The organism is Cryobacterium algoritolerans, assembly GCF_004402785.1.
Classification (GTDB): domain Bacteria; phylum Actinomycetota; class Actinomycetes; order Actinomycetales; family Microbacteriaceae; genus Cryobacterium; species Cryobacterium algoritolerans.
Window position 1 is genome coordinate 1 of the sequence record NZ_SOFP01000079.1, and the last position, 115,343, is coordinate 115,343.

The window sequence follows — 115,343 nt, forward strand, 5'->3', positions numbered from 1 at the left end:
CATGATCCGCGGCAAACCGGAGGTCAAAGCCCCCGCCTGGGCCGGAACCACCACCACCACCTGGCACCCCGGAGCCACCCACCGCGCCCAACAACCCACCCACACCCACACCCACCACGACTCGACAGGCCCGACCACCGCCGGTGCTTGAGCCCGCCGAAACCACGGTCCGCAGGTCCTGTCAGGCTCGACCATTGGGGTGTCTCGACCGCCGCGGGAGCCGACGGACGGGCTAGGCCGTGGTCCGCCGCCCGCCCGGCGTGAACCCCTCGCGACCGAACAGGAAGAGCACGATGTCTTCGGCGGTGCCCTCGAAGGCGAGGCCGCGGCCCACGCGCCAGAGCGCATCCGTTGCGACCAGTGTGCGCCGGCGCAGCACGGCCTTGATCGGGGTGGGAGCGATCAGCGCGCGGCGGAGCGCCACCGCACCCGTCACTGTCGGTGCCACCGCTAGTGTCAGGTCGAGCGCACGGGCGATGTCGAAGCCGTGCACGACGGCCTCGGTCAGCTCGGTGACGCCGTGGTGCCCGTGACCCGCCATCCGGTCGCCGGCGATCCGGCGCAGTGCAGCGACGAGCTCGGCCGGATTTACCTCGGCCGCGGTGCGGCTGACCATGTCGATCCCTCGGTTCGGGTTCAGGAAGCGGCCGTCCAGCATCGCACGGCCGAGGCTGCGTACCAGGTCCATGTTGGTGTGGCCGAGGCGCCAAACCAGATGCCCCGCGACATCCCGCACCCGCCACTCACCGCAGAGGCTCGGAGCGTCCCACTGTTCGGGGCTGAGCCCGGCCAGCAGGTCGGCGATGACCGTCAGGGTCTCCGCGAGAGGTGCGCTCCAGTCGGAACCGGCCGCTGACTCGTCGACGGCTGGGCGTTGGCTGAACGGCAGGTACTTCGCGAATTCCGGCATGGGGTCCAGCCTAGACTTGCCCGGTGATCGACACCCCGAACCGGCACAGGGCCGGGCGCACCCTCGCCCTGGTCGGAATCGTCCTGGTGGCCGCCAACCTCCGCACCGCCGTCGCGGCGCTGTCGCCGATCGTCAGCCAGGTGAACGTTGACATTCCGCTGGGAGCAGTCTTCATCGGTGTGCTCGGCATGCTTCCTCCCGTGTGTTTTGCGGTCTTCGGCATCTTCGCCCCCGTCTTCACCCGGCGCCTCGGTCTCGAACCGGCGTTGATCCTCGCCCTGGCGTCCATGGTTCTCGGGCACCTCGCGAGGGGACTGTCCGGGTCGCTCAGCTGGCTCATCATCGGCAGCGTGATCACCTTCGCCGGAATGGGCGTCGGCAACGTTCTGCTGCCCCCGCTGGTCAAACGTTACTTCCCCGACCGGGTCGGCCTGGTCACCTCGTTCTACGTGACAGTGATGTCGCTCAGCACGCTGCTGCCGCCGCTCGTGGCCGTGCCGGTTGCGGATACCGTCGGCTGGCGCGTCTCCCTCGGCATGTGGATGGTCCCGGCCCTGGTCGCGCTCGTGCCGTGGCTCACCCTGCTAATACGGGAACGGGGCCGCATCCGCTCGGTGGACGCAGCCCTCATCGAGGAGGCCGAGCCTGCGTTGCTCGGCCGGATCTGGCGGTCGTCCATCGCCTGGGCGATCGCCCTTGTCTTCGCCACCTCGTCGCTCAACGCCTATGCGATGTTCGCGTGGCTGCCGCAGTTGCTCATCCAAACCGCCGGGGTGACCCCCGGCCAGGCCGGGACCCTCCTGTCGCTGTACGCGGGGGTTGGGCTGCCCTGCGCCCTGGTCGTTCCGTACCTCACCATCCGAATGAAGAACCCGGGCCTGCTCGTCTACGCCGGCATGGTCGCGTTCGTGGCCGGCGACCTCGGACTTCTCCTCGCCCCGGCGACCCTGACCTTCCTCTGGGTGGGCCTGGCCGGCCTGGGCCCGCTCCTTTTCCCGCTCGCCCTGGTGCTGATCAACCTGCGCACCCGCTCGCACGAGGGAGCCGTTGCGCTGAGCGGCTTCGTTCAGGGAGTCGGCTACACCCTCGGCGCCCTGGGCCCGCTCGGCGTCGGCGTGCTGCACCAACTCACCGGTAGCTGGCAATGGCCGCTTGTGTTCCTGCTCGCGACCGGGCTCGCGGTCGGCCTGGCCGGCGCCGTCATCTCTCGCCCGCACCTGCTCGAGGACGACCTGCAGCCGACGGCCTGACTGGGCATTGCCCGGTTGGCGGGGCCCGGCGACGGTCAGGCGATGAGGGTGGCCCGGTGGATCAGGGCGGCGGCGCCGATCAGCGGGCCGTCCCCGGAAAGACCGGACGGCACCACCCGTACCCGCCTCGCGAACTCGAAGACCGTTCGTTCGTCGACGGCCTCCCGCACGAAGTCGAACAGGTCGGGGGTCACGTGCGAGAAGCCGCCGCCGATGGCGACGACGTCCAGGTCGACCAGGTTCGTGGCCGAGGCGATGGCCTGGCCGATCGCGCGGCCGCAGCGACGCACGGCGGCCACGGCGACGGCGTCGCCGGCGGCGTACGACGCCGAGAGTTCCTCGCCGGTCGAGCCGGCCCAGCCCTGACCGCGGGCCCAGGCCACGGTGCGCGGGCCGGATGCGACGGCCTCCAGGCATCCGATCCCGCCGCAGGCGCACCGGTCGTCGAACCCGCCGACCTCGATGTGGCCGATGTGGCCGGCGTTGCCGCTGGGCCCGGACACCGTGGCGCCGCCCAGGATGAGGCCGCCGCCGACGCCCGTGGACACGACCATGCCCATCAGGCTGTCCGTACCCTGCCCCGCGCCGAGCCAGTGCTCGGCCAGCGTGATGCACAGGCCGTCCAGGCGCACCCGCACCGGGACATCCGGAACCAGTCGTTCGACCAGGTCCCGGAGCGGGTACCCACGCCAGGCGGGGAGATTCAGCGGCGATACGGCCCCGTCGGCCACGGCGATCGGCCCGGCGCTTCCGATGCCGACGCCGACGATGTCAGTGTCGGTCGGCAGCCCCTCGAGAGCGTGGCCGACGACCGACACGACTGCGGCGGCGAGCTGCTCGCTCGTGGCCGTCGGGCCAGTGGGGGAGCGGTGCCGGCTGGACTCGAGGACGGCACCGTGGTCGTCGACCAGGGCGGCCTCGACCTTGGTTCCGCCGAGGTCGACGGCGAGCGCATAGGTGGGGGACATGATTCGAGCCTAGATCGTGACCCGGTTCGCTCGATTGCTCAGATGAGCAAGATTCCGAACAGATGTTGATCGAGCCAGGCAGGCAACCTAGGCTGGACTCAAATCGGATGGAGCGCACCAGAGTGATCGACACTGACGAACTGCTGTCAATTCGTGCCGCGGAGCTGTATTACGAGGAGAACAAGACGCAGGATGAGATCGGCACGCTCCTCCGCCTCACCCGGTGGAAGGTCGGCCGGCTACTCGCCCAGGCGAAGGCCAGCGGCTTCATCCGGATCGAGATCGTGCACCCGCGCGCACGGCGCCTCTCCGTCGAGCGCAGGCTCCGCGAGGCAACCGGCCTGACGGACGCTATCGTGGTCTCCTCGGCCGGGGTCGCCACCGACGAGGAGTTGCAGTCGCGCACCGCCCAGGCCGCGGCCGACTACCTCACCGGTCTCCGCCCGGTGCCTCGCACGCTCGGGATCAGCTGGGGTCGCACCCTGCACGAGGTCGCCCTGCACCTCAAGCAGGGCTGGGCGCACGGGGTCAACGTGGTGCAGATCAACGGCGGAGTCAGCCTCAACCGGCGCGCCGGGACCGCGGCGGCGACCGCGGTGAACATCGCGCACAAGGGTGCGGGCGCGGCGACGCTGCTGCCCAGCCCGGCCATCCTCGAACGCCTCGAGACGAAACAGGCGATCGAGTCCGACCGTGCCGTCGCAGCTGTGCTGAATCTGGCCACCGCGGCCTCCGCCTACCTCTTCAGCGCCGGACAGGCCGACGAGAACTCGGCGCTGGTCGACAGCGGCTACCTCACCGCCCCGCAGGTCGCCGAACTCGTGCGCAAGGGCGCCGTCGGCGACATCGTGGGCCGGTACATCGACAGCAACGGCAACATCGTCGATCCGGAACTCGACGGGCGCACCGTGGGCATCCAGCTCGAGCAGTTGCGCCAGGCGAAGATGGCGATCGCCGTGATCGCCGGAGGTTCGAAGCACGCCATCGCCCGCGCCATTGTCGGCAGCGGACTCTGCACCGTGTTGGTGACCGACGAAGACACTGCCCTCGCCATCCTCGGCGATGAAGCGTGACCAACCCAAACCGCAAGGACAACTCATGACTAGCAGTCAATCGGCCATGGCCCAGCTGAACAACGGGGACCGTGCAGTGGCACTCCTCGGCGGCGAGGCCACTGACGCGAACCTGCGCCGGTACCTGCATGGCATCCCGGGGATCGACGCCGTCGGCCTCGAGCAGCGGGCCGCGGACCTTGGTTCTCGCTCGGTGAAGACCAGCTCGAAGAAGTGGGCGCTCGACAAGATCATCAGCCTGATCGACCTCACCACCCTCGAGGGTGCAGATACCCCAGGCAAAGTGCGCTCCCTGGTCGGCAAGGCTCTCACCCCGGACCCGGGCGACCCCACCTGTCCACGGGTTGCCGCCGTCTGTGTTTACGGCGACCTGGTCCCCATCGCCGTCGAGGCGCTCGGCTCCGCCCACGCGGCCGGCACCGCCACCGGCATCTCAGTAGCGGCCGTCGCCACCGCCTTCCCTAGCGGCCGGGCATCGCTGGCCGTCAAGCTTGCGGATGTCGGCGACGCCGTCACCGGGGGTGCCGACGAGATCGACATGGTCATCGACAGGGGAGCGTTCCTCTCCGGACGGTTCGGCCAGGTCTACGACGAGATCGTGGCAGTGAAGGAGGCCTGCAAGCGGGCCGACGGAAGCCACGCCCACCTCAAGGTGATCCTCGAAACCGGGGAACTGAACACCTACGACAACGTGCGCCGTGCGTCGTGGCTGGCCATCCTGGCCGGCGGCGACTTCATCAAGACCTCCACCGGCAAGATAGCACCCGCTGCGACCCTGCCGGTCACCCTGTCGATGCTCGAGGTCGTGCGCGACTGGAAGCGCCTCACCGGCGCCAGGGTCGGCGTCAAGCCGGCCGGCGGCATCCGCACCTCCAAGGACGCCATCAAGTACGTCGTGTCCGTCGCCGAGACCGTGGGCGAGGAATGGCTGACCCCGAGCCTGTTCCGGTTCGGCGCCTCGAGCCTGCTCAACGACGTGCTGATGCAGCGCCAGAAGATGACCACAGGGCACTACTCCGGCCCCGACTACGTGACGATTGACTGAGGGAATCACCAATGAGCTTTCTTGACTACGCTCCGGCACCGGAGTCCCAGGCAGTGCTGAACCTCCGCCCGGACTACGGCTTGTTCATCAACGGCGATTTCGTCGCCGGCCGGGGCGTTCCGTTCCAGACCATCAACCCGGCCACCGAGAAGCCGATCGCGATGATCGCGCATGCCAACACGGCGGATGTCGACACCGCCGTCGCCGCCGCCCGCCGCGCCTACGACCGCACCTGGTCGAAGCTCTCCGGCAGTGACCGCGGAAAGTACCTCTTCCGGATCGCCCGCCTCGTGCAGGAACGCGCCCGCGAACTCGCCGTCGCCGAGACCCTCGACAACGGCAAGCCGATCAAGGAGAGCCGCGACGTCGACGTGCCCCTGGTCGCCGCGTGGTTCTTCTACTACGCCGGGTGGGCCGACAAACTCGACCACGCCGGCGTCGGGCCGACCCCGTCCTCCCGCGGCGTCGCAGCCCAGGTGATCCCGTGGAACTTCCCCCTGCTGATGCTGGCCTGGAAGATCGCCCCGGCCCTCGCCGCCGGTAATACGGTCGTGCTCAAGCCTGCCGAGACGACCTCGCTCACCGCGCTGTTGTTCGCGGAGATCCTGCAGCAGGCCGACCTGCCCGCCGGAGTCGTCAACATCGTCACCGGCGGCCGGGAAACCGGGCAGGCCCTCGTCGGCCACCCCGATGTCAACCTGGTCGCCTTCACCGGGTCGACCGGGGCCGGCCGGGCCATCGCCCGTTCGGTGGCCGGCACCGACAAGAAGGTCATCCTCGAACTCGGCGGCAAGGCCGCGAACATCGTCTTCGACGACGCGCCGATCGACCAGGCGGTCGAGGGAATCGTCAATGGGATCTTCTTCAACCAGGGTCACGTCTGCTGCGCGGGAAGCCGCCTGCTGGTGCAGGAGAGCATCCACGACGACGTCATCGACCGGCTCAAGCAGCGCCTCTCGACGCTGCGCCTCGGCGACCCGCTCGACAAGAACACCGACATCGGCGCCATCAACAGTGCAGACCAGTTGCAGCGCATCCGTGAGCTCACCGACATCGGGGAGCAGGAGGGCGGCGAACGCTGGAGCCCGGCGTGCGTGCTACCGGACAGCGGCTTCTGGTTCGCGCCGACCATCTTCACCAATGTATCGACCAGCCACCGCATCGCCAGGGACGAGGTCTTCGGCCCGGTGCTGTCGGTGCTCACTTTCCGCACCCCGGCCGAGGCCATCGCGAAGGCCAACAACACGCCGTATGGCCTGTCCGCCGGGATCTGGACCGAGAAGGGCAGCCGCATCCTCGCCGTCGCCGACAAGCTGCGGGCCGGAGTGATCTGGGCGAACACCTTCAACCGGTTCGACCCGGCCAGCCCCTTCGGCGGCTATAAGGAGTCCGGCTATGGGCGCGAGGGCGGTCGCCACGGCCTCGCCGCGTACCTCAAGCCCGCCGCCGGCGGGTCCGCCGCCCGCACCGTCGCGGCTCCCGCCGACGCCTCGCCCGAGCTCGACGCGAAAGCCCCCGTTTCACGAAAGAAGGCCGCAAAGTGACCCGCCTCGCCGTTCCGAAGACCTACAAGCTCTACATCGGCGGCAAGTTCCCGCGTAGCGAGTCGGGCCGGGTGTACGAGATCCGTTCGCACGGCGGGGACTTCCTGGCCAACGCCGCGGAGGCCAGCCGCAAGGATGCCCGCGACGCGGTCGTTGCGGCACGGTCCGCCCTCGGCGGCTGGGCAGGTGCAACCGCGTACAACCGCGGCCAGGTGCTCTACCGGATCGCCGAACTCCTCGAGGGGCGTCGCGTGCAGTTCATCGACGAGATCGTGCAGACCGAGGGTGTGACGCCGAGCGCGGCATCCGCCCAGGTCGACGAGGCGATCGACCGCTGGGTCTGGTACGCCGGCTGGGCCGACAAGTACATGCAGGTCGCCGGGAACGCGAACCCGGTCTCCGGGCCGTATTTCAACATCTCCGTGCCGGAGCCCACGGGCGTCGTCGCGATCATCGCCCCGCAGTCGGGCGGTTCGCTGCTCGGGCTGGTCAGCGCGGTCGCCCCTGCCCTCGTGTCCGGCAACACTGTGGTCGTTGTCGCCAACGAAACGATGCCGCTGTCCGCGGTCAGCCTGGGCGAGGTGCTGGCCACCAGTGACGTGCCCGGCGGGGTTGTGAACATCCTCACCGGTTCACCCGCCGAGATGGCGCCGTGGCTGGCCAGCCACGCCGACGTGAATGCCATCGACCTCGTCGGGGCCGGTGACCTCGATTGGGTTCACCTGCAGATCGATGCCGCCGAGACCCTCACCAGGGTGCTGCAGCCGGAGAACGGACCGGATGCCGCGAGCCCGTCGCTCGCCCGCATCGTGGCGTTCACGGAGACCAAGACGATCTGGCACACCAAGGGCCTGATCTAGCGGCGCCCGCCCGTCGAATTCGACGGAGATTTTGCCCGAACCGGTCCAAAACCGGCTGCACAGGTCGCGAAACCAGAAATTCTCCGTCGAATTCGACAGGCACCGCGAGCCGAGCGGGCGGACGAACAGGCTGCGCCGCTACTGTTCGTGGGGCCGCTCGGTGTTGTCGTCGCGCAGCAGGTCCTCGAGGGCCTGGTCGACCTCGTCGAGCACGGGCTCCGCGCCTTGGGCCGAACTGGTCAGCCGGGCGACCAGGCCCTGCGGGGCGTCGAGGTCGGCGCTCGTGGGCAGAAGGTCGGGGTGCGCCCAGAGCTGGTCGCGGGCCTCGTTGCCGACCGCATCCGTCACGGCCTGCCACATGGCGGCGGCCTCCCGCAGGCGACGGGGCCTGAGCTCCAGCCCGACCAGGGTGGAGAAGGCTGACTCGGCGGGACCCCCCGAGGCGCGGCGCCGTTTCACGGTTTCGGCGATCGCGTCCGCTTTGGGCAGCCGCCCGGTCGCCTCCATCGTGACCACGTCGACCCAGCCCTCGACGAGGGCCAGCATCGTTTCCAGGCGGTCGAGCGCGGCCAGTTGCGCGTCGGTCTTGGGCGGGATCAGTGAGCCGTTCACCATCGCCTCGCGCAACTCCTCCGGGTTGGCGGGGTCGAAGCCCTCCGCCAGTTCCTCGAGTCGGCTGGAATCGATGTGAATCCCGCGCGCGAACTCGGTGATCGAACTGATCAGGTGCAGCCGAAGCCAGCGGGAATGGCGGAACAGCCGCGCGTGAGCCAGCTCTCGCACCGCCAGGTAGATCTGCACCTGGTCGGCGGGCACGTCGAGTCCCTCGCCGAACTCGGCGACGTTCTGGGGGAGCAGGGCCGCCTGCTGGTCGCTGAGCAGCGGGATGCCGACGTCGCCGCCCGAGACCACCTCGCTCGCGAGCTGGCCGACGACCTGCCCGAGCTGCATCGCGAAGAGGGTCCCGCCGATGCTGCGCATGACCTGGCTCGCGCCGGCCATCATGCCCTGCAGCTCCTCGGGGGCCTGTTCGGTGAGCACGCGAGTCAGCGAGTCGGAGATGCTGGTCGCGACCGGCTCGGCCAACTGGGTCCAGAGCGGCATGGTCGCGGTGACCCACTCCCTGCGGGTCATCAATCGCGGCGACGCGGTGAGTTCGGCGACGGAGATCACCTCGTCCAGCCAGAGGGCCGCGATGTGGAAGGCCTGGTCGAGTTCCGCGCGCTCCTTCGGCGTCGGCGAGAGGGCGCCGGCGGCGGCGCGTTCCTGGCCCTGGCTCAGCGCGATGTCCCAGTTGATGTCGTCGCCGCCGCCGCGCAGCGCACCCTGCAGTTGGCTCATCAACGCGGCGATACTGGCCGGGTCGTTGGGAAGTCCGGCCGCGCCGGCGAGTTGGCTCGGATCGATCGACGACTTCCCGGACAGGATGTCGCGCAGCATGTCCCGGAACTCGTCTTCGGGATTGTGACCCTCTTCGGGTCGTGAGTCGTCGGCCACTTCAGGCACCTCTCAGTCGCGTGCCTCTACGCTATCCGGAGATCGCCTGTCCGAGCTGGGAAATGTCCTACGCTGGTGGGTCTGGTGTCCGCCTGTCGCGAACACGCAACCTGGAAGGAACCCGGTGGCCCTTTTCACCGATGACGCGCCACCGTCCGGCGAACATCCGCATCGATCGGGCCGCGCCGGAAGGGCCGGTTGGATCGTGCTCGGCGTCGCCCTCACGATCGGCCTCATCCTGGGGGTTACCCCTTCGCCGTACGTGATCGAGAAGCCGGGGCCGGTCTTCAACACGATCGGCACGGCGAAGCACAACGGCACCGAGACGCCGCTGATCACCATTCCCGGCCAGACCGTCCACCCGACCGAGGGCAGCCTCGACCTGCTGACGGTGTCGCTGGTCGGAACCCCCGACAATCGGCCGAGCTGGCTGAAGGTCGCCGGGGCCTGGCTAGACCCCAGCCAGGCCGTCATCCCGATTGATGTGGCCTTCCCGCCGAGCGTCACGACCAAGCAGCGCGACGACGAAAACCAGGCCATGATGGTCAATTCTCAGCAGGATGCCATCGCGGCGGCCCTGACCAACCTCGGCTATGACTACCCGACCGTCGTGTCGGTCGTCTCCCTGCCCAAGGACTCGCCGGCGAAGGGGATCATGAAGGCCGGCGACCAGGTCGTTTCCGTCAACGGTGCCGCGGTGGCCGACATCGCCGCGCTCCGGAAGGCCCTGAAGTCGAACGGCACCGAGGCCGCCGCCAGCATCGGCATCCTCCGCGAGGGCAAGGCTCTCACCGTGCAGGTTGCCCCGGTGAAGTCCTCCGGGGCCGTGGTCGTCGGCATCAACGTCACGACGTCCTACGAGTTCCCGTTCGACGTGAAAATCCAGCTCGACCGGGTCGGCGGGCCGAGCGCCGGCATGATGTTCGCCCTCGGGATCATCGATAAGCTCACGCCGGGTGCGATCCAGGGCGGGGCGAATGTCGCAGGCACCGGTACCATCGACCAGGCGGGCACGGTCGGCCCGATCGGCGGCATCCGCCAGAAACTCGAGGGCGCCAGCGAGGCCGGCGTCGATTGGTTCCTGGCGCCGGCGGATAACTGCAACGAGGTCACCGGTCACATCCCGGGCGGGCTCAAGGTCTTCGCGGTGAAGACACTCGACGATTCGTTGGCGGTGCTGGACGCCATTCGCACCGACGGGGACCTGAGCAGGCTGCCCACCTGCCCGGCCGGTTGACTTCCCTGGCGATGGTGGGTCTCGCGGTCAACGTGCAGGTAGGGAACGGTCAACATGCAGGTAGGGGACGAAAGCCCTGTCTAGACTAGAGGTTGACCCTTATCGGACAGAGCAAGAGGCCAATTCGTGAGCACAAATTCATCCGCGGGCGCCCCCCGACGGAGCAGAGCCCCCCTCGCCATTACGGCCGCGATCATCGCGGGGCTGGTGATTGTGTTCTTCATCTTCGCCGGACTGTACGCGGACGTGCTCTGGTTCGACCAGCTCGGGTTCCTCAGCGTGCTGACCACCCAGTGGTTCGCCGGCACGGTGCTGTTCCTGATCGGCTTCGTGGCCATGGCCCTCCCCGTGTGGGTGAGCATCCAGGTCGCCTACCGGCTTCGCCCCGTCTACGCCAAGCTGAACTCGCAGCTCGACCGGTACCAGCAGGTCATCGAGCCGCTGCGCCGCCTCGCCATGTACGGTATCCCCGCTCTACTCGGCCTGTTCGCCGGTGTTGCGGCCGCGACCCGCTGGCAGGTCGTGCTGATGTGGCTGAACCGCACCCCTACAGGCAAGACCGACCCCCAATTCGGTTTCGACGTCTCCTTCTACCTCTTCGACCTTCCCTTTTTCCAGGCCCTGCTCGGCTTCGCGTCGGCAGTCGTGCTGATCGCGGCCATCGTGGCCGCCGCAACGAGCTACCTGTACGGGTCGATCCGGGTGAGCGGGCGCGACGTGCTCGTCGCCCGTGCGGCCAGGATCCAGATCGCGGTCACCGCCAGCGTTTACCTGCTGCTCCAGGCGGTGAGCATCTGGCTGGACCAGTACTCCACCCTGACCGACACGAATGAGCTCTTCACCGGTGCCGGTTACACCGACGTCAATGCCACGATTCCCGGACGGGCGATTCTCGCGGGGATTGCGGCCGTCGTCGCCATCCTGTTCCTGGTCACGGCGGTCATCGGCCGCTGGCGACTGCCCGTCATCGGCACCGCGCTTCTGATCGTGAGCAGCCTGCTGCTCGGCTCGCTCTACCCGTGGGTGGTGCAGCGCTTCCAGGTTGTCCCCAGCGCCAAGACGCTCGAGTCGCCCTACATCAAACGCAACATCGACCTCACCAGGGACGCCTACGGCCTGGCCGGTGTCGAAGAGGTCCCGTACAACGCGAGCACCACGGCCCAGCCCGGTGCGCTTCGCGCCGACGCCGAGACCACCGCCAACATTCGCATCCTCGACCCGGCCCTGGTCAGCGACGCGTTCAGCCAGCTCGAGCAGTTCAAGCAGTACTACCAGTTCCCGTCGAAACTCGACGTCGACCGGTACACGATCGACAAGAAATCCCAGGACACCGTCGTCGCCGTGCGCGACCTCAAGCTCTCCGGCCTCAACGCCGGCGCCACCTGGGTGAACTCGACCATCGTCTACACCCACGGGTATGGCGTCGTGGCGGCATATGGTAACCAGCGGTCGGCCGACGGCCAGCCGGTCTTCCTCGAGTCCGGCATCCCGAGCAGCGGATCGCTGGGCAAGTACGAGCCACGGGTGTATTTCGGCGAGAGCTCGCCGACCTATTCGATCGTGGGAGCCCCCGCGAGCAGCAAGCCGGTCGAACTCGACTACCCTTCCGGCACGGAGGGCGCCCAGCAGACCTACACGACCTTCACCGGTAATGGTGGTCCGAAGCTGGACAACCCGTTCAACAAGCTGATCTACGCGCTGAAGTTCCAGTCGGAGCAGATCTTCCTCGCAAACGACGTGAACGAGAAGTCGCAGATTCTCTACGACCGCGACCCGGTCACCCGGGTGCAGAAGGTGGCGCCGTACCTCACCCTCGATTCTGACGCGTATCCGTCGGTCGTCGACGGGCGCCTGAAGTGGATCGTCGACGGTTACACCACCTCGGCCGGCTACCCGTACTCGACCCCCGTGGGGCTGAGCGATGCCATCGCCGACACCGAGACGCCGCCGCAGCCGTTCGCACTCGACAACATCAATTACATGCGCAACTCCGTCAAGGCGACGGTCGACGCGTACGACGGTTCGGTCACGCTCTACGCCTGGGACGACAAGGATCCCATCCTCAAGACGTGGCAGAAGATCTTCCCGTCGACCCTCAAGCCGATCAGCGCCATGAGTGGCCAATTGATGAGCCACGTGCGCTACCCGGCGGACCTGTTCAAGGTGCAGCGCAAGGTGCTCGGCAAGTATCACGTCACCGACCCTGGTTCGTTTTATTCGGTCGACGACGCCTGGACCACGCCGAACGACCCGGTGTCTCCGTCGACGAACACGACCCTGCAGCCGCCGTACTACCTCACCATGCAGGTGCCGGGGTCGGGGAAGCCGGCGTTCACGCTGTACTCGACCTTCATCCCTGATGCCACCGGCGCGACCAGCCGCAACGTGCTCACCGGCTATCTCGCCGTCGATGCGGATGCCGGTTCCACCGACGGCAAGCGTGCAGCCGGCTACGGAAAGATCAGGCTCCTCACCCTGCCGAAGGCGGATACCGTCCCGGGCCCAGGGCAGGTCCAGGCCAAGTTCAATGCCGACCCGGCCGTGTCGACCCAGTTGAACCTGCTCAAGCAGGGCCAGTCCAAGGTGCTCAACGGTAACCTGCTCACGCTGCCCGTCGGCGGGGGACTGCTCTACGTGCAGCCCGTCTACGTGCAGTCGACCGGTGAGACCAGCTATCCGCTGTTGCAGAAGGTGCTCGTCGCGTTCGGAGATAAGATCGCGTTCGAGGACACCCTCAACCGGGCGCTCGACGTGCTCTTCGGCGGTGACTCCGGCGCCAAAGCCGGCGACACCACTGTTCAGCCGACCACGACGACCCCGCCCGCCACCGGAACGACGACCCCGCCGGCCACCGGAACGACGACCCCGCCCACCTCGACCGGCGACCCGGCGAAGGATGCCGAGCTCAAGTCGCTCCTGGCCGTCGCCAAGCAGGCGCTCAGCGACAAGCAGGCGGCCCTGACCGCGGGCGACTTCTCGGCCTACGGGGTGGCCGACAAGAAGCTTGCCGACACCATCGCCAGCATGCTGGCGCTGCTCGGCTAGCATCAGCGCGCAACATTCGCCACGCACGGGTGTCGTGTCGCTCCGCCGGTGTTCTGCCACCCGTGGATCGGTACGACGCCCGCGTTTCGAGGTCCGGGGACCTACGGAATCGGGGGCGGTGGTCGGCCCGTTCGCGAGGCTGTGGTAAATTTGTCTCTGTAGCGCGGGGTGGAGCAGTTCGGTAGCTCGCTGGGCTCATAACCCAGAGGTCGTAGGTTCAAATCCTGCCCCCGCAACGAATAACCCCCGGAATTCCCTCGATTCCGGGGGTTCTCTCATGCCCGGCCGCCTGCTCCCCGCGGTCGCGGGGCTGTGGTAGATTTGTACTCGTAACGCGGGGTGGAGCAGTTCGGTAGCTCGCTGGGCTCATAACCCAGAGGTCGTAGGTTCAAATCCTGCCCCCGCAACCAAGGCTGTTTCATGGAATACGCAGTTTGTGTTCATTGAATCGCAAAGATAAGACCGATCCGGTGGAACTACCGGGTCGGTCTTTTTCTTTTTGACCGGAGATCGGCGCGGGAACGTGTTCGGCCGGACTGATGCGCAGGCTCGGACCTCCGGGCGGACGGGGCTCCCACGTCATCAGTGGATGACTGCGAGCAGCACGCCGACGCCGACGAAGAGAACGCCGAAGACTCGGTTCAAGACTCGCTGACCCTCAGCATCGCGGGTGAATCGTTGAAACGAACGTGCCGTTCCCGCGAAGAAGAACCACATCACGAGAACATCGATCACGACGACGGTGGCGGCGACGATCAGATACTGGGGCAGCATCGGTCGGTCGACACGGATGAACTGTGGCAGGAACGCCAGGAAGAACACAATCGCCTTGGGGTTCAGTATGTTCACCCACAGCCCGCGACGGAACATGGACCAGCGGGGCTCATGGCGCAGCGCTTGTGCACGCTCAGGATCGAGCGTCGGCTTGGCGAGAAACTGTCGGATGCCCAGGTAGACGAGGTACCCGGCACCCGCGAAGCGAATGATGTTGAAAGCGAGCGGAGAACTGGCGACGAGCAGACCGACACCGAGTGCCACGATCACGATGTGGATGAGCAGCGCCGCCTGCTGGCCGAGGATTCCCCAGATCGAGCGGCGAAAGCCGGAGTTGAGGGCATTGCTCATGGTGTTGATCGCCCCGGCACCGGGCGTGAAACTGATCAGGGTGCCCGCTCCCACAAGGGCCAACCACAGGGAGAACTGCACTGCCCCAGTCTAGGTGTTTCGAGCCGTTCGTTTCCTTCCCGCAGCGCTGCGCCATTCGGTACCGTGACCACGCCCTTCGTCGGCATCTACACGCCAACGATTCGGCGCGGAGCCTACCGGTGGATGTCCCAGCGCGGGGGGAATCGCCGATCGAAATGGAGGCGTGCTCTCGGTGTAAAGGTCCGTTTGACTCGTATTTTTGTTCTAATGTCGGTGGCTTGTGGCACTCTGTGTGTGACGAGCGTTGAGGCTGTTATCGAGGAAGTGGCCGGGTGTTTGGCCCGGTCGCCGGTGTCCGCGAGTGTTTTCGCGGGGCTCTCTGATGAGGAGTCGGAGCGTGCTCATGCCGTTATTTCCGTGTTTCTTCGCTCGGTGACGATTGTTGCTGCTTTGTCGGCGGCGAATATTGATCGTCGTTCCGGTTGGGAGCGTGGTGGGGAGGGTCTGGCGAGGAGGCATGGGTTCTGTAATTCTGAGGAGTTCGTGCAGCATCTGGGTGGTGGGGGTGCCGGCACGCGAACGGATGCTCGCCGCCTGATCGAGGCGGGCACGTTGGCCACTGTGGCCGAGGACGCCCGTCGCCGCCAGGAAGAAGCCGACGCCCGGCAGCCGGGGCAGCCGGGGCAGCCGGGGCAGCCGGGGCTGGTGCGGGTGCGGGATGATGAATGCAGACCAGGCTGCGCGGGCGGCCAGGCAGGCGCGGGACAGGATCGATGTGGAGGGCATTGCGTCTCGTGCTGATGCGATGCGGGCCTGGCAGTACTTGCGGGTGTATGACAAGCCTGATGGGACCCCGGCACCATTTTCGGCCGCACCCGCGCCAGCGTCAAGATCGTCGTCCAGGCCGACACCGCAGCCCAGGCCGGCGCAACAGTTCAGGCCGGGACTGCGAAGCCGCATCTGGGTCTGGTGCTCCTGGGCGGTGGTCTCATCGAGGGAGCCATCGACCCGGCGCCCACCGAGACCGTGTTGGAGCGAAGCGCACCACCTCGATGGCTGGGCGGTCGACGGCGGCTTGACCAACCTCGCCGACGGTATCCTGCTCTGCGCGCCTGACGACCTGAGGGTGCACAATGAGCACTGGAGAATAGTGCGCACCGGCAGCGACTACTCCCTGATTCCGCTGCCGACCATCGACCCGTCCCAGACACCGATCCGGCTGGCCAGCAAGTCCGCCCTGAAACTCGGGTCACCGCTGCGATTCGACTCCGACCCCGGTCGCCGGGGCGCCGCCGGGTAACAAGCGTTCGGCGGTGCAATCCTGATCGCGGTCGATATCGCTGATTCGTTCTCGTCCGGGGCGTCCCGCGGCGTCCACGGCTGATGCCGCACTGTCATCACCGCTCGTCGGTGCGGGGAAGAAAACCCCTGGGATCATCGCGATTCCCGAGGGTTTCTCGTTCCCGCCGGGTGCTGCGAGGATTGGGCTCGGGGCGGTCAACCGGTGCCCTCCTTCGATCCAGGGAGATCTGCATGCCTATACGTCAGCCTGACCCGACCGGCCACGCCCAGCCGGTGACGCGATGATGGCCCGGAGCGACGTGTTGGAGGCTGTCGTCCTCGGCACCGAGTTCTTCCGCCGCGGCGTTGACGCCCTGCCGGACGAAGCGCTGAAAGGGGAGTCCCTGCTCCCCGGCTGGTCCCGTGCGCACGTCGTGGCCCACGTCGGCTTCAACGCCCTCGCCATCGGCAGGCTGGCCCAGTGGGCCGCCACCGGCGTTGAGTCGCCGATGTTCGCCTCGGTCGAGGCGCGCAACGCCGAGATCGCGGACGGTGCCCTCCTTTCTTCCGACGAGCTGCGGGAGCTCTTCGACGAATCAGCGGTCGCCCTCGACCGATACTGGCGGGAAATTCCAGAATCCCGGTGGGAGCATCCGGTGCGTAACGGGCAGGGCACAGTGGTCCCCGTGTCGGAAACGCTGTGGATGCGCGCCCGCGAGGTGTGGATCCACGGGGTTGATTTGAACGTGGGCACCTCGTTCGCGGACATCCCGGCGGCTGTGCTCGAGCGCATACTCGGTGACATCAAGGGTGTCTGGCAGGCCAGGGGCGAGTCGAGCATCCGACTGAGGGTCGTCGATGCCGGGCGCGCCTACAGTGGGGCCGCGGATGCCGGGGTGCAGGTCAGCGGGTCCCTCGCCGCCCTGACGGCCTGGGCGGCTGGAAGAGGCTCCGTCGGAGTGTCCTCCGGCGCGTGGGCGCCCGCGGCGGCCCCGCGCTGGGTCTGACACCGGAACGGGCGTCACGCACAACACAGAACGGCCCCGCACCTTTCGGTGCGGGGCCGTTCGTCATCCATTCAGGCGGTGAGACCTACTTGGCCGCCTTGCGTGCGGGCTTCTTGGCGTCGCCTTGGTCTTCGGCGCCGGTCTTGATGGCCGCGTCGACGACGGCGGCGCGGCTGGCGCGCACCTCCTTGAAAGACGTGCCGTAGTACGCGGCTTCCATGATCGTCTTCATGTCGGCGAGCATCGGCATCCGCGGGTTGGCCGGTGCGCACTGGTCGCCGTAGGCCCCCATGGCGAGTGAGTCGAGGCGACCGATGAAGTCTTCCTCGTTGACGCCCTGGGCCTGGAAGGACGGCTTGATGCCGACCTGGTCGCGCAGCTTCTCGACGGCCTGGGCGTAGGACTCGATGCCCTCTTCAGGCGTCGAGGCCGGGAGGCCGAGGTGCTTGGCGATCTGCTGGAAACGCTCGGGAGCAATGTAGCTCTCGTACTTGGGCCAGCTGGTCAGCTTGGTCGGGATGAGTCCGTTGTAACGGATCACGTGAGGCAGGTACGTGGCGTTTACTCGACCGTGGATCAAGTGGAGCTGCGCACCCGTCACGTGGGCCATCGCGTGACAAATTCCGAGGAACGCGTTACCGAATGCCATTCCAGCGATCGAGGATGCGTTGTGCATCTTCTCGCGGGCCTTGATGACGCCGGCATCCGTGCTGTTCGCCGTGCCGTTGACGCTCTCCACGATGTTCTCGAAGATGAGCTTGATCGCGTGCAGGCAGAGGCCGTCGGTGAAGTCGTTCGCGTAGACGGAGACGTATGCCTCTGTCGCGTGAGTCAATGCGTCGAAGCCGGAGTCGGCCACGAGGAACGACGGCATCGCAGCCGTCAGCGACGGGTCGATGATCGCGACGGTGGGCAGGAGAGCGTAGTCAGCGAGTGGATACTTGACTCCGGAAACCTCGTCCGTGATCACGGCGAATGGCGTCATCTCGGAGCCGGTTCCCGATGTGGTCGGGATGCAGACGAGCTTGGCCAGTTCACCGAGGTCGGGGAACTTGAACGCGCGCTTGCGCACGTCGAAGAACTTTTCCTTCATGTCGGAGAATTCGATTTCGGGGTGTTCGTAGAGGAGCCACATAACCTTCGCGGCGTCCATCGGCGAGCCACCGCCGAGGGCGATGATCGTGTCGGGCTTGAAGGCCCGCATCTCTGCCGCGCCCTTGGTCACGGCGGAAACGGTCGGCTCCGGGAGCACGTTGTCGATTATCTGCAACGAAACCCGGTTCTCGCGGCGGTTGAGCACGTCGAGGATCTTGTCGACAAAGCCGAGCTTGGTCATGGTCGCGTCGGTGACGATGGTGACGCGCTCCACGTTGCGCATGTCCGTCAGGTAACGGATGGCGTTCGGCTCGAAATACGTCTTGGCGGGGACCTTGAACCACTGCAAGTTGTTGTTCCTTCGACCGATCCGCTTGACGTTGATGAGGTTGATCGCCGACACGTTGTTCGACACGGAGTTGTGGCCATACGAGCCGCAGCCGAGGGTGAGTGACGGGATGAAGGCGTTGTAGACGTCACCGATGCCACCCAGCGAGCTGGGTGCGTTGGTGATGATGCGAACGGCCTTGACGCGCATGCCGAACTCCTCGATGATCGCGGGGTTCTCGCTGTGGATCGAGCCGGAGTGGCCAAGACCGTCGAATTCCACCATCTGCTCGGAGAGCGAGATGCCTTCTTCGGCGTCCTTGGCGTGCAGCACGGCGAGCACGGGGGCCAGCTTTTCGCGGGTCATCGGCTCGTGCGGTCCGACGCTTGCGACCTCAACCAGGATGATCGACGTGTCTTCCGGAACGGTGAATCCGGCCTGCTCGGCGATCCAGACCGGCGACTTGCCGACGACGGAGGCGTTCAGCTTGGCACCGCCGCAGTTCTCCGAATTGGCTTGCACGCCGAAGATGAACTCTTCGAGCATGGTCTTCTCGGCCGGGGTGACCCGGTAGGCGTGCAGGAGCTTGAACTCGGCCATGGCCTCGTTATAGAGCGGCTCTTCAATGATGACGGCCTGCTCGGAAGCGCAGATCATGCCGTAGTCGAAGGCCTTGGAGAGCACGACGTCGTTGACGGCGCGCTTGAGCTTGGCGCTCTTCTCGATGAAGGCCGGCACGTTACCGGCGCCGACACCCAGGGCGGGCTTGCCGCAGGAGTAGGCCGCGCGGACCATGGCGTTCCCACCGGTCGCGAGGATCGTGGCCACGCCGGGGTGGTTCATCAGCAGGGTGCTGGCCTCGAGCGAAGGAACTTCGATCCACTGAATACAGTTCTTCGGCGCTCCGGCGGCGATTGCCGCGTCTCGCACGATGCGTGCGGCGGCTGCGGAGGACTGCTGCGCTGCGGGGTGGAAACCGAAAACGATCGGGTTGCGGGTTTTAAGGGCGATAAGGGACTTGAAGATTGCGGTCGAGGTGCAGTTCGTCACAGGGGTGATGCCGCAGATAACGCCGACCGGTTCGGCGATTTCAGTGATTCCGGTAATTTCGTCGTGGCTGATCACGCCGACTGTTTTAAGGTTTTGCATGGAGTTCGTAACGTGCTCGCATGCGAAGAGATTCTTCACGGCCTTGTCTTCGAAGACGCCGCGTCCGGTTTCCTCCACAGCGTGAACAGCCAGTTCGGCATGCTTGCTGAGGGCCGCTACCGACGCCTTCTTGACGATGTGGTCGATCTGTTCCTGAGTGAAATTGGCATATTCGAGCAGTGCCTCGCTCGCGCCTTTAACCAGGGTGTCAATTGTTTTTACAAGTGACTCAGTGACTGGTTTGTCGATTATGGTCATGGTGCCCCTCTTCGGCAGCCCAACTTGGGCTTTTCGCCTCTTGGAGCAATTCTATGACCCCGGCAAGAGGGGCGCACGTCGGCGAGGGGACAGCCGGGCTCCTATCAAAGATGCATTGATGCATTTATCCTGATCTCGGTGCTCTTTTTCGGCCTGGAAAGATTTCAATTAATTTCCCGGCATCGGAAAAAGTGCGCGCCCCGGCCGCGCGCGCGCTCGCGCGGGATAGCGCGCGCGTGCTCGCGCGCATACCGTCATGAGTGTCCGCGGCACGGAGCATGGCAGCGCCGATAAGACGATCGGGGTCGTGGGGCGCCCGGGTCAGCGGTGGCCGAGATATTGTACGGCCGCCACGGCGTCGTGCACGACGGCCGCGGCGTGGCCGGCCTCGGCGGCCGTCGTGCCGGAGGCAAACGTGAACCGCACGGCGGTGAGCGCCTCCTCTGCCGGGAACCCCATCGCGGTGAGAACGTGTGAGGGCTCGTCGCTTCCTGCCGCACAGGCCGAGCCGCTCGAACAGACGATTCCGTGCTGCTCCAGTTCGAGAAGAACGGCCTCACCGCTGGTGCCGGGGAAGACGAATGACGCGCTGCCGGGTAGGCGCGCTGACGGATGCCCGGTGAGCCGGGCGGTGGCGGTTCCAGTGAGAACCGTGGCGATGAAGGCGTCGCGCAGCCCGGCCACTCGTTCCGACGCACCCTCGCGTTCCTCCTCCGCCAGGCGTAGTGCGAGGGCGAGGGCGACGGCGCCAGCCACATTCTCCGTTCCGCTGCGGTGACCGCGTTCCTGGCCGCCGCCGTGCACCAGCGGCTCGACCGGTAGCCGGCGACGCAGGTAGACCGCACCGATGCCCTGCGAGGCGCCGAGCTTGTGCCCGGACAGGCTTAGCGCGTCGACGCCCAGTTCCCGGGTGTCGAGGGTGAGCCAGCCGGCGGCCTGAACGGCATCCGTGTGGAACGGCACCCCGGCGGCAACGGTGACGGCGGCGAGATCGCGGAGTGGTTGGACCGTGCCGACCTCGTTGTTCGCGTACTGCACGGACACCAGGGTCGTCTCAGGTCTGAGCAGGCGGCGCAGCTGTTCGGGGTCCACCAGACCGGAGGCATCCGGGTCGAGCATGCTGATCTCGAAGCCGTGCAGGCGTCGCAGGTAGTCACAGGACTCCAGCACGGCCTCGTGCTCGATCGGGGTGGTGATGATGTGGCGCCCGCGGGGCGACCCCAGGGCGATGCCCTTCACCGCGAGATTGTCGGCCTCGGTGCCGCCGCTCGTGAAGACCACCTCGGTGGCGCGGCAGCCCAGTACCGCCGCGACCGTCTTCCGTGCCTCCTGCAGCGTGGCTGCCGCGGCCTCGCCCACCTGGTGGTGGCTGGACGGGTTTCCGAATCCGCGGGTGAGTTGCAGCCAAAGCGCGTCGAGCACCTCCCGGCGCACGGGGGTGGTGGCGGCGTTGTCGAGGTAGACCATCAGTAGGTCAGCCCTGGAGTACCAGGACGTCGAGGCCGAGGTCGAGCGAACGCACGCTGTGGGTGAGGGCACCCACCGAGATGATGTCGACCCCCGACTCGGCGATGGCGCGCACCGTGGACAGCGAGACCCCGCCGCTGGCCTCGACCAGGGCGCGGCCGGCGGTCAGCCGGACACCCTCGGCAAGGTGCTCCGGCGTGAAATTGTCGAGCATGATGGTGTCGACGCCGGCGGCCAGCACCGGTTCGATCTGGTCGATCCGATCTACCTCCACCTCGAGGTGGGTGGTGTGCGAGATCCGGTCCCGCACCTGGAGCAGCGCCTCAGTGAGGCCGAGGCCACCGGCGGTGAGCACGGCCAGATGGTTGTCCTTGGCCATCACGGCGTCGGACAGGCTGAAGCGGTGGTTGTGACCGCCGCCGCTCTGCACGGCGTGGCGTTCGAGCGCGCGCAGGCCGGGAGTGGTCTTCCTGGTGTCCACGATCCGGGCGCGGGTGCCGGCCGTCTCGGCGACATACAGCGCAGTGAGGGTGGCGATGCCGCTCATCCGTTGCACGAAGTTCAGTCCGATCCGCTCCGCCTGCAGGATGCCGCGGGCGGGCCCCGACACCTCAGCGAGCACTTCTCTCGGCTCGAAGGCGGCGCCGTCCGCCACGAACACGCGCACATCGATGCGCTGGTCGGTCAGCCGGAATGCCGAGGCGAATACCGCCCCGCCGCTGAAGACCCCCGCCTCCCTCGCCACAAGCTGGGCGGTCGCCACGGCGTCGGCGGGGATGAGCACCTCGCTGGTCACGTCGCCCCAGGGTGCGTCCTCGTCGAGGGCGGCGCGCACGACGTTATCGATGGCACTCATGGTCAGCATGCGATGGCCTCCTCGGCCTCGGTGTACGTTTCACTGAGTTCCCGGCTGGGGGCGACAGTGTGGGCGAGTTCCGGCCGGCTGGCCGGAAAGTCGGAGCGGTAGTGGGCGCCGCGGGATTCTTCCCGGCCAAGTGCTGCCGCAACGGTGATCCGGGCGAGGTCGAACAGGTTCGCATCCTCGTATGCCTGGATTTGCATATTCAGGCGGGGGTCGACTTCCAGTCCGGTGGCGGGGCGGTTCCAGCCGGCCAGGATCGCGGCGGCGGCGGCGAGGCCCTCACCACTGCGGAGCACGCCGGCGTACCGCCACATGACACGCTGGATGCCCTCTCGGTCGGCGAACGGCAAGGCGCTGTGCGGGGTCGGCCGACCGGCACAGGTGCGGGCCGCCGAATGCCGATAGTCGGTCGTGGCCCGGGCGGGGTCGGCGTCGGTGCCGGTGTTCGCGCCGTCGACAGGGGACAGGCCGAGTGCTCGCACGGCCCGGTCGGCGAACACGGCAGCCTCGAGGAGGGAGTTCGAGGCCAGCCGGTTGGCGCCGTGCGCCCCGGTCCGGGCCGTCTCGCCGACGGCGTAGAGGCCGGGCAGGCTCGCGCGACCCCAGATGTCGGTGATCACGCCGCCCATCCAGTAGTGAGCGGCCGGGGCGACCGGGATCGGTTCGGCAGCCCAGTCGAGTCCGGCCTCGCGGCAGGCTGCGGTGATGGTCGGGAAGCGGGTCTCGAGTAGGTCGCGGCCGAGCCCGGTGGCGTCCAGGAGTATGGGGGTCCCGTCTTGCCGGGCCATCTCATGGGCGATGCTCCGGGCGACGACGTCGCGGGGCGCGAGCTCGGCCCCCGGGTGCACGTCGAGCATGAAGCGGGTACCGAGCCTGTTGCGGAGCACGGCGCCCTCGCCGCGCACGGCCTCCGATATGAGAGGGGTGCCAGGGACTGCGAGGGCGGTCGGGTGGAACTGGTAGAACTCCAGGTCGGCGACGGCCGCGCCGGCCCGCCAGGCCGCTGCCACACCGTCACCGGTGGCGAGGGCCGGATTCGTGGTGTGCGGGTAGAGGGAGCCCGCGCCCCCGGTGGCGAGGATCACCGAGTCGCTGGCGACGCTCTGCAGTTCGCCATCCGGCCCGAGCAGGATCGCGCCGCCCGCCCGGCCTCCGTCCACGACGAGGTCTACGAGCATGGTGTGTTCCCGGATGAGTAGGCGGGGGCCGGCGCCCTCGGTCCCCGGTGGGCGTGTGCGGGCGCGTTCCGCGCGCTCCCGCACGGTGGCGACCAGGGCCGACTCGATGGCGGCACCGGTCGCGTCGCCGCCGGCGTGCAGCACGCGCGACCTCGAATGTGCGGCTTCGAGCCCGCGGGTGACTCCGGACTCGTCCCGGTCGAAATCGACGCCGAAGCGGATGAGGTCCCGCACCCGGGCCGGACCCTCCGTGCAGAGCACTTCTACGGCGGCGGGATCGCAGAGCCCGGCCCCGGCGCGCAGAGTGTCGACCATGTGGGATTCCACCGAGTCGTCGCGGAACATCGCCGCGGCGATGCCGCCCTGGGCGTACCGGGTGTTGCTGTCCGGCAGGGCCGCCTTGGTCACCAGGGTGACGGTGTGGCCGGCGTCGGTCGCCCGGATGGCGGCGAGCAGCCCGGCCAGGCCGCTGCCGACGACGAGGACGTTCGCCATGCTCAGGCGTCCTGGCGGGCCGGTGCGGGCGGCCAGGCCGTGAGCATCCGTTCGAGGGCGGTGCGGGCGGGCGCCGCGACGTCGTCCGGCACGACGATCCGGTTGAGGACCACGGGTTGCCGGTCGACGGTGCCGACCAGAGCCTCGAGCACCCAGGCCAGGTAGCCGGCGTGGATGCGGTACATCGTCGAGCACGGGCAGATCACCGGTTCGAGGCAGAAGATGGTGTGTTCCGGGTGCTGGGCAGCCAGGCGCTGCACCAGGTTGATCTCCGTACCGATGGCGAACGTCGACCCTGCGGGAGCCGCCTCGATGGCTTTCTTGATGTAGTCGGTGGAACCGTACTCGTCCGCGGCGTCGACGACGGCCATCGGGCACTCCGGGTGCACGATCACTCGCACACCGGGGTGCTCCCGGCGAGCGATCTCGATCTGGTCGACGGTGAAGCGCTTGTGCACGCTGCAGAAACCGTGCCAGAGCACGACCTGAGCGGCGTCGAGCTCGGCTGCCGTGTTGCCACCGAGCGGTTTGTGCGGGTTCCACATCGGCATCCGGTTCAGCGGCACGCCCATCGCCTTCGCTGTGTTGCGGCCCAGGTGCTGGTCGGGGAAGAAGAGCACCCGCTGGCCGCGCTCGAATGCCCACTCGAGCACGGCCGGCGCGTTCGAGGAGGTGCAGACGATTCCGCCATGTGCGCCGCAGAAGGCCTTCAGCGCCGCCGAGGAGTTCATGTAGGTGACCGGGATGACGGGCACCCGGCCGTTGGCATCCGGGGTGGTGCCGTACTGTTCCTCGAGCTGTTCCCAACAATCGGTGACGGAGTCGATGTCAGCCATGTCGGCCATCGAGCAGCCGGCGGCCAGGTTGGGCAGGATGACGGCCTGGGCCGGGGTTGAGAGCAGGTCGGCGGTCTCCGCCATGAAGTGCACTCCGCAGAAGACGATCGCCTCTGCGTCGGGCCGGCTTTTCGTGGCCTGGGCCAGCTGGAACGAGTCGCCGACGAAGTCGGCGTGCTGAAGCACTTCGTCCCGCTGGTAGAAGTGCCCCAGGATGACCACCCGGTCGCCGAGGGTGTCCTTTGCGGCGCGGATGCGCCCGGCCAGTTCTTCCGGTGACGCGACCCGGTAGGTCTCCGGCAGAGCCCCCTGCCGTGGCGAACCGGTCGGGATCACGTCTCCCATGGACGAGCCCGGACCATAACCCGGCGTTCCTGCGTCGAATTCCCACGGCCCGGCGGCGAGCTCGGGGCTGCAGGTGCTGCCCGCGGCGGCGCCGCTGCTGATCAGCTGGATGGCCTGGTCAACGGATGCAATGGTCATACGGTTACTCCTCGATGGTCAGAAAGGCGAAGCAAGGTCTCGGGGCCGGACATCCGGCTCAGCCGATCGATGGACCCAGCGGGCCCAGGTCGACGGCCCGTACGGAGTCGTTGTAGCGGTACAGCCGCGGTGGCCGATGCCGGGTGCCGGCTACGCGCTCCCCGGTGTCGACGATCGTGCCGGATGACTCGATGGTTCGGCGGAAGTTGGCCGGGTCGAGCGCCTTCTGCAGCACGGCCTCGTGCACGTCGTGGAGCTGCGCCAGGGTGAAGGTCTCGCCGAGGAAGGCATGGGCGATCCGGGAATATTCGACCTTTGTGCGGAGCCGCCACAACGCGTACTCAACGATCCGATTGTGGTCGAAGGCGAGCTCGGGGAGCCTGTCGGCCGGGAACCACTGCACATTGTCGCCGACCTCGGCGACTGCCGCCTCGTCGGATTCGACGAGCGCCCAGTAGACCACCGAGACCACACGGCCGCCGGGGGAGCGCCCGGGGTCGCCGAAGGTGTAAAGCTGTTCCAGGTATTTGGGCGTCAGGCCGGTGGTCCCCCGCAGGGTGCGTGCGGCGGCCGTCGCGAGTTCCTCGGCGGCCGGAAGTCCCCCGCCGGGGAGCGCCCACTGGCCGTGGAACGGCTCCCGGGTGCGGCGCACGAGTGGCAGCCACAGGGTCTTGAAATCGGACTCCGCATCGGAGCGGAGCGCAAAAATGACAGTCGAGACGGCGAGTGTCGCCTGGGCTGGTGCGGTCATCTGCGGTATCCACTAAGTAAAGGTCAGTGTGACTCTAACTGGTGGCTCCATCATATAGTCAGAATGACCCGAACTCACAACCGCAGGATCGCCGGTCAGTCTCGATCGACAAGTGCCGAGGGTTGCAGCTCAACGGCGCGCCGCGCTCCCTTGCCGGTCAGACCCCAGATCGTGACACGGGCCATGGCCTCGATCACGATTGTGCCGCTCATCTTCGAGGAGCCACGGGTGCGCTCCACGAACGTGATCGGTACTTCGACCACCCGGAGTCCGGCGCGCACGGCGTGCAGCAGCATGTCGATCTGGAAGCAGTAGCCGAGGCTCTCGACGCTCGACAGCCTCATTCGTTCCAGCGCGTGGGCGGTGTACACCCGGTAGCCCCCGGTCACGTCCCGCTCCTGCAGCCGCAGGAGTACCCTGGAGTAGATCGAGCCGCCGCGGGAGAGCATTCGGCGGTGCCGGGGCCAGTTCTTCACCTCGCCGCCGGGGACCCAGCGCGACCCCATCACGACGTCGGCCGAATCGGCGGCGGCGAGCAGGGCGGGGAGCTGCTCAGGGAGGTGCGAGCCGTCAGCGTCGAGCTGCACGAGCCGGTCGTAGCCGCGGGAGAGTGCCCAGGAGAATGCCTCGAGGTAGGCGGCGCCGAGGCCCTCCTTGCTCGTGCGGTGGAGTACGTGCACCGCGGCGTCCGACGCGGCGAGCCCGTCGGCCAGGGCGCCCGTGCCGTCCGGCGACGAATCGTCGACGACGAGCACGTCGGCATCCGGCACGCTGGCGCGAACCCGGCCGACGATCGGGCCGAGGTTGTCGCGCTCGTTGTAGGTCGGAATGATGACCAGAGTCTGTGCCATGAAGCTACCTTGTCAGTTCGATGATGATGGTGCGGTTGACGGTCGTGGACCCGGTGACCGTGAATCCGAGCTGCTGGAGGGTCCGGATGTCGTTCCCGGACGTGAACTCCTTGCTTCCCTTGTATTGAAGCACCCACACGGTGTTCGTGCCGGTGAGGCGATCGCCGACGGAGGCCAGTGGCAAAGTGACGTCCCACAAGGAGCCGGTCGCGTCATAGGCGCGGGCGAGGGTCACGTCCCGCATGTCCTGGAACGCCGACGGGTACAGGTGCAGGGCGAGGCGGGGCTTCCGAGACGGGCGCACGCTCTCATCGAAGACAATCGCGTCCCCCGGTCGCGCACCGGCCTGCACGATGTCCGCTGCCTGGCGCCAGTCGCTGCCGGAGTTCTTCCCGTATTTACCGCGCTGGGCTTGGTAGATCGGCAGCATGAGCGACACGATCAGTACCAGGACCGATGCCTGCGCCCACCGCGGCTTCAGCCAGGCGATTCCGATTCCCACCGCGATGGCAGCGGCCGGAGTACAGATCGACAGGTAGCGCAGTGAATACATCGGGGTCACGACGTGGGTACCGACCAGGAGTACGGCGCTCGGGAAGAGCATCCAGGCCAGGGCGATGGTGAGGGCGTGCTTGGTCGCCGGCATGGCGGCCCGCCGGCCGCGGAGCAGGTAAACGGTCACGATGGCCACGCCGACCAGGCCCCAGGCGACGACCGCCAGCGGAGTATTCCCGAACCACTGCCGCACGGCTGCGTCCAGCACCGCGATCTGCGGGCGGCGGCCGATGAATGCGATCTGCTCGCGCTGTTGCACACTCGCGATCATGACCGGAAGGGCAAGGAACAGGCCCGCGACGCTGGACACTGCCCAGGCTCGGAAGGTCGCGGTCCGCCGGGTGTCCCTCGGGGTCAGCAGGAAAACCGCGATGGCGAGCACCGGAATGAGCAGCACAACGTAAAGGAACATGTAGATCCCGGTGGCGAGCAGTGCGGCGTAGCCCGCCCACATTCCAGCGCGGGCCAGGCGCCCGGTGCACGGTTTGCACACGATGTGCACGAGCAACACCACCAGCCAGACCGAGAGGGCCGTCGCCATGGCAGTCGAGCGTGCCTCGGCTCCCATATAGGTGACGCGGGGGAGCAGGACGAAGACGAGTGCGGATATCATCGCCACCGTGGTGCCGGTTAGCCGGCGCGCGAGCAGGTAGGTGCCCGCGGTGGCCAGTCCGATGGCCATGGCGCTGGGCAGCCTGGTCGAGAACTCGGTCGCGCCGAAGGCCTGGATCCAGAAGTGCAGGATGAGGTAGTAGGTGCCGTGCACGGCATCCACGTTTCCGAGCATCCGGAACAGCGACGGCAGGGATCGCTCCGCCGACATGACGCTCGCCGCCTCGTCGCCCCAGTACGACGGCTGCCATGAACCTAAGGCGGAGACGAGGATGCCGAGCAGGCCCAGCAGGGCGGCCGGCAGCAGGGGACCGCGCGCGGGCGGCACACTGGGCCCTGGGTGGGCCTCGGTGGTCGGGAGCACGCTGAGGAAGGACACAGCACAACGTTAAGTCACCCGGGTTAACGTTTGCCCCGAGCGCCGGGCGGCAGCCTGCGAAGGCTCTCAGGTTGCTCGCGTGTGGCGGGGAAGCCGGACCTCCGCGGCAAGACCGCCGCCGGTGTTCCGGAGCGAGATCGTCCCGTCGGCCCGGTCGACGATGGCGTGGACGATGGCGAGTCCGAGACCAGAACCGGTGCCGCCGCCCGCCCGCGAATGCTCCGGCCGGGAGAAACGATCGAAGGCCACCGGGATGAAACCCTCCGGCATCCCCGGCCCCGTGTCCTGCACCGTCAGCAGCATCTCGTTCCCGGCCCGGTGCAGGGTCACCATGACCGCGCCCTTTCCGCGCATGGCATTGACCGAATTGGAGACCAAATTGTCGACCAGCTGGCCGACGTTGGTCGGCGAAATAGCGTAACGACCGTCGGGATCCTCACCGTCGACCAGATAGTCGACATCGAGGTCCGCGCCGTTCTGCACCACCCGTGCGCGGTCCACCGACGCGGAGACCTCGGCGACGAGGCCGTTCCAATTCGTCTCGGGCGGCGGCTGGTGCCCCTCCAGCTTGGACAGTTCCAGCAGGTTGGTGGCAAGCCGCGCGAGCCGGTCTACGGTGACGGATGCGTCGGCCATGTCTTGCTCGAGGGCCGGAGCGTCTCCCGAGTTGAGCCGGGCGAGCTCGAGTTGCGACTTCAGCACGGCCAGGGGGGTGCGGAGCTCGTGGCTGGCATCCGACACCACCTGTTTCTCGCGATCGATGCCGCGGCGGAGACGCCCGATGAAGTCGTTGAGGGTGATCGCGAGCCGACTCACCTCGTCGTTGCCGGCAGGAACGAGGAGGTGGGCGGACGTCCCGGCGGTGCTCAGGCTCTCCGCCTCGGCACGGAGGCGATTCACCGGTCGCAACGCGGCGCCGGTCAACAGCCAGGAGGCCAGGCCGAAGCCGACGGTGAGCACGATCGTGCCGATCGTCAGCACTCGGGTCAGCTCGTCGACGAGCAGCGACAATGCCTCCTCATTGCGGGCGGTGACGACCACCCAGTTGCCGGTGTCGGTGACGACGACCGTCGACGCGACCAGGTAGCGGGTGTTCCCCGTGTCGACGGTTTGCGGATGCTCCCCGATATCCGCCAGGTCGTCAAGACGATTGTTCAGGCTCCTCGGGAGGGAGGATCTGTGCAGTTCCCCGTCGGGGTCGATCACAGCGATGAGCTGGCCTTCCGTCGGAGCGTCGATCGGCTCGGTCGGGTGGCGGACGAGGTCGGCGACGAGGGGGGCTGCATCGTTGCGCAGGAGCGTTTCGGTCGTGTCGATCAGGAGCGACTGCACCTCGAGGCGGAAGAAGAACGCGGCAGAGCCAAACAGCACCGCGGCGATGAGCACGCTGCCGATGCTGATGCGGCCCCTGATCGACAGGCCGGGCAGTTTCACCTGGAGGCTTCCGTCACGGCGTCAGCTCGACGGAATAGCCGGCGCCGCGCACCGTAACGATGCGGATGCCGGCTGCGTCGGAGTCGATCTTTCGCCGAAGGTAGCTGATGTACTGGTCAACGATGTTCGGATCGATGTGCTCCGTGCCGTTCCAGATCTCCTCGAGGATCGTCGCCCGGTCGACTGTCTCACCCGCGTGGCTGCAAAGCAGGCGCAGCAGGGCGACCTCTTTCGGGCTCAGCGAGAGTGTGCGGCCGGCCACGGTCACCTTCAAGTCGCGGGAGTCGATGGCCAGGCTGCCCAGCTCGAGGCTCGCCGGAGTTCCCATCGAATGTCGTCGGAGCATCGCGCGAACCCGTGCGGTGAGTTCGGCGAAGGCGAAGGGTTTGGTGAGGTAATCGTCTGCTCCGCTGTCGAGGCCGAAGACCCGGTCCTCGACGGTGTCCCGTGCGGTGATCAGGAGAACGGGCATCGTGTTGCCAGCGTCGCGGATGCGCCGGCAGATTTCGAAACCGCTCATCTGCGGCAGCATCACGTCGATCGCGGCGAGGGCGAAATCGTCGTTGGCGATCGCGATCAAAGCATCCATTCCGTTTCCGGCCCGAACGATCTCGTAGCCCTCGGCATGCAGGCCGCGCTCGATGAGCTCGCCCATCTGGTCATCGTCTTCCACGACCAAGATCTTCATCGGATGCCTTTCGGTTGCCGGGACCGTCTCACCTCATGCTGGCACGTCATCGTCGCCCGGCGCGACGCCGTGGTTCGCATGGGGCATTCCGGTGCCGGAATCGCAGCCGTTTGTCAGACTTGTCACCGTCCGGCCGGCGCAGACCGCTCGTCCGTCGGCCGCTCGTCCGTTGGCCGCGAGCGGCGGCTAGGCTGGCGCCATGATCGATTACGCTGCTGTCGACGATCCAGCCGCCGCCATCGGCGTGGCCGTCGCCCAGTTCAGGCCGGGTGCAGACCAGGCGGGCAACATCGCCGCCATCCGGGCTTTGGCGGGCGCTGCGGCCGCCCGCGGCGCCCGTCTGGTCGTGTTCCCGGAGTACTCGTCCTTTTTCGAGCCCGTGCTGGGCCGCTCGTTCGTCGCGGCGGCGGAACCGCTGGATGGCGCCTTCCTGACCGCGCTCGCCGCGCTCGCCGGCGAGTTCGGGCTGCATGTCGTCGCCGGCATGCTCGAGGTCACGGCTGACCCGGATCGGTTCTCCAACACTCTCGTCGCCGTCGATCCGTCGGGAAAGCTGGTTGCGACGTATCGCAAGCTTCACCTCTACGACGCGTTCGGTGACCGGGAGTCGGACTGGGTGCTGCCTGGAGCGGTTCAGGCGCCGGAGACGTTCCGCGTCGGCGGGCTGACGGTCGGGATGCAGACCTGTTATGACATCCGTTTCCCCGAGGTGACCCGCCGTCTCGTCGACGCCGGAGCCGATCTCGTCCTCGTGCCGTCCGAGTGGGTGCGAGGCCCGTTGAAGGAACAGCACTGGCGCACCCTGGTCACCGCCCGCGCACTCGAGAACACGGTCTACGTCGCCGCGGCCGACCATGCCCCGCCCGTTGGAGTCGGCAACAGCATGGTGGTCGATCCGATGGGGGTCGAGTTGGTCACCATCGGTGAAACCTCGGATGTCGCGGTCGCCTGGGTCTCGCGGGCTCGGGTCGAGTCTGTGCGGGCGGTGAACCCCGCGCTGGCGCTGCGGCGTTTCACGGTGCTGCCGCGCTGACAGGCTCAGCCTTCGGTGGCGATCGTTTCCTGTGAGGCAGGGGCGGCCCGCACGGTGAACTTCTGGTCCGGCCGATGATTGCGCTCCGGATGGCCGGGAACCTCAGGCTCGGCCATGGAGCGCTCCTCGCCGGTGGCCACCAGGCCCTGCGAGCTGTTGGCCGACCGGGTGAGCTGGGCGAGCCAGAGCGGGTTGATCGTGGGCGGTTGGCCGCCGGAGAACTTGAAGTAGAGCGGGATGGCCGGGTGTAGCCATGCGGAACTACGGCCGTTCCCGGCCTCGGCCGCGTTGCGCCAGGACAGCAGGAAACTCTCCCCGCGGCGTAGTTTCTGCACGATCACGATCTGCAGGTGCGCCAGGATCCGATCGTCGAATTCGACGGTGACCCGGTCATACGTCAAGGAACCCATGGTGTGCCGCTTTCATTCGGTCGAAAAAAGCGCTCGTGAGCCTGTGATTCGGTGTGACCTTGTCTCAGGAACTAGTGATCACCTCAGTGTGGTCGCATTGGCGACCGTTGACAAGGGAATCGGCGCCGGGGTTGGAACGGGGCCGAGCAAGCGCAGGGTCTCGCCCGGACGCTCGACATGGCCGAAGTGCCCGGTGCCCGGCAGGGTGTGCGGCGTGAAGTCTGGGATGACCCGGCTTAGCCTGGCCGTGTCGGCCTCCGCGACGAACACGTCGGAGTCTCCGCGGGTGGACCGGACCGGGCAGCGGATCCGCGACCAGGCGGAATCCGCGTCGTAGCGGCCGGCGAGGGCGGATGCGGCGGCGAAGCGGCCTGGCCGCACTTCGGTGGCGAGCGCGGAGATCACGCTCGGCTGTACCGCGGCGACCCGGGCGAAGAGGGGAGCGGTCAGGGCGCGGAGCACCGTGAGCCGGTCGAGTGCCCGCACGAGGGAAGTTCCAGCACGTCCGAACCGGGCGAGCACGAGCATGACCCCGAGCAGCGCGGTGTAGGCCGGGAGAATGCCGACGCGGGACACCGGGTGCCGGACACTGTCGATCACGGAGTAGGTGGTCGCCGAAATGAGGCCGACCGATGTGGTCTCGGCCGCGAAGGACGCCGCGAGCTCCAGGGCGATGAAGCCGCCCATTGAGTGGCCGAGCACCTGCCAGCGGCGGTAGCCGAGCGCCTCGGCGATCTCCGCGACGAGCGTGGCCGTCGCCTCGATGGTGGGCGCTCCGGTGTCCGTTTCCAGAGTGCTGTCACCCCAGCCGGGCAGGTCGGGGATGATCAGATCGGTGAATCCCGGTCCTGCGGCGCAACGAGCGGCCTGGAGCATCGGTGTCCAGGTCGTCCAGGACCCGGCAGCGCCGTGGAGCAGGATCGTCGCGGTGTCGCCGGCTGTGCGGCGACCGTGGCGCACCACGATCGTTCCGCCACGCAGTCGCATCGTGCTGGTCGTCAAACCGAACCGGCGGGGATCGGAAGAGAGCGGGAAAGGGCAGTATTGCTCGGTCGACGGCCGCGCTGCGGGCCACGCTTCAGCAGGCGCATCGGCGCCGTCAGGGAGTACGGCGGAGGTCCGCGCCGGTCGCGCCATGAGGATGGTCATGACAGGGGTTCGTTGCCGACGGCCGTGCGGATTGCCCGGTTCGGCGGAATAGACCGGGCGCCGGGCCTGTTGCCGACAGGGGCACCCGCCTTCCGATGCGGCGGCGGCGTCATGCCGCCCGGTGGTGTCCGTCCGACAGAAAGAGCAACAGTGAATCTTTTCTCTCCCCTCACCCTTGGTGACCTCGAACTTCCCAACCGCCTCGTGATGGCGCCCCTGACCCGGGTGAGGTCCGGCGTGGAAGGCGTTCCGGGGCCGATCGTCGTCGAGCACTACCGCCAGCGCGCGACCCTGGGCCTGATCGTCACCGAAGGCACCTACCCGAGCCACGTCGGCCAGGGCTTCCCGGGCCAGCCCGGCCTGGTCACACCCGAGCAGATCGAGGGCTGGACCAACGTCGCCACCGCCGTGCACGCCGCCGGGGGTCGCCTCGTCGCCCAGGTCATGCACGCCGGCCGGGTCACCCACCCGGCCACGAACGGCGGCCGGGAGGTCGTCGCGCCGAGCGCGATCGCCATCGTCGGCGAGACCCACTCCTACGACGGAAAGCACGCGTACCCCGTGCCCCGGGCACTGCGCGAAGACGAATTGCCTGGCGTGATCGCCGAGTTCGTGCAGGCTTCCAAGAACGCCATTGCCGCCGGACTCGACGGCGTCGAGATTCACAGCGCCAACGGCTACCTCCTGCACGAGTTCCTCTCGCCGGCGTCGAACCAGCGCACGGATGCCTTCGGCGGCTCCCCGGAGAACCGCGCGCGCTTCGTCATCGACGTTGTCACGGCCGTCGCCGAGGCCATCGGCGCCGGACGGGTTGGCATCCGCGTCTCACCCGAGCACAACATCCAGGACGCGCTCGAGCCGGATGCCGCGGACGTCGCCGCCACCTACGGCGCCCTCGCTGACGCCCTCGCGCCGCTCGGCCTGGCCTACCTGAGCATCCTGCACAAGGATCCGGCCGGCGAGCTGGTGCAGGGCCTCCGCGCGCGCTTCGGTGGATCGGTGATGGTCAACAGTGGTTTCGGCGGTATCACGACCCGCGCCGAGGCAATGTCGATCATCGACGACGACGTGGCCGACGCTGTCGTCGTCGGGCGCGCCGTGATCGCGAACCCCGACCTGGTGCGCCGCTGGCTGAATGACCTGCCGCAGAACGCGCCGGACCCGCTCACCTTCTACGGCGCCGGCGCCGAGGGTTACACCGACTACCCGGCACTCCAGCACTGACTCCGGCCCTTCCGGCTCCGGGTCCCCGGCCCGCTGCCAGTCCCCCCCGCGCATAACTCCTGCAGATTCTGACGGCTTCCCGGATCGGCCGCATGAAGACGGGTGCCGCGACCCGGGAATTGCGGGAGTTACGCGCGGGCGGTGAGCCGGGCCAGTTGCTCCGAGGCCCGCTCGAGCACGTCGACCCGCTTGCAGTAGGCGAAACGCACCAGAGAGGCGTATTCGGGGCGGTGCTCCGGAGAGCAGAAGGCAGCGATCGGAACCGCGACCACCCCGGCGAGGCCGGGCAGGGCTCGGCAGAACTCGGCGCCGTCCGGGTAGCCGAGCGGGGCGGCATCCGCCACGATGAAGTACGAGCCCTGCGGCCGGCTGACGGTGAATCCCGCCGCGGTGAGCCCACGTTCGAGGACGTCCTTCTTGATTTCAAGGTCGGCGGCGATTCCGGTGTAGAAGCTCGCGGGCAGGTCGAGGCCGACCGCGATCGCCGGCTGGAACGGCGCCCCGTTGACGTAGGTCAGGAACTGCTTCACGGCGAGGATCGCGGTGACCAGCGGCGCCGGTGCCGTCAGCCAGCCGATCTTCCAGCCGGTGGTGTTGAAGGTCTTGCCGCCGGAGGAGATGGTGACCGTGCGCTCGCCGGCCCCCGGAAGCGTGGCGATGGGGATGTGCGCCACGCCGAAGGTGAGGTGTTCGTACACCTCGTCGGTGACGATCACGGCGTCGTGCCGTTCGGCGAGTTCCACGATCAGCTGGAGCGTTCCAACCGGAAAGACCGCGCCGGTGGGGTTGTGCGGGTTGTTGACGATGATCAGCCGGGTGCGGTCGTTGATCGTTGACCGCAGCTCGTCAAGATCGGGCTGGAAATCGGGCGCTCGCAGTCGCACGGTGCGATGCACGCCGCCGCCGAGCGCGATCAGGGCGCCATACGCGTCGTAGAAGGGCTCAAAGGTGACGACCTCGTCGCCGGGTTCGAGCAACGCCAGGATTGTGGCGGCCAGGGCCTCTGTCGCCCCCGCAGTGACCAGGACCTCGGTCTCCGGGTCGGCGGTCAGACCGTAGAAGCGGTGCTGATGCCGGGCGATCGCCTCGCGCAGCGCCGGAAGGCCGCGCCCGGGCGAGTACTGGTTGACGCCGTCGCTGATCGCCTGCCGCGCGGCCTCGAGCACCTCCAATGGTCCGTCCTCGTCGGGGAATCCCTGGCCGAGGTTGATCGCGCCGGTTCGAGCCGCGCGGGCGCTCATCTCCGCGAAGATGCTTGCCGTGACCGTGCCGTCTTCGGCGAGAAGGCCCGCACCTCGTGCGGTGCGCCGCCAGGCGCCGGGAATGGTCATCGTCTCGCCTGCATGCCTCCAAGCTACGACATCGGCGTGCGCGGCCGACCTCCGGCCTGTGGAAAATTCGCCCCGCGGCGCCGAAACTGCTCTACGGTGGCCGCATGCGGTTCGTCAGTCGTTGCCGGCCGGTCATGGGCGCCATGGCTGTCCTCGTCACGCTCGCGCTCTCCGGATGCACACGGCAGCCGGCGGCGCCGTTGCCATCAACCACGACGACGGATGCCCCGGTCTTCGCCTCGGACGCCGAAGCCCTCGCCGCGGCCACGGCGGCCTACGCCGCCTACCAGGAGATGTCGAGTTTGATCGGCCATGAAGGCGGTTCATTGCCGGAGAGAATGTCCCGAGTGTCGGCCGGCGAGGCCCTTGAATCGGAAACAGCTTCCTTCGTGGACATGGCGTCCAAAGGATTACGAGGCGTCGGCGAGCTCGCATTCGATTCATTGACAGTCCAGTCAGCCGACCTATCGACGGGGATGATTCAGGCTTATCTCTGTCTGGACGTTTCGAAAACGGACGTGGTCGATGCCAATGGCGAGAGCTCGATTCCAGCCGACCGGGCGACGCGGTTCCCGCTTCATGTGAACTTTGTTTTGGATACTGCTGCGCAGAAACTCATCGTGGATACCTCAGAGTCATGGTCAGGCAAAAACTTCTGCTAGGGACGGTCGCATTTGTCTTATGCGCCGCTCCCACGCAATCGCTGGCAAACTCGCTCTGGGCAACCGCCTCGTGTGTGGGATGGAGCGCATCACAAGGGAATTGTACTGATCCGCCTCCGGCGGCTGGCACGGTAAACGGCGGCGGGGTGGACCTGTCCGCCGGTTACGACACCGTTTTTGGCGGCGGTGGCGGGGCCGGCGGCGACGCTGGGGGCGGTGCGGGGGACTCGGCGGTGGGTGGCGGAGGACAGCAGGGCGTGGCAACGGTACCTGGCCCGGGCACGATCGTGCGGGACGGGTTCACCATCAACTGCGTCGCCGGCACTCCCTGCGACCCGAACCTGATCGTGAGCGTCAGCGACCTCGTCAACTTCCGGCCTGCAGCGCCGAACCGGCGGATGGAGCCCCGCGGCTGGAGCGTGGTCGGCCTGCCCACCAACTTCATCGCCGCGGCCACCGTGCACATCCGCTCAGGATCGCTGCTCGGTTTTCCGGCCGAGGTGCGTTTCACCCCCATCCGGTTCAGTTGGGATTTCGGGGATGGCCAGAGCCTGGACACCAGCAGTGCCGGTGCGACCTGGGCAGACCAGGGCCTTCCGGAGTTCTCCGACACGCCCACCAGCCACATCTTCACGGCATCCGGTGGTCGCTCGATCACCGTAAGCGTTGTCTATTCGGCCGAGTACCGGTTCGCCGGCCGTGACTGGCGCGGGGTGCGCGGCACTCTGGCGGTCTCGACGACCCCGCTGAGCGTGGTCGTAGCCGAAGCGCGCACTGTGCTCGTCAACCGGGAGTGCACCGCCGGCGCGGCGGGCCCGGGCTGCTGACGGCGCGGTCGCGGCGAGACCTGCAAGCAAGGTCACGGCTTCATCATTGAATGCTCCCAGCCTGCACAAACCATTCACTCAGGTTCGGGCGCAAAGCTGGCATCGCTTGGAAGGAGCACACCATTACCGACAACACGCAGGACTCCGGTACTACCCCTGATCCTCGCAACGGCGCAATTCCGTTCGAAGTCAATGCCGCAGGGGAGACCATCTCTCCCGCCGAGGAGAACGCGGCTGTTCCCGTCCCTTCGCCAGACGCGCCCGCCCAGGCCCACCCGGAACAGGCTCACCCGGAACAGGCCCAGCCGGAACAGGCCCAGCCGGAACAGGCCCAGCCGGAGCAGCCGCGGCCCGCGGAGTCCTTCCCCCCCGAAGCGCAGCCGACCGAGGTGCTCGCCGATGCGGCCCAGCCGGCATCCGCTGCTCCGCATGCTGACGCCGGCCAGTTCCACCCGCCTCAGCAGGCCCAGGCGACGGCGCCCTATGCCACGGATGCCTTCGGCCGTCCGATGCCGACCGACGGCTCCGCCCCCGGTTACCACGCGCCGAATGCCACGCCTCAGGCGTACGCCACCGCGAACGGCCTGCCTCCCCACACCCCCGGTTCAGGTCCGGTCAAGGACCCGGCCACGCGCAGGGCAAGCATCGCCCTGATCGCGGCGCTGGCCATTGGAGCTCTGGTCGGCGGAGCATCCGGTGCAGGCGTGACGGCGTTCGTGCTGACCAACCAGAACAACGGCGTCCCTGTCAACCAGGCGCAGGGTCCGAGCAGCGTCGTGGTCAACAACACCGACAGCGTCAACCAGATCACCGCCGTGGCCGCGAAGGCGTCGCCCAGCGTCGTAACAATCGAGGCCAGCAGCGGCAACTCCGGCGGCACCGGCTCCGGAGTCGTGCTCACCGAAGACGGCTATGTGCTCACCAACACCCACGTCGTCACCCTCGACGGCGCGGCCGCCGACGCGACCCTCCAGGTCAAGAGCAGTGACGGCAAACTCTATGCCGCCACCATCGTCGGCACCGACCCGATCTCCGACCTCGCCGTCGTGAAGCTCACCGACGCCAAGGGGCTCAGCCCGATCAGATTCGCCGACTCCGGCAAGATCAATGTCGGTGACACGGCCATCGCCATCGGCGCCCCGCTCGGCCTGGCCGGCACGGTCACCGACGGCATCGTCAGCGCGCTCAACCGCAGCATTTCGATTGCCTCGTCTGCCGCCCCGACGACGCCGGATACCACCACGCCAGACGGCCAGAGCCCGTTCTTCTTCGATTTGCCAAACAAGGACGGCAGCAAGTCCAAGCAGGGCACGTCCAATTCGGGCAGCATCTCGCTGTCGGTCATCCAGACGGATGCCGCGATCAACCCCGGCAACTCCGGTGGCGCTCTGCTCAACGCCAAGGGCGAGCTGATCGGCATCAACGTGGCCATCGCCAACGCCGGCGGCTCATCCACCTCAGCGTCCGGGAGCATCGGCGTCGGCTTCTCCATTCCGTCGAACCTGGCCAAGCGGGTCTCGGATGAACTGATCGCCAACGGCAAGGCCACCCACGGCCTGCTCGGCGCGAGCGTGACCAGCGCGGCCAGCGACCCTCAGAGCACCACCGTCGGCGCCCTGATCAGCGAAGTCTCCTCGGGCGGTGCCGCAGAGAAGGCAGGCCTGAAGAAGGGTGACGTGATCACCAACTTCAACGGGGTCCCGATCACAGACGCCAACGACCTGACCGCGCAGGTGCGCGGGCTGGCGGCGGGCGACAAGGCCGAACTGACCTTCGTGCGTGGCGGCAAGTCCAGCACCGTGTCCGTCACCGTCGGGCAGCTCGCCAGCTGACCGAGCGCTGCTTCCTTCCCGCTGCGCCGCCGGCTCTCTGCCGGCGGCGCAGTTCTGCGTTCTGCAGGCCACGTATGGCGGCAAAGTCACGGCTGGTAGGCTCAAGCGACCCTCCGGAGGAATGCAAAAATGATCAGCCAGGTGCCACCTCGCGGAGACACACCGCTGCTCGGAGTCTCCTACGTGATGCCCGTGCTCAACGACGTGACCCATGTCCGTGATGCCGTTCTCAGCCTCTTGCACCAGGACTACACCGGACCATTCGAGGTCACCCTCGCCCTCGGGCCGAGCATCGACGGCACCACCGAACTCGTCGAGGAAATGGCCTCCGTCGACCCGCGGATCCGGGTCGTCGACAACGAGGTCGGGTCGACGCCGGCCGGACTGAACATTGCCATCCGGGCCTCGCAATACCCGGTCGTGATCCGGGTGGATGCCCATTCTGTGCTGCCGGCGGACTACGCGCGCATCGCGGTGGAAACCCTTGAACGCACGGGGGCGGACAACGTCGGCGGCGTCATGGACGCCCAGGGCGAGAACCCCTTCCAGAAGGCCGTCGCCCGCGCCTACGGTACGAAGATCGGCCTTGGTGGCACGCCCCTGCACGTCGGCGGCCCTGATGGAAAGGCGGAGACGGTCTACCTTGGCTGCTTCCGGATGGACAGCCTGGTGCGGGTCGGCCTCTTCGACGAGGGCATCAAACGTGGCCAGGACTGGGAACTCAACCGGCGCATCCGCGACCTCGGGGGAACTGTCTGGTTCACGCCCCGACTGCGCGTGGTCTACCGTCCGCGCCCGAGCCTCGCCCGGCTCGCCAGGCAGATGGTCTCCACCGGGCTCTGGCGCGGCGAACTCGCCCGGCGCTTCCCGGCGGCGAACGGCATCCGTTATTTCGCCCCGCCAGTGATGGTGGTCGGCGTTGTGCTCGGCCTGCTTCTCGGCGGGGCCGGGATAGCCGCTCTGCCCGCCGGCACGGCACCGTGGCTGCTACTCGGATTCGTCGCCCCGGGGGCCTACCTGCTCATCGTGCTCATCGCGACCGTGGCCGTCACCCGCCCGGACGAGTTTCGTGCCGGGCTCTGGTTTCTCGTAGTCTTGCCGTGCATCCACTTCTGCTGGGGCATCGGATTCCTGCTCGGGTATCTCAATCTCACCAACAACATCACGGCCCACACCGGGAGGCACCCATGACGCCAGGAACACCAGCGTCCGCTCGACCGGCTTCGATTGCCGAGCTGCGGGCCGTGGCGCAGCCGCCCGAGGTACGCCTGCGGGCGAACGCCGAGCACTGGACCGCCTCGCTCTACCTGCGCGACATCTCTCCCTACATCACCTGGATGCTGCTGAAGACCCGGATCACCGCGAACGGGGTCACGGGGCTGATGATCCTGGTCGGCTGGTCGACGGCCGCGGCGCTGCTCATCCCTGGCGTCTGGGGCGCGCTCCTGGCGCTCATCCTCGGGCAACTGCAGATGCTGGTGGACTGCTGCGACGGTGAGGTGGCCCGCTGGCGCAAGGAATCCTCTCCGGCGGGGGTGTTCCTCGACAAGGTCGGCCACTACACGACCGAGGCGCTCATTCCGATCGCGTTCGGCATCAGGGCGGCGGCATTTCCGTTCGAGGCCCCGGCGGACCTGCTCTGGACCACCCTCGCCCTGCTCCTCGCACTCATCATCGTGCTGAACAAGGCGCTCAACGATATGGTGCACGTGGCCAGGGCGAACGCCGGGCTCACAAAACTTTCCGACACTCGCGGCGAGAAGACCCTCACCTCCAGCCGCCTCGCCCAGGTGCGCCGCCTCGCCCGATTCGTGCCGTTCCACCGCCTGTACCACTCGGTCGAACTCACCATCCTGATTTTTGTGGCGGCCATTCTCGGCAGCTTCGCGGGTGAACCCCTCGTCGACCGGGTCGTGCTGATCGTGCTCATCCCGCTGTCGTTCCTAGCCCTGGTCGGCCACTTCGTCGCCATCATGGCCTCCAAGCGTGTCCGTTCCTGAGGCCACCCCGATGGGGCCGGTCACGCCGACGGTCGGCGTCGTCGTGCTCACCCAGGGGACGCGGCAGGGAGACCTGGCCCGCGGCATCCGTTCACTGCTCGACCAGCAGGACGTGCGCCTCGATATCGTCTGCGTCGGTAACGGCTGGCAGCCGACCGGATTGCCGGCGGGGGTGAAGTCCCTCGGGCTGCCGACCAATCTCGGTATTCCGGCCGGGCGCAACCGCGGGGTCTCCTCTGTCGCCGGTGAATTCCTGTTCTTCCTGGACGACGACGCCAGCATCCCCGACCCTCGCTTTCTCAGCGAGGCGATAGCCATGCTCCGCGCCGACCCGACCATCGGCCTTCTGCAGCCGAGGGTGGTCGACCCCTCCGGTCTCACCTCACCCCGCCGCTGGATCCCGCGCATCCGCAAGGGTGAAGCGACCCACTCCAGCAACGTTTTTTCGGTGTGGGAGGGCGCGGTGCTCCTGCCCCGGGGGGTCTTCGATGCGACCGGGGGCTGGGCGGAACCGTTCTTCTATGCCCATGAGGGCATTGAGTTGGCCTGGCGCGTCTGGGATCTGGGCCTTCGCACCTGGTACGCGGGAGACCTCGTCGCAAATCACCCGGTGATCCAGCAGACCCGGCACGATGATTACTATCGGCTCAACGCCCGCAACAGGGTCTGGCTCGCCCGCCGAAACCTTCCCGCCCCGCTCGTGCCCGTCTACGCGGGCGCCTGGCTGGGCATCCAGCTGCTGCGCTGGTCGCGCAATCGGCCTGCTCTCCGGGCCTGGTTCGGTGGCTTTCGTGAGGGCTGGACAAGCGACCCGGGGGAGCGCCGCCCGCTCAAGGCCGGCACCGTGTGGCGGATGACCCTGGCCGGGCGTCCGCCCATCGTCTGACGGTGGCCGCCGAACACCCGTTCGGGGGTCACGGGGAGCCGTGGGCCTGCCGCAATCGGTATTCTTGACTGGTGGGTATAAAAAAAGACGTCGGGCTTGCGTTCAAGCTGCTGAAGGACGTCACGGCATCGCGCAAGGCGCAGCGTCTCCTGAACGGTCGTCTTGCGATGCGCGATCTCAAGCAGGACCACCATTTCAAGATTGCGGTCTACTTCGCGGACGGTGGTGTCAACCTCTACCAGATCCGTCAGTGGTACAAACCGCTGGCGGAGCTCGCCGAGAAGTGGCCGGTTCTGATTCTCAGCCGAAGCGGCAGCGGGGCCCTTCCGCTCATCGACGAGGCACCCGTTCCGGTCGCCTACGTGCGGAAGGTCTCCGACCTCGAGCGGGTGCTCGAGGAGCAGGACATCCGGATCGTGCTGTACGTCAACCAGAACCCGCGGAACTTCCAGATGATGCACTACGGGCGTCGCTGGCACGTTTTCATCAACCATGGTGAAAGCGACAAGGTGTACATGGTCACGAACCAGATCAAGGCCTACGACTACGCCTTCGTCGCCGGGGATGCCGCGCTGGCCCGCCTCGACAAGGTGCTCTGGGACTACGACTTCGACAAACGGGCGATCAAGATCGGGCGACCGCAGGCCGACCACTACAGCGGGACCCTCCCCTACACCCCGGACGAACGCCAGGTGGTGCTCTACGCCCCGACCTGGGAAGGAGATCGCCCGGCCGCCGCTTACGGATCGATCGGGACGCACGGTATGGCGCTCGTGTCAGCCCTGCTCGACACGGGACGGCACCGGGTGATCTACCGTCCTCACCCGCGCAGCGGTGTCATCGACACCGAGTACGCGGCCGCGAACCGCCGAATCATCACGGCGATCGCGGCTGCCAACTCGCGTGACGCTTCCGCGAGGCACATCTACGACGCGAGTCCCGACCTCGGGTGGCAACTCTCGGTCGCTGACGTGGCCATCGTCGACATCTCGGCCATGGTGTATGACCGCCTCGCCGCGGGAAAGGCGCTGATGGTGACGCGCCCGGTGAACCCGGACGCCCAGATCGACTCGAGCGGGTATCTCTCTGACTGCGAGTGGCTGGACGCCGCCGAGGCCGGCGACATTGTGCGTGTTCTGGAGGATCTGTCTCAGGACAGCGAGGTGGCGCAACGGCTGGCCGTGTGGGTGGAGCGGTACTTCGGTGACACGGGTGCAGGGGTCGCCACGGAACGCTTCCAAGCCGCGGTTCAGCACCTGATGGATGAATGGGACCGGTTCAATGTGATGCACCCGGCGGCGACAAGTGTCGACGCTCTCGAAGCCGGCCCGGTGACCCCGGTCGACGCCGCCGACGGCCGCTAGACCGGAGGATGCCCGGCACCATCCGGTGCGACACCGGACGCCCCGCCCTCGGTTTCTCGTTCTGCTCTGGCGCGGCGCAGGGCCGTCGGCACCAGGCCGGGCAGTTTGGCGAGCTTTCCGCGGCCGCGCTGAATGAGCCTGCCGGAGCGTCCAGCGAGCAGGGCGGTCTCCTGCACCGCAGCCTCCCGCACCTCGATTTCCCGCACCATGACGGCCCTGGCCCGAGGGTCGAGCTCGGGGCGGAACCCGGCGGGGGCCTGCCCGAATGCCATCCGCGACGAGTGGATGACCCGCCTACCGAGAATGTGGTTGCCGGCGCCACCGATGACCGCGCCGACCCCGAACGGCAGGGCCTTTCCGATCAGGCTCGCGCCGCCGGCGGCCGCGAACTGCCTGATGAAGGCGGTCTGCAGCCGGTCGGAGAGCGGCCCCATGATGGCCCGGGGGAGGCTGGTCGTCACGAGTTCCCCCCAATACGCGGTGCGCGCGGTACCGTTTCCGGAAAACTGGCCGGCGAGCTGGCGCACCAGGTCTGAGCCTTCATGCCCGAGCATCATGGTCATCACCAGCGCCCGCGCCCGCTCTGGGTCGTCGACGGAGATTCCATGCACCTCACTCACGGACTGGGTGAAGAGGGCCGTGGCCTCGAGGAAGCCGGCCGTTTCGACTCCGGACAGGGCAAGCGTGATCCCGGTTCCAACGCCGGGTATCAGGGCCGTCGCGCCGACGGCCGCGCCCCCGGTCGTCACAGCGGCGAGGTAGCGCCGTTCCAGGATCTGCACGAGTTCCACGGGCCCGGCGTGGGGTGATCGGCGGCGGATGGACCGGATATGCGCGAGCACCGCCGGGCGGTGGATCGCCATGACCCGGTCGAAGCCTTTTGTGATGGCGGGCGGCAGCTGGCCACCCTGGGGCAGTCCACCTGTGGTCGACACGATTGGTTTGGGTTTCCTTGCCATCGAACTGCTCTCCTTAGACTCCCGACGAGTTTACGTGCCGGTGCGGACATCTGCCGGAGCACTGGCGGGATGCTCACGCCGAGCCTATAGATGGAGGATGCCAGAGCCTTCCTCCGAAGCATCCCGCATCCTGGGTGATCGCCTCCGTCTGCGACGCCGCCAGCTGTCACTCAACCAGGAGGAGGTGGCCCACCTGGCCGGCCTGAACGTGTCGAACTATGCCCGCATCGATCGGGGCCACGGCAACCCGACGTTCCACACGCTGATCAGACTCGCCACGGTGCTCGGGCTCGAACCAGGCGAGCTGATGAGCGGATTCTCGGCTGAGCACCTGCCGGTGAGCCGAGATGATCGCGAGGCAGCTCTCGTGCGGCGGCTGCGCTGACCCATCGGGCTGACCCGTCGCGCTGACCGGCCAGGTCCCCGCTCACGCGGGCTTGATGCCGTACTGCGTGTTGTAGAGACCGAGGACCTCGTCGATGGGCCCGTCGAGCACGAGGGCGCCCTTGTCCAGGTACAGGCCGCGCGTGCAGAAACGTCGAAGGTCGCGTTCGTTGTGGGAGACGAAGAACAGCGTGCGCCCACCCGCGAGGAGTTCTTCGATCCGTCGATAGCATTTCTCACGGAACGCCTTGTCACCCACCGCAAGCACCTCGTCCACCAAGAGGATGGGCTCTTCGAGCCGAGAGATCACCGCGAATGCGATCCGCACCTTCATGCCACTGGACAGGTGTTTGTAGGGGGTGTCGATGAAGTCGCCGATCTCGGCGAAGTCGAGGATGTCGTCGAAGCGCGCGTCGATCTGGGCCCGGGTCATGCCGTGCAGGCCCGCCGTGAGGTAGACGTTGTCCCGCACCGTGAGATCGTCCACGAAACCGCCGGTGATCTCGATCAACGGCGCGACCCCGTCGGTGACGTGCACGGTACCCTCGTCGGAGAGGACCACGCCCGTGACCAGTTTCAGCAGGGTCGACTTGCCCTGTCCGTTGCGGCCGACAACGCCGATGGCCTCGCCGCGCTGGACCGTGAATGAGACCTCTCGGAGCGCCCAGAATTCGTCGGGCCGACTGCGCCGCCGCCCGCCGGCGAATAGATCCTTGAAACTGCGACGACCGCGGCGGTTTCGTCGAAAACGGATGCCGACCCCGGTCAGCGAGATGACTGGCGCCGCCACTAGATCTCCTTCAGGACTGCGCGCTCGGTGCGCTTGAAAACCAGGATCCCGAGGCCGAGCAGGGCCAAAGAAATTCCGGCGCTGATGCCGACGGTGAGCCAGTTCAGGTTTCCGGGGAAGAATGCCGCCCGGTAGAGGCTGAAGATCCCACTCAGCGGATTGAGTGCCGCCCAGAAGTGCAGCTGGCCGGGGAGGTCCGAGGTGCTGTAGATGATCGGGGAGGCGTAGAACAGGAACCGGAGCACGAGCTTGACGGCTCGCTCCAGGTCGCGGAAGAAGACGACCAGGGGCGCGACCATGAGCCCGATCCCGGCGGTCAGCACGGTTTGGATCAGGATGGCCAGTGGGAACAGGAAGGCCCCCGTGGTGATCGGCGCGCCGGACAGTACAGCAAAGAAGAGGAGGACCGGGACGGAGGCCAGGAACTCGATGCCCTTGGACAGTACCAGGCGGTTGACCCAGATGGTGCGGGGGATCCGGGTGGAGCGGATGAGCTTCGACTCGCGCAGGAACGCACGGGTGCAGTCGGAGATGGTGCCGTTGAACCACATCCAGGGCAGGAGGGCGGAGAGCAGGAAGATTATGTACGGCTCGTGGCCCGCTCCGCGGTGGAACACCTGGGTGAAGACGAACCAGTAGATGCCGGCCATCACGAGCGGGTCAAGAATCGACCAGAAGTAGCCCAGCAGCGACGTCGAGTAGCGAACCCGCAGGTCCCGCTGAGTCAGTAGCCAGAGAGAATGCCGGTAGCGCGCAAACGACGTGCGTTGCTCGGGCCGCACTTCCGCATAACTACTCACTCAACCAATCGTAGGTGAGGCCGGCCCGGCGCGGCTGCAACCTCCGATGCAGCGAGTCCCGGACATGAAAAACGCCCTCCGGCACCTGATCGGTGCCGGGGGGCGATTTCGATGTCGACGTCTGCTCTAGACGTAGAGGTTCGCGCGCTCCAGGTCCTCAGCGAAGTCGACCTCGACTGCGTAGAAGTCCGAGATGTCGAGCGGCTCGACGAGGAGATTGTTCTTCTCGATGGCGAGTTCGATGCCGCGTTCGAAGTAGTCCTGGTCGCCGACCTTGGCGAGGTGGTGAAGCAGGATCGCCTTGTAGGCGCTCGAGATGTAGTTGATGCCGACCGCTTCGCCGAGCCCGCCCTTGACGGTCTTGGACAGCTCCTTGATGTAGCCCTCGGCGCTGGTGGTGTACTTGACCTCTTCATCGGACACCTTCGAGGTGTTGACGGTGACGAACGACTGGTCGCGGGCGACCATCGCTGCGGCGCGGTCGAGGATGGCGGGATCGAAGACGACGTCGCCGTTCATCCACAGCACGCCGCCGGTGCTCGACGCCTGCAGCGCGCGCATCAGGCTCTTCGACGTGTTGGTCTGGTCGTACTCTTCGTTGTACACGAAGGATGCCTGCGGGAACGCCTCGATTATGTGCTCGAGCTTGTAGCCGACCACGATCGTGACCTTGGCCTTCTTGCCGAAGGCGTGCGCGATGTTGTCGAACTGTTGCTGCATGATCGTTCGACCGTCGTTGAGTTCGGTGAGCGGTTTCGGGAGCGAACGACCGAGTCTGCTTCCCATGCCTGCTGCCAAAATGACTACCTGGGTGGTCACGATTGTCTCCTAAAAAAAGATTCGAGCGACCCCTGCATCCGATGCATAAGACTCTTGTTTCTCACAAGTTTGTCCGGGGTTCACCCATAAGTTCACGTATAGACACGCCGTTATGCCAGCATGAGTCTACCTTATGGCCTCTATCGGGGGGAAGAGGCGGTTACGGAGCGTGCTCATTCCGTCACGACGGGCACCGTTCCCGCTCCGTTGTGTGTCGTCGGCTGACCGGTGAACCTGCGGTGTCCGACGGTCCTTGGTAGGTTAGCGGGGTGACTCTTGTGCCCCCCAACTCCGAGCCCGACGAGCCGACGAGTGTCCCGCCCGTGGTGGCTGGGACCCCTGCGAAAACGAAGAATACAACGGACGAGCACGACATTACGGTGTCCACGCCCGCGGCAACCAAACGGCCCGTGCGCAAGACCCCGGTTCGAAAGACTTCGGCCCGTCCGACGGGCGCCAACCGAACCCCGGCTGCGCGCTCCAAGCCCGCCGCCTCGCCGATCGCCGCCGACTCGGAAGCCCCGACGACATCCGCTGGGACAGCGCCGAAGCCGGCGAGCGGCTCGGCCGCGGCGAAGCCCCGGGCGACCAGGCCAGCGGCGCGCATGCCCGCCGCCCGCCCCACGACCGCGCGCGCCAAGGCCCCATCATCTGCGGAATCTGGTCCGGATGCGCAGGATTCCGCGGCGGCAACGCCGCTCGCCGCCCGGTCCGCGGCCGCGAAGGCAACGGCTACCCGCACGGCCATCGCCAGGTCAGAATCGGCGGCCAAGTCGAGTGCGGCACGTGCCGACACGGCGAAGGCGCGCGCCGCAAAGGCCGCGGCGACGAGGGCCGCGGTGCTCGCTTCGTCGCTTGGCCGGTCCGTCGACGAGCCGGCATCCGACGAGGTCACTCCTGGCGGGCCGACCGGCGTCGAGACCAGGGCCGCTGAGCTAGCCGTCGCCGAGCTCGTTGTCGCTGGGCCGCCCGTCGCCGAGCCCGCAGCTTCGAACTCCGTGCAGCCGACCTCGGCGAATGTCGCGACACCCGAACCCAGCGCCCCTGAGGCGGAAGAGGCTGCGGCGTCGGTGCCTGAGACCGCGACACTCGAACCGGTCAATGAGGCCGTGGAGACTATCGTCCCGCCTGCCTCGGACGCCGAAACACCTCCACCCGAGGATGCGGTCCCCGGCGTGGTGCCGGACGCGGATGCCGCGACACCCACGGCGGTGGCCGTCCGCGCACCGCGTAAGGCGGCGGCACGATCGTCGCGCACCGGGGCCAAGCGGAGTCCGAAGTCGACAACACCGGTCCAGGGAGGACCGCTTACCCCGCTCGTACTTTCGGTGACGGGGCTGGAGAAGAGCTTTGGTAACACCGTGGCCGTGTCCGGGATCGATCTCGAGGTACGCGAGGGATCCTTTTACGGCATCGTGGGACCAAACGGAGCTGGAAAGACAACAACCCTTTCCATGATCACCGGACTCCTCCGGCCCGACGCGGGCACCGTCCAGGTGCACGGCATCGATGTCTGGGGCAGCCCCATCGCAGCCAAGCGCATTATCGGGGTGCTGCCCGACCGGCTCCGGTTGTTCGACCGACTCACCGGGGCACAGCTGCTCTACTACTCCGGGGTCCTGCGCGGACTCGACGGAGCGACAGTTCGCAAGAGGTCGGCAGATCTGGCCGCGGCGTTCGGCCTCGAAGACGCGCTCAACCGGCTCGTCGTCGACTACTCGGCCGGGATGACGAAGAAGATCGCTCTGGCCTGCGCCATGATCCACTCGCCGAGGGTGCTCGTGCTCGACGAACCCTTCGAGTCTGTTGACCCGGTCTCCGCGGTCAACGTCACTGAGATCCTGCAGAAGTACGTGGCGAGCGGCGGCACAGTGGTGCTGTCCAGCCACGGCATGGACCTGATCCAGCGGGTCTGCGACCACGTGGCCATCATCGTGCAGGGGGCGGTTCTCGCCTCCGGCACCATCGACGAGGTGCGGGGCGAAAAGACCCTTGAAGAGCGGTTCATCGAGCTTGCCGGCGGACGCAAGGTTGCGGAGGGTATGGAGTGGCTGCACAGTTTCTCGGACTGAAACTTCGCCTGCTCGCGAACTTGTTCCGGCGCAGTCCCTGGCAAGTCGCCGGCATCGCGATAGCACTCCTCTACGGCCTCGCCGTCGCCGTCGGTCTTCTTGTCGTGCTGGTCGGACTCAGATTCGTCGGCGATGTCATCACAATCCGCGACGGACTGGTTGTCGCGGGGTCAATTGTCGTACTCGGGTTCTTCCTCGTTCCGCTGGTCTTCGGCATCGACGACAGCATGGACCCACGGAAGTTCGCCACCATGGGCATCCCGAATCGTCGGCTGTCGGCAGGTCTGGCTCTCGCCTCCCTGCTGGGAGTGCCGGCCCTCGTGCTGGCGCTCGTGCTCCTCGGCACCATCGTGACCTGGTCGCGGGGTGTGGTCGAGACGCTGCTGGCCATTGTGGCGGCCGCCCTTCTGCTGGCGACCTGCCTGCTTGCCTCCCGGGTGAGCACCTCGATCGCGGCGTTCGTCCTGTCGACCCGCAGGTCCCGGGAATTCACAGGCATCATCGGTGTGCTCCTCCTGGTGATGGTGGCCCCGGTCGTCCTGCTCATCCTCAACCTCGACTGGGAGCGCTACGGCCTCGACCTGCTCGGGGGGCTCTCGGCGATCCTCGGTTGGACGCCGTTGGGTGCCGCATGGGCGGTCCCCGGCGACGCCGCCACCGGTGGGTGGGGACCGGCCGTCCTGAAGCTGCTCATCTCGGCCGCCACGGTCTACCTTCTGTGGCTGGCCTGGCAGGCGCTGGTCGCACGGATGCTCGTCACCCCGCGCCGTGAGGCCCAGGCCCGCCAGTACGGCGGCCTCGGCTGGTTCGACCGCATGCCGCACACCCCGATCGGCGTCATCGCTGCACGCAGTCTCACCTACTGGGGCAGGGACTCGCGGTACTGGATGTCGCTGGTCATGATCCCTGTCATCCCCGTCCTGGTCATCCTTCCCCTCTCCTTCGCCGGGGTTTCCCTCCCGTACCTGGCCCTGCTGCCGGTCCCGCTGATGTGCATCTTCCTCGGCTGGACGATGCACAACGATGTCGCCTACGACCACACGGCCATCTGGCTCCACGTCGCGTCCGGCACCCGGGGATTCGCCGACCGGATCGGACGCCTGGTTCCGACCCTGTTCGTCGGCATCCCCCTGATCGGGATCGGCTCGGCGGTCAGCGTTTCGTTCTTCGGTGACTGGACCGTGCTGCCGTCCGTGCTCGGTGTGAGCACCTGTATCCTCCTCACCGGGCTCGGTTTTTCGAGCTATACTTCGGCCCGGTTCCCATACCCATCGACGAAACCGGGGGATAGCCCGTTCACCCAGCCCCAATCAACCGACACCGCCGCGGCGATGATCCAGTCGCTGACCTTCACCGGCTCGATTCTGTTGTCGCTGCCGTCGATCAGTTTCGCCGTCCTGGGCATATTCGCCGATCCGATCTGGTACCTCCCTGCTCTGTTCTCGGGCGTGGGTGTCGGCCTGCTCACCCTCATCGGCGGGATCTGGCTTGGCGCTCGCACGTTCGAACGGCGTGGTCCGGAGATGCTCGCGTCCGCGATTCGCGCCTGAGCCGCCCACACTGGATCCTTCGCTCCTGCCTACAATGTTTGTATGACTGAAGACTTTCGCGCGAGCATTGCAGAACCGGGCCAGCCGGGCAGCGGCACCTCCACGCTTGACCGCGAGCTCGAGGAACTCATCAACCAGGAGCAGATCGAGCCGGGCGACCACGAGCGGTTCTCCCACTACGTTCCCAAGGACAAGATCCTCGAGTCTGCGATCTCTGGAAAGCCCGTGCGCGCCCTGTGCGGCAAGAAATGGCTGCCCGGACGTGACCCGGAGAAGTTCCCGGTCTGCCCGACCTGCAAGGCCATCTACGAGAAGATGAAGGGCTAGCCTCAGTCGTCATCGCCTACCGGTGCAGCGTCGGTCGTATCGGGTTAGCGTCGGTCCTATCGGTACAGCGTCGGTCCTATCGGTACAGCGTCGGTCCTATCGGTACAGCGTGGGGATGACGGGGTCGCCCCGACCGAGCCGGAACGCCTCGATCGGCAGTTCCTGCATGACGCGGGCGTTGTGGGTCCTGGCCCGCACGGTGCCGGCGGCCCCGAGGTAGCCCTCGTCGATGACGCCGTCGGTGACGAACGGCACGAGCAGGGCGCGCTCATGACCGTCGAGAGCCTCGACGTCGGCGACGTTCTCGTCGGCCGCACCGACGAGCACGATTTCCGCCCGGGCGATTCCGGAAGCATCGAGGCGCCGTACCGAGCTTTTGCGGCCGCCGACCGATGCCTTGGCGGTGGAGGTCTTGGCGACGGACACCCATTCGCCCGCGTCGTCCCGGTGCGCGACCAGCTTGTAGACCATGTCGGCGGCAGGGGCGCCTGAGCCCGTCACGACGGAAGTCCCGACCCCGAACGCGTCGACCGGTGAGGCGGAGAGCGCGGCAATCGAATACTCATCGAGGTCGCTGGTGACCGTGATCCTGGTGTTGACGGCGCCCAGGGAGTCAAGTTGCGCTCGTGCCCCCGCGACGACTGTCGGCAGGTCGCCCGAGTCGATCCGGATCGAGCCGAGGCCGGGACCGGCCACCTTGATGGCCAGGTCGATACCGCGGGAGACGTCGTAGGTGTCGACGAGGAGCGTCGTCGACACCCCGAAGGCGGCAACCTGGGCGCGGAACGCCTCTTCCTCGCTGTCGTGGAGCAGGGTGAACGAATGCGCTGCCGTCCCCATCGTCGGCACGCCCCAACTGCGCCCCGCCTCGAGGTTGCTCGTGGACGCAAAACCGGCGATGTATGCGGCCCGGGCCGCCGCGACGGCCGAGTACTCCCCAGTGCGGCGTGAGCCCATCTCCGCGAGCGGCCGGCCCAGGCTCACCGACACCATCCGGGCTGCCGCGCCGGCGACGGAACTGTCGTAGTTGAGCACACTCAGGATCAGTGTTTCGAGGATGACACACTCGGCGAAGCTGCCGTCGACCGTCACCAGCGGCGAGCCGGGGAAGTAGGCCTCGCCCTCCTGATAACCCCAGATGTCACCGCGGAAGGTGTAGTCAGCCAGCCAGTCGAGGGTGGGCCGGCGCACGACGGCGTTGACATCGAGCCAGGTGAGTTCTGCATCCGTGAACCTGAAATCGCGGATGAGCTCGAGGAGACGCCCGGTACCGGCGACGATTCCGTACCGGCGACCGGAGGGGAGCCGCCTCGCGAAGGCCTCGAACTGGCACTCACGACCGGCGGTGCCGCTCTGGATGGCGGCGTCCACCATGGTGAGTTCGTATCGGTCGGTGCGGAATGCTGAGGATTCGGTCACCCGATAAACCCTATCCGCACCGACCGGCGGTTGGTCCCGGTGGTGATTTACAGGGCGCCGAAGGCGACGATGCAGTTCTGGCCGCCGAAACCGAATGCGTTCGCCAGGGCGTAGCGGACGGGCTTAACCCTGGCGGTCAGCGGAACATAGTCCAGGGTGCAGTCCGGGTCGGGGGTAACGTAATTGATCGTCGGAGGGATGATCCCGGTGCGGATCGACAGGGCGCAGAGCAGACCGGACAGGGCTCCCGCTGCGCCGATCAGGTGGCCGGTCATCGACTTGGGAGCAGTGACGGCGATTCCGTCGGCGGAGTCACCGAGCGCCTGCCGGATGGCCGAGGACTCCGCGCGGTCGTTCGCCTGGGTCGACGTGCCGTGCGCACAGATCAAGTCGATGTCGCTCGGGTTCAGCTTCGACTTCGCGAGGGCCTTGGTCATCGCCAGGCTGGCGTACTTCCCCGTCGGTTCGGGGGCCACGATGCTGTGGCCGTCACTGGTCAGCGCCCCTCCGAGAACCTCGGCGTAAACGCGGGCGCCGCGGGCCCTGGCGTGGGAGAGCAACTCCATCACGAAGATGACCGCGCCCTCGCCGAATACGAGGCCATTTCGGTCGGCGTCGAACGGGCGGCTCGCCTCCGCTGGGGAGTCGTTGTTCTTGGACGCCGCGTGCATTGCATTGAGGCCGGCGAACATGACGGGGGTGATGGCGGCTTCGACGCCGCCGGCGATGACGACGTCCGCGTCCCCCATCATCAAAAGCGTGCGGGCTTCGAGCAGCGCGTATGCACCGCTGGCGCAGGCCAGGGCGCTGGCGTTGACCGGGCCGTGAACGCCCAGGTCGATCGCCACCTCGCAGGCCGCCATGTTCAGCAGCGAGGACGGCACGAAACGCGGCGGGATGCGACGCGAGTCGCCGGAGTTGACAAGTTCGGTGGCCTCCTGGATCTCAGCGAAGCCGGAAACAGCGCTGTTCACCACCACGGCGGTGTCGATTCCCTCCATGGAGGGTCCGTATCCGGCATCGGCTACGGCCTCGCGGGCAGCGGCAATCGCGAGCTGGGACGCGCGGGAGGCCCGCTTGACCTGCTTGATGGACATCTGCTCGGCCGGAACGAAGTTCTTCACTTCGCCGGCGATCTGGGTCGGCAGACCGTCGGGGTCGAACTGCGTGATCCGAGCGACCCCGCTCCGCCCGTTTGTGAGACCCGACCATGTTTCCCGCCAGGTGTTTCCCAGCGGCGTCAAGGCGCCCAGCCCGGTAATTACGACTCGATCATTCACTGGGTCATCTCCTCAAACGACGAATGTGACGTCATTCTGCGCGGTTACCGTCGGTTGGCGGGCCCCGTATTTTGAGTGTAGTTACGCCCATATTCCCGCTCTGGCACGTGTGAAGGCCTTTCGGCAGACCCTGAGAATATGCCCACAATCGGCCGGCCTGGGGCGGGCGAGCCGTGCTCGCGCGGATCCCTCAGCCGGCCGGGCACTTCGTCGGGAACGGAGGATTCCGACTAGGCTCAACTGTCGTGACGGATGCACCGATTGGAATCTTCGATTCCGGAGTAGGCGGCCTGACTGTCGCCCGGGCGATCAAGGATCAGCTGCCCAACGAATCGATCCTCTATATCGGGGACACCGCTCATTCCCCGTACGGTCCGAAGAAGATCGCTGATGTGCGCCGCTACGCCCTCCAAGTGCTCGACGACCTCGTCGCCCAGGACGTGAAGATGCTCGTGATCGCGTGTAACACCGCATCCGCCGCCGTGCTCCGCGACGCACGGGAGCGTTACAGCGTGCCTGTGGTCGAGGTCATCCAACCTGCTGTGCGACGCGCGGTCGGCACCACCAGGAACAACCGGGTCGGCGTGATCGGCACCATCGGGACCGTCAAGTCCCGCGCCTACGACGATGCGTTCGCCGCAGCCACCGACATCCGGCTCTTCACCCAGGCGTGCCCCCGATTCGTCGAATTCGTCGAAGCCGGGGTGACCACGGGCGATGAGGTCCTCGCGGTGGCGGAGGAATACCTGGCCCCCCTCAAAGCCGCGGGGGTCGACACCCTGGTGCTCGGCTGCACTCACTATCCATTCCTGCGCGGCGCCATCTCCTACGTGATGGGCGACACCGTGACCCTCGTGTCCAGCGACACTGAAACTGCCAACGACGTCTACCGGGCCCTGGTCAGCCAGGGCGCCGAACGCGCGGACAAACGCCCGCCGACCTACCGCTACGAAGCCACCGGGGGCAGTGCCGAGGACTTCCTCAGCCTCGCGCACCGCCTGGTGGGCCAGGACATCGCCCGGGTCGACCTCGTCGAGACCGGCACCTTCAACCTGAGCGAGCTCGTCGAATTCGCGGCATCGCATCCGAACACCACCAAGGAGACCTCGTGAACGACATTGTGCGCGCCGACGGACGAACGACAGATGAGCTTCGGCCGGTCACGATCGAGCGTGGCTGGAGCGACCAGGCCGAAGGCTCTGCGTTGATCTCCTTCGGCCGCACGAGGGTGCTCTGCACGGCCTCGTTCACCAACGGCGTCCCGCGGTGGATGGCAGGCAAGGGCGCAGGCTGGGTCACCGCGGAGTATTCCATGCTGCCTCGGTCCACCAATGACCGGATGGCCCGCGAGTCGGTCAAGGGACGCATCGGCGGCCGCACCCACGAGATCAGCCGACTGGTCGGCCGGAGCCTCCGCGCAGTCGTCGACATGAAAGCGCTGGGTGAGAACACGATCGTGCTGGACTGCGACGTGTTGCAGGCCGACGGCGGCACCCGCACGGCTGCCATCACCGGCGCCTACGTCGCCTTGGCAGATGCCCTCGAATGGGGCCGGGAGAAGAAGTTCCTCGGCCAGAAGGCGCAGCCGCTGATTGACAGCGTTGCGGCCATCTCCGTCGGCATCGTCGGCGGCGTGCCGATGCTCGACCTGGCCTACACGGAGGACTCGAGGGCCGAGACCGATATGAACGTGGTCGTCACCGGCCGTGGGCTGTTCGTCGAGGTGCAGGGAACCGCCGAGGGGGCGCCGTTCGATCGCAGCGAATTGAACTCTTTGCTCGACCTGGCGTTGGCCGGCACGGTCACACTGACCGAGTTCCAGAAGAACGCGCTGGGGCGCTAGCCGTGCAGGTCGTCCTCGCCACCCACAACCCCCACAAGGTGGAGGAGTTGCGCCGCATCCTCGCTCCGCGGCTTCCCGGCATCGAGGTTCTCGCCTACGACGGCCCGGAGCCCGTGGAAGACGGCACCAGTTTCGTCGAGAACGCACTGATCAAGGCGCGTGCGGCGGTCGCTCACACCGGACTGCCCGCCATTGCCGACGATTCCGGCATCTGCGTCGACGTGCTCGGCGGCTCGCCGGGTATCTTCTCGGCGCGGTGGGCCGGCCCGGCCAGGGACGCGGACGCGAACCTGAGGTTGCTGCTCTGGCAGCTTGCCGACGTGCCCGACGACCACCGGGGTGCGCACTTCGCCTGCGTCGCAGCGCTGGCCCTTCCGGATGGCACCGAACGTCATGTCACCGCGGAATGGCCGGGCCAGATCCTGCCTGAGCCTTCAGGGGAGCAAGGCTTCGGTTACGACCCGATCTTCCTTCCCGACGGCTATGCGATCTCGGCCGCCGAGCTCACGCCGAACGTGAAGAACGAGCAAAGCCACCGGGCCAGGGCCTTCGAACAGTTGGTTCCGGTGATTCGGGAACTGCTGGTCGGTTGACCGCCGGCCGCGCCACTGCGGCTGCACACCGGCCGCGGGAGGGCTGTTCCGCCGGTGCCGAGAATGGCACTCATTCCCAACTGGCGGGTCAACTGGCTACCCTCTGGTGTGCGATCTACCTTTGACGCATGGGCCACGATCACGCGCACACCTCGCAGACCAACCGCGTGCGCCTCACGGTGGCTATCGGCATCGTCGCCGTTGTGCTCGTCGTCGAGATCATCGGAGCCGTTCTCATCGGTTCCCTCGCCCTGCTGGCGGACGCCGGCCACATGTTCTCCGACCTTGCCGGCCTGGTCATCGCTCTCGTCGCGACGCTTGTGGCCGCCAGGCCGGCCACCGACCGGCAGACCCTCGGCTACCAGCGGGCCGAGGTCTTCGGTGCGCTGATCAACGGATTGATCCTCGTGGCCGTGGCGATCTCCGTCGTGGTCGTGGTCGTGGTCGTGGTCGTGGCCCTGGCCCGGCTGGTCAGCTCGTCGCCCAGCGAGGTGCAGGCGATGCGATGCTGGTCGTGGCAGCGATCGGCCTCGTCGCGAACATCGCCGGGCTGCTGCTCCTGCGTCCGGCAGCGACAGGCTCGATCAACATGCGCGGGGCCTATCTCGAGGTGCTCGGGGATGCCCTCGGCTCGGTGGCGGTCATCGTGGCGGCCGCGGTCATCCTGCTCACGGGCTTCGCCCAGGCAGATGCGATCGCGTCCCTGATGATCGCGGCGATGATCGGTCCTCGGGCTTTCGTGCTCCTCCGCGACGTCGTGCGGGTGCTCAGCGACTCAGTCCCCATCGACACGGACGTCACGGAGATCAGGCGACACCTGCTGGAGACGGCCGGAATGGTCGCCGTGCACGATGTGCACGTCTGGGCGATCACGTCCGGCGCGCACGTCTTCAGCGCCCACGTGGTGGTGGAACCTGCGGTGCTCCGGTCGGAAGGATCGGGGGAGCTGCTCGATGTCCTGTCCGCCTGTCTCACCGAGCACTTCGACGTCGATCACTCGACGTTCCAGTTGGAACCGGCGGAGCATGCCGCGCACGAGGATTACCCTCACCTCTGAGTCGGCGCTCCGGTCGTCGCTCGGGCCGATCATGCCACAGCAAGTGGTGCGTGGACGGGACGGTGGTGCGGAAGTCAGGCGTCGTGCTTGTGCTCGTGGTGGCCGTTGAAAACGTCAGGGTCGAGCACGAGGCTTCCGGTGGCGGTCGTCGCCCCTGCCCGCGCGGCGCGGCGGGCCTTCAGGGTCGACTGCAGGTAGTGGAACACGGTGGGGATCAGCGTGATCAGGACCGCACCAAGCAGGATCAGGTCGATGTAGTGGCTGACGAAGTCGCGAACGGGCGGGATGTAGCCGAGGAAGAAGCCGGCGTAGGTCACTCCCGCGCCCCAGAGCAGCGCGCCGGCAAGGTTGTAGACCGAATACCGGCGGTAGTCCATCCGGCCGACGCCTGCGGCGACGGGCGCGAATGTGCGCACGATCGGGACAAATCGGGCGACGATGACGGCGAATCCGCCGAACCGTTCGAAGAACGCATTCGTGCGCTCAACGTTCTTGACGCTGAACAACCCTGATTCCTTGCGCTCGAAGACGCGCGGCCCGAACGTGCGGCCGATCAGGTAGCCGCATTCCCCGCCGAGGAACGCGGCGAAGCCGATGGCCAGGGCCACCCACCAGATATCGATCTTGATGGCTCCGCTGAAGGTCAGGATACCGGTGATGACGAGCAGGGTGTCGCCGGGGAAGAGGAAACCGACCAGGAGCCCGGTCTCGGCGAAGATGATCGCGCAGACGCCGAGCAGCGCCCATGCACCGAACCCGTCGATCAGATACTTCGGGTCAAGCCACGGGATGAGGGCCGCATGAATCGACGCGGTGTGAAACAGGGCGGTGTGAATCACGAATGAGTCTCCAGTCGGTGGCCACAACGGCCGGGCGGCGGTGATCGTGGATGCTGTGATACAGGCTATCCCGAGATTACTTGAGAATCCCGTGTGCGCCGGTCAATGAACATCAGACTTCGGGGGCGACGTCATCCACTTGTGCCGGGGCGGAGAGGGGTGCGCGTTCGGCACGCCAGGTGCGCACGCCGAACACGATCGACGCCGCGATGAACAGCCCGGCAATGAGATAGGCCGCGCTCCTGACGCCTGGGATGGCCGCGGCGAAATAGCCGGTGAGGGTGAGTCCGACGCCCCAGGCGATCGCGCCCACCAGATTGCTGCTGAGGAACTTGTAGTAGTTCATCCGGCCGACCCCGGCGATCACCGGCACGAAGACCCGCGCCCAGGGCATGAATCGGGCGATCACCACGGACCACCAGCCGAAGGAGCGGTAGAAATGTTCGGTCCTGGATATCGCAACCCTGGTGCGCCGCCCGCCGTGCCGGTCGAGGTAGGAACGGCCGAAATGGCGCCCGACAAGGAATCCGACCTGGTCGCCGAGGAACGCCGCGAGCCCGGTGCCGACTGCAAGCACGACGATGTTGAGATTCGTGGTCGAGGCCGCGACCAGGCCAGAGCCGAAGAGCAGGGAATCCCCGGTGATGAAGGGAATGAAGACGCCGAGAAAGACCGCAGTGCCCGCGAAAACCAGGGCCCAGACAAGCAAGTAGAAGACGATCGCCCCGGTATCCGCGAGCAGATCACTCAACTGACCGTCCAGCACTGACGCATTGTTCATGTGCGGGAGAGGGGACTTGAACCCCCACGCTCGAAAGCACAGGAACCTAAATCCTGCGTGTCTGCCAATTTCACCACTCCCGCGACTGCGGTTCCAGTGTAGTTCGTGCGCCGGCGGCCGTCCGGGCCGGTCTGCTGTCGGAGGACCGGTCAGACGGGCGATGGGCGGCCGTGCAGGGCCTGCCGGAAGGAGTCGACCTGGTGCCGCAGCGCCGCGACCAGGGTTGCTACGGCCGGTTGATGCAGGGACTCGGGGCGGAGCACCATCCAGTACTGCAATTGCTCGTTGAACTGGGCGGGGAGCAGTCGCACCAGGTCGGGATGCTGGTCGGCCATGAAGCATGGCAGGAAGCCGATGCCGGCGCCGGCCCGGGTCGCCTCCACGTGCACGAAGACGTTGGTCGAGCTGAGCGAGGCGCGCATCGACGGGACCAGCCGGCGCGGGGCATCCAAATCGTCGACCAGCAGCATCGAATCGACGAAATAGACCAGCGGATGCTGCGTGAGCTCGGCCACGCTCCCCGGTGTTCCCTTCTCGGCGAGATAGGCGCGGGACGCGTACATTCCGAGCCGGTAGTGGCCGAGCCGCACCGCTTCGGCCCGGTGTACCTGTGGTTCGCCGACCACCACCTCGATGTCGAGGCCGGAGCGGTGCTGGAGGGCGCGCCGGGTCACCGTGACTATTTCCACCCTGAGGTTCGGGTGGGTACGCTGCAGTGCGACGACGGCCGGGGCGGCGATGTAGGCGCTGAAGCCGTCGGTCGCGGACATGCGCACAACACCGGACAAGTGGCCGGGCTGTCCGGCCGCCCCGTTCAGCACAGCCACGGACGCTTCGACGTTCTCGGCCGCGTCGAAGGCCCGTTTGCCCAGTTCCGTCAGCTCCCAACCGCCCACGGTTCGGGAGAGCACGCGGCCGTCGAGGGCCTTCTCCAGAGCGGTGATCCGACGGGCGACAGTGGTGTGGTTCAACCTGAGGCTGTCAGCGGCCGCGGTGAATCGGCCGGTGCGGGCGACCGCGAGCAAGACCAGTAGGTCGTCGGGATTGGGTGACCGTGACGGCGGCGAGGCGAGGGTCATATCTGCAATTATGCACATGCCGTGTGGAGAAGTGGCTATTGATGCACAAAAGGTCTCCGGGGATACTCAGTGGAGCCGGGTTGGGCGGAACTCGAGCCCAGGCAATCCACCACCAAGTGTCAGCGACGACACCGAAGGAGACAGACATGAGCGTCAATCAACGCCTCGGAGTCGGGATACCAGGAACGAGCGGGTCCAGTCAGGACAGTCCGGAAGAGAAGTCGGGGCTACGCAAGATCGTCGCGGCGTCGATGGTCGGCACGATCGTGGAATGGTACGAGTTCTTCCTCTACGCCACGGCGGCAAGCCTTGTTTTCGGCAAGTTCTTCTTCCCCAATGCGGGCAGCGAACTTGACGGCATCATCGCCGCATTCCTCACCTACGCCGTGGGTTTCATCGCCCGCCCGCTGGGCGGCATCGTCTTCGGCCAGATCGGTGACCGCCTCGGCCGAAAGCACACCCTTCAGGTCACGATCATCCTGGTCGGCGCGGCGACGTTCCTGATGGGCTGCCTCCCGGGCTACAACAACATCGGCTATTGGGCCCCCGCGCTGCTCGTCATCCTGCGCTTCATCCAGGGGTTCGCGGTCGGCGGCGAATGGGGCGGCGCCGTGCTGCTCGTGGCCGAGCACAGCCCGAACAGGACTCGCGGATTCTGGTCGAGCTGGCCTCAGGCGGCCGTGCCGGTCGGTAATCTGCTCGCCACCCTCGTGCTGCTGACCATGTCCTGGATCCTTCCCGCCGAGCAGTTCCTCGGCTGGGGCTGGCGGGTGGCCTTCTGGCTCTCCGCGATCATTGTGGTGATCGGCTACTACATCCGCACCCATGTCAGCGAGGCGCCGATCTTCCTCGAAGCCCGCGCGCAGGTCGAGGCGGAGAAGGCGATCAGCTACGGCGTGATGGAGGTGGTGCGCAAGTACCCAAAGGGGATCCTGGGGGCCATGGGCCTGCGCTTCGCCGAGAACATCCTGTATTACACGATCGTCAGCTTCTCGATCGTTTACCTGGTCACGGCACACCAGTACAACACGAGCCAGCTTCTGCTCGCCCTGTTGCTCGCCCACGTCGTCCACTTCCTCGTGATCCCGCAGGTCGGTCGGCTCTCCGACCGGTTCGGACGAAAACCGGTCTATCTCGCCGGTGCCGTGCTCGGATCGACCTGGGCCTTCTTCGCCTTCCCGATGTTCGACACGCTGAACCCGGTCGTCATCGTGGCGGCCATCACCATCGGTCTGTGTTTCCATGCGCTGATGTACGCCGGGCAGCCCGCGATCATGGCCGAGATGTTCCCGACCCGGATGCGTTACTCCGGGGTGTCCCTCGGCTACCAGGTCACGTCGATCCTCGCCGGCTCGATGGCGCCGATCATCGCGACGGCGCTGCTTCAGCAGTACAAGTCCTGGCTGCCGGTGGCGTTCTACCTGGTGATCGCCTGCTCGATCACCGTCGTGGCCGTGGTCACGCTCAAGGAGACCAGGGGGATCTCGCTGCGCGAGGTCGACGCCGAGGATGCCCGTAAGCATGGCTTGGAGCCGACCCGGGTCGTCGGCTGACACTGACTGCCGAGTGACCTTGCCCCGCACGCCCACGCCAGCCCGCACCATGAAGGATCACTCGATGACAGCAGCACCAGAGGTTGTTTCACCCAAGGACGGGGGCTGGACCGGGCCCCTCCAGGGCCGGCGAGCCCTCGTCACGGGGGGAGCGAGCGGAATCGGCGCGGCCACGGTCCGAGCGCTCGCGGCCCGAGGTGCCCACGTCGTAGTGGCCGACATCGACCAGGCCGGGGCGGCGGCGCTCGCCGCTGAGGTCGGCGGGTCGAGCTGGGCGGTGAACCTGCTGGACCCGGCCGCGCTGACCGAGTCCGAGCTGGCTCAGCGGTTCGACGGCGTTGACATCCTGGTCAACAACGCGGGAATCCAGACGATCAGCCCAATCCAGGACTTCGCGCCGGAGGACTTCCGCCGCATCATCACGCTCATGCTGGAGGTTCCCTTCCTGCTGATCCGGGCGGCGCTGCCGCAGATGTACGAGCGCGGTTTCGGACGAATCATCAATGTCACGTCGGTGCACGGCATCCGGGCCTCCCCGTTCAAGGCGGCCTATGTTGCCGCCAAGCACGGACTGGAGGGCCTCTCCAAGGTGACCGCCCTCGAGGGAGGGGAACAGGGGGTGACCAGCAACTGCGTCAGCCCCGGCTATGTGCGCACGCCCCTGGTCGAGAAGCAGATCAAAGACCAGGCGCTCGTGCACGGCATCCCGGAGGCGGAGGTGCTCGGCCGGATCATGCTGACGGACAGTGCCATCAAGCGGCTGGTCGAGCCGGAGGAGGTCGGGTCGCTGGTGGCCTGGTTGGCGTCGGCCGACGCTGCCATGGTCACGGGCTCCAGCTACGGGATGGACGGTGGCTGGTCCGCCCGCTGAGTTACGCAGAAAACACCCTCGCCATCGTGGCGAGGGTGTTTTTTCCGCAATCGAACGAGGTCAGCTGAGTCGGCTGTGGATAAGTTCTCCGGTGCAACGCCCCGGTGCACCATCATTCAGGGATGAGCGAGGCCGTGCGCATCATCACCGAGCAGGTCCGGTCTCGGGTGCGCCGTGACGGCGTCGATCTCTCGACCGACCTGCTGCTGGCCGAGAAGTACGTGCACGACGAGTTGCAGCGCTACAGCGAGCGGGCCCTCGGTTCTTCCCTTCCGCTCATCCCCGACGAGCGCCAGGCGGCCAGGGAGGTGGTGGCGTCCCTGACCGGTTTCGGGGCCCTGCAACCGTTCCTCGACGACCCGGGCATCGAGGAGATCTGGATCAACGCGCCGTCAAGGGTATTCGTGGCTCGCAACGGGGTTCCGGAACTGACCGACATGGTGCTTTCCGAACGGGAGGTGCGGGACCTGGTCGAACGGATGCTGCAGGCATCCGGCCGCCGGGTCGACCTGTCATCCCCGTTCGTCGATACGAACTACAGGTTAATTTCACACTGATTCAGACGCCCTGGACAGCGCGAAGTTATCGCGGGAATGGACTCTCCGGGTCTAGGGAGACGGTTTGGTCTCGGCAGCCAAGTAGGGTCAGGGTGTCCGTGTATTCGTCTACCCGACGTCCGGAATGTGCGCGACTTCCGTGAAAAGTCAGAGGTCGCCGCGGTATCGATCTACAAACAGGAGACTCTATGACGCCGATTCTTGATGCCCTACTCAAAGACTCGGCATACAAGCTCATCCAGTTCAAAGAAGAGCACGTTTTGGCGCTTGAGGCTCGGATTACAGTCCGAGAGCGCCGTGGAAAGCTCGTTCCTTTCGTGGTCTGCCACATCCGACAGAAAGAAATTCAGCTGACTCCGGAGGAAGCGGTTAGGCAGCTCTACGCCGAATACCTGACTCGCGATCTTGGGTACCCCGTCGCTCGAATTGAATTCGAGTACTCGGTTACATTCGGTCTTGAGAAAAAGCGCGCAGATATTTGTGTCTTCGACAAGGACAACCCAACGGCGCCTTACATCATGGTCGAAGTGAAGAAGCCAAAGCTCAAGGACGGAAAAGAACAGCTCCGAAGCTACTGCAACGCGACCGGCGCCCCGATCGGTGTTTGGACCAACGGGGATTCATACTCGCTGTATCACCGTAAGGACCCGAATTACTTCGAGGACCTGTCGGCACTGCCCACAGCAGCGGAAAAACTGTCCGACATTCTCACAGAGCGCTGGACCATTCAGGATTTGATCGTCAAGGACAAGTTGGTGAATGAACGCAAGTCGCTGAAGGCTTTGATCCTCGAGATGGAAGACGAGGTTCTTGCCAACGCCGGAGTGGACGTCTTTGAGGAGGTCTTCAAGCTCATTTTCACGAAGCTGTACGACGAGATGGAGGGCGGGCGAGATCATGCCCGTCACTTGGTGTTCAAGAACTACGGTGACACCGACACTGAGCTCAAGGCCAAGATCCAGCTCCTCTTCGAGAAGGCTCGGGGAAGATGGGAAGGCATTTTCACCGACGACTCGAAGATCCTGCTTTCGCCTAGTCACCTCGCCGTTTGCCTGTCCTCCCTGGAGGGCGTCAAACTGTTCAATTCAAACTTGGACGTCGTTGATGAAGCCTTTGAATACCTTGTCAGCAAGTCCAGCAAGGGAGAGAAAGGCCAGTACTTCACTCCGCGATATGTCATTGACATGTGCGTCAAGATGCTGGATCCGAAGGAGTCCGAGACCCTCATTGATACCGCGGCCGGTAGCTGCGGCTTCCCCGTCCACAGCATCTTCCATGTGTGGGACAAGATCCTGGAAGATGAGGGTCTCAAGAAGGGGCACCTGTTCACATCTGACGCGAAGCCTGCGCGCTGCGAAGACTACGTCGAAGAGAAAGTGTTCGCCATTGACTTCGACGAGAAAGTGGTTCGAGTCGGTCGAACCCTCAACCTGATCGCGGGGGACGGTCAAACGAACGTTCTTCACCTCAATACCCTCGATTTCGAAAGATGGGACGAGAGAACCGCGGATGAAGCTTGGAGCGACGTCTACTCCGCCGGCTGGAAACGGCTTAGAAAACTGCGTAGCTCAAGAGGGCAGAATCGAGATTTCAATTTTGACATCCTGATGGCCAACCCTCCCTTTGCAGGAGACATCAAGGAATCGCGCGTTCTCGCGAAATACGAGCTAGGCAAAAAGCCCAACGGCAAGTACAAGACTGCGGTGAGTCGCGACGTTCTGTTCATTGAGCGGAATATGAACTTCCTCAAGCCGGGTGGCCGAATGGCTATTGTTCTGCCCCAAGGAATCTTCAACAATGGAACAGATCGACATATCCGTGATTTCATTGCCGAACATGGGCGAATCCTCGCCGTTGTTGGACTGCACGCGAACACGTTTAAACCTCACACCGGTACGAAGACCAGCGTTCTGTTCCTGCAGAAATGGGACGATACTTCATGCCCACGCGTTGAGGACTACCCCATCTTCTTCGCGACCATGCTTGAACCGAGCAAGGACAACTCAGGCGAGAAGATCTACGTAACAAATGCCGATGGATCACCCGTGCTGGATGAGCACGAGCACCTCATCGTCAAGCACGACCTCTACAATCACGGAGGACTCACCCAAGACGGAATCGCTGAAGCGTTCGCCGTCTTCGCGAAGGATCAGGAATTGAGCTTTGCGTCATGAGCTCCCCGTCGAAAGGCGTACCGGGCAAACCGAATGCACTGGCAACGGCAACGGTGCAGTTCGCCGAGACAGCCGCCAACAAGGATTTTCGAATCGACAGTGAATTCTGGACACAGTCTCCTCAGAGGAATCCCAAGCTGACATACTCGCCAATCGGGGACTGTCTCCTGGTCTCTCAATACGGCGTTTCGATGGCCATGAATGAATCAGGTGAGGGCTCGCCGATATATCGCATGGACGAAATTCACAACATGATTTGTGATTTCGAAGTCGGAAAGTGCGCTCAGCTTTCAGACAGTGAAGTTGAGCGACACACGCTCAACGACCGCGACGTCCTGTTCAACCGGACGAATTCCTATGAATGGGTCGGGCGAACTGGTGTCTATCGCTCCACAGGTGACGAAGCCTTCGTCTTTGCGTCCTATCTGGTTCGTTTCGTCCCTGACGCGGCAAAGCTTCTGCCCGAGTATCTTGCGGCGTTCCTGAGCTCGAGGTTCGGTGTAGCCGACATCCGCAGACGATCTCGTCCGTCGATCAACCAAACCAATGTGAATCCTGAAGAAGTCAAAGCGATTCCCATTCCCCTTCTTCATCTCGACACACAAAGCAAAATACGGGCGCTTTTCGATGAAGCGGTAGCAGCCCTACTTGAGGCAAGGGCGGTCTATGACGAGGCCAGCTTGCTCCTGGCAAGCGTAATTCAGGGCACGTGGACAGACGGCGAAATACCGTCGGTCAACGTCGTCGGATTTTCGTCCTCATTCGGCCTGAACGGACGCATTGACGCGGAGTACTACCAGCCACGGTACGAAGGAATCGAAGCTCAGCTACGTGCCTCGCCACTCGGAGTCGATCTTCTGACCGATGCATGCGAAGTCTCAGAGGAAGGCTTTGTCCCGATTCCAACGGTGAGCTATCGCTACATCGAGTTGTCAAACATTGACAGCACCGGAAGTATCATCGGCCACACGGATGCACTTGGCTCTGACCTCCCGACTCGGGCACGGCGACGAGTGAGATCTGGTGATGTGCTCGTGTCGTCAGTGGAAGGGTCGCTTGGAAGCTGTGCCATGGTGGGCGACGACTACGACGGTGCACTTTGTTCAACCGGGTTCTACATTATTCGCCACAAGACGCTGAGCCCAGAGGCGCTTTTGGTGCTGGTGAAGTCACCGCTTGTTCAGTCAATGCTCAAGCAGGCCTGCTCTGGAACGATTCTTGCGGCTATGACCCTGCCAGAGTTCAGGGGAGTCATCCTGCCCCGCCTGGACTCTGACACTCAGCTGCAGTTGCGCGATCTCATCCGCAGAAATCGCCAAGCGAAAACGCTGAGTGCTAACCTGCTGACGCTCGCGAGACAGACAGTTGAATGCGCCATCGAAACCGATGAGGCGACTGCAGTTGAATTCCTCCAGACGGAGTACGCGGCGCAGCACTGCGACGCCACGGTTCCGGCGTAACCGCGCAGAGCGGGCACGGCTCTCAAGACCAGGTGACGGCCCAGAGACTCGCTGCCCCGTGGCCCTCGCGATCAAAGCGACAAGCTGTTCCCGGCCGGGTGGGCAATCGCCTGGCCGGCAGGTTCCTAAGTATTCGTACTCTGATTATTCGCGGATCGATCAGAGCAGTCATCTATTTGGGTGATCGTGCAATCTTGATCGGGTCCTTCCCAATGATGAGCCCGACTTTGCTCCGTTGGTCGCGCTCCTTTGAATTACGGCCGTGTGCGGTTCACGAGGTAGTCATAGAAACACACGGACTTTGACCACTGTGTCGACTCTGAAACCGAGCCATTGTCCAGGAGCGCGGACTTTTCAAGCAAGAAGTCGTGAAGCACCAGCTGGTTGACATTCTCCGGTGCCAGGGACGGGATCGCATAGAGCACATCATCCAAGTTGCACACTTCGATGAGCTTCTCGATCGTCTTGTGTTCGGCCACCAAACGTTTGGCTTTCGTCTCGAAGTATCCGGTAGATGGTCGCCACGCATCCAGCCCCAAACTTGCTCGGACCTTGATGGACGCGTCGATAGTGTCGGGGTCGATGATCTCTCCCGCGTCGGTCAGCCGGCCCGCTCCTCTCAAGAATCTGAAGATCGGGGTGTGATTTCTCCCGCCGCCAAGCATCCGAGGCAAGACACGGTCAACGATCAACCCGAAGTCCTTCTCGTTCAAGCTCGGAGTTAGGACATCGAGAGCAATGTCCTGTCGGGTTAGACCCACAATGCCCTGTGTGGAGAACTGCTGGATTGCGCCTACCCCGATCACGACGTCGACCGAGGAGGCGTCTTCATCACCGCTCAGGTTCGACACGTATACGGTGTTGGTTGTCTCACTGGTCAAGACCAAGTTGTAGACGTGCTCCTTCAGATGACGCAGGATTCGCGCCGGAAAGCGTCTCTTCAGTTGCCCCAAGACTGTGAAGAGCTCCATGTAATCAGGGACAGTGACTATCTGAAGGGGAATCGGCATACCGTCAGCTGCGAACGTCCCCGTTGTGAGAGTCGCCTTCGAAACGCTCGGATCCCACTGCACGAAAATGAGCCTGTCCCTCAACTCATCCAAGTTGTCTGTGGTCAGGACCGTCGCAATGCTCACGAGAATTTCACGAATGTTGCTGTCGTTGAGCGAGTAGCCAATGAAGATGATGGGATGTTCCACGAAGACAGTCAGGAGCTTGGCCGCCAAATAGGGGTTCCTCGCTCGGAACCGGTCGTAGTCGGCCGTCGTGAGCACCAACGACTCTGGCGCCTCACAACTCCCGTGGATCTTGTAGATCTCCGCAACTCCCTGCGGGTTTCTGAACAGAAGTTCGTCCTGGCCTACGAAGACCTCGAAATCTGGAAAAACCGATTCCAGGACGGAGTCATAGTTCGTTGTAATGACCCCCTCCAAGACTGCAGCCTTCAGAGCGCCGAGCTCCAACGCCTGCGGTCCGTCCGTGGGTAGTCTGTCCACGGCCTTTGAGAAATGCTCTGCAACCTCAATCTTGAGAGCTGACTCCCGAGTCTTGGGGTTGGGGTACTTGGCTCTACTCGGCGCGTATTGCGCGTCGTCCCACCAGATTTCGTGGAAGTCTTCCGCGATCAGACTGGCGATGGCAGCCGGGTCACCGTTCGCGCTTGCCGAGTAGCGTGCGATCGAGCTTTGGGTCTTGTCTGCGAACACGCCAAGCAGGCCGTTCCAGTCCTCGCTTCCGACGAAGCGCCGCGAGAATCCACTCCCGATGAATAGGAACGGCGCTGTCGAGAATTTGCCCAAGTGGCCGGCCAGTTCCTCGCTGAATGTCATGCCCCAATCGTGGCATGCGAAAAAGCAGGATCCGTGGAGGAATCGTCGGGTTCAGCTTTTGCGAAGTACGCCCGCAAGGAAGCCATCACCATCAAAATCGAGCGAGGACAGCTTGCAGCCGATGCAGTGTCCCGCCGGGCCTCCACGCACGAATCTGTGAATATCCTGAGTGCCGCGACGGCTGCCCCAGCTGTGCTTGACGACAGGGTCCTGATCCTGTCATATTCAGAAAGCCGGGGGATGGTTCGTACCATCCTGGGGTGGTTCACGAGTTGACAAAACATTCATGAGAAAAAGATTCGCGCCTACGAAGAATTCGTATGGGCCCGCAATGGTGTGCGGGAATCAGACTCCAGAGGAGTAATTCATGAATGTTCCCATTGGCTCGGTCAGACTCGCTGTCGCAGACCGACTTGTCATGCCCGACCTGCAAGCAATCGAGCAGCACAGCAACCATGTGATCTCGCACGATTCCAAAATTGGGCGCGCTCTGGTCGAAGTCTTCGGTCTGGACGTGTTCGCGAGTGCTGTCATCCGCATCGAGCGCATCCACCACCTTGAGGCCCAGCAGAACGACTAGGTCGAAGACCGTCCGGCCTTGACGCGCGGCAAGGAGTACTCGCGGTCTAAGCGAGATCGCTTCTGTCGTGCGTCTTTCCGTTCGGTCGCTTCCGAGGCTGCGACGCTGTCGCATGATCCTGGCGGCGGCGGCGTCGCGACGACTAGTGCACCCTGCTGCTAGGAGATCCCGGCTCGTAGTCCTCACTTCTAGAGAGGACGGGCGTCGAAGCGCTTACAGTCGCGCTACGCGCGTAGAGCTCGGGGTTCGACACATCCCAAATGCACCTAGAGGAAAGGATCTAAATTGAAGAAGAAGCAGCGCAAATCCAAGAAATCGGGCCACCAGAAGAAGTTCACGGTCTCGAAGCCGGCCGTTGCAGTCTTGCCCGACTTCATCATTCACGCACGGGAGATCAGACGCTCCCGCGGGATTGCTATGGGCATGAATCGTATGACGGCCGTCAAGCGTGGACCCCGTGTCTGTGGCCGCCAGATCATCTCCCGACAGCACTACCTAAACGGCGAGATTCCTATGAGGATGCGCCTCCAGACAGGGCCTGACGGAAAAGTTCACCGCCATGTCACGTACGGCAATCTCCTGCGTTGTGGATCCTTGTGGGTATGCCCTCACTGCGCTCTCCTAGTCGCTGCGCATAGGCGAGCAGAAATCACGAACATCGTAAAGACCTGGATGGACAAGGACTACCCAGTGCTCTTTCTCACGCTCACCATGCGGCACAGCGGCCATGAGCGCCTGGACGATCTGTGGGACGCGAAACAATCCGCCTGGGAGGCCGTCCAGAAAAGTGGAGCCTGGAAGACATTCAAGAAATCCCTAGGGTTGACGGGCTTTATTTGCGCCACAGAGATCACTTATAGAGATCCAAAAATCGGTGGAAAAGGCTGGCATGTTCACATCCATGTCCTTCTCTTCATGACCAACGCCATCGAAGAGAAAGAAGACCTCGACGCGATGCGCACCAGTCTCTTCAAGAGCTGGGCGAATAATCTCGCGCAGATGGGCATGGAATCCCCGGAGCTTGATCGCGACGATGGGAAGCCACTCGGTGCCGATCTACGGCGAATCAAAAAGGGACGGATTGGTGACTATTTCAAGAAAAGCGCCTACCTCTCAAGCCCCGAAGGTGTGGCATTTGAGCTTTCTTCAGGGAACACCTCAAAACACGGCCGAGGAGAGCAACACAAGAACAGGACGCCCCTGCAGCTACTTCAGGGAATGATCGACCGTGAAGTTCAAAAGGGACGCGGCAACGGTATCTGGTTCGATCTCCCTGGTCGCAAGAACGACCCGCGCTGCATGGTGACGTATGAGGGCAGCGATCGATTCATTCTTCACAACCCCGGCAAAGTTGGAGCGGTGCTTGAACAGGAGGGGCTGCGCCAAATTTTCGTGGAGGGTGAGACGGGAGAGGTCTGGGAGCGCGACGAAGTAGTGATGGATGAACTCCCGATGCTTGGTGCCTATTCCGCATGGTTTGAGTTTCAGACCGTAGTGGCCGGTTTCAGAAGCTCGAACGATTCTCGTCTGACGACAAAAAAATCGCGCCAGCAGATCACAAGATCCCAGAGAAAATCTGAGGCCGTCCTAAGGCGTCCGCTGACGGAGCCTGAGTCGCTTTGGAATCGTGCGCTCGATTCCGTTGGCGATGAAGTCACCGACGAGGGAATCGTCCTCCAGAATCGCAGCGGCGTTGACCATGCCCTCATATCAAATTCACACTGGATCAGGGTTCTTGCTACAGATGACGCAGCGCAGATTCGCTTACAGGAAGCTCTCGAAATTAGCGATTGGGAAGCGAAGCGAGTGGCAGCAGATCTTGGGATTACTCTCAGCTTCGTTGACGAGTCGACGCCCCTGCGTGCAAAGCCGGACAAGTCTGATCGTCAGAAACGCCGTGTCCTCGATGAGATAGAACTGGCCCGGGTGACCAGGACAGCACGAACACTGAAGCGGTCATAGGACACGTGCCTGTTGAGCGCCATGAAGCGTCTCGCGTAAGTCTGGTCTCTTATTACCAAGTCCAGAACGCCTAAGGAGCGTCGGACGCTATCGCTCCGCTATCGCTCCCGACGCTTCGACTCTCGTGGGGCTTCGGTGACCCGCGGATGCCCCGTGAGGCGCTTCGGGGCGTTCTAGCTTCGCTATACGCGTTCTCGATAGATCGGGCGCTCAGTCGCCGATGAGCGTGCCTCGAGTCAGTTCGGTGAATCACGAAATGCTTTTCTAACTGGGCTGACGAGATAGACGCTACAAAGAGCTAGTCGAGAAAGCGACTTTGATCAGGATAAATGATCGAACCATAATGAATCGAATGGAAAAAAATGGCTAACCAAATTATCCCCGTCGCTCCCCAGGATCTTGTAATCGTTGCCTCAGGTGGGGAAGTCCGAGAGCTCACCGTCTTCGGTTCAGACGATGTGAAGCAGACGCGCAATGGAGTAGAGATCGTGCAGCTACGTGCGACCGTCCTACTCCGAGGAATGACCCTCGGCGAGGTGTCTCTCCAGACCTCCAAGGCTGACTTCAACGGCCTCTCCTCTGGTGACGTGTTCGTGACGCCTGATGAGGGTGAGATCAAGTTTGCCGGCACGTCAGATGACTGGGGCCTCCGAACGACTGTCTACGTACCAAGCCTGCAGTCCACCGGTATCAACGCCTGGCGTGCGATCGGCGACGCAATCAAGCGCGGCCAGCAGGCAGCGAAGTAGCAAGCAGGCAACAATCCGGGGTCTCTTTCGAGAGGCCCCGGTTCCATTAACAGACCAGTAAGAGAGTTTGACGATGCTTGAACTAACCAACTACCAACGAGCAGCGCTCGTGTTCTCCGTCACAGCTGTGTTCTATGTCGTGACTCCTACGTGGCTTCAGTGCTTGGCGCTGGCTGCCGGTCTAGTGGCGTCCGGCCGCATCGGATACGAGATATTGAGTCGACGTGCTCGAAGTCGAGGCTCTGACGAAACCCTTTGGTTGGAAGCAGATGCGAGAACGTTGGGAATTGTCGAGACCCTGCAGACTCCGCGCCTAATCAATCACGAGCTCTACAACGCGAAGTTGTTCATCGAAGAGAAGCCGCGGGGCATCGCTTGGCGACGTAGTCAACTCACGACCTCAATGCTTGGAAAGTTCACTGCGATGATCCGGGCCCGCGCGGTCGGCGGCAGGTACACGGTGGATGGGAAGCAGCTCACAGTGCCGCGTCTTGTTTCGATAGCCCGAACTTCTGTAGGACCTGTCGCGCTATTCACCGCGATTCCGGGCGCAACCGAGCACGACTACGACTTCGCCTCTGACATTCTCGAAGTATCCATGCGTGTGGGCGAAATTCGAGTTGAGCAGCTACCTGAGGACCGTGCGAGGGGCGTCATGCGAATGACCTTCGTGGTGAACGACCCGCTGAGGGAGAAGATCCAGGATTCCTTCTTTTCGATGCACCCAGCCTCCGCTCCCATGCTCTTGCCTCTTGCACGCACAGAAGAGGGGTCGGTCTACTCACTGCCGGTCCATCACACGCTCATCGTTGGAGCGACCGGGTCAGGGAAGGGAGCGGTGATTCAGGCAGCTGTGAAACAGTTGGCGCCTTGGCAGTCCAGGGGATACGTTCAGATTTTTGGTGCTGATCCAAAACGAGCCGAGTTGCGCGGCTTTGAGGGATCGTCTCTCTTTGATCGAGTGGCGTTTGACTTCGACGATGCAGCGGAGATGGTCCATGGCATCGTCACTGATGTACTCAAACCGAGACAGAAGAAATCGGGACGCACATTCGAACTCTCGAAAGAGAATCCGCTAGTCGTCCTGATCATCGATGAGCTCTCCTCGCTGACTCAAGACAAGAACTATGTGAAGAGCGGCCTCTACGAAGACCTTAACGTGATCCTTTCTCAAGGACGTTCGGATGGCGTGTATGTCCTGGCAGCTACTCAGACCGGGCACAAGGAAGTTCTGGGCAGCTTGAGGCAGCACTTCGCCAATCGAATTGCGCTTCGCGTCGAATCTGCCGTCGAAGTAGACATGGTTCTCGGTGCAGGATCTATGGCCCTCGGCGCAAAGCCTCATCTAATTGCAAAGGCCAATGAATCAAACGGATACATGACTGCAGGTGTTGCCTATGTCAACTCGGACGAGAGCCCAAATCCTCTCCGAATCCGGTTTCCATACACTTCAGATCTAGACATTCAGCGCACCCTTGACGAGTACCCAGCGGTGCCATGGCTTCGACCCGGGACGCTCTAGTCGGTGAGTTCAGCCATGTCTTGTTGCCACTGTCGAAAAGCGTGGTTGTGTTCGTCGATCTCGATGTCAGGCATCGGTGGAATGGTGTCGCTTCGCATCACGACATAGTCCGAGTTTTCCAGAATGGCATCACCGATGTGAAGGTGAATCCGACCCAGATCGAGGTTGCACCCGGCATTCTTGCCCTTGGCCGAGGGCATGACCACAATCTTTCTGAAGAGCGAGCGAATAATTGATCTCTTCTCTTCTCGACTGGCTGATTCCCAGTGCGCCATGCCGTTCACGACCTGCCTCTTTGCAGCTTCTTGACGAGAGGCTTCAGAGTGGCTGACCTCGATGATCGAAATCCTCAAGTTCAGATCGTTGAGATGGGTCCTCAAATCGTCGAGGGAAATGAAATCGTTCTTGTAGAGCTCGTGATACTCGCGTCTCTTCTTTTCCAAACGCGAAAGCATCTGTCGATCCTTGGATTCATCAACGGGATCGGATTCATTCAAAGTCAGCGTTCCCGTTCCCAGCGCTGTCGGCATGAAGCCCAGAATCGAGTTTTCAATACCGCTTGCAGAAATACTTACTTTGCCGCACCCACCGGAATTCGTGGAGCACTTGTAACTCTTGGTCGAGAAGCTCATGCGCGCTCCACAGGAACCACACTCCAGCACGCCAGCCAAAAGCGAACGTAGCTGGGGACGTCCTCCTCTCGAATTTTTTGGATTAAAGAGCCGCGCCATCAAGCGAGCGTGAGTCTCCTCGTCGAAGATCGGCTCCCAGGAAGCAGGATATTGCGCGACCATCGCAGGGACTTCGCCAGTAGCTTTGCCGTTGGCGCGCTTGGCATTGTGCCTGTTTCGAACGGCGACTGGTACGTGCTGGCGCAGGCCAATAACCGCTGGCCGGGTCAGCATGTCCTTCATCGAAATCGGTTTAAGCTTTGGGCGCTTCAACTCGTCGCGCGCATACATCGTGATCGCGTTGAGACTGGCACCGTCCTCCAAATATCGTCTGGCTGCTTCACGCAGGATCGCCGCTTGCTCGTCGTCAATGACGCGCTCGCCGGGGTGTGCGCCTCTTTTGTAGCCCACCGGTATCGGTCCGCCATGGGAGAGGCCCTGCTTAGCCGTCTCAAGAATTTGACGGCTCTGTCTCTCGGCTTTGTGCTCTACTTCCTGCCAGCTCACATCTCCCATGATCCGGGCAACCATCTTGCCTGCAGAGGTATTCAGATCGACTCTGCCGGATTGGCAAGCGAAGATCTCCAGGCCGGCCCCGGTCTCGATTAGATCGATGATTTCGTTCACATCGCCTGGATGCCGATAGAGGCGATCTGCGTGCCAAACAACGATCCCTTCGATCGCCCCATCAGCAATAAGAAGTTTGAGTTTCTCCCACTCGGGACGCTTCTTACGTCGGTCATATGCTGACCGGTTGTTATCCACAAACTCAGCGACGACCGAGAGGTTCTCGTCCAGAGCCTTCTGACGACAGTCCGCGACCTGCCTGTCAACACCAGCGGTCCCTAAGAGTTCGAGCGCGTCCGCTTCCGACTGGTCGCCCCTCTTGCGAACTGAGCTCATACGCGCATATATCGCTACCCTCTTCATTTCGTCAGTTTACATACAGTTCGTAGATGCGTCCCTACCGGATGGCTCACGACTACACGTGGTCATCCCGGACATCACCCGAAGGCACTGGGCGGTGAACATCCGCAAGTTCACCAGGCGCGTCCGCGACCTGAACCAGCTGGTGGGACTGGGGTCTCTCACCCAGCAGGCATCGGAATTCCTGCGGATGTGCGTCTTGTCAGGGCAGAACATCCTCGTCTCCGGCGCGACACAGACCGGCAAGACCACCATGCTCAACGCACTCCTCACCGCCACGCGCCGCAACGAGCGGATCGTGACTGTGGAGGAGACCTTCGAACTTGACCTCGCCGCCCGCGACGTCGTGGCCATGCAGTGCCGCCAGCCGAGCCTGGAGGGCACCGGCGAGATCACCCTGCGCCGGCTGATCAAGGAGTCCCTGCGGATGCGCCCCGACCGGCTCATTGTCGGCGAGGTGCGCGAGGCGGAGAGCCTCGACCTGTTGATCGCGCTCAACAGTGGGCTCCCGGGAATGTGTTCGATTCACGCCAACAGCGCACGGGATGCCCTGGCCAAGTTGTCCACGCTCCCGCTCCTGGCCGGTCGCAACATCGACTCGGCCTTCGTGCTGCCGACCGTTGCGGGCTGCATCGATATCGTGGTGCACTGCGAAATCGATCGGCACGGCCGTCGCCGCGTCATCGAGATCCTGGCGCCAAGCGGTCGGCTCGCCGGCCCCGTGATCGAAGCGAGCCCCATCTTCCTGATTGAGGGCGGAACGCTCACGGCGACCGGCGGTCACCCCGGCAAGCTCACCAAGTTCCTGGCTGCCGGGCTCGACCCCGCCATCGTGCTGTGTGCTGGTGCGGCATGATCATCATCTTCGGGAGCCTGCTCGGTGCCGGCCTGCTGCTGCTGGCATCGCCGTTCCTCTGGCCGACGCTCGGGGCGAAAGATCCCGGGCGGGGTCGGTCGCGAGGAGCCTTCCGGGCGGCCCTGACCCAGGCCGGTCTGGGGGCGCTTCCCCTACCCGCGTTCGCGGCGATTTCCCTTGTCCTCGGGCTGGCCGGCTTCGCGCTGGCCGAGGCGTTCCTGGGCATCGGGTCGCTCTCGATCGTCGCGGGGCTGGGCGGCACTGCCTTGCCTGCGTTGGTTGTCTCCTGGCGTGCGCGGACAGCGCGGCGTGCCAGCCGAACGGTCTGGCCGGACGTCGTCGACCACCTCGTGTCCGCAGTGCGGTCGGGTCTGGCCCTCCCCGACAGCGTGAGCAGCCTGGCGGATACAGGCCCGGCGGCGACCAGAGCGGCGTTCGCGGCGTTCGCCGGGGACTATCGGTCCACCGGCAATTTCGCTTATGCCGTGGACCGCCTGAAGGAGTCCCTGGCCGACCCGATCGCCGATCGCATCCTCGAGACCCTGCGGATGGCCAGGGAGGTCGGCGGCAGTGACCTCACGGTCGTGCTCCGCAGCCTTGCCGCCTGGCTCCGGCAGGATGCGGCCATTCGGGCCGAGGTCGAGGCCCGCCAGTCATGGGTGGTGAATGCCGCACGGTTGGGAGTGGCGGCGCCATGGGTGATCCTGCTGCTCCTCGGGTCGCGGCCGGAGGCAGCCGTCGCTTACAACACCAACGCCGGCGCGGCCGTCGTCCTCGGCGGACTGGGCATGTCGGTCGTGGCCTACCGGGTGATGGTGGCCCTGGGCCGGCTCCCGGAGGAACGCCGGTGGTTCCGGTGAGTGCGTCGCTGGCCTGGGGGCTGTTCTTTGGCTGCGGGCTGGGCGTCGGCCTGTGGTCGATGGTGAGCACAATCCCGCGTCTCAGCCGGCCCCGGCTCGTGCACAGGCTCGCCCCGTACATCCTGGACGTGTCCGCGGAGGCTCGTGCGTTCGCCGGCCGAAGGTCGGTAGACCCGATCCCCGTGCTCGGAACCCTGTTCGGCCCGGCATTCGATTCTCTGAAGCGGCTGCTCGGGGCTGTGCTCGGCGGGGCGGACGGCATCGAGCGACGCCTGCGCCAGTCAGGGGCGGAGCACAGCGTCGATCGATTCCGTTCCGAGCAAGTGGTCTGGGCTCTCGTCTCGTTCGGGCTGGGCGGTGGTCTTGCCCTCGTGCTGCCGGCATTCCGCTTGATGCCCGTTGTGGTGTCGGTCGTCTTGCCCGTGCTGGCCGGACTCTGCGGCGCTCTGGCGCGGGACTGGTTTCTGACCCGCTCGGCGACCGCCCGGCTGGCGCGGATGCAGAGCGAACTGCCGACGATCCTGGAGTTCCTCACTCTTTCATTGTCGGCGGGGGAAGGAATCCTCGATTCCCTCGCCCGGGTGTCCCGAACGAGCACGGGGGAGTTGTCGCGCGAATTCGCCGGCGTTGTCGCCGATGTGCGCATCGGCCTGCCGCTGCACTCCGCGCTGAGGACACTGTCCGATCGCCTTCACCTTCCGGCGGTGACCCGTCTCGTCGACCAGGTCTCCGGCGCGCTCGACCGCGGCACGCCCCTGGCCGAGGTTCTGCGGGCCCAGGCGCAGGACTCACGGGACAGCGCCAAACGGGAGCTGCTCGAGGTGGCCGGCAAGAAGGAGGTGGCCATGCTCGTGCCCCTGGTCTTTCTCATTCTTCCCCTGACCATCCTGTTCGCGGTCTTCCCCGGTTTGTTCATCCTGCAATCGGGATTCTGATCAACCATCCACCCCGCCATACCCACGGAAAAGAGGAGCATGATGACCACATTGCGGCGGCGTTTCCTGGCCCTGTGGAGCGACGAAACCGGGGATGTCCCGGGCTGGGTCCTGATCACGCTGATGACCGCCGGGCTGGTCATCATCATCTGGGGTCTGGCCGGCCCTGCCCTGAGCGGGGTGTTCCAGCAGGCCATCAACCGCGTGAGCGGTTTCTGACCGCGCACGATGGCTCTCCTGCGACGCCCATCCGGCCTGGCCGGCGACAGAGGATCGGCCGCGGCCGAGTTCGTGCTGGTGGGCGCGCTTCTCACGGTGCTGACCCTCACCGTCATGCAACTCGCGCTCGCCCTGCACGTGCGCAATACCGCACTCGACGCGGCGGCCGAGGGCGCACGGTTCGCCGCGCTGGCTGACAGCAGCCTGGCCGAGGGTGTCGCGCGCACCAGGGAGCTGGTCATCGCCGCGCTCGGTCCCGGCTACGCCACGGATGTCGTCGCCGACTACGGCGAATACGACGGCTACCCGAGTGTCCAGGTTCGGGTCATCGCCCCGCTCCCGCTACTCGGACTCCTCGGACTCGATCGCGGTCTGGAGGTGGTGGGGCATGCCGCCGTGGAAGGCCTCGACTGAGCGGACCGGCGGCACGGAGTGGAAGGCGCATGCCGGGAATCGATGGTCCGTCGGCAGGCTCCTGGCGGAGGAAGACGGGTCGGCCGCACTCGAGTTCATGACCGCCGGAACGATTCTCCTCGTTCCTCTCGTCTACCTCGTGCTGGCCATGTCGGCGCTGCAGGGCGGGGCGTTCGCGGTGGAGGGCGCCGCCCGACAGGCTGCTCGTGTGTACGTGCAGGCACCAGATGAGGCCGCGGCTCGCGCCGGGGCGCTCCGGGCGGTGCAGGTCGGGCTCGATGACTACGGCATCGCCGGGAACGGTGCCGCGGTGAGTATCGACTGCGGAGCAGGAGGCTGCCTGGCCCGGCGGAGCACGGTCTCCGTCACGGTGCGGATCCGCGTGGCGTTGCCGCTGGTACCCGACCTGCTCTCCCTGCGAAGCGCGGCGAGCATCCCGATGGAAGCCGTTGCAACCCAGACGGTGTCCCGGTTCCGGAGGGCCGGCTGATGTCGCGGCCCACTTCAGGTTGTCCGGAAGGGAGGTTCGCCGCGATCCATCGCGCCGCGTGGAGACTCAGATCGGACGAGGGGGGATCGACTCTGGTCCTGACGATCTTCTACGCGTTCCTCGCCCTCGTGCTGATCCTCGTCGTCGTGGCCGCCAGCTCGCTCTACCTGGAGCGCAAGCGGTTGCTCACCCTGGCCGACGGTGCGGCGCTCGCCGGCGCCGAGTCCTTCTCGCTCGACGCGGTGGGCGTCACCGATGATCCGGCCGGGCCGGTCCCGCGGCCCGTGCTCCGATCCGACGAGGTGCGGGCGGCGGCCGAAGACTATCTGGCGGCTGCACCCCACGGCGGCGTCGACGAGGTCGAATTGACCGGGGCAGGCTCTGCCGACGGGCAGAGCGCGACTGTCGCGCTGGGCTCGGTCTGGCACCCACCGGTACTGGTCTTCTTTCTGCCGGAGGGTGTGCCGCTGGAGGTGACGGCCGTCGCGCGGTCGGTGTTCCGGTAGCCGGGGCATCCCTCTGGTGCCCGGAGCGGGACCGGTGACCCGGTACTCTCGAAAAGCGCGCCCGACCGGGTGCGGACGAGGAGAGCCGTGACCGCCCAGCGTGACCGCGTGACCGGCGCGGGTGCCCAGCTCGCGACCGAGGTCAGCATCAACTTCGGTTCATCCCTTGCCGGGCTCGCGATTCCGCTTGTCGGCTCTCCCGTGGTCGTGGCGGCCAGGCAGCTCGTGATGGCCTGCACCGTCTTGCCGTTCTATCGTCCGAAGCGCTCAACCCTCTCCTGGCGTGTGCTGTGGCCGGCCCTGGCCCTCGGGCTGGTGCTCGCGATCATGAACCTGACCTTCTACGAGGCCGTCGACCTGCTCGGCCTCGGTGTTGCGGCCACGATCGAGTTCCTCGGCCCGTTCGCCCTGGCCCTCGCGTCGTCGCGTCGGCCGATCGACTTCGTGTGCGCGAGCGCGGCCGCCGCCGGGGTGTTGCTCCTGACGTGGTCGACGGGGGAGCTCAACCTCTCCGGGATCCTCTTCGCCCTCGCCGCCGCGGCGGCCTGGGCGGCCTACATCCTGCTCACCCGGCGGGTGGCGGTGACCTTCCCCGGTCTGGAAGGCATCTCGGTGGCGAGCGTCGTCAGCCTGGCTCTGCTCGTACCGTTCGCCCTGGTCACGGTCGACTACTCCAGCCTGGACTGGGGTGTCCTCGGGCTGCTCCTCGCGGTCGGGGTGCTCTCATCGGCCTTCCCGTACACGCTCGACACGTTCATCCTGCGCCGGATCACCCCTCGGCTCTACGCGATCATCACCAGCTTCGGCCCGGTCATCGCCGCGCTGTTCGGCGCCCTGGTTCTGGGGGAGACGTTCCTGCTGCAGCAGCAGATCGCGATCCTCGTGGTGTGCGTGGCGGCCGGGGCGGCGATCGCCACCCAGCGGGAACGCCCCAAATCCGACCTGGAGGTCACGGCGGGCGTCATCTCCTGACACCTGCGGGGCCAGGCCCGACCGGGCTACTCGACGATGATGCCGAGGTGACCGGCCAGCGGGGGAGCGAGCAGGCTCAACTGCTGGTCGTCGATGGTCGCTCCGCGCAGGCCGTCGAGGCCGCGGATGACGCTGAACTCGGCCCCGCGCAGGTCGACGTGCTTGAGGGTGGCGCCGGACAGGTCGAGCGTGCCGATCCGGCAGCCGCGCAGCTCGACGCGCTGAGCGACGACGCTGCCGAGGTCGAGTTCCTCGATGATGCAGTTGGAGAACAGCACATCGGTCAGCTTCGAGTTCCGCAGGTTCACGAAATCGAGCTTGGATCCGTCGATCTGCACACTGAGAAGGTCGGACTCGTAGAGTTCGACCGAGCCGAGCCTGGAGCGTTCGATGCGCACGTCGCGCCACCGTGAGCGCGGCGCCTTCAGCACGGCGGCGTGCAGTTCGGCGGCCACACACTCGGCCACGGATGCCCCCCGCAGGGACGCGTCGTCGAGGGATACCCGGCGGAACTCGCACTCCAGGAAGTCGATTCCGGTGAGGTCCCGGTCGGACAGGTCACAGCCGTCGAAGGACTGCGCGTCGTAGCTTCCGCCGGCCCGGAGTTCGGAGCCGTCGGCGCCGACCAACCCGACCAGACGAATCGGGTCGAGGAGCGGACCGCGGGTCGCCGACCGGGTTTTCATCAGGCCGCGGACGCGGGTTCGAGCACGAAGACCGGAATCACCCTGTCGGTTTTGGTCTGGTAGTCCGCATAGTCGGGGTACGCGGCCACCGCCCTGGACCACCATTCGTCCCGTTCGCCGCCGGTGACCTCGCGGGCGACCATCTCCCATTTTCGAGGGCCGTCCTGTAGCTCAACGAGCGGATGCACGACCACGTTTGCGTGCCAGACGGGGTTCTTCGGGCTGCCGCCGAGTGAGGCGATCGCGGCATACCGGCCTTCGTGCTCGACCCGCATCAGCGGTACCTTGCGCAGCTTTCCCGACTTCGCGCCGATTGTGGTCAGCACGACCACCGGCATCCCGCGCATCGTTGTTCCCCGGATTCCGCCCGAGCTCTCGTAGAGCTCAACCTGGTCGCGCACCCATTTTTGCGGACTGGGTTCGTATTCTCCGTGCAATGGCATGTCACCATTCAACGCCATCGGTGCGGCCGGCATTCCGCTGACGAGCATTCGCCGAAGAGCAGAGTCGGCCGCGGCCGACGGCGACCACGGCAGGAGAATCCTGCGGCCCCGGGGACCCTAAGGCCGGGGGCGGCGGCGGCGAGGGGCATAGCGCGGAATGTAACGCCCGAGCAGTACGGCCCCGAACAGCCCGAAGATTCCCATCACGCCGCTGGCCAGCGACAGGGACACCAGTGCGGTCAGCGCGGACACTGCCAGGGGAGCGGCGGCGCCGCCGAGGTCGGCGGTGAACCGCCAGGCGCCGAGGAACGGCGCCGGGTTGTTCTCGGGCGCAAGGTCCGCCCCGAGGGTCATCAGGAGGCCGCTGCCGATCCCATTCGCCAGTGACAGGAACATGGCCACCGCGATAAACCACTCCACGTTCGACGTAACGTCGTGCGTGAACGCGAGCACGAGGTGCCCGGCCCCGAGCCCGACCATCGACGGCAGCGCCGTCCACAACCGGCCGAACCGGTCCATGATCTGCCCGCTGGCGTAAAAGAGGGCGAAGTCGATGCCGCCGGCGATGCCGATGATCAGCGCGATATCCGGTTCATTGATGCCGATGCTCACGGCCCAGAGCGGGAGGAGCACCGTGCGGGTGGCGCGCATGGCGCCGATCAGGCCCGCCCCGGTGCCCAGCTTGCCGAGCACGGCCCGGTAACTCCAGATGGTGCGGAAGAGCCCCTCGGATTCCTCGGCGGCGAGCTCCTCGCCCGCGCTGCGCGTCGTGCCGTTCCCGGCGACGGCCGTTTCCGGCGTCCCGAAGGTGCTCGACGGGTCGCGCAGCAGCAGCAGCATGGCGGCCGCACCCAGGCAGCACACCACGAAGACCCAGAACACCGACTGGGTGCTGCCGGTCACCCGGATCAGGCCGGTGGCAATGAACGGCCCGATGAACCAGCCGGCCCGGAAGATACCCCCGAGGGTGGATAAGGCCCGGGCCCGGTAGGCGAGTGGGACGTACGTGGTCATGAAGGCGTGGCGGGCCAGGGCGAACACGGCCGTCGCGAGCCCGACCAGGAAGATACCCAGGCCCAGCACGAGCGGATTCGGTGCGGCGATGCAGATCAGCACGGCGATGATCGAGAGCACGGCGGCCCAGATCATCGCAATGCGCTCGCCGATCCGGGAGACCACCCAGCCGCTGGGAATGTCGCCGATCAGCTCGCCGACCATGATCATGGCTGCGATGAGCCCGGCCACAGCGAGGGATGCCCCGAGGTTGTTGGCGACAATCGGGATCAACGGGATGATCGCTCCCTCGCCGATCGAGAAGAGCAGGGTCGGCAGGAACGCGGCGAGGGCAACGGAGCGCAGGCTGAAGGAGCGTTCGGCGTTACTCATGGCTCCTCGATGCTACTTCAGCACTCGCGCGGCACTGGCCTCCGCCGGGCGGCCCGGTAGGCTGGGGTTCGACATGATTGAGCTGGACTTTTCGGAGCAGATCGCCGCACTGCGGGCCACCTTTGACGACATCCGGTCGGTGATCGACATCGATCGGCTTCGCACCGACATCGCTGACCTGAGCGAACAGGCCGGCGCACCCGACCTGTGGGACGATTCAGAGCACGCCCAGAAGGTGACCAGCGAGCTCAGTCACCGGCAGTCGGACCTGGCCCGCCTCGTGAGCATCGAGTCCCGTCTGGACGACCTCGAGGTGCTGGTCGGCTTGGCGAACGCCGAGGGCGACCAGGAATCCGCGGACGAGGCGTCGACCGAACTGGCCGGCCTGCAGAAGGTGCTCGGCCAGCTCGAGGTGCAGACGCTGCTCAACGGGGAATTCGACGAGCGCCCCGCGGTGGTGACAATCCGTTCCGGCGCCGGCGGCGTCGACGCGGCCGACTTCGCCGAGATGCTGCTGCGAATGTACCTACGGTGGGCGGAACAACACAACTACCCCGTGCAGGTCCTCGACGTCGGCTACGCCGAGGAAGCCGGCATCAAGTCCGCGACTTTCCAGGTCGATTCCCCCTACGCCTTCGGCACCCTGAGCGTGGAGGCCGGCACGCACCGGCTCGTGCGGATGAGCCCGTTCAACTCGGCCGGCAAGCGCCAGACGTCGTTCGCGGCGGTCGAGGTCGTGCCACTGATCGAGCAGACCGAATCGATCGAGATCCCCGACACCGACATCCGGGTTGACGTGTTCCGTTCCAGTGGACCCGGCGGACAGTCGGTGAACACGACAGACTCCGCCGTGCGGATCACCCACTTGCCGACCGGCACCGTGGTGAGCTGTCAGAACGAGAAGAGCCAGATCCAGAACCGCGCCGCCGCCATGCGCGTACTGCAGTCCCGCTTGCTCCTCCTGCAGCGCGAGCAGGAGGCCGCGACCAAGAAGGAACTGGCCGGCGTCATCACCGCGAGCTGGGGCGACCAGATGCGCAGCTATGTGCTCGCGCCCTACCAAATGGTCAAGGATCTGCGCACCAACTATGAGACCAACAATCCCAGCCAGGTGTTCGACGGCGACCTCGATCCGTTCATCGCCGCGGGCATCCGCTGGCGCAAGCAGGCGCCGAAGGACTGAACCGCATCCGGGCCGAGTCTGCGGTTCGGTATGTCGCAGTAGGAAAAACCCGGATGCCTGCTTAGGCTCAAGGGGCCATGATCCGCTTTGACCACATCACCAAGAAGTATCCGGGAACGAACCGACCCGCTTTGGACGACATCGACGTCGAAGTGCTGCGCGGTGAGTTCGTCTTCCTCGTCGGTGCCTCCGGCTCGGGCAAGTCGACCTGCCTGCGCCTGGTCCTGAAGGAAGACCGACCAACCAGCGGCAGCATCCACGTGCTCGGCCAGGATCTCCGGTCGATCTCCAACCGCAAGGTGCCTTACTTCCGGCGCAATCTCGGCGTCGTCTTCCAGGATTTCCGCCTGCTACCGAACAAGACGGTCTTCGACAACGTCGCGTTCAGCCTCCAGGTGATCGGCAAATCCCGGGGATTCATCCAGGAAGCAGTTCCGGACACCCTGAAGATGGTCGGCCTGGCCGAGAAGGCGCAGCGCTTCCCGCATGAACTCTCCGGCGGTGAGCAACAGCGCGTGGCCATCGCCCGCGCGATCGTGAACAAACCGCAGGTGTTACTCGCGGACGAGCCGACCGGAAACCTGGATCCCACCACCAGCGCCGGGATCATGGCCCTGCTCGAACGGATCAACGCCGGCGGTACAACGGTGATCATGGCCACCCACGAGGCCGGCATCGTCGACCAGATGCAGCGCCGGGTGATCGAACTTGCCAGCGGCAAGATCGTTCGGGACGAGCGCCAGGGCGGCTATGCCACCGCGGCGATTCCGACCATCACCGAGGGCGCCGGAACCCATCGGCGCGCAAGCGTCCCAGTCACACAGATGCCAGTCACCCAGATGCCAGTCACCCAGCTGCCTGCGGCTCGCACCCCCGTCGTCCCGGCCCCGGCCCCACGGCTCGCCTCGGTCTTCGCGCCGACGCCCTCCGAGCCGCTCACCTTCCCGTCGGCCCCCGTCGCCGTGCCAGCCACGCGTCACGAACCCGCGCCGGGCAGGGCAGGGCGCGAACAGGCCGCCGTCATTGCCGCCGACACGGGCATGCCCCTTCCGCCTCTCGAGGCGGATCCGGAACCGGCGCCGTCCGCCGAGTCAGGACGCCCAATGGCCCGGCCGGCGCTGCCGGTCACCCAGCACGACGTGCCGGAGCAGCTGACGCTCGCCGAGAAGCTCGGCCTGCGTTCGCCCGGCGAAAAAACGGACCAGTCCGGCGAACAGAACGTGGGGCCCACCCGATGAGACTCGGACTTGTGCTCTCCGAGGCCGCGAACGGCCTGCGCCGCAACGCCTCCATGGTGGTGTCGGTCGTGCTCGTGACCTTCATCTCGTTGACCTTCGTCGGCGCCGCCATCCTGATGCAGATGCAGATCGGCCAGATGAAGAACTTCTGGTACGACCGCGCCCAGGTCGGAATCTACATGTGCACCGCCATCTCGCCCGGCGAGACGTGCACAGCCGGCGAGGCGTCGGCAGACCAGATTAACGCGGTCAAGGCACAGCTGGTGTCACCGACCCTCGCTCCGTTCATCGCCAAGTACTACTTCGAAACGCACGATCAGGCGTTCCAGAACTTCAAGAAGCAGTTCGCGGGCAACCCGGTGGCCGACTACGTGACGCCGGACCAGCTCAACCAGACCTTCTGGGTCAACCTGAAGGACCCGTCACAATCGGACGTACTCGTGGAAAGCCTGTCCGGCATCCCAGGGGTCGAGAACGTCGCCGACCAACGTAAGTACCTCGACCAGATCTTCTCGGTTCTCAACGTGGCCAGTTACACCGCGATCGGGATCGCCGCGTTGATGCTCGTGGCGGCCGCGTTGCTCATCGCCACCACGATCCGACTTTCCGCGTTCTCGAGACGTAGGGAACTTGGAATCATGCGGCTCGTCGGCGCATCGAACCGGTTCATCCAGACGCCGTTCATCCTCGAAGGCGTCTTCGCGGCGCTGCTCGGCTCCCTGCTGGCCGGCGGTGCGATCGTGGCTCTCGTGAACTGGTTCGTGCAGGGCTACCTCGGTGAACGGCTCAAGGGCTTCTCGCTGGTGGGGATGCAGGACGCCCTCGTTGTGGTGCCCATCCTGCTTGTGGTCGGCGCGGTGCTGGCGGCCTTCTCGGCGAACTTCGCGATCACGCGCTATCTCAAGGTTTGATCCGGTAGCGTCACCCGCAGGCTAGACTTATGGGCTGGCCGCCACCGGACTGCCACAACCACCGTCATTGAGGAGCAAGCCGTGCCCAGGGAACAAGGCGAGAAGGTCGTATCGACCAATCGCAAGGCACGCCACGACTATCTCATTGAGGAGACGTATGAGGCCGGGATGGTGCTCAGCGGCACCGAGGTCAAGTCGCTCCGAGCCGGTCGGGCCTCCCTTGTAGACGGCTACGCATTCATCGAGTCCGGCGAGGTCTGGTTGGATGCCGTGCACATCCAGGAGTACAAGGCGGGAACCTGGACCAACCACCCGCCGCGGCGCAAGCGCAAGCTCCTCCTGCACAAACAGGAGATCATCAAGATCAGCCACAAAACCAAAGAGGGCGGCTATACCCTCGTCCCGCTCCGAATCTATTTCAGCAACGGCAATGCAAAGGTGGAGATCGCGGTCGCCAAGGGCAAGAAGGAGTATGACAAGCGCCAGACCTTGCGGGAACGCCAGGACAAACGCGAGTCCGATCGGGCCATTTCGGCGAGAAAGAACCTGGGCGACTAGGTCCCGTCCTCGGGGTCTCGGCACGCTCGGCCAGGTGGTCGAGCTTGTCTAGACCAGGTGACGTCGTTCGCGGGCCTCGACGGGAACGCGTTTTTGTTGTAGAGTTAAGGGCTGCACGGGTAGTTCATCAGAACGGGTCGCGCAGCCTTGGAAAATCAACAGCGCGTGATAGTGACCCACTCGAATGCCGCGACGGCACTGCCGTGCGACGGCAGAGGGTGCATATGGGGATGATCGGTTTCGACATTGCCTGCGCAATTATGAGAAGCGGGTCGAGGATGCAGGGTTATCTCGCAAACGATCTCTGCAAAACAATAAGTGCCAATTCAAACCGCACTGACTTCGCCCTCGCTGCCTAAGCGAGCGCACTAAGAAGTCCGCCAGACCGGGAATGCTCTCTACCCGGTTCCTGACGTCATTTAGAGAGCTTGCTCCTACTCTGAGCCGCGGGGTGTAGGGGGACTTGAACGAGGGCTGGGCTCGTCGGATTAGATGACAGTGTCAAATTCCGGAGCCGAGTAGAACGATTTCACTGGATACACCCGTAGAAGGCATATGACCACAGCAGTGGACCGGGGTTCAATTCCCCGCATCTCCACCATCGGTCGCTATCACGCGCTGTTGCCGCTTCCGAGTACGTTGACACAGAAAGGCCCGGATCCCCAGGGAACCGGGCCATTCTTTTTTTCGATCAGTTGTTGTCGTCGTCCGTTCCGGCTGCGGTGCCCGAACCGATGACATCGTGCTTCGGTTGAGGCATGGCCGAACCGGCTCCATTCACCGATTGCCAGATGGCCCGGTTGTACAGCTGCTCGTCGATCTTGTCCTCGGTGTCCGTGTTCTGCCCTGCGACCTTTCCGGCCAGCGGCGCGTTCGCTGCGTTGATGGTCGTCATGTCGTAGCTCGGCCTGATCGCCGAATACGGCTTGTTCACGGCGGTCGAGGTGAACGACGCGCTCATCGGCGTCGCGAACGCATCGAACTGGGTCATCGGCTGGATGCCTGCGAGCAGCCCGATGGTGTGCACCATCGATGCGGTGCTGTAGTAGGTGGAATCCACCTTTCCGGTCTGGGTGTACGGGCTGATCGCCAAGGCGACGGTGCGGTGGGCATCGACGTGGTCGGGCCCATTCTGGGCGTCGTCCTCGGTGACGAAGATCGCGGTATCGCCCCAGATCCGGGAGTGCGACACGGTGTCCACCAGCTGGCCCAGCGCGAAGTCGTTGTCGGCCACGTAGGCCTTCGGTGTGGGTTTGCTGACCCGGGTGGCCTGGGTGTGGTCGTTGGGGAGTCGAACGAACTGTACCGTTGGCACTGTGTCTGCGGCGACGTTGGCTGCGAAGTCCCTGGACCACTCGTCGATCCGGGGTGAACCACAGTCCGTCTTCAGCGGTGCGAAGGTGCCCGCGGAATCGGGGCAGGAGAGGTCATAGCCGCGATAATCGTGGTCGGTCTGGGCGTCGAGCACCGGGTCCTGTGACACGGCCTTCCCTCCGGCCAGGCCGACGAAGAAGCCGTAATTGCGGAAGCTGACGCCCGCCTGGGCCAGACGCTGCCAGACATACGTGTTGTCGGGTTCCTGCGCGGCAATCTCGGGGGTTGCGTTCTCGCTGGGGTAGGGGGCCTTTCGGCCGGAGTAGTTGGCCGGCCACATCTGCTCCGCGTACGGGTTGGAGTTCGCCGATGCCACCCAGTTCCAGCCGTTGGCGCTGACCTCGGCATCGGCATAGAAATTATCGATGGTGGTGAACTGCTTCGACAGGGCGCGCATGTTCGGGGCGGACTCATCGCCGAAGAGGTTCAAGGCCGGGTCCCCATTGCCCCGGCCGAGGCTGCCCAGCACCTGGTCGTAGGTGCGGTTCTCCTTCACGACGTAGATCACATGCTTGATCGGGCTGTCCTGGCCGGGCTTGCGGGGGATCACCTCACCCTCCGCCTCCGCGGAGCGGTTGTTGCTGGCGACCTGCCGGGTCGCCCTCTGCAGGTCCCCGCCGACGGGAATCTCAAAACTGCTCAACGTGCCGGTGATCATCGAGCCGCTGTACTGGTTCTCCGCCGTCGCCGCACTGGACTCGGGGTCAGGATGCCCTGCGCCGTTGTTGGGTCCGGCGCCCAGGCCCTTGGCGTTCGTGGTGTGCAGCCGCCCGTCGGCGAAGGACAGGGACGTGGGGTACCACCCCACAGGTACCACCCCGTCGACGGTCTGCGAGCCGAGGTCGATGATCGCCACGTCATTGTTTCCGGAGTTGCTCACGAAGAGCTTAGATCCGTCGGTGTTGAGGGCAAGCCCGGTGGGATTCGACCCGACCGGTGAGTCTTTTGAAGGCGACACGCTGATCGACGACGTGGTGCCGGCTGCGAGGTCGATGGCCGAGATCGCATCGGCGTCCCCGTCGGCCACATAGAGGTGACCGCCATCCGGGGCCAGCACCGACTTGTTCGGATGTAGTCCTGCCTCCAGGGTGCCGGTGACGATGGGTGCGGAGGTCAGACTGACCACCGACACGGTGGCGGCACCCTGGTTGGTCACATAGGCGGTGAGTCCGTCCGCGGCCAGCGTCACCGAGAGCGGGCGGTGGCCGACGGGGGTGGTCGCGACGGCGCCGGTGGCGAGATCGATGATGGATACCGCGTCAGCGAGTTGGTCTGCGACGACCAGGCGCGTCCCGTCACCGGTCAGCGCCAGGCCGGCTGGGAAGAGGTTCAGGGCGGTGCCGTCGGGGGTGGTGGTGGGAAGCGGGAGGGAGGCGCCCTCCGTGAGGACACCGTGGGCAAACGAGTAGGTGCGGATCTTGGAATTTGCTGCGGCGCTGGCGAAGGCCTTCGTACCGTCCTTGCTCCAGGCGAGTCCCATGTACAAAGACTCCGGGGACGCGTACGGAATGGTCTGCACTACCGCGCCGGCCGCCACATCAACGACCTGCAGCGATTGCGTGCCCTGGCCGTTGTTGGTGACGATGAGCGTTTTCCCGTCCGGGGAGAGAGCGGAGTTCAGGGGGAGATCGCCCAGGTTCGTCTGCCGACCCGTCGGTGTGACCCGTTGGCCCACCGGCGTCAGGGCTGTTCCGTCCCCTTGCGGCCCGGCGACGTTGGGGGCCGTGGCAGCGGCGGCAATTCCGCCGACGAGGCCGAGCGTGAGGAGGGCGACCAGCCCGGTGGATGTCTTGATTGTCATGATCCCCACGCTAGGAACGCGGCAAGACGCCCCGACGCCGTTCACAGAGACTCCGGATGAACGCGAGACGACGTTCGCGAGCCGGGGCCGTCTTCTGGCAGGTCCGTAACCAATTCCCCACCGGGTCGGCGATGGAAGCCGGCCGATGCGCCACAATGGGCCGTGGGAGGAGCTGCATGGCTTCCAAGTGGCTGCGGAGATGGGTGCCCGGGATCGACACGGCGCTGGGTTATCGGCGCGCGTGGCTGTTTCCCGATCTGCGCGCGGGCGCGGTACTGACTGCGCTGCTCATCCCGGTGGGCATCGGTTATGCGGAGGTTGCGGGACTCCCGCCGGCTACCGGCCTGTATGCCACGATCATTCCGTTGGCCGCCTACGCACTGTTCGGGCCGTCCCGGGTGTTGGTTCTCGGCCCCGATTCGGCGCTGGCGCCGATCATCGCGGCCGCGATCCTGCCCCTGTCCCTGGGCAATGACGGGCGCGCCGTTGCCCTGGCGGGTCTTCTGGCGATCATGGTCGGGTCGGTTCTCCTCGTCGGCGGGGTCCTGCGGCTCGGGTTCGTGACCGACCTGCTCTCGAAGCCGATTCGGGTCGGCTATCTCAACGCCCTGGCGTTGCTGGTGATCCTCTCGCAACTGCCGGCGTTCCTCGGCTTCTCGATCGAATCGGCGTCGCCCTTCGGCGACGCCGTCGCCATCGTGTCTGGCGTTCTGGGCGGCCGGACCAACCCGATCGCGTTGCTGTTCGGGCTCGGTTCGCTGGGCATCATCGTGCTGTTCTCCCGGGGCCGGACCCGGATCCCCGGGGTGCTTGTTGCCGTTGCGCTCGCCACGGTCCTGACCGTTCTCTTAGGGCTGCAGGATGTCGTGCGTGTCGTGGGGGCGCTGCCGAAGGGCCTCCCGGCACCCGCGCTCGGTGGACTGGGCTGGGCGGATGTCGCCGTTTTGGTTGCCCCTGCCCTGGGAATCGCGCTCATCGCCTTCGCCGACACCGCCGTGCTGTCGCGCACGTTCGCGGCCCGCAGGGGCGAGAACGTCAACGGCAGCCAGGAGATGGCAGCGATCGGTGCGGCGAACATTGCCGCCGGACTGCTCGGCGGCTTCCCCATCTCGGCGTCGTCGTCGCGCACGCCCGTGGCGGAGAAGGCAGGGTCACGCACGCAGCTCACCGGTGTTGTCGGGGCCGTTCTCATCCTGGCGTTCATGCTGCTCGCGCCCGGCCTGACCGGGTACCTCCCGGCGGCGACCATCGCCGCCGTGGTCATGGTCGCCGCGGCCGGGCTAGTCGACGTCAAGGGCCTGGTCGCGCTCGTCCGGATGAACAAGGTCGATGCCGGTCTCTCGTTCGCGGCATTTCTGGGTGTGCTGGTGGTCGGGGTGATCGAGGGCATCGCGGTGGCGATCGCACTGTCGCTGGGCGCCTTTGTCAGCCATGCGTGGCGGCCCTACCGGGCCGAACTCGGTCGCATCCGAGGCCTTCGCGGTTACCACGACCTGTCCAGGCACCCCGACGGTGAGCGGTTGCCCGGCATCGTGATCGTGCGTTTCGACGCGCCGCTCTTCTTCGCCAACGGCGGGATCTTCGACGACTACGTGCGGGCGACCGTTACCGCGGCCGGCAGCGGGGTGCGCACCGTCATCCTCGCGGCCGGGCCGATCACGGACATCGACACAACCGCCGTCGACGAGTTGCTCGAACTTGACGACTTCCTCGCCTCCCGGGGGATCACGCTCGTCTTCGCCGAGATGAAGGGACCGGTCAAGGACCACCTGCGCGCCTACGGGCTGAACGGGCGGTTTCCGCCGGAGCGGTTCGCCGACACCGTCGGAGCTGCCGTCGACGAGGCCACCGGCACACTGCGCGGCGACCTCGACGGCACCCGTTGGGACGAAGAGGCGTGACGCAGGCAGGGTATGGTCGGCTGCGCGGCGGAGACCAGCGGCCTGGGCTCCGGCGCAACTCGTATGCGGTGAGCCGCGTCAGTTGGCGACAGTGAGCCGGGCGCGAACGTGGTCGGGGGTCTCGATCTCGTCGAGCATGGCGACCGCGAAATCCTGGGTGGAGATGCTGCGGCCGACAGGGGAGTCGGTGCCCCGGTTGTACGAGCCGGTACGTTCCCCGGGCTGGATCATCGGAGCCGGGGTGAGCATGGTCCAATTCAGGCTCGGCCGCGCCCCGAGGAGGGGTCGTAGATCCGCGCCATGGTGAGCCCTTCCGGCCTGTATTCGGCGGGGAAGTCGGGGGAGTCGATGATCCGGGCGCCGTCGACAGTGAGCGTGTCCGCCCCGCCGACGACGAGCAGGCGGGTGTCGGCGACCGCGCCGAACGCCGCGATCACCGCCTCCACCCACGGTTCGTGGCTCTCCCCGGTGCGGCTCGGCACGGTCGCCAGTACGACCGCGTCATGCGCCGCCGCGATCTCGGCCAGCGCGGCGGCATCCGCCATGTCGACCCCAACTCTCGTCGCACCGGGCACGGTCGACCCCGTGCGTGTGACGGCAGTGACCTCGTGCCCGCGGGCGAGCGCCTCGGCGACGATCTCCCGGCCGACCATGCCGGTGGCTCCGTAGACTGCGATCTTCACGGTGGTTGCACCTGTTGTCGGGATCTTCTGATCGTGGACTTGCGGAGTTGAACAGACTGGGGCCCGCCGGTATTCCGGCGGGCCCCAGAACCTGGCGGGTCAGACGCTCGCGAGCCAGAGGTCGGGGCCGAAAATCTCGTAGTGAATGCGGTCAGCCGGAACGCCGGACTCCAGCGCCTGGGCCCGGAGGCTTCGCATGAACGGCAGCGGGCCGCACAGGTAGACCGACGCGTTCTCGGGGATCACCACATTCTTGAGTGACATGAAGCCATCGTGTGCGCCGTCATTCGGGGTTTCGAGACTCGGGGTTTCCAGCCACAGCTCCAGTTCGGCCGTCTCGAGAAGGGCGACGTCCTCGCGCATCTGGTCGCGTAGTGCCCAGCTCTCGAGGGTGCTCTCGGCGTGCAGGACCAGCACCTCGCGTTTGGACGCACTGTCCACCAGCGACCGGAGGATGGACGCGCTCGGGGTGCAGCCGATGCCGGCCGAGGCCAGGACCAGCGGGGTCTCGCCCTCGGCCAGGGTGATGTCGCCGCAGGGGTTGGAGAGGATCAGGGTGTCGCCGACCTGCACGTCGCGGTGCAGTGCGGGGGAGACCTCGCCGTCGGCGTCGAGCTTGGTGGTGAACACCCGAGTCGTGGCGGTGCCGGCGGAGAGCGAGTATTGGCGCACCTGGCGGATGCCGTCCGGCATCCGCACGGTGACGCTGACGTACTGCCCGGGCAGGCTCGGCGTGACCGGGGTATCGTCCGCCGGCTCAAGGGTGAACGTGATCGCGTCCGTCCCGGCCGCTTCCTTGCCGGTCACGACCCAGGGGGCGAGCGGTTTGTCGCTGGCCGCGTTCGCATAGAGTCCCTTTTCGAGCTTGATCAGGGCGTGGGCCATCAGCCAGTACACCTCGGTCCAGGCTGCGGCGATCTCGGCCGAGATCACGTCGCTGAGCTCGTCCGCAATGGCCTCGAAGAGGTACTTGTAGACGACGTCGTACTGTTCCGGACGGATGTCGAGGGAGACGTGCTTGTGCGCGATGCGGGAGAGCATGGCCTCCGGAGTGGTCTCCGGGTTCTTCACCAGGTAGGTGGCGAAGACGGCGATGCTGCCGGCCAACGCCTGCTGCTGGGTTCCGCTCTTCTGGTTCGAGCGGCTGAAGAGGCCATCGAAGAGTTCGGGGTGGGCGGTCAGCATCCGGGCGTAGAAGTTCTGGGCGATCTCGGGCATGCGTCCACCGACAAGGGGGAGCGTGGCTTCGATCAGGGGAAGTGATTGTGGTGACAGCATGCCGGCTCCTTGGGAGGTGAGGGGAATGCCTCTCAAACTAGCATCTCAAATGCTAGTTTGCGTCATTCGGGCCCACAAGGATGCGCACTGCGCCCGTTCTACGGTGTGTTACCGATCATTGTGGTCAACGTCAGGGCGACGGAGCCGGTTCCGCGACGAGGGACGAGGCTGGCAATCGTCGTGTTGTCCAGCTCGGAGTAGAAGGCCTCCCTTGCTCGCCGCAGGGCGGCACGAAGGCCGCAACCGCCGCTGAGTGGGCAGTCCCCATGGGGGGTCTCACAGTCGGCCACGTCGGCACGGGTGTCCAGCTGGCGCATGAGCCAGCCGACCGTGGTTCGGCGCCCGGCCGCGCTGATGCGCACGCCGCCGAACCGGCCTCGAACCACCTCGACGATCTGAAGCCCCCGCAGCCGGATGATGGCCTTGCTGACATGACTGTAAGGGGTGCCGACGCCGTCGGCGATGACTCGCGAGGTAAGCAGGGTGCCATCCGGCGCGGCGGCCAGGAGCATCGCCACGCGCAGGCACACGTCCGTGAAGGCATTGATCCTCATCTCTCCAGAGTACGGTCCCCTGGGCAGCCCCGATCACTCAGCGCGAGGCATCCGCCAGGGTCCCGGTCACCATCCCGGCCGGGTCGTAGATGAGGCACGTCACCGCGTGGCCGCCGAACCAGCTCGAATCCGTCGGCGTCAGATAGGCGAAGTCGAGAGCCGACCTGCCGTAGGTGATCCCGGCGAAGGCATCGAACCGAGTGGCGCAACCCGATTCCGCGGCCGCCGTGACCGCGTCGTCACCGGGGTAGTCATCGCCCGGGACGGGCACGATCGCATAGACCTCATAGCCGTGCGGGGCGGCGCAGGGGACGATCGGAAATCCGGCGGGGGAGGCTGCGTCGAGGTCGTCCAGGCAATCGGCGACCGCCAGGCGCGGCGCGATGTGCGTGGCTGCCTGTCGCGTGGTGGCGGTCGGGCTCGGCGGCGGCGCGGGCAGCAGATCGGCGACCGCGCTGCAGCCGGTGAGCGTGATGGCGGCCCCGAGCAGTACTCCGAGCGGTGCCGTCGACGGACGGTTCCACCAGGCCGGCACTAGAGGGCGGCCGTCGAGGGTTCAGCGAGGCCGAGGGTGCCAAGCGTCGCCTCGTGGAGCAGGCCGTTCGTGGCCAGGGCGCTGCCGTGCCAGGGACCGTCCCGGCCGTCAACGGAGGTGAACCGGCCACCGGCCTCCTGCACGATGGGCACGAGGGCCGCCATGTCATACGGTTTGAGGTCGAATTCGCCCGCAATGTCGAGGAGTCCCTCGGCCAGCAGCATATACGACCACATGTCGCCGTAGGCGCGCGTGCGCCAGACCTGCCGGGAGAGGCGGAGCAGGGCGGCCAGCTGCCCGGCCTGGTCCCACTGTTGGATGCTGTTGTAGCTCAGGGAGGCGTGGTCGAGCGTCGCCACACCGGACACGCGCAGCCGAGTGGGCGTCGCCGCGGGGGAGCGCTCGTCGGTCATCCAGGCCCCGCCGCCCGTGCGCGCCCACCAGCGTTTGCCGAGCGCCGGCGCACTGACCATTCCGACGACCGGAACCCCGTCCACGGCCAGGGCGATGAGGGTTCCCCAGATCGGGATTCCGCGGAGGAAGCCGGCGGTGCCGTCGATGGGGTCGATGATCCATTGCCGGGCGGTTGTGCCTTCGGCGCCGTATTCCTCTCCGAGTATGCCGTCGGTCGGGCGGTGCTCGGCGAGGGCGGCGCGGATGGCGCGTTCCACGGCCTGGTCGGCATCCGTCACCGGTGTGTGGTCCGGCTTCTCGGTCACGACGAGATCGAGGGCGGTGAATCGCTCCTGGGAGATGGCGTCGGCCACGTCGGCGAGGTGGGTCGCGAGGGCAAGATCGTCGTCCAGGGAAGGTGTTCGGGGCTCGGTCACACGTCCAAGAATAGTAATTGCGGGACCGGCTCGCGGGTTTGCGTTTCGATTCGCATCGGAGCCCTCCAGGATGTTAGTCTCTAGAGTCGGTTCGGGTCAGTCCGGGTCGGAAATACGCACCTCTAGCTCAATTGGCAGAGCAACTGACTCTTAATCAGTGGGTTCCCGGTTCAAGTCCGGGGGGGTGCACCATGCCAAGGCTAAAAAAGGGTCCGATCGGCGTGAAAATGCGGATCGGGCCCTTCGCTTATCACCTCGCATCATCGGAACTCACTCCACACCACCTCCGATATTCGTTGAATAAACGTGGAGCCAAGTTCGGTCAACGAGTATTCGTTCTCGAAGTTCCGCGGCCCAAGCTTTGTGCCCGTCGCCGCCAGGTAAACGCTCGCCGGGTGAACACGCAAGGTGGTACCGCCAGCCTGGTCAACAGTGATGTCGCTGACTCGGATCGCAGTTGCCTCTTTGGCCTCGGAGATACTGATCGACCGTGGATCGGTGAGCAATATTGTGCATCGCCCAGTGGAGAGCTCACGTAGCCGGAGGCCGCCGATTCTGGGAAGAACGTGGGCTCAACCGTTTGCCGGTACCGTATTTTTGTGGAACCGGCGGGGAACGGTATCTGCCACGTGGCGACAGCGCTCGTGCACGGTCGCGGCCTACCGTGACCGCTACGGCAGCGTCAGTGCCAAGCCGCTCGGTGCGGTATCGGAAGCGACGGCCCAGAAACTCGACGCCGCGCGCTCATGCCGCGCTCGGGGGTGCGCAGAGAATAGCGCGACGCCAGACCTACGATGCACCCAGACAGCATTTTGGGGTTGGGCCCCATCGTCACATGTGAATACGTTTTGGAAGTTGATTCATTGCTTCAACTGAGAATTTCTGCAGAGGTTTTGAGAGTCACCGCGGGAACTGGACTTCACAGTTCAGACTGACTAGCCTCAATTTCAGTTAGTGACAACTAACTGTACGCGTGACCGCTGTCACGGCCATTCACAGTGATCAAAGGAGATCCTGCACATGTCGTCGTACTCTCAGAGCCCGTCAGACCAACCGTTGCTGGAATCCACGATCGGCGATCACTTTGAAGACATAGTGGCGCGGTTTCCACATCGCGACGCGCTGATCGAGGTCGCGACCGGCAGGCAGTGGAACTATGCCGAGCTGAATTCGGTCGTGGACCGACTGGCACTGGGGCTCCTCGCCCTGGGCATTCAGCCTGGCGATCGCGTGGGCATCTGGTCGCCCAACTGCGCCGAGTGGACAATCGTTCAGTACGCGACGGCCAAGATCGGCGCGATCCTCGTAAACGTGAACCCGGCGTTTCGCATCGCCGAACTTGAATACGTGATTCGGCAGTGCGGCATGCGCATGCTTATCTCGGCCCCCTCCGACAAGAACAGTGAGTATACGAGCATGGCGCGTGAAGCGCTCGCGAGCTGTTCCGAACTGAGCGAACTTGTCTTCATCAATGACGAGGACCGCCCGAGCCAGTCCGGTGAGTTCACCTTTGGTGCGGTGCTCGATGCGGGCACAGACCTCTCCCGCCTCGACCTTCGCGACCGCATGGACGAGCTCCGTGCGAGCGACCCGATCAACCTGCAGTACACGTCGGGAACGACGGGTTTCCCCAAGGGGGCGACCCTGACCCACCGCAACATTTTGAATAACGGCTTCTTCATCGGCGAGCTGCTGCACTACACCGAGCACGACCGTGTTGTGCTCCCGGTGCCGTTCTACCATTGCTTCGGCATGGTCATTGGCAACCTGAACATCTACTCGCACGGGGCCGCCGCGATAATTCCGGGGCGCGGCTTCACAGCATCCGCTGCCCTTCAGGCCGTGCAGGATCACGGCGGCACCTCGCTCTATGGGGTGCCCACCATGTTCATGGCCGAGCTCGCCCTGCCCGATTTCGCCGACTATGACCTGTCCACACTGCGGACCGGCGTGATGGCCGGTTCAACGTGCCCGGTCGCCGTGATGAACCGCGTGATTGGCGAAATGAACATGGTTGACGTGGCCATTTGCTACGGCATGACCGAGACCTCACCGGTGTCGACGATGACACGCAGCGACGACACGATCGAGCGCCGCACCTCGACGGTCGGGCGCACGATGCCGCACCTGGAGAATAGGGTCGTGCACTTGCAGACCGGTGACACGCTGGCGCGCGGCGAGATCGGTGAACTGTGCACGCGCGGGTACAGCGTTATCTCGGGATACTGGAATGAGCCGGAGAAAACTCGAGAAGCCATCGACGACGAGGGCTGGATCCACACGGGCGACCTCGCGAGCATGGACAGCGACGACTACATCACGGTGGAAGGGCGCATCAAAGACATGGTGATTCGCGGGGGTGAGAACATCTACCCGCGCGAGGTTGAAGAATTCTTGCTGCGGCACCCGGGGATCCATGACGTGCAGGTGATTGGTGTGCCCGATGACAAGTATGGCGAGGAACTGATGGCCTGCATTATTCTCAAGCCGGGAGTCGACACGCTGACTGCCGAAGCTCTCGCCGAGTTCTGTCACGGGCGCCTCGCGCACTTCAAGGTGCCCCGGTACATGGATGTTCGCGACAGCTTTCCACTGACCGTTTCGGGCAAGATTCGCAAGATTGACATGCGCAACGAGGCAATCGCTCGCCTGGCCGCAGTGTCGGCGGAGTCGGAACAGACGCTTGTTTAGAACGGCCCTGCCAGCAAGCGCTTTGCGCGGTGAGGGCAATTCAATGACCTCACGCAGAAGCGGAGGTTGTCAACTGAGGCAACGTATGGGCCCACCCGGAGGTCTTTTGTGAGTCGCGGTGGGTCTTCCGCGCGCGGGCATCCAGTCCTGAAGTTTTCCTGGGCAAGCTCTATTACGCGCCAACGCTAGTTGCGATGGCATGACTTCTTCTCAACAGAAAGTGCGGCCGTGCGGAGCACGAAGGCCTTCGTTCATCTCGACAAGCGGCAACGGCAGCTTCGAGGAACCGGGTTGAGCGGCAAGTTGAACTTCCACCTCTGTTGTGATGAGCACTGCGTCTCGAAGTCCACGGGGCTACAGAAGGGCGACGGACAGTAGCTCGGCTTTGCAGGTGTGAGGGAAGGTCCAGTCGATCGCGTTTTTGCCTGTGCCTGCAGATCTGCGGCCGCGACTACGTGCCCGGATCACGGTGTCTACTTCGGAAACGGCCGGGAGCTATCGGAGGACCCCATCGTTTTCGCTCTGTATCTCGGTATCCTCGGCCAGCACGACTGACCCCAACCAGAAACGAACTGAAGTGCCGCCAGGACAACAGGGCGCCACTTTTCTGTGCTCGGTTGCGGTATCGCCGTGCCCACCAAGCTTGTGAAAGAAATTGTCAAAGCATTACAATATTAATGTAACTTCATTACATAGCGGTGTCGAGGTGTCTTCATCAGTGAAAGGACGTTCATGGTCGTCTTACAGGATGCCACCGGCCCGAATCCGCCGATCCCCTCCGACCTTGCGGCTCGCATCCGTGCTGTGCTACCGAGCCTCTCTCCGGCCCAGGCCAGCATCGTCCGCATTGTCGCGTCCGACCCGGCGGCGGTTGCCACCCTTTCGGTCAACCTGCTCGCCGCGCGCGCTGAGACCAGCACGGCGACAGTGGTGCGCGCGGCCCGGAGTCTCGGATTCGACGGTTACTCCCAGTTGCGCCTGGCCCTCGCCGCGCATACCGGCTCGGTGCGCGGTGAAGCAACCGTGCCGCTCGGGGCGGACATAGCCGACGGCGACTCTGCCGCGGTAGCGCTTGCCAAGCTTGCAGCCTTCGAGTCCGAACAGATTCGTGCGACCGCCGAGCTCGTCGACCCTGTCGAGCTCGAGCGGGTCATCGCCCTGATCGGGACTGCTCGGCGTATCACGGTGTACGGCATCGGCGCCTCCGGGCTCGTCGCAACCGACCTGGCACAGAAGCTCGGACGCATCGGGCTGGCCTGTCACGCGCACACCGAGTACGACGCCGCGATGGTGAGCGCGAGCTTGCTCGGCCCGCTGGACGTCGCGATCGGGGTATCCCACTCTGGCGAGAACCCGGGAGCCGTCGAACCACTTGGGCTTGCCCGGTCCCTCGGCGTCGCAACCGCGGCAATCACGGGCGCACAACGATCCACGCTCGCCCGGCACGCCGATCACGTCCTCGCAACGGCCGGACGAGAGTTTGGGTTCCGGTCGGCGGCAATGGCCAGCCGGACCGGACAACTCCTCATCGTGGACAGCATCTTCATCGGTGTCGCCCAATCCCTGCCGAGCGCCCGCTCGGCGTTACAACGCACCCACGACGCACTCTCGCCCCGTTCGACGCGAATGACGCGTTCCGTCACGAAGGATCCCAACGCATGATGCTCGCCGCACTGTCCACCGAAACCGCCAATGAGCGCACCCGTGATCTGGACACAATGTCCGTGTCGGACCTCCTGGCCGTCATGAACGAAGAAGACCGCACTGTCCCGCTCGCGGTGGCCGCTGCGCTGCCCGAGATCGAGCGCGCCGTGAATGTGATCGTCGAGGCCCGCCGCCGCGGTGGCCGTTTGATCTATATCGGTGCCGGAACGAGCGGTCGCCTCGGCGTCCTCGACGCCGTCGAGTGCCCCCCTACATTCGGTACCGCCCCCGGTGAAGTTCTCGGCCTCATTGCGGGCGGAGATCGGGCCTTCCTGCGCGCGGTCGAAGGCGCAGAAGACGATCCGGACCGTGCCGCCGCCGACCTGCGGGGCGTGGATCTGGTGGCCACTGACGTCGTCGTCGGCATCGCTGCGAGCGGTCGGACTCCCTACGTTATTGGCGGTTTGGACTATGCCCTAGAGGTCGGGGCGGCAACCGTGTCGGTCTCGTGCAACGTGGACTCCCTGATCAGCGCCCACGCCGATGTGGCAATTGAGGTCAACACCGGACCTGAGATTCTGACCGGTTCGACCCGGCTCAAGGCCGGGTCGGCGCAGAAGCTGGTCTGCAACATGTTGTCAACCGCGAGCATGATCCGCACCGGCAAGGTCTTTCACAACCTCATGGTTGATGTCCAGCCCACGAACGCGAAGCTCATCGATCGAGCCCGGCGGATCGTGAGTGCGGCCACCGGCGCCGACACCGACACCGCGGCGGCAGCCATTGACCTGGCGGGAGGACACGCCAAGACGGCCGTGGTGATGCTGCTTGCCGAACTGGGCCCCGAGGAAGCCACCGAGCGGCTACGGCTTTCGGGCGGCCACGTCCGGGCCGCCGTCGACCCGTCGACCCACTAAATCACGCCCCGGACACCACACGCCGGAAATTCACTCACCGCTGAGAAGGATAAGAACCATGACTGATTCACGACATATCGCAGAGCGACTCCTCACCGCCCTCGGTGGTCCCGACAATATCGTCGACGTCGAAAACTGCATGACCCGCCTCCGAATCGGGGTGCGCGATTCCGGACGGATCGACGCCCCGGCAATTAGCGACACCGACAAGGTGCTCGCGGTCATGCCCGGCCTGAACTGTCAGATCGTCCTCGGCCCGGGGCTGGTCGACAAGGTCGCTAACGATCTCAAGGCAGCACTTGCGAGCACAGCGAAGACGCTGTCGGCGGGCCAGCCGCGGTCCGGGAACTCCGCCGAGGAGCTGGCCTCGGTCGGCGCCGCGATCAAGCAACGCAATTCCGACCGCAACAATACCCCCGTCAAGAACGCGCTGCGTCGCATCTCGAACATCTTCGTACCGCTCATCCCCGCCCTGATCGGCTGTGGCCTGATCGCCGGTATCAATGGCACTCTGACGAATCTCTCCGCCGGCGGGGGTGCGCCGTGGCTCGCGGGAATCACGCCGCTGTTCGCGGTCATGTCGTCCGGATTTTTCGGGCTGCTCTCGGTGTTCGTCGGCATGAACGCGGCCAAGGAATTCGGGGGCACACCGATTCTCGGCGGCGTTGTCGGGGCGATCATCGTCGCTCCCGCCGTCGCGAACGTCACCGTGTTCGGGCAGGTCCTGGCTCCCGGGCAGGGCGGCGTCCTCGGCGCGCTGGGCGCGGCCATCCTGGCCGCCTACGTGGAACGGTGGGCCCGCAGCTGGGCACCGGACGTCCTTGCGCTCATCATCGTCCCGACCGTGACTATCCTCATCTCCGGTCTTGCGACCCTGTTTTTCCTGATGCCGATCGCCGGCCGACTCTCGGTCTTCATCGGTGAAGGCGCAACGTGGCTACTCGGCAACGCGGGCATCGGTGCCGGCTTCATTCTCGGCGGTGCGTTCCTGCCCCTGGTCATGACCGGACTGCACCAGACACTGACGCCCATCCACGCGACCTTGATCGAGCAAAACGGCTACACCATCCTGCTTCCTGTGCTCGCCATGGGCGGCGCGGGGCAGATCGGGGCTTCGATCGCGATCTACTTCCGTCTGCGCCGCAACACCAGCGTCAGGAAGATCATTAAATCTGCTCTGCCCGCCGGGTTCCTCGGCGTCGGCGAGCCGCTCATCTACGGCGTCACGCTTCCCCTTGGCCGCCCGTTCCTGATGGCCTGAGTCGGTGGTGCCTTCGGCGGTGCGGTGATAGGCCTCTTCGACCAGCTGGGCTACACGATCGGCTCGGTCGCGATCGGTGCGAGCGACCTGGCACTCTTCCCGCTGCTCGCCGGAAGCCACGGACAGGGAATCGCCGCGCTCGGTTATGCCAGCGGTCTGCTCGTCGCCTACATCGCTGGCTTCATCGCAACCTGGTTCTTCGGTTTCTCCCGAGACAGCCTCGCCGACCTGAACAGCGACCACCCGGCCGAGACCGGTCTCGGGGCCGATGGTCTCGTGGGCGATACGGACGCCTCCGAGCTCACTACGACCGGAAGTACCAGGTGATGCACCCCTGAACCGACAGCGTCAACGACAGCACCGCGCCCTGACGGTATGGCCGATGGGCACACGGCGGAGGGGTCCCACCAGCAGGAGGGGCCCCTCCTCAATTGGGACACCCCGGCCGAACGCTTCAGTAAGCTCTTGACCAGCGAATGACTCAACCCGTGTTGCAACGACCATTTGAATCCACGGGTATGGGGGCATGCCCGTTTTCGAAAGGATTTCCCATGAGTTCGAGCCAGTCGATGATCTACGCCCTGCATGAGAACCCCGAATGGTTCGGACCGTTCGGCCGCGCCTTCGAGGCCGAGGGTGTGGACGTGGAGGAGTGGCTGCTCACCGACGGGGTTCTCGACCTGGATTCGGTGCCACCGGAGGGCGTCTTCTGGTCGCGCATCAGCGCGTCCGCTCACACTCGTGATCACGGACTGTCGAAGGATTACGCGCGGGCCGTTTTGGCTTGGCTCGAGGCACACGGGCGTCGCACGGTGAACGGGCGCCGCGTTCTCGAGCTCGAAATGAGCAAGGTCGAGCAGCTTGTGGCGCTCAGGGCCGCCGGCATCGACACCCCGCGCACGGTCGCCGCTGTGGGCCGGTCGCAGATTCTCGACGCCGCCCTCGGGTTCACGGCGCCGTTCATCATCAAGCACAACCAAGGCGGCAAGGGGCTCGGAGTGCGCAAGATCGACAGCCATGACGAGCTCGCCGAGTATGTGAATGGGCCTGATTTCGAGCAGTCGCCGGACGGCATCACGCTCGTGCAGGACTACATTCGGGCGGCCGAGCCGTTTATCACGCGGGCCGAGATCGTGGGCGGTGAATTCATCTACGCGGTGAAAGCCGACACCGCGCGCGGCGGCTTTCAACTCTGCCCAGCGGATGCCTGCGCCATCGACCCGATCACCCGCGAACCGATCATGCCGCACGGGGCCACCATCGCCCCCGTGGCCGGGCAGCAGTTGTTCAGTATGCGGGACGACTTCGACCACACGATCATCGAGAAGTACCTCGAATTCGGACGCCGTGCTGGGCTAGAGGTGTTCGGGATTGAGTTCATCGAGGCGGAGGACGGCCGAGTGCTCACCTACGACGTGAACACGAACACCAACTACAACGCGGTCGTCGAAGCGGCGGCACCGCGCTCCGCCCCGCGGGCCCTCGCCCACTACCTCGGAGGCCTCCGCGCGTAGGCGCGTGAGCACCCGAGCCGACCGATGCGTCAAACTGGCAGTGGGGTGCCACCTGTGCGCCACCTCATGAAGGAGAGCACGTGTTCACCCTGGCTGACCTGCGGATACCCATTATTGCGGCGCCGATGGCGGGCGGGGCGTCCACGCCGACGATGGTCGTGAGCGTGGCGGAGGCCGGCGGGATGGGTTTTCTCGCGGCGGGATACAAAACACCTCAGGTGCTGGCCCAGCAGGTTGGCGCGGTGCGAAGCCGTTCGGGGCATCCGTTCGGAGTCAACGTTTTCGTGCCCCAGGCCCCGGCGAGCGACCTTGCCGGCGTGGAGCGCTACCGGCGTGACCTCGAGCCACGGGCGAAGGCGGCCGGCATCGCACTGCCGCCGACCAGGATCACGGACGACGACGGGTTCGAGGAGAAGATCGCGCTGCTCTGCGAGCTGCGGGTGGCCGTGGTGTCCTTCACGTTCGGGCTGCCGCCCGCCCCTGTAGTCGGTATGCTTCAGGACCTGCGCTCGAGCGTTGTCGCCACCGTGACGTCGGTGGCCGAGGCCCGGCAGGCCGAAGCTCTCGGCGTCGACGCGCTCTGCGTGCAGGGTCCGGAGGCCGGGGGACACCGCGGCACGTTCGTCACGGAGGACGAACCGGGGAAGATTTCGCTACCAGAGCTCGTGGCCACGATTCACGCCGAGTGTGGACTGCCGATCGTCGGGGCCGGGGGCATCCACTCGGGCGAGCAGATCGCGGCGCTGCTCGCCGACGGTGCCGCGGCGGTTCAACTCGGAACGGCGTTCCTGCGCACCGACGAGTCCGGCGCGAATGCGGCGCACAAAGACGCCCTCGCCTCGGCCGGCTTCGACCGAACAGTGATCACGCGTGCGTTCTCGGGGCGCGCGGCCCGTGGCCTGCTCAACTCGTTCATTGTCGAGCACGGCGCCGGGACCCCGCGCGCCTACCCGCAGGTGCATCACCTGACGGCGCCTCTTCGAGCGGATGCCGCCCGCCGCGCCGACCCCGACGGCCTCGCCCTCTGGGCAGGCACCGGGTTTCGTGCGGCGCAGCGTGGCCCGGCCGCCGATGTGGTCACCACGCTCTGGCGCGACAGCCGTTCGCGTTAGGAGATCGCGGACGACTTCCTCAACGGGTGCCACGTGCGATTGCGGTCGCGTTTTTCCCGGTCAAATTTTGTTTCGGTACGTCCACTGACAAGGCTGCCGGTACACTCCGGCACAGTGGGTTCCCGGTTCACGTCCGGGGCGCACCATGACGGGCCGGAAGCCTGGGCGACCAGGAATCCGGCTCCTTTTCGAGCCCGGCTCGGGGGCCGTGCCGGCTTCCGGAAACCGGTTCTGCTCAGGAAACCAGGCTGAGCGCGTCGTCTTCGCTGCCCCTGGCCAGGCGGGCAAGGGCCTTCCGGGCGAGGAATCCCCGCACCGTCCACCGATGCCGCCTCGTCCGGGGCTGGAAGTCGGGGACATGGCAGTAGACGGCCTGGCTCATCGGCGACCCCAGGTAGGGTCCGGGTGCGGAGCCCGCGAGCGGAACGAACGGGATGCCGAGATACTCGATCAGTTTGCGCAACGGCACATCGTCGATGATCGATATGAGGTGGTCGATGCCGTGCTGGAGCGCGGAGAGATACATCGCACGATAGAGCTGCACGCTGACGGCACCCGCGCCGCTGCGGTGCTCGGGCAGGACGGCGACCGTCCCGACGTCCCACAGGGCGTCAGGATCGTGGATCGCGTGCTGGACCGCCACGTCGTCCGGCCGAATGCTGAACGGCTCGGATCGGGCATCGTTGAGGCTCTTGAAGCCCCGCGGGGAGTTGCCGATGATCCTCAGCGCGCCGCTCGGCATCCCGGTGCACCGGTCGATCGAAACGAAGAAGACGCTGGCTGACTCGTAGGGCCCATATTCCGCCGTCATCTGCGCTGCATCGTTGCCGAAGGATGCCTCGAAGACGACTCGTTCGATGTGGCGGGCGATGTTGGAGAACGGGCTCCCCCCGGCAATCTCAATGCCGACATAGCGGTATTTCTCCGGCCAGGCGGATGTGAGGGAGGCCAGGAGCTCCACGGTGAGGACCCCGACGTCCTCCGGGGACAGGTCATAGCTTGCGGTGAATTCGGCGCTCTCCTGCACGAAGCGCCGATCGGGCATCAGAATTCCTTGTAGACGGCGTCGTCGCTGCCGAAGAAGTCCTTCGTATAGTCAACCGCGGTGCGCGGATCGAATGCCTTGCAGGTGTAGATGTCCACGCTGTAGAAGAGGATGGGTTGCTCCCAGGCGTAGAAATGCGCTCCCGAGGTTTCCCAGTGCGTCCAGCCGGCCCATCCGAACGCTTCGCTCCGATGGGTCACCGGTTCGATCAGGGCGTTCATGTCCAGGACAGGAGCCAGTCCCGCCAGGTAACGGATGATCTGTTCGGCGCTGATCGCCGCCTTCGGGTAGGCCTCGATCACCAGTCGTTGACGATAAATCGACGGTGCGAGATCAATCATGCAGACAGCCCCCCAAGAACCTGTTCCGGCAGCGAGACGCAGGTCTTCAATCGCCACACAAGCTGAGAGTAGCATCTGGAATGCCCGCTTCTTCCCGGGCGGACGAACGAGCGTTGGGACTAACCTGTGCCGCACGAGGCGAAGGAGCGCGGATGCTGTCGGTCGAGCTGGTTGCGGACGCCTTCGGGCGGGTGAAAGATGCCGTGCATGCCGTGCTCCGCGGCGCCGGACGCGACGTTCCGGTATACCGGCCGGACCCTGGTTCGAACACGGTGGCCTGGCTGATCTGGCACCTCACCCGGGTACAGGACGACCACCTTGCCGAGTTGCGGGGCGCGGAGCAGGTGTGGACCGGCGAGGGCTGGGCGGAACGGTTCGCCCTCCCTTTCGATCCGGCGGCCACGGGCTACGGGCACGGCGCCGACGAAGTGGCCGCCGTTCGACCGGACGCCGCACTCCTGGCCGGCTACCACGACGCCGTGCATGCCCGGACGGTCGACTTTCTCGCGACGCTGACCGAGGCCGACTTCGCCCGGATCGTGGACCCCCGGTGGACGCCGCCGGTCACCCTGGCCGTGCGGCTGGTCAGCGTGATCGAGGACGACCTGCAGCACGTCGGCCAGGCCGCCTATCTGCGCGGACTGGCGGAGCGCGCCGGACACTGACTGGCCTGTCGTTGCGGCTCGGAGCGCCGCGCCACCCGGTGCACTCACGTTCCCGGCCATCCTCAGCCGGCCGTGATCGGCCAGACGCCTCGGCAGGGCTACCGCCGCCAGGAGTACTCGTTCTCCGGCCGCCCGGGAGTGCCATACCGGGCGTTGCGCAGCACAGAGCCCGAGTCGGCCAGGTACTCGAGGTAGCGCCTGGCCGTCACCCGGGACATCCCGAGTTCGTCCATCACCTCGCTGGACGAGATCGGCTGAGTGCGGGTCTTCACGAAGTCGACCACGGCGGCGAGGGTTCCCTCGGCCAGCCCCTTGGGCCGGGGCAGCTCGCTGGGCGTACGGAGGCTCGCGAAGGCCTGGTCGACGTCCGTCTGCGAGGTGAGCTCGGACGGGATGCCCAGCTGTAGCCGGAAGTCGCGGTACTGCGCCAGCTTCTGGGCAAAGGTGGCGTACGTGAAAGGCTTGATCAGGTACTGCACGATGCCCGCGGCGACGGCGCCGCGCACGACCTGCAGGTCGCGTACGGCCGTGATCGCGATGATGTCGGTCACCAGCCCGGCCGACCGCATCCGCCGGCTCACGTCCAGGCCGTGCAGATCGGGCAGGGTCATGTCCATCAGGACGAGGTCGATCGGTTGGCCGAGGGAGGCCGCGGCCGAGAGGAGGCGCAGGGCGGTGTGGCCGTCCGTGGCGGTCCCGGCATGCACGAACCCGGTCAGTCGGCCCAGGTAGGCGCTGTGAGCCTCCGCGGCGATGGCCTCGTCCTCGACGACGAGCACCCGGATGTCGGTGTCACGCACGAGAGGTCTCCTCCGCGCCGAGGGGTGCCGTCCTGCCGACTGGGGTCGCCACACCGGGGAGCGTGACGGTGAACACGGCGCCGCGCCGGCGTTGGATTGTGAGGGTGCCGCCGAGGCGGTTCACGGTCTGGCGCACCAGGGCCAGGCCGAGGCCGCGACCGTGTGCGCCCGGTTCCTTCGTGCTGTAGCCATGGCGGAGGATGTCCGCCACGGCATCGGGATCGACTCCCGGGCCGCTGTCCGACACCTCGATGACGACACCGCCGCTCGCCGTGCTCACCGCCAGGTGCACCTCGCGGGGCGGTTCGCCGCCCGCAGCGGCGTCGAGCGCGTTGTCGACCAGGTTTCCGACCACCGTGACCAGGTCCTGGATGGACAGGCCGGAGCCGGCCAGGGCGCCCGAGGCCTCGACGGTGAGGCGGATGCCCCGCTCGGCGGCCTGGGCGAACTTGCCCATCAGCAGGGCGCTGAGCACGGGCTCGTCGACGGAACCGATCATCTCGTCGGTGAGCCGCTGGCTGACCTCGAGGTCCTTCGTGGCGAAGTCGAGGGCCTCCGGCACGCGGCCCAGTTCCATCAGGGACACGATGGTGTGCAGCCGATTGGCGTGCTCGTGGGTCTGCGCACGGAGCGCGTCAGACAGGGTGCGCATCGAGGCCAGTTCGCTGCCCAGCGACTGAAGCTCGGTGTGGTCGCGGATCGTCGCGACCCACCCCATCGGGATCGGGCGGTGGCGGATGCCCGCCGGGGGTGCCAGCGCGGGCTGCTGGCTGACCACGAGCACCCGGGTGTCGGTCAGGTGGATCTCGTCGACCGCGTTCCGGCCGCTCCGTAGGAGTTCGCCGAGGCCGGCCGGAAGCTCGAGCTGGGCGAGGGTCGGGGTGCCGGGGGCGGTCGCGTGCCCCGGCGGCTGGACAGGGATGCCGAGCAGTCGGGCCGCCTGGTCGTTGTAGAGCACGATCTCACCGGTGAGGTCCGTGAGCACCAGACCCTCTCGCACGGAGTGCAGCACCGAGTCGTAGTAGACGAAAAGCTGCGCGAGCTGCTCCGGACCCCAACCCAGGGTGACCCGGCGAAGGTAGCGACCGAGCAGCCAGGTGGCGACCGAACCGGCCAGTAGCAGGGCAAGCGCCAGGCCGAGCACGGCGGGGAGCCTGGCGCTGAGTGCGATCGACAGGTTGCTCGTCTTGACGCCGGCTGCGACCATGGCGCGCACGACCCCCTGGTCGTCGATCACGGGCACGATGGCCCGCACCGACGGCCCGAGCGTGCCGGTCGTCACCTCGGTAAACGCCGTGCCGGCCAGGGCCTTTTCGATCGCGCCGATGTAGGGCCGGCCGATCTCGGATGCCGTGGGGTGTGTCCACCTGGTGCGGTCCGGTGCCATGATCGTGATGAAGTCGAGGTTGCCATCGCGGGTGACCTGCCGGGCATACGGCTGCAGGAGTGCGCTGGGGTCGGCGGAACGGCTGGCCTCAAGGACGAACGGGTTCTCGGCGATGGCGGTGGCGACCGACAACATTCGTTGCTTGGTCTCGGCGTAACCGCGGTCCCGGGCGTCGACGAACGACGCGACACCCACGAACAGGGCGGCGACCACGATGAACAGGGCGTGCGCCACGAACAGGCGCCGGGCGATGCTCCAATCGTGACCCATCGCATTCGCCTCCCTGGCATTCGCGTCGTGAACAGTATGACCGCAAGCGTGACGGGCGCCGCCTCGTCGACCAGTGTGAAACACAGCACGGATTGTCGTCGGCGCCTCGCGCCCGCCTCAAGCCTAGACACTAGACAAAGGAGTCTTCCATGGCATCACCGCGAGCATCTCGCGCCGGCAAGTCGGCGAAACGGATCGATAAGTCCCACTACCTCTACCTGGCGGTCATCATCGCCGTCGTGCTCGGCGTCGTCGTCGGGTTGGTCTTCGGCGGCTCCGACGGGTTCGCCGTGTCACTCAAGCCGCTCGGTGATGTCTTCATCGCCCTGATCAAGATGATGATCTCGCCGATCATCTTCTGCACGATCATCCTCGGCATCGGGTCGATCGCCAAGGCGGCCACGGTCGGCAAGATCGGCGGGCTGGCACTTGGCTACTTCCTCGTCATGTCCACGTTCGCCCTCGCCATCGGCCTGCTGGTCGGCAACCTGATCCAGCCCGGTGCCGGCCTCAACCTCAAACCGGCCGCCTATGCCGCTCCGGTGGTCGCGGACTCGCAGGGCTTCCTGCTCGGCATCATCCCGACGACGTTGTTCTCCGCGCTCACAGCCGGGAACATCCTGCAGACGCTCCTCGTCGCGCTGATCGCCGGTTTCGCACTGCAGAAGATGGGCAAGGCAGGCAAGCCGATCCTCGAGGGCATCGCCCACGTTCAGGCGCTCGTCTTCCGCATCCTGATAATGGTGATGTGGCTTGCGCCGATCGGCGCCTTCGGCGCGATCGCGGCGGTCGTCGGCTCCACCGGCATCCAGGCCGTGGTCAGCCTCTTCACTCTGATGGGTGCGTTCTATCTGACCTGCGCCCTGTTCATCGTTGTCATCCTCGGCGGACTGCTCAAGATTGTCACGGGCGTCAACATCTTCAAGCTGATGCGCTACCTCGGCCGGGAGTACCTGCTCATCTTCTCCACTTCGTCCTCCGAGGCCGCCCTACCTCGACTGATCGCCAAGATGGAGCACCTGGGAGTGTCCAAGCCCGTCGTCGGCGTCACCGTCCCCACCGGTTACTCCTTCAACCTCGACGGCACCGCCATTTACCTGACCATGGCGTCGCTGTTCATCGCCACCGCGATGAACCAGCCGCTGCAGCTGGGGGAGCAGATCGGGCTGCTCGTCTTCATGATCATCGCCTCCAAGGGTGCGGCCGGGGTCTCCGGCGCGGGCCTGGCCACCCTTGCTGCCGGGCTGCAGGCCCACGCCCCGCAGCTGCTCGACGGGGTCGGCTTCATCGTGGGCATCGACCGGTTCATGTCCGAGGCCCGCGCGCTGACCAACTTCACCGGCAACGCGGTGGCCACCGTGCTGATCGGGTCGTGGACCAGGGAGATCGACCGCGCCCAGGTCGACCGGGTTCTCGACCGCCAGGACCCGTTCGATGAGACCACCATGATCGCGCACCACGGGGCGCCGGCTGTGCCGGTCGCACCGGCCGCACAGTCGGACGAAGCACGGACGCCGGAGCTCGCCGGAGCCTCGACGGCCGCACGCTGACCGGGCCGCGGACGCCCGGCATGAGCCGGGCATCCGCGGGGCTCTTCCGCCCGCCGCCTTCCGCCCGCTGCCTCGCGGTCGTCGGAGGCGGCGCGGTCGTGCAACGGGTAGACAAGAAAAGCCATTTCACCCCCAAAAAGGGGGATTGTGGTAGGGTGATCCATGGTCTAACGACCCTTCACCAGAACGCGAACACGAAGCCGCCAGCCTAGTCGGCCGTGGGCGTATGGTGAGGCTCTGATGGAGTCGACCCCATGGTCGCCCCAGCCCACGCCGGAATGGTGCCGGGCCGGTCACGGCCCACCCGTTCGACACAGCGTGCACCTGTTCGTCGGCCGTGACAACGGCTGCGCCGCCGTGCATCGGAGAATCCGTGACCGAAACCATTGCCGTCAAGGCTGATCGACTGTACAAAGCGTTCGGGCGCCGCCCGCACGAGATGGTCAAGAAACTGACCGGCGGAGCCAGCCGCGACGAGGTGGCCTCCCTGGGCACCGCCGCCGTCATCGACGCCTCCTTCGAGGTGCGACGCGGAGAGATCTTCGTCGTGATGGGGCTGTCCGGCTCGGGCAAGTCCACCCTCATCCGCATGCTCAACGGCCTGCTCGACGCGAGCTCCGGCACCGTGACGGTCGCCGGGCAGTCGATCACGGGGATCCCCGCCAAGCACCTGCGCGAGGTGCGCCGCCACAACGTGTCCATGGTGTTCCAGCACTTCGCACTGCTGCCGCACCGAACCGTCATCGACAACGTGGCCTACGGGCTCGAGGTGCAGGGCGTCGCCCGCGCCGAACGCCTGGAGCGTGCGAGCACCATCATCGGCCTGGTCGGCCTCGACGGCTGGGCCGACAGTCTGCCCTCCGAACTTTCCGGTGGCATGCAGCAACGCGTGGGCCTCGGCCGTGCGCTCGCCGCCGACACCGACGTGCTTCTGATGGACGAGGCGTTCTCCGCACTCGACCCGTTGATCCGCCGCGAAATGCAGGAACAGCTGATCGAGCTGCAGGCCGAGCTCGGCAAGACCATCATCTTCATCACTCACGACCTCAACGAGGCGATGTTCCTCGGCGACCGGATCGCGGTGATGCGCGACGGACGCATCGTGCAGATCGGCACGCCGGAGGAGATCCTGACCGACCCGGCCAATGACTACGTTGCCCAGTTCGTGCAGGATGTCGACCGCGCCCGCGTGCTGACCGCGGCGAGTGTGATGGAACCGGTGCGCAGTGTCGTGACGATCACGGCCGGCCCCAGGGCAGCACTGCGCACCATGCGGGACCTGCAGACGTCCGCGACGTTCGTGCTGAACCGTGACCGCAGTTTCGCCGGGGTCGTCCGGGACCGTGACGTGCTGCGCCAGGTCAAGGCGGGTGAGACCGACCTGCGCGCCATCATCCGCGGCGATGCCACCTCCGTCACTCCGGACACCCCGCTGGTCGACCTGGTCGAACCGTCGGTCGGCAGCGACCTGGCAATCGCCGTGGTCGATGAAAAGAACCGGCTCCTCGGTGTGATCCCCCGGGTGACCCTGCTGGCGGCCCTCGGCAACGTCAGCACCAACACGGGCGAACTGCCCGTGATCGAGCCGCCGGCCACCATCTCCAACAAGGTGATCACCGAAACCCTGCGCGACACCGCTCTGGAAGGAGCCGACCTGTGAACGACTTCCGACTTCCCCTGGGCACCATCGTCGAGGGTCTCATCAACTACATCACCGAAACGTTCGGCTTCCTCTTCGACTTCATCCGCGCCGTCTTCAAGGGTGCTTTCGAGCTCGTCGACGTGCTCCTCGTCTCACCGCCGTTCTGGGTGATCATCGTGGTTGCCGCGGCACTGGCCTACTTCACCCGCGGCTGGAAGTTCACCCTCGGCACCGTGGCCGGCCTCCTTGTGATCCTCGGCGTCGACCAATGGGAAAACGCCATGGACACCCTGGCCCTGGTTCTCGTTGCCAGCATCCTCGCCATCGTCTTCAGCGTGCCGCTGGGGATCCTGGCGGCCAAGTCGAAGGTCGCCTCGAGCATCATCAAGCCGATCCTCGACTTCATGCAGACCATGCCCGCCTTCGTCTACCTGATTCCGGCGCTCATCCTGTTCCGGGTCGGCGTCGTCCCCGGCATCGTCGCGACCATCATCTTCGCGATGGCACCCGGAGTGCGGCTCACCGAGCTCGGCATCCGCGGCGTCGACCACGAGGTCGTCGAGGCCGGCCAGGCCTTCGGCGCGTCGCCGTGGCGCATCCTGCGGCAGATTCAGCTTCCCCTGGCCATGCCGACGATCATGGCCGGCATCAACCAGGTCATCATGCTTTCCCTGTCGATGGTCGTCATCTCCGGAATGGTCGGTGCCGGCGGTCTCGGCGCCGAGGTCGTAGCCAGCCTGAACCGGATCGACGTCGCGCTCGGCTTCGAAGCGGGCCTGGCCGTGGTGATCCTCGCGATCTACCTCGACCGGTTGACCGCTGCCCTCGGAACGGGCGGCACGCCGCTGGGCCGGTTCTTCGGTTCCCTTCGCCGTCGGCCTCGAGCCGTCACTGCGCCGGGAGACGGGGTTCCGGCTCGCATGAACGAGCCGGTAGCGGTCTGACCCTGCCTTTCCCGGATGCCGTCGCATCCGCTCCGCGCGGCCTCGCCGCGCACTTTCCAGCGTCAATCGGTCGCCCACAGCGGCGACAAGTAAGGAAAAACGATGAAGAACCGTTCGAAAACAATGATCGCCATCGGAACCGTCGGGATCCTCGCCCTCACCGGGTGCAGCGCAGCCGACTCGAGTGTCGGCCACGGCAACAAGGACAAGAAGAACATGACCATCGCCGTGTTCAACGGCTGGGATGAGGGCGTCGCCGCCTCCGAACTGTGGAAGGCGATCCTCGACAAGAAGGGCTACAACGTCAAGCTCGAAGAAGCGGATGTGGCGCCGGTGTTCTCCGGTCTCTCGACCGGCGACTACGACGCCACTCTCGACGTCTGGCTGCCCGACACGCATGCCTCCTACCTCAAGGAGTACGGTGACGACATCGTCGACCTCGGCGCGTGGAACGACAAGGCGAAGCTCACCATCGCGGTGAACGCCGACGCCCCGATCGACTCCCTCGCCGAACTCGCCGCGAACGCCGACAAATTCGGCAACCGGATCGTGGGCATCGAACCGGGCGCAGGCCTGACGGCCGCAACGACCGACAAGGTCATCCCCGCCTACGACCTGAAGAAGATGGACTTCGTCACTTCGTCGACCGCCGCGATGCTCACCGAGCTGACCGCGGCCACCAAAGCCGGCGAGAACATCGTCGTCACCCTGTGGCAGCCGCATTGGGCGTACAGCGCCCTGCCGATCAAGACGCTCGAAGACCCTGAGGGTGCACTGGCCGCAACCGAAAGCCTGCACACCTACGCCAAATCCGACTTCAAGAAAGACTTCCCAAAGGCCGCGGGCTGGCTCTCGGGCTACAAGATGGACCTCGACCAGCTGCAGTCGCTCGAGGACGCAATGTTCGTCAAATACGACGGTAGCGACTACGGCCCTGTGGTGGCGAAGTGGATTTCCGAGCACCAGGACTACGTCGACTCGCTCACCAGCAAGTAACGTAGGGTCCCGGTTCAGCCGAACGCCCCCGTCGATCTCGACGGGGGCGTTCCTCGTCCACGCGGGCGGATGGGAACGGGCCGCAGGTCCGGGGCCTCCCGGGCCGGGCAGGTTCGGTTAGTCTCGGAATTAGCGCCATCGTGGGCGCCCTACCGGCGGAGGCCGTTGACAATGCCCGACCTGGTCGTGACGCAGTCCCTGGCCGGTGCGGCGAGCCGCCGGGCCGAAGATGTGTTGCATGACCTGGGGTCGTCCGCCCCCGGACTCAGCGCGGCGGACGCGGCAGGCCGGCTGATCGTGAACGGGCCCAACGCTGTCCGCACCCACAAGGCCGGCGTCTGGTCCGTGATGTGGCGGCAGCTGCGCAGCCCCATCCTGATCCTGCTCATCATCACCGCCGGTCTCTCCCTGTTCCTCGGTGACGTCACCAATTCGATCGTGATCGGGGTGATTCTCCTGGCCAGCGTCGGGCTGGGCTTCAGCAACGAATACCGGGCGGAGCTCGCGGCGGAGGCGCTGCACAGCCGGGTCACGCACCGGGCCGTCGTGCTGCGCGGCGGTGCCCCGGTGCAGGTCGACGTCGTGGAGATCGTCCCGGGCGATGTCGTGCACCTCGGGCTCGGGGTCATCGTCCCCGCCGACATCAGGCTGCTCACCTGCGAAGACCTGCTCTGCGACGAGAGCATCCTCACCGGTGAATCACTCCCCGTGTCGAAAGACCCGGCGCCCGTCGCGGCGGGCGGGGCGCTGGACGAACTCACCTCCTGCATCCTGATGGGCACGGTGATCCAGTCCGGCAGCTGCACCGGGGTTGTCGTCGCCACCGGTGGACGCGCCGAATTCGGCCGGATCGCGCTGGGCCTGGGCGAACGCCAGCCGCAGACCGAGTTCCAGGTGGGTCTGAGACGATTCTCGGTGCTGTTGTTGCAGGTGGCGCTGGCGTTGACCTCGCTGATCCTCATTGCCAATCTGCTGCTGCAGCGTCCGTTGCTCGAATCCCTGCTCTTCTCACTCGCGATTGCCGTTGGGATCACGCCGCAGTTGCTCCCGGCCGTCGTGAGCGCGAGTCTCGCCACCGGCACCAGGCAATTGGCGCGACGCAAGGTGCTGGTGAAACGCCTGGTCTCGATCGAGGACCTCGGCGACATGGACGTCCTGGTCACCGACAAGACCGGGACACTGACCGAGGGGCGGATCGCGTTCACGGTGGCGCTGCCGGCCCGGTCCGGTGATTCGACCTTGGACCTGCTCCGGCTCGGGCTCCTGGCCACCGAGGTGGACTACTCCGCTGGACCGATCTCGACGATCGGGCAGAACCCGCTCGACGCGGCACTCTGGGAGTCGCCGCGGGCCGGTGCGATCGATCTCACCGGGTACCGCCGACTCGACGTCATTCCCTTCGACCACGAACGACGGATGACCAGCGCGCTCGTGACAGGACCCGATGGCGGGGCTCTCCTGGTGACCAAGGGATCGCCGGAGGATGTGTTGCGAGTCTGCAC

Annotated in this window: 101 protein-coding genes, 4 tRNA genes, 1 other RNA gene and 2 pseudogenes (1 of these 108 running past the window's edge); 65 read left to right on the plus strand and 43 right to left on the minus strand. The window is 65.7% G+C overall.

All coding sequences use genetic code 11. The annotated features are described in order from the left end of the window. Positions 1-232: 232 nt before the first annotated feature. Positions 233-910, minus strand: a complete 678-nt coding sequence (locus E3O19_RS18505; RefSeq protein WP_134569236.1) for a maleylpyruvate isomerase family mycothiol-dependent enzyme — start codon at positions 908-910, stop codon at positions 233-235. 23 nt (positions 911-933) lie between these two features. Between E3O19_RS18505 and E3O19_RS15845 the strand changes: the two genes are divergently transcribed. Then, on the plus strand, positions 934-2,160 hold the full coding sequence (locus E3O19_RS15845) for an MFS transporter (RefSeq protein WP_134569238.1): 1,227 nt from the start codon (positions 934-936) through the stop codon (positions 2,158-2,160). Positions 2,161-2,195: 35 nt separating this feature from the next. On the opposite strand, the gene E3O19_RS15850 is transcribed toward E3O19_RS15845, so the two are convergent. Next, positions 2,196-3,128, minus strand: a complete 933-nt coding sequence (locus E3O19_RS15850) for an ROK family protein (RefSeq protein ID WP_134569240.1) — start codon at positions 3,126-3,128, stop codon at positions 2,196-2,198. Between the two features lie 122 nt (positions 3,129-3,250). Between E3O19_RS15850 and E3O19_RS15855 the strand changes: the two genes are divergently transcribed. From E3O19_RS15855 to E3O19_RS15870, 4 genes are read left to right on the plus strand one after another with little or no spacing between them, the layout of a single operon-like run. Continuing rightward, positions 3,251-4,201: a sugar-binding transcriptional regulator gene (locus E3O19_RS15855; RefSeq protein WP_134569242.1), complete on the plus strand. Its 951-nt coding sequence runs from the start codon at positions 3,251-3,253 to the stop codon at positions 4,199-4,201. A gap of 25 nt (positions 4,202-4,226) precedes the next feature. Continuing rightward, complete coding sequence (gene deoC, locus E3O19_RS15860) at positions 4,227-5,246, plus strand: deoxyribose-phosphate aldolase (RefSeq protein ID WP_134569244.1); 1,020 nt, start codon at positions 4,227-4,229, stop codon at positions 5,244-5,246. 11 nt (positions 5,247-5,257) lie between these two features. After that, entirely contained in the window at positions 5,258-6,790 is a 1,533-nt protein-coding gene (locus tag E3O19_RS15865) for an aldehyde dehydrogenase family protein (RefSeq protein WP_134569245.1), read from the plus strand. Further along, positions 6,787-7,650 (plus strand): aldehyde dehydrogenase family protein, encoded by an 864-nt coding sequence (locus E3O19_RS15870; protein ID WP_134569247.1) that lies wholly within the window; start codon positions 6,787-6,789, stop codon positions 7,648-7,650. The genes E3O19_RS15865 and E3O19_RS15870 overlap by 4 nt, the downstream gene beginning before the upstream one ends. Positions 7,651-7,788: 138 nt before the next feature. Here E3O19_RS15870 and E3O19_RS15875 read toward each other — a convergent pair whose 3' ends face one another. After that, positions 7,789-9,147, minus strand: coding sequence for a zinc-dependent metalloprotease (locus E3O19_RS15875; RefSeq protein ID WP_420898632.1), 1,359 nt, complete (start codon positions 9,145-9,147; stop codon positions 7,789-7,791). Between the two features lie 124 nt (positions 9,148-9,271). On the opposite strand from E3O19_RS15875, the gene E3O19_RS15880 reads away from it, so the two are divergent. The 4 genes from E3O19_RS15880 to E3O19_RS15895 all read left to right on the plus strand — a co-directional run bounded on the left by E3O19_RS15880 (position 9,272) and on the right by E3O19_RS15895 (position 13,839). Continuing rightward, positions 9,272-10,384 (plus strand): YlbL family protein, encoded by a 1,113-nt coding sequence (locus E3O19_RS15880; protein WP_134569249.1) that lies wholly within the window; start codon positions 9,272-9,274, stop codon positions 10,382-10,384. Positions 10,385-10,510: 126 nt separating this feature from the next. Beyond that, positions 10,511-13,429 carry a UPF0182 family membrane protein gene (locus E3O19_RS15885; RefSeq protein ID WP_174776949.1) on the plus strand — a complete coding sequence of 973 codons (2,919 nt, stop codon included), beginning with the start codon at positions 10,511-10,513 and terminating at the stop codon, positions 13,427-13,429. A 162-nt stretch (positions 13,430-13,591) separates the two neighbouring features. Beyond that, positions 13,592-13,665 (plus strand) — tRNA-Met (locus E3O19_RS15890). Between the two features lie 97 nt (positions 13,666-13,762). Then, positions 13,763-13,839 (plus strand) — tRNA-Met (locus E3O19_RS15895). Between the two features lie 172 nt (positions 13,840-14,011). Here E3O19_RS15895 and E3O19_RS15900 read toward each other — a convergent pair. Continuing rightward, positions 14,012-14,635, minus strand: a complete 624-nt coding sequence (locus E3O19_RS15900) for a LysE family transporter (protein WP_134569251.1) — start codon at positions 14,633-14,635, stop codon at positions 14,012-14,014. A 1,015-nt stretch (positions 14,636-15,650) separates the two neighbouring features. Here E3O19_RS15900 and E3O19_RS15905 point away from each other — a divergent pair. Then, on the plus strand, positions 15,651-15,875 hold the full coding sequence (locus E3O19_RS15905; RefSeq protein ID WP_134569253.1) for a hypothetical protein: 225 nt from the start codon (positions 15,651-15,653) through the stop codon (positions 15,873-15,875). Positions 15,876-16,158: 283 nt separating this feature from the next. After that, positions 16,159-16,863 carry a maleylpyruvate isomerase family mycothiol-dependent enzyme gene (locus E3O19_RS15910; protein WP_134569255.1) on the plus strand — a complete coding sequence of 235 codons (705 nt, stop codon included), beginning with the start codon at positions 16,159-16,161 and terminating at the stop codon, positions 16,861-16,863. Between the two features lie 85 nt (positions 16,864-16,948). Here the strand turns inward: E3O19_RS15910 and adhE are convergent, their stop codons facing one another. From adhE to E3O19_RS15960, 10 genes are all read right to left on the minus strand, one after another. Next, positions 16,949-19,693, minus strand: coding sequence for a bifunctional acetaldehyde-CoA/alcohol dehydrogenase (gene adhE, locus E3O19_RS15915; RefSeq protein WP_134569257.1), 2,745 nt, complete (start codon positions 19,691-19,693; stop codon positions 16,949-16,951). 321 nt (positions 19,694-20,014) lie between these two features. Next, positions 20,015-21,160: a cysteine desulfurase family protein gene (locus E3O19_RS15920; RefSeq protein ID WP_134569259.1), complete on the minus strand. Its 1,146-nt coding sequence runs from the start codon at positions 21,158-21,160 to the stop codon at positions 20,015-20,017. A gap of 7 nt (positions 21,161-21,167) precedes the next feature. Continuing rightward, positions 21,168-22,025, minus strand: a complete 858-nt coding sequence (gene nadC, locus E3O19_RS15925; RefSeq protein ID WP_134569260.1) for a carboxylating nicotinate-nucleotide diphosphorylase — start codon at positions 22,023-22,025, stop codon at positions 21,168-21,170. Beyond that, positions 22,019-23,695 carry an L-aspartate oxidase gene (gene nadB / locus E3O19_RS15930; protein WP_134569262.1) on the minus strand — a complete coding sequence of 559 codons (1,677 nt, stop codon included), beginning with the start codon at positions 23,693-23,695 and terminating at the stop codon, positions 22,019-22,021. Before nadB ends, nadC begins: the two co-directional genes overlap by 7 nt. Before the next feature lie 2 nt (positions 23,696-23,697). Continuing rightward, complete coding sequence (nadA, locus tag E3O19_RS15935) at positions 23,698-25,014, minus strand: quinolinate synthase NadA (protein WP_134569264.1); 1,317 nt, start codon at positions 25,012-25,014, stop codon at positions 23,698-23,700. Positions 25,015-25,072: 58 nt separating this feature from the next. After that, complete coding sequence (locus tag E3O19_RS15940; RefSeq protein ID WP_134569266.1) at positions 25,073-25,765, minus strand: NUDIX hydrolase; 693 nt, start codon at positions 25,763-25,765, stop codon at positions 25,073-25,075. A 95-nt stretch (positions 25,766-25,860) separates the two neighbouring features. Further along, positions 25,861-26,616 carry a polyprenol monophosphomannose synthase gene (locus E3O19_RS15945; protein ID WP_134569268.1) on the minus strand — a complete coding sequence of 252 codons (756 nt, stop codon included), beginning with the start codon at positions 26,614-26,616 and terminating at the stop codon, positions 25,861-25,863. A 4-nt stretch (positions 26,617-26,620) separates the two neighbouring features. Then, a complete protein-coding gene (locus E3O19_RS15950; RefSeq protein ID WP_134569270.1) occupies positions 26,621-28,162 on the minus strand; it encodes a glycosyltransferase family 39 protein in 1,542 nt (513 codons plus the stop codon). 66 nt (positions 28,163-28,228) lie between these two features. After that, a complete protein-coding gene (locus tag E3O19_RS15955) occupies positions 28,229-29,596 on the minus strand; it encodes a sensor histidine kinase (protein ID WP_134569272.1) in 1,368 nt (455 codons plus the stop codon). A gap of 13 nt (positions 29,597-29,609) precedes the next feature. Further along, positions 29,610-30,284 (minus strand): response regulator transcription factor, encoded by a 675-nt coding sequence (locus E3O19_RS15960; RefSeq protein ID WP_134569274.1) that lies wholly within the window; start codon positions 30,282-30,284, stop codon positions 29,610-29,612. A gap of 199 nt (positions 30,285-30,483) precedes the next feature. On the opposite strand from E3O19_RS15960, the gene E3O19_RS15965 reads away from it, so the two are divergent. Further along, entirely contained in the window at positions 30,484-31,317 is an 834-nt protein-coding gene (locus E3O19_RS15965) for a carbon-nitrogen hydrolase family protein (protein ID WP_134569276.1), read from the plus strand. A 5-nt stretch (positions 31,318-31,322) separates the two neighbouring features. On the opposite strand, the gene E3O19_RS15970 is transcribed toward E3O19_RS15965, so the two are convergent. Beyond that, on the minus strand, positions 31,323-31,727 hold the full coding sequence (locus E3O19_RS15970; protein ID WP_241981436.1) for a DUF7882 family protein: 405 nt from the start codon (positions 31,725-31,727) through the stop codon (positions 31,323-31,325). A 78-nt stretch (positions 31,728-31,805) separates the two neighbouring features. Then, positions 31,806-32,714: an alpha/beta fold hydrolase gene (locus tag E3O19_RS15975; RefSeq protein ID WP_166804601.1), complete on the minus strand. Its 909-nt coding sequence runs from the start codon at positions 32,712-32,714 to the stop codon at positions 31,806-31,808. A 273-nt stretch (positions 32,715-32,987) separates the two neighbouring features. Between E3O19_RS15975 and E3O19_RS15980 the strand changes: the two genes are divergently transcribed. After that, complete coding sequence (locus tag E3O19_RS15980; RefSeq protein ID WP_198413934.1) at positions 32,988-34,100, plus strand: alkene reductase; 1,113 nt, start codon at positions 32,988-32,990, stop codon at positions 34,098-34,100. A gap of 128 nt (positions 34,101-34,228) precedes the next feature. Here the strand turns inward: E3O19_RS15980 and E3O19_RS15985 are convergent, their stop codons facing one another. Continuing rightward, on the minus strand, positions 34,229-35,431 hold the full coding sequence (locus E3O19_RS15985; RefSeq protein WP_134569282.1) for an aminotransferase class I/II-fold pyridoxal phosphate-dependent enzyme: 1,203 nt from the start codon (positions 35,429-35,431) through the stop codon (positions 34,229-34,231). Between the two features lie 104 nt (positions 35,432-35,535). Between E3O19_RS15985 and E3O19_RS15990 the strand changes: the two genes are divergently transcribed. From E3O19_RS15990 to E3O19_RS16020, 7 genes are all read left to right on the plus strand, one after another. Beyond that, the gene (locus tag E3O19_RS15990; protein ID WP_134569284.1) at positions 35,536-36,093 is read left to right on the plus strand and encodes a hypothetical protein; all 558 of its coding nucleotides are present in this window, start codon (positions 35,536-35,538) and stop codon (positions 36,091-36,093) included. 257 nt (positions 36,094-36,350) lie between these two features. Beyond that, on the plus strand, positions 36,351-36,920 hold the full coding sequence (locus tag E3O19_RS15995; RefSeq protein ID WP_134569286.1) for a hypothetical protein: 570 nt from the start codon (positions 36,351-36,353) through the stop codon (positions 36,918-36,920). Positions 36,921-36,970: 50 nt separating this feature from the next. After that, positions 36,971-38,752, plus strand: coding sequence for a S1C family serine protease (locus tag E3O19_RS16000; RefSeq protein WP_134569288.1), 1,782 nt, complete (start codon positions 36,971-36,973; stop codon positions 38,750-38,752). 129 nt (positions 38,753-38,881) lie between these two features. After that, positions 38,882-39,943 carry a glycosyltransferase family 2 protein gene (locus E3O19_RS16005; RefSeq protein ID WP_241981437.1) on the plus strand — a complete coding sequence of 354 codons (1,062 nt, stop codon included), beginning with the start codon at positions 38,882-38,884 and terminating at the stop codon, positions 39,941-39,943. After that, on the plus strand, positions 39,940-40,752 hold the full coding sequence (locus E3O19_RS16010; protein ID WP_134569290.1) for a CDP-alcohol phosphatidyltransferase family protein: 813 nt from the start codon (positions 39,940-39,942) through the stop codon (positions 40,750-40,752). The genes E3O19_RS16005 and E3O19_RS16010 overlap by 4 nt, the downstream gene beginning before the upstream one ends. 10 nt (positions 40,753-40,762) lie before the next feature. Further along, positions 40,763-41,638, plus strand: coding sequence for a glycosyltransferase family 2 protein (locus E3O19_RS16015; RefSeq protein ID WP_134569364.1), 876 nt, complete (start codon positions 40,763-40,765; stop codon positions 41,636-41,638). Positions 41,639-41,709: 71 nt separating this feature from the next. After that, complete coding sequence (locus E3O19_RS16020; RefSeq protein ID WP_174776950.1) at positions 41,710-43,002, plus strand: hypothetical protein; 1,293 nt, start codon at positions 41,710-41,712, stop codon at positions 43,000-43,002. On the opposite strand, the gene E3O19_RS16025 is transcribed toward E3O19_RS16020, so the two are convergent. Then, complete coding sequence (locus E3O19_RS16025; protein ID WP_241981438.1) at positions 42,999-43,961, minus strand: hypothetical protein; 963 nt, start codon at positions 43,959-43,961, stop codon at positions 42,999-43,001. The two genes, E3O19_RS16020 and E3O19_RS16025, sit on opposite strands and share 4 nt — an antisense overlap. A gap of 97 nt (positions 43,962-44,058) precedes the next feature. On the opposite strand from E3O19_RS16025, the gene E3O19_RS17890 reads away from it, so the two are divergent. Beyond that, positions 44,059-44,346: a helix-turn-helix domain-containing protein gene (locus tag E3O19_RS17890; protein WP_166804602.1), complete on the plus strand. Its 288-nt coding sequence runs from the start codon at positions 44,059-44,061 to the stop codon at positions 44,344-44,346. Positions 44,347-44,388: 42 nt separating this feature from the next. Here E3O19_RS17890 and E3O19_RS16035 read toward each other — a convergent pair whose 3' ends face one another. From E3O19_RS16035 to E3O19_RS16045, 3 genes are all read right to left on the minus strand, one after another. Then, complete coding sequence (locus E3O19_RS16035) at positions 44,389-45,135, minus strand: ABC transporter ATP-binding protein (protein WP_134569294.1); 747 nt, start codon at positions 45,133-45,135, stop codon at positions 44,389-44,391. Then, the gene (locus tag E3O19_RS16040; RefSeq protein WP_241981439.1) at positions 45,135-45,935 is read right to left on the minus strand and encodes an ABC transporter permease; all 801 of its coding nucleotides are present in this window, start codon (positions 45,933-45,935) and stop codon (positions 45,135-45,137) included. The genes E3O19_RS16035 and E3O19_RS16040 overlap by 1 nt, the downstream gene beginning before the upstream one ends. A gap of 126 nt (positions 45,936-46,061) precedes the next feature. After that, positions 46,062-46,754: a phosphocholine cytidylyltransferase family protein gene (locus E3O19_RS16045; RefSeq protein WP_134569295.1), complete on the minus strand. Its 693-nt coding sequence runs from the start codon at positions 46,752-46,754 to the stop codon at positions 46,062-46,064. 269 nt (positions 46,755-47,023) lie between these two features. Between E3O19_RS16045 and E3O19_RS18890 the strand changes: the two genes are divergently transcribed. The 3 genes from E3O19_RS18890 to E3O19_RS16060 are packed head-to-tail and all read left to right on the plus strand — an operon-like array spanning position 47,024 to position 50,703. Next, positions 47,024-48,826: an ABC transporter ATP-binding protein gene (locus E3O19_RS18890; RefSeq protein WP_420898633.1), complete on the plus strand. Its 1,803-nt coding sequence runs from the start codon at positions 47,024-47,026 to the stop codon at positions 48,824-48,826. Next, complete coding sequence (locus E3O19_RS16055; RefSeq protein WP_241981440.1) at positions 48,802-50,376, plus strand: hypothetical protein; 1,575 nt, start codon at positions 48,802-48,804, stop codon at positions 50,374-50,376. Before E3O19_RS18890 ends, E3O19_RS16055 begins: the two co-directional genes overlap by 25 nt. Before the next feature lie 42 nt (positions 50,377-50,418). Continuing rightward, the gene (locus E3O19_RS16060) at positions 50,419-50,703 is read left to right on the plus strand and encodes a DUF3039 domain-containing protein (RefSeq protein WP_134569296.1); all 285 of its coding nucleotides are present in this window, start codon (positions 50,419-50,421) and stop codon (positions 50,701-50,703) included. A 96-nt stretch (positions 50,704-50,799) separates the two neighbouring features. Here the strand turns inward: E3O19_RS16060 and E3O19_RS16065 are convergent, their stop codons facing one another. Both E3O19_RS16065 and E3O19_RS16070 read right to left on the minus strand, forming a co-directional pair. Continuing rightward, positions 50,800-52,122, minus strand: coding sequence for a nicotinate phosphoribosyltransferase (locus E3O19_RS16065; RefSeq protein WP_134569297.1), 1,323 nt, complete (start codon positions 52,120-52,122; stop codon positions 50,800-50,802). Positions 52,123-52,169: 47 nt separating this feature from the next. Further along, entirely contained in the window at positions 52,170-53,402 is a 1,233-nt protein-coding gene (locus tag E3O19_RS16070) for a beta-ketoacyl-[acyl-carrier-protein] synthase family protein (RefSeq protein WP_134569298.1), read from the minus strand. A gap of 245 nt (positions 53,403-53,647) precedes the next feature. On the opposite strand from E3O19_RS16070, the gene murI reads away from it, so the two are divergent. The 4 genes and pseudogenes from murI (at position 53,648) to E3O19_RS16090 (ending at position 56,895) form a co-directional block, all read left to right on the plus strand. Further along, a complete protein-coding gene (gene murI, locus E3O19_RS16075; protein ID WP_134569299.1) occupies positions 53,648-54,514 on the plus strand; it encodes a glutamate racemase in 867 nt (288 codons plus the stop codon). Beyond that, positions 54,511-55,245 carry a ribonuclease PH gene (rph, locus tag E3O19_RS16080; protein WP_134569300.1) on the plus strand — a complete coding sequence of 245 codons (735 nt, stop codon included), beginning with the start codon at positions 54,511-54,513 and terminating at the stop codon, positions 55,243-55,245. Before murI ends, rph begins: the two co-directional genes overlap by 4 nt. 2 nt (positions 55,246-55,247) lie before the next feature. After that, positions 55,248-55,838, plus strand: coding sequence for an RdgB/HAM1 family non-canonical purine NTP pyrophosphatase (rdgB, locus tag E3O19_RS16085; RefSeq protein WP_134569301.1), 591 nt, complete (start codon positions 55,248-55,250; stop codon positions 55,836-55,838). Between the two features lie 128 nt (positions 55,839-55,966). After that, positions 55,967-56,895: pseudogene (locus E3O19_RS16090) on the plus strand (cation diffusion facilitator family transporter). A gap of 74 nt (positions 56,896-56,969) precedes the next feature. Here E3O19_RS16090 and E3O19_RS16095 read toward each other — a convergent pair. The 4 genes from E3O19_RS16095 to E3O19_RS16110 form a co-directional block, all read right to left on the minus strand. Then, on the minus strand, positions 56,970-57,701 hold the full coding sequence (locus E3O19_RS16095; protein ID WP_134569368.1) for a DedA family protein: 732 nt from the start codon (positions 57,699-57,701) through the stop codon (positions 56,970-56,972). 145 nt (positions 57,702-57,846) lie between these two features. Beyond that, on the minus strand, positions 57,847-58,515 hold the full coding sequence (locus E3O19_RS16100; RefSeq protein WP_174776951.1) for a DedA family protein: 669 nt from the start codon (positions 58,513-58,515) through the stop codon (positions 57,847-57,849). Between the two features lies 1 nt (position 58,516). After that, positions 58,517-58,598: transfer RNA gene (locus E3O19_RS16105), tRNA-Leu, on the minus strand. Positions 58,599-58,664: 66 nt separating this feature from the next. Next, complete coding sequence (locus E3O19_RS16110) at positions 58,665-59,594, minus strand: LysR family transcriptional regulator (protein WP_241981441.1); 930 nt, start codon at positions 59,592-59,594, stop codon at positions 58,665-58,667. A 146-nt stretch (positions 59,595-59,740) separates the two neighbouring features. On the opposite strand from E3O19_RS16110, the gene E3O19_RS16115 reads away from it, so the two are divergent. From E3O19_RS16115 to E3O19_RS16135, 5 genes are all read left to right on the plus strand, one after another. Then, a complete protein-coding gene (locus tag E3O19_RS16115; RefSeq protein ID WP_134569303.1) occupies positions 59,741-61,147 on the plus strand; it encodes an MFS transporter in 1,407 nt (468 codons plus the stop codon). A 64-nt stretch (positions 61,148-61,211) separates the two neighbouring features. Beyond that, positions 61,212-62,018: a 3-hydroxybutyrate dehydrogenase gene (locus tag E3O19_RS16120; RefSeq protein WP_134569304.1), complete on the plus strand. Its 807-nt coding sequence runs from the start codon at positions 61,212-61,214 to the stop codon at positions 62,016-62,018. 122 nt (positions 62,019-62,140) lie between these two features. Beyond that, positions 62,141-62,575: a hypothetical protein gene (locus E3O19_RS17970; protein ID WP_174776952.1), complete on the plus strand. Its 435-nt coding sequence runs from the start codon at positions 62,141-62,143 to the stop codon at positions 62,573-62,575. Positions 62,576-62,763: 188 nt separating this feature from the next. Beyond that, positions 62,764-64,749 (plus strand): type I restriction-modification system subunit M, encoded by a 1,986-nt coding sequence (locus E3O19_RS16130; protein ID WP_134569305.1) that lies wholly within the window; start codon positions 62,764-62,766, stop codon positions 64,747-64,749. Continuing rightward, entirely contained in the window at positions 64,746-66,209 is a 1,464-nt protein-coding gene (locus E3O19_RS16135; protein WP_134569306.1) for a restriction endonuclease subunit S, read from the plus strand. Before E3O19_RS16130 ends, E3O19_RS16135 begins: the two co-directional genes overlap by 4 nt. Positions 66,210-66,463: 254 nt before the next feature. Here the strand turns inward: E3O19_RS16135 and E3O19_RS16140 are convergent, their stop codons facing one another. Further along, positions 66,464-68,038 carry an SIR2 family protein gene (locus E3O19_RS16140; RefSeq protein ID WP_134569307.1) on the minus strand — a complete coding sequence of 525 codons (1,575 nt, stop codon included), beginning with the start codon at positions 68,036-68,038 and terminating at the stop codon, positions 66,464-66,466. Between the two features lie 367 nt (positions 68,039-68,405). Between E3O19_RS16140 and E3O19_RS16145 the strand changes: the two genes are divergently transcribed. From E3O19_RS16145 to E3O19_RS16160, 4 genes are all read left to right on the plus strand, one after another. Beyond that, positions 68,406-68,618 (plus strand): hypothetical protein, encoded by a 213-nt coding sequence (locus E3O19_RS16145; protein WP_134569308.1) that lies wholly within the window; start codon positions 68,406-68,408, stop codon positions 68,616-68,618. A 285-nt stretch (positions 68,619-68,903) separates the two neighbouring features. After that, positions 68,904-70,580, plus strand: coding sequence for a protein rep (locus tag E3O19_RS16150; RefSeq protein ID WP_134569309.1), 1,677 nt, complete (start codon positions 68,904-68,906; stop codon positions 70,578-70,580). A 362-nt stretch (positions 70,581-70,942) separates the two neighbouring features. Further along, positions 70,943-71,329 (plus strand): hypothetical protein, encoded by a 387-nt coding sequence (locus E3O19_RS16155; protein ID WP_134569310.1) that lies wholly within the window; start codon positions 70,943-70,945, stop codon positions 71,327-71,329. A 73-nt stretch (positions 71,330-71,402) separates the two neighbouring features. Further along, positions 71,403-72,851, plus strand: coding sequence for an ATP-binding protein (locus E3O19_RS16160; protein WP_134569311.1), 1,449 nt, complete (start codon positions 71,403-71,405; stop codon positions 72,849-72,851). Here E3O19_RS16160 and E3O19_RS16165 read toward each other — a convergent pair. Further along, positions 72,848-74,452: a recombinase family protein gene (locus E3O19_RS16165; RefSeq protein ID WP_134569312.1), complete on the minus strand. Its 1,605-nt coding sequence runs from the start codon at positions 74,450-74,452 to the stop codon at positions 72,848-72,850. The genes E3O19_RS16160 and E3O19_RS16165 overlap by 4 nt on opposite strands. Positions 74,453-74,471: 19 nt before the next feature. On the opposite strand from E3O19_RS16165, the pseudogene E3O19_RS16170 reads away from it, so the two are divergent. The 8 genes and pseudogenes from E3O19_RS16170 to E3O19_RS16205 all read left to right on the plus strand — a co-directional run. Next, a pseudogene (locus tag E3O19_RS16170) lies at positions 74,472-75,305 on the plus strand (CpaF family protein); the annotation flags it as partial. Continuing rightward, positions 75,302-76,165 (plus strand): type II secretion system F family protein, encoded by an 864-nt coding sequence (locus E3O19_RS16175; protein ID WP_134569314.1) that lies wholly within the window; start codon positions 75,302-75,304, stop codon positions 76,163-76,165. The pseudogene E3O19_RS16170 and the gene E3O19_RS16175, both read left to right, overlap by 4 nt. Next, positions 76,153-77,100 carry a type II secretion system F family protein gene (locus E3O19_RS16180; protein WP_241981442.1) on the plus strand — a complete coding sequence of 316 codons (948 nt, stop codon included), beginning with the start codon at positions 76,153-76,155 and terminating at the stop codon, positions 77,098-77,100. The genes E3O19_RS16175 and E3O19_RS16180 overlap by 13 nt, the downstream gene beginning before the upstream one ends. A gap of 39 nt (positions 77,101-77,139) precedes the next feature. Next, on the plus strand, positions 77,140-77,319 hold the full coding sequence (locus E3O19_RS16185; protein ID WP_134569315.1) for a hypothetical protein: 180 nt from the start codon (positions 77,140-77,142) through the stop codon (positions 77,317-77,319). Between the two features lie 9 nt (positions 77,320-77,328). Next, complete coding sequence (locus E3O19_RS16190) at positions 77,329-77,733, plus strand: TadE/TadG family type IV pilus assembly protein (RefSeq protein ID WP_174776953.1); 405 nt, start codon at positions 77,329-77,331, stop codon at positions 77,731-77,733. Next, entirely contained in the window at positions 77,708-78,223 is a 516-nt protein-coding gene (locus tag E3O19_RS16195) for a hypothetical protein (RefSeq protein ID WP_241981443.1), read from the plus strand. Before E3O19_RS16190 ends, E3O19_RS16195 begins: the two co-directional genes overlap by 26 nt. Further along, complete coding sequence (locus tag E3O19_RS16200) at positions 78,223-78,729, plus strand: pilus assembly protein TadG-related protein (protein WP_134569316.1); 507 nt, start codon at positions 78,223-78,225, stop codon at positions 78,727-78,729. Before E3O19_RS16195 ends, E3O19_RS16200 begins: the two co-directional genes overlap by 1 nt. Positions 78,730-78,816: 87 nt before the next feature. Next, the gene (locus E3O19_RS16205; RefSeq protein ID WP_134569317.1) at positions 78,817-79,701 is read left to right on the plus strand and encodes an EamA family transporter; all 885 of its coding nucleotides are present in this window, start codon (positions 78,817-78,819) and stop codon (positions 79,699-79,701) included. Between the two features lie 26 nt (positions 79,702-79,727). On the opposite strand, the gene E3O19_RS16210 is transcribed toward E3O19_RS16205, so the two are convergent. The 3 genes from E3O19_RS16210 to E3O19_RS16220 all read right to left on the minus strand — a co-directional run bounded on the left by E3O19_RS16210 (position 79,728) and on the right by E3O19_RS16220 (position 82,216). Then, positions 79,728-80,387 carry a pentapeptide repeat-containing protein gene (locus E3O19_RS16210; RefSeq protein WP_134569318.1) on the minus strand — a complete coding sequence of 220 codons (660 nt, stop codon included), beginning with the start codon at positions 80,385-80,387 and terminating at the stop codon, positions 79,728-79,730. Next, positions 80,387-80,830, minus strand: coding sequence for a nitroreductase family deazaflavin-dependent oxidoreductase (locus E3O19_RS16215; RefSeq protein WP_134569319.1), 444 nt, complete (start codon positions 80,828-80,830; stop codon positions 80,387-80,389). The genes E3O19_RS16210 and E3O19_RS16215 overlap by 1 nt, the downstream gene beginning before the upstream one ends. Before the next feature lie 117 nt (positions 80,831-80,947). Continuing rightward, positions 80,948-82,216 (minus strand): MFS transporter, encoded by a 1,269-nt coding sequence (locus E3O19_RS16220; protein ID WP_134569320.1) that lies wholly within the window; start codon positions 82,214-82,216, stop codon positions 80,948-80,950. Between the two features lie 73 nt (positions 82,217-82,289). Here E3O19_RS16220 and prfB point away from each other — a divergent pair, with 73 nt between their 5' ends. The 5 genes from prfB to ssrA all read left to right on the plus strand — a co-directional run bounded on the left by prfB (position 82,290) and on the right by ssrA (position 86,707). Beyond that, positions 82,290-83,399, plus strand: coding sequence for a peptide chain release factor 2 (prfB, locus tag E3O19_RS16225; RefSeq protein ID WP_134569321.1), 1,110 nt, complete (start codon positions 82,290-82,292; stop codon positions 83,397-83,399). Positions 83,400-83,476: 77 nt separating this feature from the next. After that, positions 83,477-84,637 (plus strand): cell division ATP-binding protein FtsE, encoded by a 1,161-nt coding sequence (gene ftsE / locus E3O19_RS16230; RefSeq protein ID WP_134569322.1) that lies wholly within the window; start codon positions 83,477-83,479, stop codon positions 84,635-84,637. Next, positions 84,634-85,548 (plus strand): permease-like cell division protein FtsX, encoded by a 915-nt coding sequence (gene ftsX, locus E3O19_RS16235; RefSeq protein ID WP_134569323.1) that lies wholly within the window; start codon positions 84,634-84,636, stop codon positions 85,546-85,548. The genes ftsE and ftsX overlap by 4 nt, the downstream gene beginning before the upstream one ends. 81 nt (positions 85,549-85,629) lie before the next feature. Beyond that, on the plus strand, positions 85,630-86,106 hold the full coding sequence (smpB, locus tag E3O19_RS16240) for an SsrA-binding protein SmpB (protein ID WP_134509681.1): 477 nt from the start codon (positions 85,630-85,632) through the stop codon (positions 86,104-86,106). Positions 86,107-86,332: 226 nt separating this feature from the next. Beyond that, positions 86,333-86,707: a transfer-messenger RNA gene (gene ssrA, locus E3O19_RS16245) on the plus strand. 90 nt (positions 86,708-86,797) lie between these two features. On the opposite strand, the gene E3O19_RS16250 is transcribed toward ssrA, so the two are convergent. Further along, positions 86,798-89,281: a bifunctional YncE family protein/alkaline phosphatase family protein gene (locus E3O19_RS16250; RefSeq protein WP_134569324.1), complete on the minus strand. Its 2,484-nt coding sequence runs from the start codon at positions 89,279-89,281 to the stop codon at positions 86,798-86,800. A 176-nt stretch (positions 89,282-89,457) separates the two neighbouring features. On the opposite strand from E3O19_RS16250, the gene E3O19_RS16255 reads away from it, so the two are divergent. Continuing rightward, a complete protein-coding gene (locus E3O19_RS16255; protein WP_134569325.1) occupies positions 89,458-91,182 on the plus strand; it encodes a SulP family inorganic anion transporter in 1,725 nt (574 codons plus the stop codon). Between the two features lie 78 nt (positions 91,183-91,260). On the opposite strand, the gene E3O19_RS18720 is transcribed toward E3O19_RS16255, so the two are convergent. The 6 genes from E3O19_RS18720 to E3O19_RS16280 form a co-directional block, all read right to left on the minus strand. Next, entirely contained in the window at positions 91,261-91,431 is a 171-nt protein-coding gene (locus E3O19_RS18720) for an NAD(P)-dependent oxidoreductase (RefSeq protein ID WP_338145109.1), read from the minus strand. 8 nt (positions 91,432-91,439) lie between these two features. Next, on the minus strand, positions 91,440-91,865 hold the full coding sequence (locus tag E3O19_RS16260; RefSeq protein WP_338145110.1) for an NAD(P)-dependent oxidoreductase: 426 nt from the start codon (positions 91,863-91,865) through the stop codon (positions 91,440-91,442). A 99-nt stretch (positions 91,866-91,964) separates the two neighbouring features. Continuing rightward, positions 91,965-93,143, minus strand: a complete 1,179-nt coding sequence (locus tag E3O19_RS16265; RefSeq protein WP_134569326.1) for a globin domain-containing protein — start codon at positions 93,141-93,143, stop codon at positions 91,965-91,967. Positions 93,144-93,241: 98 nt separating this feature from the next. Beyond that, positions 93,242-93,697 (minus strand): RrF2 family transcriptional regulator, encoded by a 456-nt coding sequence (locus E3O19_RS16270; RefSeq protein ID WP_134569327.1) that lies wholly within the window; start codon positions 93,695-93,697, stop codon positions 93,242-93,244. A 37-nt stretch (positions 93,698-93,734) separates the two neighbouring features. Beyond that, positions 93,735-94,232, minus strand: coding sequence for a septum formation family protein (locus E3O19_RS16275; protein ID WP_134569328.1), 498 nt, complete (start codon positions 94,230-94,232; stop codon positions 93,735-93,737). Then, positions 94,232-95,062 (minus strand): inositol monophosphatase family protein, encoded by an 831-nt coding sequence (locus E3O19_RS16280; RefSeq protein WP_134569329.1) that lies wholly within the window; start codon positions 95,060-95,062, stop codon positions 94,232-94,234. Before E3O19_RS16280 ends, E3O19_RS16275 begins: the two co-directional genes overlap by 1 nt. 116 nt (positions 95,063-95,178) lie before the next feature. On the opposite strand from E3O19_RS16280, the gene E3O19_RS16285 reads away from it, so the two are divergent. The 8 genes from E3O19_RS16285 to E3O19_RS16315 all read left to right on the plus strand — a co-directional run bounded on the left by E3O19_RS16285 (position 95,179) and on the right by E3O19_RS16315 (position 104,201). Beyond that, positions 95,179-95,254 (plus strand) — tRNA-Lys (locus E3O19_RS16285). An 828-nt stretch (positions 95,255-96,082) separates the two neighbouring features. Then, positions 96,083-97,753, plus strand: coding sequence for an AMP-binding protein (locus tag E3O19_RS16290; protein WP_134569330.1), 1,671 nt, complete (start codon positions 96,083-96,085; stop codon positions 97,751-97,753). 732 nt (positions 97,754-98,485) lie between these two features. After that, positions 98,486-99,415, plus strand: a complete 930-nt coding sequence (locus E3O19_RS16295; protein ID WP_134569331.1) for a MurR/RpiR family transcriptional regulator — start codon at positions 98,486-98,488, stop codon at positions 99,413-99,415. Next, positions 99,412-100,314: an N-acetylmuramic acid 6-phosphate etherase gene (gene murQ, locus E3O19_RS16300; RefSeq protein ID WP_134569332.1), complete on the plus strand. Its 903-nt coding sequence runs from the start codon at positions 99,412-99,414 to the stop codon at positions 100,312-100,314. The genes E3O19_RS16295 and murQ overlap by 4 nt, the downstream gene beginning before the upstream one ends. 58 nt (positions 100,315-100,372) lie before the next feature. Beyond that, the gene (locus E3O19_RS16305) at positions 100,373-101,575 is read left to right on the plus strand and encodes a PTS transporter subunit EIIC (protein ID WP_241981444.1); all 1,203 of its coding nucleotides are present in this window, start codon (positions 100,373-100,375) and stop codon (positions 101,573-101,575) included. Between the two features lie 24 nt (positions 101,576-101,599). Next, positions 101,600-101,902, plus strand: a complete 303-nt coding sequence (locus tag E3O19_RS18515) for a hypothetical protein (protein WP_241981445.1) — start codon at positions 101,600-101,602, stop codon at positions 101,900-101,902. A 224-nt stretch (positions 101,903-102,126) separates the two neighbouring features. Then, complete coding sequence (locus E3O19_RS16310) at positions 102,127-103,089, plus strand: ATP-grasp domain-containing protein (protein WP_134569333.1); 963 nt, start codon at positions 102,127-102,129, stop codon at positions 103,087-103,089. Between the two features lie 80 nt (positions 103,090-103,169). Continuing rightward, complete coding sequence (locus E3O19_RS16315) at positions 103,170-104,201, plus strand: NAD(P)H-dependent flavin oxidoreductase (protein ID WP_134569334.1); 1,032 nt, start codon at positions 103,170-103,172, stop codon at positions 104,199-104,201. Positions 104,202-104,436: 235 nt separating this feature from the next. On the opposite strand, the gene E3O19_RS16320 is transcribed toward E3O19_RS16315, so the two are convergent. Together E3O19_RS16320 and E3O19_RS16325 are read right to left on the minus strand one after the other, a co-directional pair. Then, positions 104,437-105,246: a hypothetical protein gene (locus tag E3O19_RS16320; RefSeq protein WP_134569335.1), complete on the minus strand. Its 810-nt coding sequence runs from the start codon at positions 105,244-105,246 to the stop codon at positions 104,437-104,439. After that, positions 105,246-105,587 (minus strand): S-adenosylmethionine decarboxylase, encoded by a 342-nt coding sequence (locus tag E3O19_RS16325; protein WP_134569336.1) that lies wholly within the window; start codon positions 105,585-105,587, stop codon positions 105,246-105,248. Before E3O19_RS16325 ends, E3O19_RS16320 begins: the two co-directional genes overlap by 1 nt. A gap of 152 nt (positions 105,588-105,739) precedes the next feature. Between E3O19_RS16325 and E3O19_RS16330 the strand changes: the two genes are divergently transcribed. Then, complete coding sequence (locus E3O19_RS16330; RefSeq protein ID WP_134569337.1) at positions 105,740-106,252, plus strand: mycothiol transferase; 513 nt, start codon at positions 105,740-105,742, stop codon at positions 106,250-106,252. Positions 106,253-106,350: 98 nt separating this feature from the next. Here E3O19_RS16330 and E3O19_RS16335 read toward each other — a convergent pair whose 3' ends face one another. Together E3O19_RS16335 and E3O19_RS16340 are read right to left on the minus strand one after the other, a co-directional pair. Beyond that, complete coding sequence (locus tag E3O19_RS16335) at positions 106,351-107,052, minus strand: response regulator (protein ID WP_134569338.1); 702 nt, start codon at positions 107,050-107,052, stop codon at positions 106,351-106,353. Then, complete coding sequence (locus E3O19_RS16340; RefSeq protein ID WP_134569339.1) at positions 107,045-108,709, minus strand: sensor histidine kinase; 1,665 nt, start codon at positions 108,707-108,709, stop codon at positions 107,045-107,047. Before E3O19_RS16340 ends, E3O19_RS16335 begins: the two co-directional genes overlap by 8 nt. 149 nt (positions 108,710-108,858) lie before the next feature. Here E3O19_RS16340 and E3O19_RS16345 point away from each other — a divergent pair, with 149 nt between their 5' ends. The 5 genes from E3O19_RS16345 to mgtA form a co-directional block, all read left to right on the plus strand. Beyond that, positions 108,859-110,259, plus strand: a complete 1,401-nt coding sequence (locus E3O19_RS16345) for a cation:dicarboxylate symporter family transporter (protein WP_134569340.1) — start codon at positions 108,859-108,861, stop codon at positions 110,257-110,259. 373 nt (positions 110,260-110,632) lie between these two features. Beyond that, the gene (locus E3O19_RS16350) at positions 110,633-111,919 is read left to right on the plus strand and encodes a quaternary amine ABC transporter ATP-binding protein (protein WP_241981446.1); all 1,287 of its coding nucleotides are present in this window, start codon (positions 110,633-110,635) and stop codon (positions 111,917-111,919) included. Next, positions 111,916-112,845 carry an ABC transporter permease gene (locus tag E3O19_RS16355; protein WP_134569341.1) on the plus strand — a complete coding sequence of 310 codons (930 nt, stop codon included), beginning with the start codon at positions 111,916-111,918 and terminating at the stop codon, positions 112,843-112,845. Before E3O19_RS16350 ends, E3O19_RS16355 begins: the two co-directional genes overlap by 4 nt. 102 nt (positions 112,846-112,947) lie before the next feature. Then, positions 112,948-113,841 (plus strand): glycine betaine ABC transporter substrate-binding protein, encoded by an 894-nt coding sequence (locus E3O19_RS16360; protein WP_134569342.1) that lies wholly within the window; start codon positions 112,948-112,950, stop codon positions 113,839-113,841. Positions 113,842-114,012: 171 nt separating this feature from the next. Then, positions 114,013-115,343 carry the beginning of a magnesium-translocating P-type ATPase gene (mgtA, locus tag E3O19_RS16365; protein ID WP_174776954.1) on the plus strand. It continues 1,357 nt past the right edge of the window, so only the first 1,331 of its 2,688 coding nucleotides appear in the window; its start codon is at positions 114,013-114,015; its stop codon lies beyond the right edge, outside the window.

Bases quoted from the DNA above. Each gene is read 5' to 3' on its own strand.
- E3O19_RS16000 (WP_134569288.1), top strand. From the start codon at position 36,971: ATGCTCCCAGCCTGCACAAACCATTCACTCAGGTTCGGGCGCAAAGCT.
- E3O19_RS16025 (WP_241981438.1), bottom strand. From the start codon at position 43,961: ATGGCAAGGAAACCCAAACCAATCGTGTCGACCACAGGTGGACTGCCC.
- E3O19_RS18505 (WP_134569236.1), bottom strand. From the start codon at position 910: ATGCCGGAATTCGCGAAGTACCTGCCGTTCAGCCAACGCCCAGCCGTC.
- E3O19_RS16060 (WP_134569296.1), top strand. From the start codon at position 50,419: ATGACTGAAGACTTTCGCGCGAGCATTGCAGAACCGGGCCAGCCGGGC.
- E3O19_RS15910 (WP_134569255.1), top strand. From the start codon at position 16,159: ATGATGGCCCGGAGCGACGTGTTGGAGGCTGTCGTCCTCGGCACCGAG.
- E3O19_RS16140 (WP_134569307.1), bottom strand. From the start codon at position 68,038: ATGACATTCAGCGAGGAACTGGCCGGCCACTTGGGCAAATTCTCGACA.
- E3O19_RS16115 (WP_134569303.1), top strand. From the start codon at position 59,741: ATGAGCGTCAATCAACGCCTCGGAGTCGGGATACCAGGAACGAGCGGG.
- E3O19_RS15865 (WP_134569245.1), top strand. From the start codon at position 5,258: ATGAGCTTTCTTGACTACGCTCCGGCACCGGAGTCCCAGGCAGTGCTG.
- E3O19_RS16015 (WP_134569364.1), top strand. From the start codon at position 40,763: ATGGGGCCGGTCACGCCGACGGTCGGCGTCGTCGTGCTCACCCAGGGG.
- E3O19_RS16305 (WP_241981444.1), top strand. From the start codon at position 100,373: ATGACTGATTCACGACATATCGCAGAGCGACTCCTCACCGCCCTCGGT.
- E3O19_RS16215 (WP_134569319.1), bottom strand. From the start codon at position 80,830: ATGCCATTGCACGGAGAATACGAACCCAGTCCGCAAAAATGGGTGCGC.
- E3O19_RS15965 (WP_134569276.1), top strand. From the start codon at position 30,484: ATGATCGATTACGCTGCTGTCGACGATCCAGCCGCCGCCATCGGCGTG.
- E3O19_RS16005 (WP_241981437.1), top strand. From the start codon at position 38,882: ATGATCAGCCAGGTGCCACCTCGCGGAGACACACCGCTGCTCGGAGTC.
- E3O19_RS16120 (WP_134569304.1), top strand. From the start codon at position 61,212: ATGACAGCAGCACCAGAGGTTGTTTCACCCAAGGACGGGGGCTGGACC.
- E3O19_RS16210 (WP_134569318.1), bottom strand. From the start codon at position 80,387: ATGAAAACCCGGTCGGCGACCCGCGGTCCGCTCCTCGACCCGATTCGT.
- E3O19_RS16185 (WP_134569315.1), top strand. From the start codon at position 77,140: ATGATGACCACATTGCGGCGGCGTTTCCTGGCCCTGTGGAGCGACGAA.
- E3O19_RS15990 (WP_134569284.1), top strand. From the start codon at position 35,536: ATGCGGTTCGTCAGTCGTTGCCGGCCGGTCATGGGCGCCATGGCTGTC.
- E3O19_RS16110 (WP_241981441.1), bottom strand. From the start codon at position 59,594: ATGACCCTCGCCTCGCCGCCGTCACGGTCACCCAATCCCGACGACCTA.
- E3O19_RS16290 (WP_134569330.1), top strand. From the start codon at position 96,083: ATGTCGTCGTACTCTCAGAGCCCGTCAGACCAACCGTTGCTGGAATCC.
- E3O19_RS16325 (WP_134569336.1), bottom strand. From the start codon at position 105,587: ATGATTGATCTCGCACCGTCGATTTATCGTCAACGACTGGTGATCGAG.
- E3O19_RS16165 (WP_134569312.1), bottom strand. From the start codon at position 74,452: ATGAAGAGGGTAGCGATATATGCGCGTATGAGCTCAGTTCGCAAGAGG.
- E3O19_RS16310 (WP_134569333.1), top strand. From the start codon at position 102,127: ATGAGTTCGAGCCAGTCGATGATCTACGCCCTGCATGAGAACCCCGAA.
- E3O19_RS16135 (WP_134569306.1), top strand. From the start codon at position 64,746: ATGAGCTCCCCGTCGAAAGGCGTACCGGGCAAACCGAATGCACTGGCA.
- E3O19_RS16155 (WP_134569310.1), top strand. From the start codon at position 70,943: ATGGCTAACCAAATTATCCCCGTCGCTCCCCAGGATCTTGTAATCGTT.
- E3O19_RS15985 (WP_134569282.1), bottom strand. From the start codon at position 35,431: ATGACCATTCCCGGCGCCTGGCGGCGCACCGCACGAGGTGCGGGCCTT.
- E3O19_RS16340 (WP_134569339.1), bottom strand. From the start codon at position 108,709: ATGGGTCACGATTGGAGCATCGCCCGGCGCCTGTTCGTGGCGCACGCC.
- E3O19_RS15850 (WP_134569240.1), bottom strand. From the start codon at position 3,128: ATGTCCCCCACCTATGCGCTCGCCGTCGACCTCGGCGGAACCAAGGTC.
- E3O19_RS15940 (WP_134569266.1), bottom strand. From the start codon at position 25,765: ATGACCGCACCAGCCCAGGCGACACTCGCCGTCTCGACTGTCATTTTT.
- nadB (WP_134569262.1), bottom strand. From the start codon at position 23,695: ATGGCGAACGTCCTCGTCGTCGGCAGCGGCCTGGCCGGGCTGCTCGCC.
- E3O19_RS15980 (WP_198413934.1), top strand. From the start codon at position 32,988: ATGCCGCCCGGTGGTGTCCGTCCGACAGAAAGAGCAACAGTGAATCTT.
- E3O19_RS16295 (WP_134569331.1), top strand. From the start codon at position 98,486: ATGGTCGTCTTACAGGATGCCACCGGCCCGAATCCGCCGATCCCCTCC.
- E3O19_RS15960 (WP_134569274.1), bottom strand. From the start codon at position 30,284: ATGAAGATCTTGGTCGTGGAAGACGATGACCAGATGGGCGAGCTCATC.
- E3O19_RS16160 (WP_134569311.1), top strand. From the start codon at position 71,403: ATGCTTGAACTAACCAACTACCAACGAGCAGCGCTCGTGTTCTCCGTC.
- nadA (WP_134569264.1), bottom strand. From the start codon at position 25,014: ATGACCATTGCATCCGTTGACCAGGCCATCCAGCTGATCAGCAGCGGC.
- E3O19_RS16190 (WP_174776953.1), top strand. From the start codon at position 77,329: ATGGCTCTCCTGCGACGCCCATCCGGCCTGGCCGGCGACAGAGGATCG.
- E3O19_RS16195 (WP_241981443.1), top strand. From the start codon at position 77,708: ATGCCGCCGTGGAAGGCCTCGACTGAGCGGACCGGCGGCACGGAGTGG.
- E3O19_RS16255 (WP_134569325.1), top strand. From the start codon at position 89,458: ATGGCTTCCAAGTGGCTGCGGAGATGGGTGCCCGGGATCGACACGGCG.
- E3O19_RS16250 (WP_134569324.1), bottom strand. From the start codon at position 89,281: ATGACAATCAAGACATCCACCGGGCTGGTCGCCCTCCTCACGCTCGGC.
- E3O19_RS16330 (WP_134569337.1), top strand. From the start codon at position 105,740: ATGCTGTCGGTCGAGCTGGTTGCGGACGCCTTCGGGCGGGTGAAAGAT.
- E3O19_RS16265 (WP_134569326.1), bottom strand. From the start codon at position 93,143: ATGCTGTCACCACAATCACTTCCCCTGATCGAAGCCACGCTCCCCCTT.
- prfB (WP_134569321.1), top strand. From the start codon at position 82,290: ATGATTGAGCTGGACTTTTCGGAGCAGATCGCCGCACTGCGGGCCACC.
- E3O19_RS15970 (WP_241981436.1), bottom strand. From the start codon at position 31,727: ATGGGTTCCTTGACGTATGACCGGGTCACCGTCGAATTCGACGATCGG.
- E3O19_RS16270 (WP_134569327.1), bottom strand. From the start codon at position 93,697: ATGAGGATCAATGCCTTCACGGACGTGTGCCTGCGCGTGGCGATGCTC.
- E3O19_RS15945 (WP_134569268.1), bottom strand. From the start codon at position 26,616: ATGGCACAGACTCTGGTCATCATTCCGACCTACAACGAGCGCGACAAC.
- E3O19_RS16200 (WP_134569316.1), top strand. From the start codon at position 78,223: ATGTCGCGGCCCACTTCAGGTTGTCCGGAAGGGAGGTTCGCCGCGATC.
- E3O19_RS17970 (WP_174776952.1), top strand. From the start codon at position 62,141: ATGAGCGAGGCCGTGCGCATCATCACCGAGCAGGTCCGGTCTCGGGTG.
- E3O19_RS16320 (WP_134569335.1), bottom strand. From the start codon at position 105,246: ATGCCCGATCGGCGCTTCGTGCAGGAGAGCGCCGAATTCACCGCAAGC.
- E3O19_RS16100 (WP_174776951.1), bottom strand. From the start codon at position 58,515: ATGAACAATGCGTCAGTGCTGGACGGTCAGTTGAGTGATCTGCTCGCG.
- E3O19_RS16145 (WP_134569308.1), top strand. From the start codon at position 68,406: ATGAATGTTCCCATTGGCTCGGTCAGACTCGCTGTCGCAGACCGACTT.
- E3O19_RS17890 (WP_166804602.1), top strand. From the start codon at position 44,059: ATGCCAGAGCCTTCCTCCGAAGCATCCCGCATCCTGGGTGATCGCCTC.
- deoC (WP_134569244.1), top strand. From the start codon at position 4,227: ATGACTAGCAGTCAATCGGCCATGGCCCAGCTGAACAACGGGGACCGT.
- E3O19_RS15975 (WP_166804601.1), bottom strand. From the start codon at position 32,714: ATGCGACTGCGTGGCGGAACGATCGTGGTGCGCCACGGTCGCCGCACA.
- ftsX (WP_134569323.1), top strand. From the start codon at position 84,634: ATGAGACTCGGACTTGTGCTCTCCGAGGCCGCGAACGGCCTGCGCCGC.
- E3O19_RS18720 (WP_338145109.1), bottom strand. From the start codon at position 91,431: ATGCTCACCCCGGCTCCGATGATCCAGCCCGGGGAACGTACCGGCTCG.
- murQ (WP_134569332.1), top strand. From the start codon at position 99,412: ATGATGCTCGCCGCACTGTCCACCGAAACCGCCAATGAGCGCACCCGT.
- E3O19_RS16130 (WP_134569305.1), top strand. From the start codon at position 62,764: ATGACGCCGATTCTTGATGCCCTACTCAAAGACTCGGCATACAAGCTC.
- E3O19_RS16345 (WP_134569340.1), top strand. From the start codon at position 108,859: ATGGCATCACCGCGAGCATCTCGCGCCGGCAAGTCGGCGAAACGGATC.
- nadC (WP_134569260.1), bottom strand. From the start codon at position 22,025: ATGCTGACCATGAGTGCCATCGATAACGTCGTGCGCGCCGCCCTCGAC.
- E3O19_RS16175 (WP_134569314.1), top strand. From the start codon at position 75,302: ATGATCATCATCTTCGGGAGCCTGCTCGGTGCCGGCCTGCTGCTGCTG.
- E3O19_RS16220 (WP_134569320.1), bottom strand. From the start codon at position 82,216: ATGAGTAACGCCGAACGCTCCTTCAGCCTGCGCTCCGTTGCCCTCGCC.
- adhE (WP_134569257.1), bottom strand. From the start codon at position 19,693: ATGACCATAATCGACAAACCAGTCACTGAGTCACTTGTAAAAACAATT.
- E3O19_RS16360 (WP_134569342.1), top strand. From the start codon at position 112,948: ATGAAGAACCGTTCGAAAACAATGATCGCCATCGGAACCGTCGGGATC.
- E3O19_RS16010 (WP_134569290.1), top strand. From the start codon at position 39,940: ATGACGCCAGGAACACCAGCGTCCGCTCGACCGGCTTCGATTGCCGAG.
- ftsE (WP_134569322.1), top strand. From the start codon at position 83,477: ATGATCCGCTTTGACCACATCACCAAGAAGTATCCGGGAACGAACCGA.
- E3O19_RS15920 (WP_134569259.1), bottom strand. From the start codon at position 21,160: ATGGTCTACCTCGACAACGCCGCCACCACCCCCGTGCGCCGGGAGGTG.